Genomic DNA, 106,983 nt, shown 5'->3' with positions numbered 1-106,983 from the left:
AGGTCGTTGGAAGGGTTATCGAGACGACCCTTAGGGACCTCACCGGTGACTTCACCAAGAGCCACGTCAAGCTCTACTTCCAGGTTTACGACGTCAAGGGCCAGAACGCTTACACCAAGTTCAAGGGCCACACCCTCGCGAGGAGCTACATAAGGAGTCTAGTCAGGAGAAGAACCACTCGCGTTGACGGAATTTTCAACATCACCACCAAGGACGGCTACAAGCTCCGCGTTATGGGCATGGTTATCGCCTACAGGCGCATTCAGACCAGCCAGGAGAGGGCCATAAGGAAGATAATGCAGGACATCATCTACAAGAAGGCCGAGGAACTCAACTTCGCCGACTTCGTCCTCCAGTCTGTCAACGGCCAGATTGCCCAAGAGATTGCCAAGGAAGCGAGGAAGATATACCCGATTAAGCGCGCCGAGGTTAGGAAGATTAAGGTTCTCGCCGAGCCGGAGGCCTGATGGCCTCCTGAAAAATCTCTTTTCTGGTTCCTCTCTGGCAAATTACCCACGCGTTCCAAAAGGCTTATTAACTTGCACCCCTACAAGTAACTTGCGGGGGTGCAAGTTGTGCTGTTCTCACCCTATCCAAAGACCAAACGGGAGGAACTCTTTGACAGAGATGAGGAGCTGAGAGAGATTAAACACGCCGTTGAGCGCGGGGAGAGGCTTATACTGCTGTTGGGCATCAGGAGACTTGGCAAAAGCTCGCTCCTCAACGTCGCGCTCAACGAGCTTCCTTATCCTTCGGTGAAGGTTGACGTGAGAAAGACTTATTCCGAGTATTCCTCCGTGAGCAGGTACGCGATAGGAAGGGCGATTGTCTCGTCTTTGGAAGGCAGACGTCGGCTTCTGGAGGAGCTCAAGGATTTTCTCTCAAGAATTCGCGGTATAGCCGTTTCGGGCCTGAGGATTGAAGTTTCCCCCAAGGGTTTCTCTCTCACGGAACTGCTCGAGGCCCTCAACGAATATGGGGAGAGAAAAGGTCGGTTGATTATAGCCTTCGACGAGGCTCAGTACCTCAGGTTCGGCGGTGCAACGAGGTACGACGGCATAATAGCCTACGCCGTGGACAACCTTGAAAACCTAACCTTCGTACTTACCGGCTCAGAGGTCGGTCTGCTCTTCGATTTCCTAAAGTTTCACGACCCGGACGCGCCCCTCTTCGGCAGGTACCACCACGACATCGAGCTCAAGAGGTTCCCGCCCGAGCTGAGCGAGGAGTTCCTCAGGAGAGGCTTTGAGGAGGCAGGTGTCCCGGTGGGAGACGATGAACTTAAGAAGGCCGTAGAGGAACTCGACGGCATACCCGGCTGGCTTGCCCTCTACGGATACGTCAGGACAACCCGCAACCTCGGTCATGACGATGCCATCGCGGAGGTTCTGAAGGAAGCCAGAACGGTAGTCGGCAGGGAGCTCTCAAGGCTGTTCTCATACAGCCCGCGCTATCGGGTGATTCTGAAGGCGGTAGCGCTCGGCTATTCCCGCTGGAGGGACATCAAGGACTACGTGACGATGAAGCTCGGCTATATCAACGACTCCAACTTTTCGGCGCTCCTGGAGAACCTCGTTAAGTCTGGCTACGTTGAGAAGACGGGGGAAGGGTATAGAATCCCAGACCCTGTTCTTGAGAGGGTTTTCAGGGAGCTTTGAAATCGAGAACCTTTTTAAAAGCCCTTCCAACTCCAGAGGGGTGAGAGAATGAAGTTCCTCGTCAAGACCCAGCGCGACATGGAGGCCGTTGCCGGCAACTACATCAGGGAGGCAATCCCCGATGCAGAGGTCTGGATTGCGCCGATGGGCTACACGGGATTGGTTTTAGTTGAGGCCGATGAAAATGCCCTCGAAAAGCTCCTCGAGATTCCCGAGGTCGAGAGGGTGATTCCGGTTCTGGTCGAGACCGAGGCCGACCTCGATAAGATAGCCGAGAGCGCCGAGAAGATTGCACACCTCATCGGCGAGAACGAGACCTACGCCGTCAAAACCAAGAGGCGCGGGAAGCACGACTTCTCGAGCATAGATGTGAACCGGGTTCTTGGGGCCAAAATCAAGGAACTCACCAACGCCGACGTGAACCTCAGCTGGCCCGACAAGGTCGTCCAGGTCGAGATAATCGGCGACAAAGCCTACATCTCCGTCCTCCCCGGCGAGGAATACAGGAAGTACACTCCAGACAAGATTGACGCGAGGAAGCTCTTCAGGAAGCTGACGATAGTTCAGATGCCCTACTGGGGCGATTATAAAGCCTGCAGGAAGTTCGGCGAGAAGATAGGTCGCGCGGCACAGGCCTTCGAGGTCAAGGAGCTCATAATAGCGCCCAAGGAGAAGATGGACGCCTTCGAGCTGATGGAGTTCCTGAGGGGCGTCAAGGCAGGCCAGGAGAGCCGTTACAAGATACAGCGCGAGGCCTATCCCTGGAAGGTGGAGAAGGTTCCAGTCTCGCTCTGGGACCTCTACCAGGTGATTCGCGACAAGAGGAGGAACAAGAGACTGCTCATAATCACAGACCCGAAGGGACCGACCCTGGCAGAGGTCAAGGAGGAGCTCGCCAGGGACCTGCACCACGCGAGGGAGGTAGTTGTCTTCATCGGCTCGCGCGAGGGAATCCCGCGCGGTCTGTTCCGGTTCGCTGACTACGTTGTCGACTTGGCCCCGTATATGACCTTCGCCACAGAGCACGGCATTCCGGCGACGCTCGTTTCCCTATGGGAGGTTTACGAGGAGTTCCTGAGGGAGAACGAGAAGGGGGAGTGACCCCCTTTTCTTTTTCTGGCGTCAGACCCTAAGGTCGTCCTCACCGCTCGGGAATCCGCCGTAGTCATCATCCGCCGTTTCGGTTTCTGGAGAAGAGGTTCTTAAAACTCACGAAAGGAGGTAGAATATCCCCGCTCCGGCGAGGCCACCGAGCAGGCTCGCGAGGAAGTTCGTCGAGTTGTTGTCGGTAACACCCTTGTTCTCAAGCGTCGCCCCTATGAGGCTGTCGAGGTTGACCCCGATGAAACCACCGAGCACAACGGCCAGGAACATCTGAGTTTTGTGGGCCGTCAGCGGGAGGGCAAACAGCGCTATCACCAGGCAACCAAGGAGGGCGAAGAGCTCACCGGCGAGTGAGATTGCTCCGTTGGTTCCCGGCCTTGCAGGTTTAAGGTTTGTGATGAGCCTCGGCTTTCTGCCGAAGACCTTTCCGAGTTCACTCGCCAAGGTGTCACCGTTCACGGTCGCTATCGCCGAGAAGGTCGCCGCCCAGAAGGTGTCCATCATGGAGAGCTTCTCGAGAAGGAGGAAAAGAACCACCGCAAGGCCGTTGCCAATCACGTTGCCCCAGCTTCTTACACCCCCGTTGGACTGCGCAACGCCCTTCTTCCGCTTTTCATCGTAGCGGTATTTGGTTGCAAGAACACCGAGGACCACGAAGGCGAGGAGCGCCAGGAATGGATAAATGCCACCGAGCTCGATGACGGCCAGACCGAGTAGGGATGCCGAGACCGCCCCCTTTCCGTCAAGGGCCCCGAACTTGTACGAGCCTACGCCAAGCACTGCAACGACTGCAACGTCAGTGATGAGCCTCTCAAGCATCCCTGACACCTGGGGTGAGTTATGAAGGGGGTTTATTACACTTTCCCCTAACGAGGTAGAAGAAAAATCAGAGGGCCTCGAATTTGACGGTCTCGGTGACGAAGGTTATGTCAAGGTGCTCTATTCCCGGTATCTTCTTGGTGACTTCCGCTATAATCTTCTCAAGTTCCCTCATGTCCTTCGGGCCGATTATGTGCAGAACCAGGTTGTGGGAACCGAGGGCACGCTGGATTATCTTGACGTTCTCGTCCTCCTTGAGGGTAGCGATTAGCTCACCGACGTCCACATCCGGCCTAACAGTAACACCGAGGATAACATGTATATAACCGAGGGCATCATAGTTGGGGATAACGGTGTACTTCAGGATGACGCCGTTCTGCTCGAGGCGGTTCATTCTCCTGGATATCCTCTGCCTCGTGGTACCGAGAAGCTCGGCAAGCTCCTTGTAAGTGAGACGGGCGTTCTTGGCGAGCAACTTCAAAATCCGAAGGTCAACGGCGGTTATTTTATCGCTCATTTGCTCACCTCCGTTTTAGTTACTGGGAGAGTTTGCCAACTCCTATAAAAATATTTCGTTTTTGAAAGCATTTATCGGTCATTCGGTTATTCTAAAGCGCCGATGCAACGGAGACTGCGGGGAAAAATGTAGAACAAAGTGTTAAGACAGAAGGCTTTTACTCAGGCATAATTACCGAGTTTTCGAACTCTCTGATTTGGAATCCCTTGCACGGTATTTCTCAACGCTCAGCTTGAGGGCTTCTCCCGCGTCTATCCCGTAGTGGTTGGCTATGCAGAGGAGGGCGAAGAGAACATCGCCAAGTTCCTCACGGAGTTTTTCCTCGTCGGCTTTTCCTTTGATTCCCTCGTAGCCGAGCATGGCGTCTGCAAGCTCACCAAGTTCCTCCGTTAGTGCGGTGAACATCTCGAAGGGCTTCCAATAACCACCGAGTTCTTGAATTAGCTCGTCAACGAGCTTCTGCCATTCATTCACCGAGGAGTTCCCCCCTGACCTTGGCGAGGTACTCTTCAAGGACGTCCCTCTTTGCTTTGTAGAAGCGCATTCTTCCCTCCTTCCTCTCCTCGACGAGGCCGAGGGACTTGAGCGTCCTCAGGTGGTGGCTTATGAGGGTCTGGTCCTGCTCGAGGGCCTCCGAAATTAGACACACGCAGAGCCACTTGTCGCGGAGGAGCTTGAGAATTGCAAGCCTGAGCGGGTTTGAAAGGACCTTGAGGAACTTCACGGCCTCATCGTCCACGGAGGGCTCAACGTCTGCATCGAGCTCGGGGATTCCACACCTCTCGACGCACCTCATAACGGTCTTCTTCTGCCTTTCGTCGAGCTTCTCAAAGAGCTCCCTGACCTTCACGTGCATCACCGAATGGATAATGCATCAGGGATTAATAAAACTTTTCATATGAAACTTAATCTACAACCTCTATTGGCAACTCAACGCCGTCGCTCGAGTAGGCCCTTACACTATCTTCCGTGAAAGGCCACGCTATTATGAGATGAACCCCGCCGAACTTCGAGAAGAACTCCAAATCGCCCTCGGACGGCCACGGAGCCGGGCTCGGATGCGAGTGAACCGTCCCCTTGATGCTCTCGTCGTAGGGGAGCATCCACGTGTCGAAGAATATGCTCCTTGGCCCCGCGTGCGGGTTCGGGGCTATCAGAACCTCCTCGAAGATTCCGTCCTTCTCCCTCAGGAAACCAGCGAACTCGTTGGGATACGCGCTCCTCGCGAGCTGAAGGAGGTACTCGAAGAGCTCGCGCCTAATCCTTACCTTCATACTTCCACCTCAAAAGGGAAAGAATCAGAGGACGGCGATGCACTCAATCTCAACCTTGACGCCCTTGGGCAGGTTGGCCACTTCAACGACCGCCCTGGCGGGCTTCGCCTTTGAGAAGAACCTCTCGTAGACCTCGTTGAACTTTGGATAATCGTTGATGTCGCTGAGGAAGGCGGTAACTTTGACCACGTTCTCAGCGCTTCCACCGGCCTCTTCAACTATCGCCAGCATGTTCCTTATGGCCCTCTCTGCCTGCTCCTCGATGGTTTCGCCCACTATCTCCCCGGTCTCGGGGTCAATCGGTATCTGGCCTGAGACGAACAGGAACTTTCCGCCCTCGACCAATATCGCCTGGCTGTAGGGCCCTATCGGCTTGGGGGCCTTCTCCGTGTAGACAACCCTCTTCTCCATCTCAATCACCTCCGTCAGCGAAGCGAAGATTCCTCATCGTTTCCTCGGGTGTCCTCGGCCTCATCATCCTTTCTTTTCGAGGTACTTCTCAAGGGATTTGGCGGGAACGTCAAGGTTGAGGCCTATCTTCTCGAGCGCTATTCTGAGGGCGTAAACCCTCGCGTGCTCCTCGAAGGGTTCATCAGCGTAGAGTGAAGGCTCGAACGCCTCGTAAACCTCTATGACCTTTGGAATGTCCGATTTCTTGACCTTCTTGAAGGCCGAGAACTCCTCCTTGATTCCCTCTACGTCTATGTCAGCGTAAACGGGAAGCTTTAGGGTAGCGGTTTCGTTTATGCTCGCGAGCAGTCTTGCCACGTCGAGCATTGGAGTTTTCTCGTCTATGATGAGCCTCTTGACGACTATCCAGCGCCCGTGCTTCGCGGTGAAGTTGACGTGTGGCTCCTCAAAGGGGAACTCCACGTCAACGCCTTCGAGGATTCCCTCGGGGTAATCGATTGGAACGAGGGGCCTGAGCGTCTCCCTGACGAGGTAGGCCTTGGCGACATCCACGAGGAGCTTCCTGAGCTTCTTGTCGGTCTCGTTCACGAGGTTGCCGAGCTTTCTCGCGGTTCCGGGGGACTTGAGGGCAACGACGGTATCGGCCAGCGAGTCCTTCCTGAGCTCCTCCGCGAGGGCCTTCACGCCCTCAACGTCTATTGCATCGCTCAGGTAGCCACCAACCCTCGCGTTGACCGTGTTTGAAACTCCAGCCAAAAAGTGCGCTATCTCTTCGTTCTCCATATCGGTCAGCTTTTTGGCGACGCTCCAGTCGCGATGTTTGGCCGTGAACGCAACGTGCTCCTCAACCTTCATGCTCTCACCTGATTTGAGTTCTCGTCCGGGCTTTTATCTTTTTCCACCGACGTCGAAAAAGGTTATAAATCGCCCGGTTCATTGGGTCTTAGAGATGAGAGAGGGAAAGGAGATGGGCGAGGAGGAGATGGTTAAGGAAAAACCCCTCCCGCGCGAGTACGGGGAAAATCTAGACCTCGGCGTCGAGTTCGAGACGACCGAGGAAATCAAGGTTCCCGAGAAACTCATAGACCAGGTCATCGGACAGGACCACGCGGTTGAGGTCATAAAAACGGCAGCAACTCAGAGGAGGCACGTTCTCCTAATCGGTGAACCGGGAACGGGCAAGTCAATGCTCGGCCAGGCGATGGCGGAGCTCCTTCCGACGGAGAACCTCGAGGACATTCTCGTTTTCCCGAACCCGGAAGACGAGAACATGCCCAAAATCAAGACCGTTCCGGCCTGTCAGGGGAGGCGGATAGTCGAGAAGTACCGTGAGAAGGCAAAGAGCCAGGAGAGCATGAAGTCCTACATACTGCTCTTCGTCATGTTCACCGTCATGTTCGCCCTCTTCCTGCAGTTCACGGCAACGACGCTCCTCATGGGAATCTTCGTCATAATCCTCACCATGATGGCGCTCTCGAACATGCGCTTCAAGAACACCGTCCTCGTCCCCAAGCTCCTCGTTGACAACTGCGGAAGAACCAAGGCCCCGTTCATAGACGCAACGGGAGCGCACGCCGGTGCACTGCTTGGGGATGTCAGACACGACCCGTTCCAGTCAGGCGGTCTCGGAACCCCCGCCCACGAACGCGTTGAGCCGGGAATGATACACCGCGCCCACAAGGGTGTCCTGTTCATAGACGAGATAGCCACGCTGACCCTCAAGATGCAACAGAGCCTCCTCACCGCGATGCAGGAGAAGAAGTTCCCGATTACGGGCCAGAGCGAGCTCTCGAGTGGTGCCATGGTGAGGACCGAGCCGGTCCCCTGTGACTTCATACTGGTTGCCGCCGGAAACCTTGACACGATAGAGAAGATGCATCCCGCGCTTCGCTCGAGGATTAGGGGCTACGGTTACGAGGTTTACATGCGCACCACGATGCCGGACACGATAGAAAACAGGAGAAAGCTCGTCCAGTTCGTTGCCCAGGAGGTAAAGCGCGACGGCAAGATTCCGCACTTCACTCGCGAGGCCGTCGAGGAAATCGTCCGCGAAGCCCAGAAGAGGGCCGGCAGGAAGGGCCACCTAACGCTACGCCTCCGTGACCTCGGAGGTATCGTCAGGGCCGCAGGAGACATCGCGATAAAGAAGGGCAAGAAGGTCGTCGAGCGCGAAGACGTTCTCGAGGCCCTCAAGCTCGCCAAGCCCCTTGAAAAACAGCTCGCCGACTGGTACATCGAGAGGAAGAAGGAGTACCAGGTCATAAAGAGCGAGGGAAGCGAAATCGGGCGCGTCAACGGCCTGGCAGTTATCGGCGAGGAAAGCGGTATCGTCCTGCCGATTGAGGCCGTTGTTGCCCCAGCGGCGAGCAAGGAGGAAGGAAAGATAATCGTCACAGGAAAGCTCGGAGAGATAGCGAAGGAGGCCGTTCAGAACGTCTCGGCCATAATCAAGCGCTACAAGGGAGAGGACATCAGCAGGTACGATATCCACGTCCAGTTCCTCCAGACCTACGAGGGCGTCGAAGGTGACTCCGCGAGCATAAGCGTTGCCACCGCCGTCATCTCGGCCCTTGAGAACATTCCGATAAGGCAGGACGTTGCAATGACGGGCTCGCTCAGCGTCCGCGGTGAGGTCCTGCCGATAGGCGGTGCGACGCCTAAAATAGAGGCCGCCATCGAGGCCGGCATAAAGAAGGTCATAATCCCCAAGGCCAACGAGAAGGACGTCTTCCTGAGCCCGGACAAGGCCGAGAAAATAGAGATTTACCCCGTCGAGCGGATTGACGAGGTGCTTGAGATAGCCCTCGAGGACTCGCCGGCCAAGGACGAGCTCCTCAGGAAGATTCGCGAGACCCTTCCGCTCGCCCACTGAGCGGTCTTTTCTACTTTTCGTTTCTCCCCCTCTTGGAATTCACATCCGTGTCCAGTAATGCTTAAAAAACGTCCCATCTACGTTACCCACGGGGGTGAGCTAATGCTCAAAGTTGAGAACCTTCACGTAAACGTTGAAGACAAGGAGATACTCAAGGGGGTCAACCTCGAGATTAAACCCGGCGAGTTCCACGTCATAATGGGGCCCAACGGGAGCGGTAAATCAACTCTCGCCTTAACCATAGCGGGTCATCCAAAGTACGAGGTCAGGGACGGAAGGATTCTCTTCGAGGGCGAGGACATAACTGGACTCGGCCCGGACGAGAGGGCAAAGCGCGGGATTCTGCTGGCCTTTCAGGTTCCGCCCGAGGTCGAGGGCGTTAAGATAATCGACTTCCTCCAGCAAGTTCTGGTTGAACTCAAGGGACTCGACCCGGTGGAGGCCTACGACCTTATAGTTGAGAAGGCGAAGGAGCTGTGGTTTAAGGAAGAGGATTTGCACCGCTACGTGAACGTCGGCTTCTCCGGTGGCGAGAGGAAGAGGCTCGAGCTCCTCCAGGCGGTTCTCATCGAGCCGAAGCTCCTGATTCTGGACGAGCCCGACAGCGGTGTTGACGTTGATTCCCTCAGCGTAATCAGCAGGAAGATTGAGGAGCTCCACGAGAGGGGAACCGCGATACTCCTGATAACCCACTACGGCAGAATCCTCGAGCACATCGACAAGAACAGAATCACCGCCCACGTCATGAAGGACGGCAGGATTGTGAGGACCGGCGGGGGAGAGCTCGTCGACAGGATAGACAGGGAAGGCTTCGCCGGAATCTTTGAGGAGGTGGGAGCATGACGGAAACGATAACCATGAGCGATGCGAAAGCTATAATCGAGAACCAGATTGAGGAGCTCGCGAAGAGGAACAAAGAGCCAGAGTGGATGACCAGGCTCAGGTACAAGGCGCTTGAGGCCTTCGAGAGGGCCCCTCTGAACGACCCGGTCATAAGCGAGGAGGAACTGCTCCAGTTCATAGCGAAGCCCGAAATCGAGGGCCTGCCCGAGAACATCGAGAGCCTCGACGACCTACCGCCTGAGATGAAAGCTTTGCTTGACAGGCTTGGAATCAGCGAGGTCGAGCAGAAGTACATCGCCGGCTTAGCGGTTCAGACCGACACCGGCGTTATCTACAACCAGTTCCTCCAGGAGTGGGCCAAGAAGGGCCTGATAGTCCTCCCAACCGAGGAGGCGGTGAGAAAGTATCCCGACCTCGTCAAGGAGCACTTCCTCAAGCTCTTCCGCGTTGACGAGAGCAAGCTTACGGCCTACCATACGGCAGTCTGGAACGGTGGAATCTTCCTCTACGTCAAGGAGGGCCTCAAGGTCCCGTTCCCGCTCCACCTGTTCTTCCTGATACAGGAGAGTGCACTGGCCCAAGCACCGCACATAATCATAATCGCAGAGAAGAACACGGAGTTCCACCTCATAGAGGGCTGTACCGCTCCAATTCTCGTCAAGCACTCGCTCCACCTTGACATGACCGAGGCTTATTTCCACGAGAACGCCAAAGGCCAGCTGACCGTCCTGCAGAACTGGCCGGAGTACGTCCACACGAGGCCCATGACGAGGGCGAGGATAGGAAAGGGGGCGCGCTTCATCAACACCACCGTCGGCCTCGGAACCGGAAGGAGCAACGTCGCAAATCCAAAGTACTGGGTTGATGAGAACGGCTACGTCGAGCTGAACGGCATTCTTCTCGGCCAGAAGGACTGGTTCGTGGACCTGGGCGGTGAGATGTACCTCCAAGGCAAAGGTGCCGGGGGAATAAACGCGAGCAAGGCCGTCATAATGGACGAGAGCACGGTTATAACGCGCGGAATCATAAGGGCAGAGGCGCCAAAGACGAAGGGCCACATAAGCTGTGACGCCCTGCTCCTCAGCGACAGGGCCACGATGGAGACCTACCCCGGGCTGGTCAGCAAAGTTGACGACGCCGAGCTGAGCCACGAGGCGGCGATAGGCAAGATACGCGAGGAGGAGCTGTTCTACCTCATGAGCAGGGGGCTCGACGAGGAGAAGGCGACACAGCTCATAGTCAAGGGCTTCCTCGAACCGATGCTCAAGGACATCCCGATGGAGTTCCTCGTCGAGATAAGGAAGATAATAGAGCTAGCGGTCAGCGGGGGCATGTGAGCCCCAATTTTTCACCATTTCAACGAGCTCCCACAGGTCCTTTACGTAGTAGTCCGCTCCTGGGACTTTCTCAAAACGGACGACGTTCACCGTCTTTATACCCGCGTTTTTTCCAGCCAAAACGTCGTTGGAGCTGTCGCCGACGATTAGAACCTCCTCCGGCTTCAGACCAAGGACATTCAGAGCCTTTTTGATTAGGTACGGATTGGGCTTAACGCCGTCGAGATAGCTGTAATCCTTCCCGAAGATTACGTCGAAATACTTATCGAGGTCAAAAGCTTTCAGAACGAGCTCAGTGTTATCTTGGGAGGCGTTGCTGACCGCCCCCATCTTCAGTCCGAGTTTTCTCAGCTCCCCAAGGGCCCCAACGTCTGGAAACGGCTTGATTTTCCCCGCACGAAGAAGCCTCTCACGGTACGCCCTGTTGGCCCTGTCCATGGCCTTCCAGAACTCGACGTGGTCGATTCCAAAGCGCTCGACGTAGGTTCGCGAGAGTTCGCCCCGCACAATCCTCCTGAATGTCTCCCAGTCGAGAACCACGCCGAGTTTTTCCATCGCCGGCCTTCCGACCTCCTCGTACCAGCGCTTTAGGGTGTAGCCCTCGTAGTAGACGAGGGTTTCGTCAACATCAAAGATTAGACCGCGAAGCATCACGACCCCCAGAGAAGTTGGAAGAGGGGGTTTAAAGGCCTAATCCTCAAGCCTCTTCAGAAGGGCGAACTCCCGCGGGTCCCAAGCGAGCTCGTCGGTGACGAGGTAAACCCTGCCCCCCATGAGAATCGCGTAGTCGCGGACGTCGTTGAGGAACTTCACGAGGGCAGTGAAACCGTTGTGGAGCGCCAGGTACTCCGGACACGCTATGACAATCGCCTTGTCCGGGTCGCTCTTGAGGCTCGCCACGATGCCCTCAAGGATTCTGTGGAGCTCCCTCGGGCCGAAGAAGCCCCTTGCAGCGCTCACTGTCACGAGCTCCCACCCTGGCGGGACCCTCGCGCCGGCTCTGCCGATGACGACCGCCCTCTCTTCGGGAATCTCCTTGATGGAGTGGACTATCTTGAAATGTCCCATCCCGGGCTTGTCCACAAGGGCCCCCGCGAGGAGGGGAGCAAGTGCCTTCAGCATCTTCCCACCGCCCTTCTTTGGAAGTTGGAGTTTATATCCCTTTTTTGTAAGTGGTTATGTAGGTGCGTCCTCGGTCAAGGCCGATTTCATCACACTTCAGCCGGTTAATCCATCGTCATCGGAGCTAATGAATAAAAGATGCAAAATTTAAAAACTTGTTGGAACTCAGAAGAGTTCCTCGAGCTTGACGTCAATCTTGTCCGGGTTGAAGGGAAGCACGTGCCTCGTTGTTTTCGGCGAGAAGACCTCTCCGCGCTTGACGAGCTCCATAACGTCCTCCTTGGTCGGGGCCTTCCTGATGAAGACGTAGTCAATCTCGCCCTTGGCCATGTCTTCCCTCGCGTCCTCCTTGAGGCCGTAGTAGATGAGCTCTATCCTGCCCTCCTGGTTCATCTCGTCGAGAACCCTGCTTACTATCTTCTGCTCGTCGAGGCCTCCGGGGATTGCGAAGCTCTTCTCGCCGACTATGGCGAAGGCAATCTCACCGCGCTCGGCCTTCTCCTCGGCCTCGGGGTCCTCAACGACCTCAAGGCCCTCCTTCCTGAGCCTTTCTATAACCTCATTGAGGTCGCCCTTGAAGGCCGGATACCAGGTGTAGACCTTGACGTCGTCGCTGAAGTAGTCGAGTATGACTGAAGGAGCGCGCTTGGCGCCAAGCTTCTGGAGGCCGGCCCAGCGGTGGTGGCCGTCAACGATGAGGTACTCGTCCGTTCCCGGAATCTTTGCGAGGAGCATCGGCTTCCAGAAGAGACCGGAGCCGGTAACGCTCTCGATGAAGTCCTCGAGCTCCTTCTGAACGAGTTGCTCGTGGGGCTTCATCTTGTCAAGCTCGATAAAAACGTAGTCCACCTTGACGGTCGGAATGTCATACTTCGGAACCTTCTCAACTCCCATTCTCAAACCCCCCATGACTATGCAGATGGGAATCGAATCGCTCAATAAAAAGCCTTTCCGTTGAAAACTCCAACACTTTTGTGGAGATTCGTAGGATTCTACTCAAAAAACCCGAAAAATCTCCTGGGATAATGGTTAAAACCCCGAAGGTGTATCCAACTTCAATGAGGAACGTAGCGGAGTTGCCCCTCCACGGCGGTCACGTTCCTGCGTGGCTTGCCCAGAGGATGAGAAAGCTGACGAGGTTAGTCTTGATTCTCGCCGTTGACGAGTACGGCACGAGGGGCTTACTTGAGAGGCTCTCCGACCCGGTCTGGTTCCAGGCCTTCAACAACCTCATCGGCATGGACTGGGATTCATCGGGCTCGACGACGGTGACGGTGGGCATGATAAAGGAGGCCCTCTCACGGGAAGAGCTTGGCGTTAAGGTGGCAGGTGGCAAAGGAAAGGCGAGCAGGAGAACACCGGAGGAGTTGAAAACCATAGCCGAGCACTACGACCTCGACCCGGGGCCGTACATTAGAACGTCCCGGCTCGTCGCGAAGGTTGACACCGTAGCCTTCCAGACGGGCTACCAGCTCTACCACCACGCATTCTTCCTCGATGAAGAGGGCAACTGGGCGGTGATACAGCAGGGAATGAACGAAAAAGCCAAACTTGCGAGGCGCTATCACTGGTTTGACGCCGAAACCTTCACCCTCGACCCCCACAAGGCGATAGCGGGAATCCGTGCCGAGTTGGCCCTCAACACGGTCTCAAAGGACTCCAGAGAGTTCCAGGGAACGCTCCTCGACCTCGTGAGTGAGGAACCGGAAAGGGTGGCGCGCGAGGTTGAGACGATAAAGGCCCTCGCGAAGGGCTACCGTCCGCTGGTCTATTACCGTCCGAGGGATGTCGATGAAAGGGCCATTTTAAAGCGCTACGAGAGCCTCGGGAAGCTGGAACTCAACCGAAGGGCCCTTGAATTCGCGAGGGAACTGAGCGTCGGGAACTACGAGGAACTCCTTCTCCTCAGAGGACTCGGGCCGAGCACGCTGAGGGCACTTTCGCTCGTGGTCGAGCTGGTCTACGAAACTCCACCGAGCTGGAAGGACAGAGTGACTCACCCACCGGACCCCTTCAAGTTCACCTACGCTGTTGGCGGAAAGGACCGCGTTCCGTTCCCGGTTGAAAGGGGAACCTACGACGACCTGCTATCTTTCCTTGAGAAGCTCGTCGAGAGGAACCGCGAGGAACGGGCACTCGTTAGAAACGTCGCGAAGATTACACGGAACTGGAAGTTCCCTAGCGAGGAGAAAACCCCAACACCCTAAGGTATACTTTAACGTCCATATTAGCACTTCGATGTTCATCTTTTCGCCCAGGTAAGGTTATAAACATCGCCGAGAAGGAAGAGCGGTGAGGTTCATGGCGCTGAGCGACAGACTCGAACTCGTCAACCCTTCTGAGATTAGAAAGCTCTTCGACCTTGCCCAGGGCGTTGAGGGTCTCATATCACTTGGAATCGGCGAACCAGATTTTGACACGCCGGAGCATATAAAAGAGTACGCCAAGGAGGCCCTTGATAAGGGCATGACTCACTACGGCCCGAACGCAGGTCTGCCGATGCTCCGCGAGGCGATATCGAGGAAACTTAAGGAGCAGAACGGCATCGAAGCCGACCCTACGAGCGAGATAATGGTGCTCGTCGGGGCGAACCAGGCTTTTCTCATGGGTCTCGCCACGTTCCTCAAGGACGGAGAGGAAGTCCTCATCCCAAGCCCTATGTTCGTCAGCTACGCTCCAGCTGTTATTCTCGCCGGCGGAAAACCGGTTGAGGTTCCGACCTACGAGGAGAACGAGTTCCGCCTTTCCGTTGACGACCTCGAGAAGCATGTGAGCGACAAAACCCGGGCGCTCATCATAAACACTCCCAACAACCCGACCGGCGCGGTTCTGACTAAGAAGGACCTTGAGGAGATTGCAGACTTCGCGGTCGAGCACGACCTCATCGTCTTCAGCGATGAAGTTTACGAGCACTTCGTCTACGATGGTGCAAGAAACTACAGTATAGCCTCCCTCGACGGCATGTTCGAGCGGACAATAACGATAAACGGCTTCTCCAAAACCTTCGCCATGACCGGCTGGCGCCTCGGCTTCGTCGTGGCTCCCGCTTGGATAATCGAGAAGATGACCCGCTTCCAGATGTACAACGCCACCTGTCCGGTTACATTCGCCCAGTATGCCGCTGCAAAAGCCCTCGACGACCCAAGGAGCTGGAAGGCAGTTGAGGAGATGAGAAACGAGTACGACAGGAGGAGGAACCTCGTCTGGAAGCGCCTCAACGAGATGGGCCTACCAACGGTGAAGCCCAAGGGAGCGTTCTACATCTTCCCAAGGATTAGGGACACCGGCTTAACAGATAAGGAGTTCAGCGAGCTCATGCTGAAGGAAGCCAGGGTCGCGGTCGTTCCGGGTTCGGCATTCGGAAAGGCCGGAGAGGGCTACATAAGGATAAGCTACGCAACAGCTTACGAGAAGCTCGAAGAGGCTATGGACAGGATGGAGAAGGTTCTACGGGAGAGAAAGCTCGTTTAATCCCCTCCTTTCTTTACTATTCTCTCAACTACGCGGTGAACGTTTCTCGCGCCCAATATGTTTAGGACATCAACATAGCCAAGCTTGACCTTTCGGATGTTGCCCCTCTCATCAAGGTGGTGCAGGAGTGTATCCCCGTTCTCGACAGTTACCCAGTAGCGCCCGTCAACAACCGAAAGGCGCCGGTTGATAACATTGAGAAACTTTCTTTGATGCTTCGAAATCTTATCTCGAATTTCTCCTGGAATTACGTCGTCGCTGATGTGAATCATCCGCAGGTAGGAACTGAACGTTGCCCAATCGGATGGGCTTGGACTATCCTCGAGCCTCTGGAGGAGCGGGTAATCTTCAATCACCATCAGGCGCTGAATGTCCCTTCTAAGCTCCATCAAATCGGACCTGAGACGCTTAACGGTCTCCTCAGGCAGTTTCACCCTCATCGCTTCCACAGTTACCACCGCGTCCCGGTCGAGACAATTCATTATAACGTTTCTTTATGTAGGTATTGAACGGAGAACAACTTTTGTGATTACATACAAGTAGTTGTTAAATTACTACACCCACAACCACAAGAAAGTTGAAAAAGTGACAAAAGTTCAATCAAAGGGAATTCAGCTCAACCTCAACGTTCTTACCATCCAAGCTTATCTCCGCGTAGTAGCCCCTGAAGAGCGGGCCGGGGTTGACGATTACCGTCTCCTTAACCCTGTCAATACTCCTTGCTTCGTGGATGTGGCCTGTGATAACAAGCGGTGGTCGCTTTTCCTCGATGAACCCTCTCAGCGCGGAACTTCCCACGTGAAGACCCGAGTGGACGCGGTCAGCCTTCGTGTCTTTCGGCGGGACGTGGGAGAGGATGACGTCGCCGGGGCGGTAGTTCCTCAGCAGGATTTCTCGGATTTCGTCCTCGCTGAGCTCCCAGATTGTGTTGAAAGGCGTTATGTTAGAACCCCCGACTCCAACGAAGCCAACCCCGTTGAGCTCTCTTCTCCTGTCGTGAATCCAGATTCCAAGTTCGTCGAGCAACTCCGGAACGTCCCTACCGTCGCAGTTGCCGTGAACCGCGAGTATTGGAACGCCGGTTTCAAGGAGTGGTTCAAGGACTTTCCTGGCCGTTTCAGCCCCCGAAAAGTGGGTTATGTCGCCCGCTATGAGGAGTGCGTCCGGTTTCTCCTCCACGATTAACTCGGCGAGCTTCCGGCTCATTTTCACGTTGCCGTGAATGTCTGTTATCGCGACGAGCCTCATCTTCTCACCTCCGTAACCGAGAAGACCCGATACGCTTAAGTTTTACTTCGCTGATTGACGAAATCAACTTTAACGTTCACCGAAAACCTTATAAGGTTTAGGCCCCCCTAATGGATTAGGTGATACCATGGAGAGGGTTAAGTCAATCCTCCAGAGGAGGCTTGAGGTTGTTAAGAAGAGGAAGGAGCTCCTCGTTCTTGAGGAGGCAAGGCTCGTTAGGATGGCCAAGCAGAAGAAGGACGTGGCCGTTAAGCTCGCGAAAGTTAAGAGCGAGAAGCTCGCCATAATGGAGGAGGAAGCCAAACTCCTCAGGGCCCTGAAGCAGAGCGCCCCCTACTGATTTCTAAACTTTTGGATTCCAGAACAGTAGAAGAAAAAGGAAGTCAGAAGACGTTCAGCTTGTCGTCGAGAATCATCTTCTGTATCTTGGTTATGTTGGCGAGCCAATCGTCGGCAATCTCGTAGGCGGGCTTCTGGAGGACGTCAATTGAGTAGCCCTTCTTCGGGATTATCTGTATGCTCGCAACAAGGGGCTCGTCAATTGGCTTGCCTATCTGGCTCAGAATCCTGACGTAGACCTCCTCGACGCCCTCAACCTGCTCGGCGATGTCGTTGGCTATGAGCATCGAGAGGAGGTTGTAAATCTTTCCAACGTGGCTGACCGGGTTCTTTCCAGCGGCAGCCTCCATGCTCATGTGCCTGTTCGGGGTGATGAGCCCGTTGACGCGGTTTCCTCTACCAACGCTACCGTCGTCGCCGGCTTCGGCGCTCGTTCCGGTGACGGTGATGTAGTATATGCCGTTCTTCGGGTCGTCGGCGGTGTTAACGTAGATGTTGACCTTCCTCTCGGTGTGGGCTTCGACTATCTCCTTGGCCTTCTGGTAGATGGCCTCCTTAACGGCCATGTACTCGTCCGGATTGGCGACCTCGCTGTCGACTATGGCTGCAGCTATGGTGAGGTCAATCTCGTCGCCCTTCCTGAGGCCCATGACCTTGATGTCCTCGCCAACCGCCGGCCACTCCTTTTTGAACTCGTCGCTGTTGAGAACCTTCTCGGTTTCGAGGACTATCTTCTCGGTCTCGCTGAGCGGGGCGTAGCCGACACCGAAGCTGGTATCGTTGGCGAGCGGAATCGGGTTCTCCTTGGCCTTGTTGAAGACTCCAACGAGGTCAACGCTACCCTGCCCTATGCGGGAGTCTATGATGACGTGGTTCTCGACGTCAAGGTGCCTGACGGCCTTTCTGAGGTAGTCCTTCGCGGCCTTTATTGCTATCTCGTGAACCGGGAAGAACTCACGGTCAACCATCTCGACTGCCCTTCCCGAGAGGAGGATGTAAATCGGCTTGATGACCTCGCCCCCACCGAACTGCGGGTAGGCCCTACCGCCAACGACCTCGACCTGGTCGGTGTTGTGGTGGAGGATGATGCCGTATCTCTTGATGTACTCCCTGCTGAGGGCCCTGCTAACGGCCTCGGCTATGCCATCGGCTATGCTGTCGGGGTGGCCTATTCCCTTCCTCTCGACGAGCTCGACCTCCTGCATCTCGACCGGAGTCCTGACGAGCTCCTCAACGACGATGTTTCTAACCTTCTCGGCCATGAGCGTCACCACCTCTGCTTTTAACTTAGCAAAGCCGGGTCTGGTGAACTGCTTATATAATTTTCGGCATGAATTAGGAAAACTAACATTCCTGGGAGTTATTAACTTCGAAAGTCTTAAAATTTCGGCCGAAGAATTTTCTACGACGGTCCCGCCCGGTTGGCCCGCCGGACGGAGTGGGCTGGGCCTTCGATGAGGTCCCGTGGACGATGCCGGGCGGACAGGGCCCGCCTCCTCCGGACCGCCTGAGGATGGCTATGCCTTCGATGATGGTGGGGGATGGGCCGGGCCCACATTTTTAAGTCCCTTCTCCAACTCCCTCCGGTGGGAACATGGAGATAGAGGAGATAATCGAGTCAGTCAGAAAAGTTCTCGATGAGAAGGATTCCCTGAGGGAGGAGGCGCTCAAGGTCACGAGGGAAATAGTGAGGCTCAGCGGGGACGCTGTCAAGGCCGTCCACCGGAACGAGCTAAACCTCGCGGAGGAAAGGCTGAGTGAAGCCGGAAAGCGAGTGGAACTGCTGAGGGAAACGCTGAAAAACCATCCCGACCTCTACTACTCCGGCTACGTTCAGACCGCCCATCAGGAGTTCGTTGAAGCGTCCCTCCTCCTCAGCTACGTCCGCGGGAGGCCGTATCCAACCCCAGGGGAGCTCGGGGTCCCCGAGGCGGACTACGTTCTCGGTGTTGGGGACTTCATAGGCGAGCTCAGGAGGTATTTCCTCCACAGGCTTCTTGAGGGAGACCTCGACACCGCTGAGACGGTTTACCGCGAGATGGAGAGGGTTTACAACGCCCTCATAACGCTGGAGTATCCAAAGGGACTGGTCAACGTCAGGCAGAAACAGGACCAGGCCCGCTACGCCCTGGAGAGAACCCTTGAGGACCTCACGAGGGCCAAGCTCAACAGGAGCCTTGAGGAGAAACTTGAGAAGGCCTTAAAGAATGACTGAATTAACGAATTACATAATTACTGAAAAACTCAAAAAGATAGCCAAGGCCCAGGCGAGGCTCTCAAAAAGGATAGTCGAGAGACCGCTCGACCTCAGCAGGGTGAAGACCGTTGGAGCGGTTGACGTCTCCTACCGGGGGAACGATGCAGTCTCGGTCCTCGTAATATGCACCTTTCCAGAATGCGAGCCAATCGAGACGAGAACGGTTAGGGTCAAGGTGACCGTTCCCTACATCCCCACCTATTTCTTCCTCAGGGAGACGATGCCCGTTTTGAGGGTCGTCAAAAACGCGGACTTCGACGTTCTTCTCGTGGAAGGCCACGGAAAGGCGCACCCGAGACGCTACGGGCTGGCCTCTCATATCGGACTAATCCTCGGAAGGCCCGTCATCGGCGTGGCGAAGAGACCGCTCCGCGGTGTGCCGGAGAACCTCTACGAAAGGGTAGGAAAAGCTTATGTAAGCGTCGGACATCTTGTCGATTTGAGGTCGGCGGTTGAGATCGTGAAGGCACTTGGCGAAGGCTATCCAAAACCGCTCAGAATTGCCGACAAGCTCTCGAAGGTGAGAAGATGAAGAACATAAAACTCCTCGTTTTCCTCGCGAGAAGAGGAGCGGTAGGGAAGATGACGAGGGTTACCGTAAGGGAGCTCGCTGACGAGCTCGGAGTCTCGCCTCAAACCGTTTTAAGGCTCCTCCGGGAGATGGAGGAAGATGGATTAATCGAGAGAAAGGTGGAGGGCAAGAAGACCCTCATAGAGGTGACGCCGGAGGGTGCGAGCTTCCTCCAGAAGCTCTGTGACGAGATTTCAAAGGCCCTCTCAACCGGTGTGATTGTGGGGGAGGTCGTTTCGGGCCTCGGGGAGGGTGCCTACTACGTCAGGCAGTACGCGCCCCTGATTAGGGAGTACCTTGGATTTGAGCCCTATCCCGGAACGCTGAACGTCCGAGTTCTCTTTCCGAAGACGGTCTTCGATGCCCTCTGCAACGCGAGGCCTGTTGTTATTCCCGGCTTCACGAGAGAAGGCCGGACCTTTGGCGACGTCAAGGCTTACCGCGTGAGGATTGACGGCGTTGAGGGGGCGATAGTCATACCCTCAAGAACAGTCCATCCTCCCAAAATCGCCGAGATAGTGGCACCGGTAAACCTGAGGGAAAAGCTCGGCCTCAACGATGGGGACAGGATTAGGATTGAGGTGGTAGAATGAAGGTCAATGTCGGGGCAACTCTAACTTTTGCAGGGGTTGGTGCCTTCTTCGGCTTCCTGCTGGCGGTCTTCGCCTACGGGCCCTACGAAAACCAGCTCTTCGCCTACGCAATCTACGTGGGTCTCATCATTGGGGCCATTCTCGGCCTGAGGGCCGACGAAGAATGGGACTTCCGGACTTCGGCCGTTTCCTTCGTCCTCGGCGCGGTTGTGACGCTCGCCCTCGCCCTCTGGTGGGCGAACCGGGGAATAAACGCGACCTTCGCCAACGTTATGCTTGGAATCGTCCTCGGGACGAGCCTCTTCATCAAGCCCACGAACTTCACGGACGCCCTTCTAAGCCCCGCGACGTACCTTGGAGGGGCGTCTGCGGTCCTGCTCCTCCTGAAGGACTACGGCCCCCTGCAGTCGGTCGAGCACGGGGTTACCGCGATACTCATCGTCACCGGCAGTGCGATGGCGCTCACCTTCTTCGGAGCGCTCGGCAGGTGGGGCTTCGAGAAGTTCAGAAACTTCGGCAGGAAAGGAAAGTAGCAACGCTTAAATATGCTCATTGATAACCTAAGGCGGTGATTGAAATGGTGATGAGGCTTTCAAAGCTTTACGGTAAGCAGATTTACAACACAAAGGGCTACTACGTTGGTTACGTTGACGAAGTTCTAATCGACATTGACCAGGGAAGGGGAAAGGTTCTCGCGCTCGTCCTGCCCGGTGAAAAGGTCGGAGTTCCCTACGACCGCGTTACTGCCATTGGCGACATCGTCCTCGTGAAGGCGAAGGAGGGTTAACCCTCTTTCACCTTTAATGCCTCCAAGAACCTTTCCGTGACGGCTTCTTCCACGAGCTTCAGCAGGGAGTTCTTGTCCTTGGCGAGCTTGAAGATTCCGAGGCTTATCCTCGCGCCACCGGCCCTGGCGTGACCGCCACCGCTTCCCATCTCGCCGAAGGCCTCCTTCATCACCGCGCCGATGTTCACCCTGACGTCCCTCGTCCTTGCGGAAATCTCAATCTTGTCGTCCACTATGCCGAAGACGAGAACCGTTGTTATCCCCTCAAGGCGGAGGAGGAAGTCAGCGGCTTCCGCGAGGGCGTCGCGGTTGGTTATGAACCCCACGTTGCTTATTATAACGTTCTTGTAAATCCTTCTGTGCATTATGGCCCTCGCAAGGATTTCTGCCGTTTCCGTGCTTATGTCAGGGTGCTCAATCTTGTCGAGGAGCTCGTAGTCAACTTTACCGGCCAGGAACTCTATCGCCTTGAGGTCAACCGGGCTCAGCTTCGAGAACTTCTTGGTGTCTATGTAGATTCCGTAGAAGAGGGCAGTTGCGAGCGGTGGCGAAACGGAGATGTTGAGCCCCCTGAGGTACTCGACCAGAATTGACGAGGCGGAGTTAACGTCGGGCCGAATATCAAGGAACGCATCATCGGGAAGAACGTCCGAGAGGTGCTGGAGAACCTGGTGGTGGTCTATGACGATTTTAATCCTGCCGTAGTCGGAGCTTTCAAGGATTGTTAGGTTTCCGTTCGGCTGGCAGTCAACGAGCGCTATGAACGGGTAGCGTTTCAGCTCGTAGGAACCCCTTGAGACGCGCGTGACCTCGATTCCGAGGAGGTTTACAAAGGCCCGGTTCTCGTGGTGAGTTATCTCTCCCCCGTGGACTATCTTTGTCTTGAATCCAAGGGTCTGGGCTATGACGCTCAGCGCGGCGGCACTCGCGAGGGAATCCGGGTCGGGGTTGTCGTGCATGACGATGAGAAGGGAATCGCTCTCGTTCTTTAACTCGCGGAGCTTCTTCACGAGAAGGTTGACGTTCTTCCGCTCACCGATGTGCTTCACCATACCGATGAGCGCGTCCCGCAGGGCGGTTCTCGGGGAGATGGCATAATCCACTTTGACGTCGGCTTCAAAACTCTCCTTTATGCTTTCGGTAAGCTCCTCAAGGCTGATTTCATCGGGAAGAACGGTGAGGATGGGAACCTCCTTGTTGTTGGTCCGGATTACGTAGACCGTTTTCTTGATTGTATTAACGTCCATGGTTGTGATTATTACGAGTTCAGACTTCTCAACTCCAGCTTTCAGGAGGGTGGCTGTGTAGGAGAAATCGCCCTGGACCACGTGGAAACCGCTCTCCTCCAGGGCCCGTGCGCGTATTTCGTCCTTCTCCACGATGACAACGTCGAATTCTCCCTTGAGAGCCTCGGCAATTGAACGTCCGAGGGCCCCACCACCGAGGATGAGGATTCTCATCAGCATCACCCGCTTTCTGCACAACAATGTTTAAATAGGGGCTTTGATATACTAAGCCGTGAATTCCTTCCGAGTTCTTTAGGCGGATAGAGATATATATAGCTAATGGTGGTGGAGATGCAGTTACCGGACAAGGCACCGCTCGTCGAGAACGTCGTGGTAACGTCTGCGGACGAGCTCAACGGGCTCATCAGAAAAGCCCTTGCAGAGGGCAAGGGGGCCTTCCTCAAGATATTCGCCAAGGACAAGAACGCCAAGTACTACATAACTGTTCTCTTCGACAGTTCAAAGATTTTAGCGGTAGAATGCCTTGTCGTTGACAATAAGCAGACCTTGATTGGAGAGGACGCTGTAAACCTTCTCAAATCCCTGCTCGGCAGACCAATGGTCGTTGACGTTTACTCCCTCGACGAGATTGAAATGAAGCTCTCAATAGCCGAGAACCTTGACGTTTACTCCGAGACCCCAAAGATACCCCTGGACGAGCTCTTCTCAGGGGGACCCGTCCAGCCACCGCGAGTGGAGGCTCCAAAACCACAACCGGCTCCCGCCCAAGAGGAGAAGCCCAGAGAGGAAGTTCGGGAAGAGGCAAAGGCACCGCCGGCACCACAGCCCATCGAGAAACCCGCCCCACGGCAGACGAGTGGCAAGCCCGAGATAGTCGTCAACTTCACGGGCGGAACGCTTCCCGAGGAGGCCTTCAAGAAGTACGCCGAGAACATCATCAAAGAGGCGAACAGGATACGGGGAGTTTCGATAAACAGGATAGAGTTCGACGCCAACGTTGGTGAAGGCGTCGTCTACTTAAACGTCAGGGTCTACGGAAGCTCCGAGAGCACAGACAAGAGAAGCCTTGAGATTGCAGAGAAGAGGCTGTTCCACATAGTCAGCAAGCATGCACCGATAATCCTCAGAGAGGCCGAGCACAAGCCGATACTCAGGGACATAAGCGTGGTTCTCAATGGCGAGGAGGCCAGGCCCCAGGAGATAGTCGAGAAGGACAAGAAGAAGACCGGAGCGGTCACGAAGGACGGCAGAATTCAGCTATCCGTGCTCGAGGACGTGTGGCCGTACTTCAGCAACTTCGCGAGAACCGTTGTCAAAGAGCTTGAAACCGCCGGAATGAAGGTCACCAAAGCCTACTTTGACATCAAGGGAAGGAGAGAACTCGAGATAAACCTCTCAATAGCTGTTGAGGGCCCCTTTGACAAGGCAACAACGGAGAAAACAATCAGGACGATTCTCACCAGGCACGCCAAGGAACTTTCAAGCTCAATAAACCGATACATCTCGGTCCACAACGTGGAAGTTGAACTCGTGGAGAAGTCCCTAACCAAGCCTGCACCAACCAAAAAGACAGTCGCAACGGGCAAGGCGGCCGAGATACTGGCCAAGAAAGAGCTCCTCGAAAAGGAAGTCGAGAAACTCCTCAAGGAGGCGGGAATAGACGAGCTGGCACCACTGACGGAGGTCAAGAAGAAGGAGGCAGAGGAAACCCTCCTGAGGAGCAGGATTGAACCGGCCATTGAAACCCTCAAGAACAGAATCCACGCCGAGCTCAAGCTCATACCAAGGGTTACCTTCAAGTGGCTCAAGCTCAACCACGAGATTCAGGGCTCGACGGTTTACGTTGATATCGAAGCCTCTTTCGTCAAGGAGAGCGTTGGCGGTCTCTTCGGCGCGTACTCGGGCGTTTCGGACGAGAGGATAAAGAGGGACATAACCGAGACAATAAACAGAATCATCCGCGACGTTTCAAGGGAATACAGCGTCTCCATCAAGCCAAAGAAAATAAACGTAATCCTCCGCTGACCTTTCCATTTTCAGCACTCAAGATCGTCATCATCCTGACGTCAGCCCTGCCGAGGTCATCATCGCCGATAGTTGGCGCGTGATTATTAAGGCCTTTTTCATACTTTCATCTAAACGTTAAAGCGCTAATTTTTTAAGGCTTCACCCTGAGCGAGAACCATGCAAACGCTAATCCTTGGAGTCCTCCTCGCCCTCGCGTCGGCCTTCTCATGGGCCTCATCAACCATACTCGTTAGGGTAGGGCTTAGGAGGCTCTCCCCCATAGGGGCCAACATATTCAGGCTCTATGTTGCCTCAACTCTCTTCCTGCTCATCTTCGCGCTCACCGGGAACCTGAGCGTCTTTAAGCTCCCCGCGAGGTTGCTCATCTTGGCCTTCATATCCGCCCAGTTCGGCTTCGTTATCGGTGACTACTTCTACTTCAACGCCCTGAAGAGAATGGGCGTGTCAAGAACCGTGCCCATAACCTCCACGTATCCACTCTGGGCAATCCTGTGGGCGATACTCTTCCTCGGCAGGAGCGTCAAGCCCCACGTAATCATCGGAGCGGTCCTCGTCGTTCTCGCGATAATAATCGTCAAGAGGGCAGAGGAAGAGGAGCACGCGGATAGGCTCGGTTTCATCTTCGCCTTCGTGGCCCCAATCTCGTGGAGCGTCGCCATAACGATAATGGACTACCTGACGAAGAGCATACCCTCGCTCCAGCTGGCGGGAGTTAGGATGGTCTTCGCGGCCCTTGGGGTCTCGGTCTTCCTCCCGAGGTACGGGGAGGAGGTAAGGAGGATAAGCAGGAGGGAAGCCCTCGTCCTCGTCGGTGCGGCGGTTCTCGGCCTAATCCTTGGACAGTACCTCTTCGTCTACTCGGTCTCCCTCGTTGGCTCGCCGATAGCCGCTCCAGTCTCGGCGATAAACCCGATAATAGCGTCCCTGCTCGCGGTTCTCCTGCTGAAGGAGAAGCCGAACGCGAGGATATTTGAGGGACTTATCTTGGCGGTCCTCGGCGTGATTCTCATATCCATCGGCTAAAGCTTTTAAGTCCCCCGCCTTATTCTTCATCGCCGACAGCGAGGGGACAACTCGTCTCCTCGCACGGGCTCGGTTTTCCCGCCTCCGCGAGGTAGTCGGGTTCGATGAGCGGAGCGTGCTCACGCCGAGCCCACAGGGCCGGGAGCATCCACCCGCGTGAGCGAATGAGCGCGGGCCTCTGTGCCCGGCCCACAATTCGACGCCCTTCTGAGGAAGGCTTATAACCCCTTAGCCGGTTTAATAACCGGTGGTTATTTATGGTGGTCATCCCCCGGCCGATTGACCCCAGGGAAATCAAGCGAATTCGAAAGGAGCTCGGCATAACGCAGGAGGAGCTCGCCAGAAAAGCCGGAGTAACGCAGGCTTACATAGCGAAGCTCGAGGCCGGTAAAGTTGACCCGAGGCTCTCAACCCTGAATCGAATTCTCCAGGCATTACTTGAGTGCAAGAAGGCCCAGCCCAGGGCGAGGGACGTTATGTCATCGCCGGTAATCTTCGTCAAGCCCTACGAGAAGGTTGAGAAGGTCATCAAGCTGATGAACGAACACAACATCTCACAGATTCCCGTCGTTTCTGGAAACAAGGTGGTTGGCTCTGTAACCGAGCGAACTCTCGTGAGGCAGAGCCTCGAATACGAGGACATCTACGATTGCAAGGTCATGGAGGTAATGGAGGAGCCTTTCCCGATAGTTAACGAGGACGAGGATTTGGAGGTCGTTAAATACCTCCTTGAGGACAATCCAGCGGTTCTCGTCCAGAACAGGGAGGGCAAGATAGTCGGAATCATCACGAGGGTTGACCTCTTCCGGACAGGCAGGACGTAATCGGCAGACATCCACAACCTTAAAAAACCCTTTTCTCAACACACCTGGACATTTAATCCGGACAAAACGTCCAGGTGATAAACATGAAGAGAACCGCACTCCTCGTCGTCCTGCTCCTGCTGGGAGCTGTTGTAGCGACGGGCTGTATCGCCTCAAATGAGAGCACGAGCTCAACCTCATCTCCCTCGACCACAGCTACACCAACCAGCTCAACGACCTCAACGACGAGCCAGGTCACCAGTTCCAGCACGACCCAGATGGAGAAGAGCTACTACCCGATAACGGTCAAGGACTTCGCGAACAGGACTGTCACAATCAAGGAGGAACCGAAGCGCGTTGTTTCCCTCGCACCGGCCATTACTGAGGACCTCTACTACCTCGGCCTGCTCAACAGGGTTGTCGGAGATACCGGTTACGAGGACTGGCCTCCAGAGGTCAAGAACATAACCTCAGTCGGTGGCTACGGAGCCTACGCAAGCCTCGAGAAGATAGCGAGCCTCAAGCCAGATTTAATCATAGCGGACAACGCCGTTCTCTACAAGCAGGGCTACCTTGAGAGCCTCGAGAAAATTGCGCCGGTTATAATCGTCGCCCCGAAGAGCCTCGACCAGATACCCCGGGCCATAGAGCTTCTCGGGAAGGTCTTCAACAGGGAGGATAAGGCCAAAGAGGTCATCGACGAGTTCAACGCCAAGGTCGATGCAATGAAGGAGCTCATGAAAGACCAGCCGAAGGTTAAGGTCTTCTACGTCGTCTGGAACAAGCCCCTTATGACCGCCGGCGGAAACACCTTCATAAGCGACGTCATCAGCATCGCCGGTGGAGTTAACATCTTCAACGACACCAAAAACTGGCCCCAGGTCAGCCTTGAGGAGGTTCTCGCAAGGAACCCGGACGTCATAATACTCACCCCCCACTGTGGCATGACCGTAGAGGAGGCATACAAGCTCTTCGCCGGAACCAACGCGGTGAAGAACGGCCACGTTTACATGATTGAGAACGAGAACGACCTTATCCACCCAAGCCCGAGGCTAATCCGCGGAATCGAGACCATGGCGAGAATTCTCCACCCCGATGCATTCAAGACAAGTTATCCGCTCACGATTAAGGACATGGCCAACAGGACCGTTACAATCCCGAAGGAGCCCCAGAGGATTGTCTCACTCGCCCCGAGCATAACCGAGACGATATTCTACCTCGGAGCCGGCGACAAGCTCGTTGGTGTCACGAAGTACGCAGACTGGCCTCCAGCCGTTAAGAACATCACCAAGGTCGGTGGCTACGGAGCCTACGCGAACCTTGAGGAGATTGCAAAGCTCAAGCCTGACCTGATTATAGCCGACAACGCGGTCTTCTACAAGCAGGGCTTCCTGGAGAGCCTTGAAAAGATTGCCCCGGTGGTAATCGTAGACCCGAAGAGCATCGACGGAATCTACCAGCAGGTTGAGCTCCTCGGAAAGGTTCTCAACAGGGAGGAGCAAGCAACTCTCGTCGTGGCGGAGATGAAGGCCCAGATAAGCTACATCGAGGGTCTCGTCGCCAACGCGAGCAGGCCGAGCGTGATGTACCTCGTCAGCACATACAACGGTTACTGGATAGCCGGAAAGGACACCTTCGCCAACAGCATAATCCAGATTGCCGGCGGTAAGAACGCCTTCGAGGACGTTACCGGCTGGAAAGCCGTGAGCGAGGAAGAGGTTGTGGCGAGGAACCCCGACGTGGTGATTATAGCCTCTGCCTACGTTGACCCGAAGATATTCTGCTCGGGCCCGCTCTCGACGATAAAGGCGGCAAAGGACGGAAGGGTCTACACCGTGAGCGACCCCAACGTCTTCCAGAGGCCAAGCCCGAGGATTGTGCTGGCAATCAAAGAGATGGCAGAACTGCTTCACCCCGAGCTCTTCAAGTACCAGCCACAGCCCCTCGTCTGCTCCACCAATACAACGGCCAACGCAACCGGCTGATTTTTAAGCCCCGTCCCCTTTTTCTTTTCCGGTGATGTCATGGAGAGGAAAACCGTCTACAGGGTTCTGCTCGTCATCGTGATAATCCTTGCGATAATCTTCACGCTCGGCGTTATTGGCATCGTCCCCTTTGTCTGGAGCGAGTACATAACCGTCTTCATGGTAATCCTGTTCTTCGTCCTGCGCTTCAGCAAGGGACGTTAGGAAAGCCTAACACACCCGCCCTTTGTTAAAGCACTTTTGTTTTCTTCTCTCGTTAGGCTAAACAAACGATGTAAACCTTTGGTTTAGAATTCTCGGGTTTAAAAACGCTTTTTTAGGCTCCGGGTAAGTCCCTATTGAGGGAACAAAAATGGTCGTGTGTATGTTTATGTTCATCGGAGGTGGTGGGGTTGAGATACGTTAAACTGCCAAGGGAAAACACCTACGCCTTCCTTGAAAGGCTCAAGGAGTGGGGAAGGCTTTATGCCCCGGTCAAGATATCGGAGAAGTTCTACGACTTCCGCGAAGTTGACGACGTCAGGAAGGTGGAATTCCACTACACGAGAACGATAATGCCCCCGAAGAAGTTCTTCTTCAAGCCGAGGGAGAAGCTCTTCGAGTTCGACCTCAGCAAGCCGGAGTACAGGGAGACCATCGAGGACGTCGAGCCATTCGTGCTCTTCGGCGTTCACGCCTGCGACATCTTCGGTCTCAAGATACTCGACACCGTTTACCTCGACGAGCTCCCCGACAAGTACTACAAAGTTCGCAGGGAGAAGGGAATCATAATAGGAATCAGCTGTATGCCGGACGAGTACTGCTTCTGCAACCTCCGCGAGACGGATTTCGCCGATGACGGCTTCGACCTGTTCTTCCACGAGCTCCCCGACGGCTGGCTGGTGAGAGTTGGCTCGCCCAAGGGACACAGGATAGTTGACAAGAACATCAAGCTCTTCGAGGAGGTCACCACAGAGGACATCTGCGCCTTCAGGGAGTTCGAGAGGAAGAGGAGCGAGGCCTTCAAGTACCACGAGGACTGGGGAGACCTGCGCTACCTGCTCGAGCTTGAGATGGAGCACCCGATGTGGGAGGAAGAGAGCGAAAAGTGCCTCGCCTGTGGAATATGCAACACGACCTGTCCAACGTGCAGGTGCTACGAGGTGCAGGACATAGTCAACCTCGACGGCGTAACCGGCTACCGCGAGAGGCGCTGGGATTCCTGCCAGTTCAGGAGCCACGGCCTCGTTGCCGGAGGCCACAACTTCAGGCCCACAAAAAAGGACCGCTTCATGAACCGCTACCTCTGTAAGAACTCCTATAACGAGAAGCTTGGGTTGAGCTTCTGCGTCGGTTGCGGTCGCTGTACTGCGTTCTGTCCCGCCGGGATAAGCTTCGTTCGCAACCTGCGCGTCATCCTCGGCCTTGAGGAGCGCTCTTGCCCGGCCAAGATAGCCGAGGAGATACCGAAGAAGGGGTTCGCCTACGCCGAAAACATAAGGGGTGAGGACGTATGAGCGAGGTCGTTCCCAAGGAGATTATGATGCCCGACGATAACCCCTACGCCCTCCACCGGGCTAAAGTCCTCAGGGTTTACAAGCTCACCGATACGGAGAAGCTCTTCCTCTTCCGCTTCGAGGACCCCGAGATAGCCGAGACTTGGACGTTCAAACCCGGCCAGTTCGTCCAGCTAACTATACCAGGAGTTGGTGAGGTCCCGATAAGCATCTGCTCCTCGCCGATGAGGAGGGGCTTCTTCGAGCTGTGCATAAGAAAAGCTGGAAGGGTCACCACCGTCGTCCACAGGCTCCAGCCAGGCGATACAGTTCTCGTCCGCGGGCCGTACGGCAACGGCTTCCCGGTCGATGACTGGGAGGGCATGGACTTACTCCTCATAGCGGCGGGTCTCGGAACGGCACCGCTGAGGAGCGTCTTCCTCTACGCGATGGACAACCGCTGGAAGTACGGCAACATAACCTTCATCAACACCGCCCGCTACGGCAAGGACCTGCTCTTCTACAAGGAGCTCGAAGCCATGAAGGATTTGGCCGAGGCCGAGAACGTCAAGATAATCCAGAGCGTTACGCGCGACCCCGACTGGCCCGGAAGGCACGGAAGGCCCCAGAAGTTCATAGTCGAGGCCAACACCAACCCGAAGAAGACGGCAGTGGCTATCTGCGGTCCGCCGAGGATGTACAAGTCGGTCTTCGAGGCCCTCATCAACTACGGCTACCGCCCGGAGAACATCTACGTGACGCTGGAGAGGAAGATGAAGTGCGGAATAGGAAAGTGTGGCCACTGCGTTGCCGGAACGAGCACGAGCTGGAAGTACATCTGCAAAGATGGCCCGGTCTTCGGCTACTTCGACATAATATCAACGCCCGGCCTGCTGGACTGAGGTGGTGGCGATGGAGGAGAAGAAAGTTAGGATTGGATTTTACGCTCTAACGAGCTGTTACGGCTGTCAGCTCCAGCTGGCGATGATGGACGAACTGCTCAAGCTCCTTCCCAAGGCCGAGATAGTCTGCTGGTACATGCTCGACAGGAACAGCGTCGAGGACGAGCCCGTCGATATCGCGTTCATCGAGGGTAGCGTCTCGACTGAGGAAGAGGTTGAGCTCGTCAAGAAAATCCGCGAGAACGCGAAGATAGTGGTGGCCGTCGGTTCCTGCGCCGTTCAGGGCGGGGTTCAGAGCTGGGAGAAGGACAAGCCCCTTGAGGAGCTCTGGAAGACCGTCTACGGCGACGGAAAGGTCAAGTTCCAGCCCAAGATGGCCGAGCCCGTCTCGAAGTACATCAAGGTAGACTACAACATCTACGGCTGTCCGCCGGAGAAGAAGGACTTCCTCTACGCCCTCGGAACGTTCCTCGTCGGCTCGTGGCCAGAAGATATAGACTACCCGGTCTGCCTCGAGTGCAGGCTGAAGGGCAACCCGTGCGTGCTCCTCGAGAAGGGTGAGCCCTGCCTCGGTCCGATAACGAGGGCCGGCTGTGACGCGAGGTGTCCGGGCTTTGGAATAGCGTGCATCGGTTGCAGGGGCGCGATAGGCTACGACGTTGCCTGGTTCGACTCCCTCGCGAGGGTCTTCAAGGAGAAGGGCCTCACCAAGGAGGAAATCCTTGAGAGGATGAAGATTTTCAACGCCCACAACGAGAAGCTTGAGGAGATGGTTGAGAAAATCTTTGAGGGTGATGGCTCATGAAAAACGTTTACCTGCCAATCACCGTTGACCACATCGCAAGGGTAGAGGGCAAGGGTGGCGTCGAGATAGTCATCGGCGAGGATGGCGTCAAGGAGGTCAAGCTCAACATCATAGAGGGGCCGAGGTTCTTCGAGGCCATAACCATCGGCAAGAAGCTCGACGAGGCCCTCGCGGTTTACCCAAGGATATGCTCCTTCTGTTCAGCGGCGCACAAGCTCACCGCCGTGGAAGCGGCCGAGAAGGCGATAGGCTTCACCCCACGCGAGGAGATTCAGGCCCTGAGGGAGGTCCTCTACATAGGGGACATGATTGAGAGCCACGCACTCCACCTCTACCTCCTCGTCCTGCCGGACTACCTCGGCTACTCCGGACCGCTCCACATGGTCGATAAGTACAAGAAGGAGATAGGCATAGCGCTCGACCTCAAGAACCTCGGAAGCTGGATGATGGACGAGCTCGGCGCGAGGGCCATACACCAGGAGAACGTCGTCCTCGGTGGTTTCGGAAAGCTTCCGGGCAGGGAAACCCTTGAGAGGATGAAGAATAAACTTAAGGAAGCCCTTCCAAAGGCCGAATACACCTTCGAGCTCTTCGCCAAGCTTGAGCAGTACAAAGAGGTCGAGGGACCGATAACGCACCTCGCCGTGAAGCCAAGGAACGATGTTTATGGCATCTACGGCGACTACATAAAGGCCAGTGACGGAAACGAGTTCCCGAGCGAGAGTTATAAGGAGCACATAAAGGAGTTCGTAGTCGAGCACAGCTTCGCCAAGCACTCCCACTACCACGGAAAGCCCTTCATGGTCGGTGCCATCTCGCGCGTCGTCAACAACTGGAAACTCCTCTACGGCAGGGCGAAGGAACTCTACGATGCTCATAAGGAGCTTCTCCGCCCAACGAACCCCTTCGCCAACAATCTTGCCCAGGCCCTTGAGCTCGTTTACTTCATCGAGCGCGGAATCGATTTGCTTGACGAGGCCCTCGCAAAGTGGCCGATAAGGCCGAGGGACGAGGTAGAAGTTAGGGACGGCTTCGGCGTCAGCACGACCGAGGCACCACGCGGAATCCTCGTCTACGCGCTCGAAGTGAAGGACGGAAAGGTCGCCTACGCGGACATCATAACGCCAACGGCCTTCAACCTCGCCATGATGGAGGAGCACGTCAGGATGATGGCCGAGAAGCACTACAACGACGACCCCGAGAGGATTAAGTTCCTCACCGAGATGGTGGTAAGGGCTTACGACCCGTGCATCTCCTGTTCTGTCCATGTAGCGAAGCTCTGAGCTCTTCTCAAATTTTTTATAGAGAGTCGAAGATAGAACTCATCAGGGGTTACTATGGCCGAAGAAATCGTGGATGTTGTTATTCAGGGACGTTTAAGAAGGACGTCGAGGCTATGGCTTGGTATCTTTCCCACAAAGACGAACTGTTTGAGAACATGAAAAAGCTCAAAGGAATCATGAAAACCGACAAGAGCTGGAAAGAGCTCAAGAGGGAGATTTATGAGGGAATTGCTGATTGACAGCTCTCTCCTTGTGGAGTATTAGAGCCGTTTTCAAGGCACTGAAGGGTTTTGGATTTATCGAATCCTCTCAGAGAACAGTCTTCAAAGCAATGGAACTAATCGAAAAGTACGCCATGCTCCCGAACGATGCACTAATTCTCGCGACCTGCATCGAGCACGGCTTTGCCTTGGCTACTCTCGACGAGGACTTCTTCGAACCGGCAAAGAAAGAAAAAGTTGAGCTGATTTCCTGAATCACTTCTCCGCCATCTTCTCGCAGGGGAAGTACACCTTCCCGACGAAGGCATCTTCCATCGGCCCGACAATGTGAATCTCGCCGATGGAGTATCTGTAGATTACTGTAACTCCACCGCTCGTCGTTTTGCAGACCTCGGGCAGGACGTAGGTATCGTTCTTGAATTCGACAGTGGGGGCGTTGACGATTTGAATTGGCTCCGGCAGTTCAACCGTTACGTTGAAGGTCTCGTTCCAGAGGGTTATCCGTTTCAGGGACCAACCTATGGGCCTGACGATGTAGTGCGTCCCGTTCTTCTCGACATCGTAGTTGACTACCATGTCAACGACTTTTGTTGGAGTTCCAGAGAACTTTATGTTCGCTATCGCAATGGAACCGTTCTTGAGCCACACCGTTGCGGAGTACGTCCGTAGGGAGTTATTAAACAGGTACGGGGGAATCATGTAAACGTCCTTCGAGATTCTGAAGGCGGAAACGTTCTTTACATCCGGGCCCACTTTTATCAGTACGGCAGGGTAGACATCGTTTATGACAAGGCTCTTGTAGCCGATGAAGTTAGCGCTCACGTTAATCGCGACAACCGTCACGTTGAGGGGCACTTTAAACGGCGTGTAGGTCACGTTGAGGGTAAAGCTTGATGATGCGGTCTTGCCACCTGTCTGGACGAGGCAACCCGCTGAGAAAACAACAAGCACCAGAAACAGCGGTGCAATCTTTCTCATCATCGGAACATCCCTCCCTTTTCATTTTGAGACGATTGTAACTACTGCAAAGAGTATATAAGGGTTTCGATAAGACTCATAAACCCCTGTGGCAATTAATGCGGGGAGAGGAGATGAGAACGCTCATACTTGCCCTTGGAAACGAGCTGATGAAGGACGACGGGGTTGGGCTCAAGGTTGGCAGAATCCTCGCCGAGAAGGGCTACAACGTCCTTGAGGTTGGAACCGACATCTTCATGCTATCAAGCCACTACAACGGCGAGGAGAGGATTATAATCGTTGACGCGATTCTAAGCGAGACTTTCAAGCCGGGAGAAGTTATACACCTCAAAGGGGAGGATGTCTTCGAGAAGCTAAGGGCCGAGATAAGGAGCGCGCACTTCATGGGGGCGATAGACGGCCTTAAGCTTCTCATGAAGCTCGACGAGAGGCTCGCTAAGGCGGAGGTTCACTTCGTTGGGATAGTTGCGAAGGAGATTGACCTCGGAACCGAGCTCAGCGAGGAGGTCAAAAAAGCCGTTCCCAAAGCTGTTGAGCTCATCGAAAAAATTGTAGCGGGGGATTAAGACCTGAGAACCTTCAGCTCGTTCTTGAACATTCCCCAGTTCAGGTACAGGTGGATTGCTATGAGGGCCAGCATGACCATTCCGTAGTGCACGTGGAGCTGGAGGAGTTTCTTAGCGGGCTCGCCGAGGAAGCTTCCCCTGTGTGCGGCGATTGCGCTCGATATCGTCAGAAACACTGCTCCGACGTAGAGGGCTATCAGTATCGACGATATTATTGCCTTCGTCTTGACTATTCTCTTTCCGTTTCCTGCCATCTCTACCACCGGTTATGACGAGTGTCATGGACTTTTAAAAATCTTTTGTAAAAGGAAAGTGTTTTCTTGTTAACCAATCACTGGCTTGATGTCAAGTGCTCCTCAAAAAACGTATGAAGTTTGATAAAAATTAAACGAATCAGCCAAAGAGGAGTCGCAACTCCCTCCGCATTATGCTCCTGTTCATGATTATGTGTATTGTTATCAGGGTCATCATGAAGAGACCGTAGCGGGCGCGTAGCTTGAGAAAGTCCAGGTGAGTCATTCCAAGGAACGTTCCGTTCTTGCTCGCGATTATTGTTCCGATTGTTATGAAGACCACTCCAAGGAACCCTACGAGGAGCAGGAGCGAGAGGAAGGCCTTCACTCGCAGTTTCTTCCGGAGTTTGGGGTTTTTCATAGCCTCTTCGAACGCCTTCTCCATCGGGTTCATGGGACCACCGGGGATTAGATGACGTACGTCATTTAAAAGCACTTTGAAAAATTTTCATTTAAAACCAAAGGTTGGGGGAACTCAGTCCCCGTAGAACTCCTCTTCGAAGGCGTCGATTCCAACCTCAAGCGAATCGAGCCAGTCAAGGAACCTGCCAACGTCCTCGTCCCTGAATATCGCCCCGTGCTGTGGCGCTATCATCTTGGGTTTAAGCTTCCTTACCGAGCGGACCCATGCCCTGAGGGCCTTCGTTGAGCTCATATACCTCTTATGGAAGCCCTCCATGTGCTTTGTGTGCTCGTCAAAGTCCTCAACGAAGAGGTACCACTCGTCCTTCGAGAATGCAGCGGCTCCAATGTCCGAGCTGAACAGGATTCCGCTCTTCTCGTCGTAGAAGGCGAAGTTGCCGGGACTGTGGAGGTAGTGGGCTGGAACTGCCCTTATGGTCGAGTTTCCCAGTTTGAACTCGGCACCCTTATCAGGGATTCCTACCGTTCTGCCCGCGCTCATTACGGCAAGGTGCGGAATGAAGCGCACCCACAGCTCCGAGATGACGACCTTCGCCAGTGGCGCGTACTCGAACCAGAGGTTTAGACCCGCAACTACGTCGGGGTCCTGGTGCGAGTACATGAGGTACTTAATCTGTGTTGGGGGAATCAGGGAGGAGACGTTCTTGAGCACGCGGGAGAACACGAAGAACCCGCCGGGCTCTATAAGCGCGCCCTCGTTTCCGTCAATGACGAGGTACTGGTTGGTCAGTATTCCCTTCTCGTCCTCGCTCTCCTCAATTCCAAGCCAGTAAACCTTGTGCTCCCCGTCGTCGTAGAGCGGGTAGCTGTTCATGTTCCTAATCATCTCAAACACCTCCAGCGGGGACCCACGCGTTCACCATGTAGGCCCCGGAAACCTTTGAAAGGAGCTCAACGGCTTCCCTAACACCGTCCTCTCCCTCAACCTTGAGGGTCTTAACCTCGCTTCCGTTCCTTAACTCAACGGCCAGAACCTGACTGCCCCTAACGAGCACCTTGAAACCGCTGGTTCCATCGGACGTTATTCCCGAGAGGTAGAGAACCTCACTGCCCGCCTTCTCAAGAATCTCGTTGAGAACGTTGAAGAAGCCTCCCTCGGGGATGACGTGTAGACCGCTGTGAACCATCTTGGCCTTAGCTAAGAAGTTGGCGACGCTCATGGGGTCGGAGAAATCCACTTCGAGTATGGCCTTTTCGGTCTTCTTGCCGACCTCGAGTGGCTTTGAAGCCTCCGCCAGCTCCTTGAGGTTTCTGGCTATCCCCTCGACGAGTATCTCCAGGGTCTTCCCGAGGAAGAACTCGCCCCTACCTGAGTAGGAGAGCTCAACGTCTGCTGAAACATACTTCTGCCATTCCTTGAGGGTTATCACAACCGTCAGGTTGCCCCTCTTTCCCCTTCCCTCGTAGATGTGGCTGTTGTAGTCTTCGTGGAACTCAAACTCGTAGGTGTCCCTGAACTTGAAGACGAAGCGGGGTAGCATTATCTCGGCCACGACGGGATTTCTGCCCCTTACCTTGACCACGTAGGGCCAGTTTGTTATGAACTGTGCCGGGTCGTGGAGTATGGCCTCAACGGATTCCATACCGGACTTTATCTCAACGCTGGCTTCCTTGCGCTTCATGCTATCATCCCCAGAGCCTCTATCAGCTTAACGTAGAGTCCCTCGGGGCCCTCGGCTGGGCTTACCGGAAACAGGAAGTGCACCTCATCACCGTCCTTCACGACGAGCCTCTTCTCCGAGGGGTAGAGAACCACGCTGAGTTCGAGTTCCACCACTGAACCGTGGCTCGTCTTCATGGTGCCAACGGCGTGGGGAACCGCGACCTTGGAGCCCTCGACGACGTCCTTCCAGATTGAAGCTATAACCTCAAAGGGATTGATTCTCCAGAGGAATGTGCCCCTTCCAGATGATTTGGTGCCTGTTACCATCATTGTCCATCACCTAAACGCACTTGTAGATTCATAACCAAAATCAGGAAGTTCGCTTCTTAAACCTTCTGGTTTCCATATTTGCCAAGATTCAGAAAAAAGTTCGAATTTTGAAGTTCAAACCGGATGTTTGGATTGAGGTTCGAAGGCCCTGAGACATCCTTAAAAGGAGTTTCAACATAACTAAGACGAGTGATGCCCATGCCTATGGAGGCCTTCAAATGTGAACGCTGTGGGGCTCCACTTGAGGTGTCCCCTGAAACCATAGTTGCCGTCTGTCCGTACTGCGGTTTTCCGAACCACCTGACCGGAAACCTCAGGACTGAGGACATGTTCCTTGTTCCTTCGCTCAACAAGAACCAAATCGCGGAAGCGTTCTGGCGTATGGTCGAGAAGGACTTCGACCTCAAGCGGATTAAGGACTCGATTCAGGTTGTCGGTGTTGAGGGCCACTACGCACCATACTGGGTCGGTGACGTTTACGTGAGCGGTGATGTGGACTACACCGTCCGAGAGGAAGAGTGTGAAACCTACACCGACAGCCAGGGAAACACGGAAACGCGGTGCCACACCGTCGAGAGGCACTACCACGACGTTGTGAGCGAGACCCTGCACCTGATAGGCCCGGCCAGAAGGCAGGTGGCGAGCTTTGGAGTTGACGACATCATAAAGCACTACTCCAAGACGAGACCGGAGGAAAGGCGCCTGCTCGACCTCGACGAGGGGCAGTGGGAGAAGCTCAAGCTTGAGATACTCAACACTGAGATGGACGAAGAGCAGGCGAAGCTCATGATGCGCGAAGATGCGATAGACGTCATTAGAAACCGCTACTCTGCCAAGGCCGACAGAATAGACCGCTTTGACGTGAAGGCCGAGGAACCGAGCAACACCCGTCTCGTTCTCCTGCCGATGTGGACGGTTTATTACAAGTTCGAGAACTCGATATACCACTCGGTTTTCGCTGGCTGGGACGGGAAGAGGGTCGCCTCGACGGAACCGATGTCAACCCTCAGGCGGGCGGAGTACATGGGTGGCGTCGCCCTCGGAATCCTGATAGGGGCCATCGGTGGGGCCTACGGTGCCGCGGCGAGCGCTTACGCGCTGACGGGGATAGCGATAGGGCTCGGCTCGGTTCTGAGCGGATACTTCGGCTTCAAGGTCCTCGAGGGCCAGCGCATTGAGAGGGGTGGTTGAAATGGAGGTTACCTGCCCCACTTGCTCCGCAACCTTCAAGGTTCCCGACACCGTTGAGGTCGCCACCTGCCCCTACTGCGGAACGACCTTCCACGTTCACACGAAGGAAACCGGCGAGCACTTCTTCTTCCCGCCGATGAGAAAGGACGCCGGTGGCGTTCTGCTGAAGTTCCTCTCAAGGCAGTACGGCGCTCCGGCCGACATAACGGGGGCAAAGATAACCAAGAAAGAACTCCACTGGGTTCCGGTTTACTTCTTCTACCTGCACGGAAAAAGTAAGCTCTGGCCGACCGTTGAGGAAGTTCAGTTCATGGGGATTCCCGCGGGTTCGCCCTTCAAGACCCTCCTTGAAGGCTACCCGTTCCCGATTAGGGGCAAGGTCTTCTTCAGTGAGGACGTCGTCAAGAAGGGTCACTACTACGAGCCCGAAGTTCCGAAGGAGAAGGCCGAAGAGCTCGCGAGGGTCGCGCTGATAAACGCCCTAATTGGGGAGGCGAGGCAAGAAGACAAGAGCGTCAGCGAGGACGAGCTCGAACTCGAAGTAAGGTACCTCGGTCTCGTCCACTACCCGCTCTGGGAGCTCCGCTACGAGTATGCCGGAAAGGAATACTGGGGCTACGTTGACGGAACCGACGGAAGGGTCGTCTCAGCGGAATACCCCCTTGAAAGCGGTGCCAGAAAGAAGGCCAGTGCGATGGCGATGGGCGTAATCGGGGCTGGGGCGGTTCTCGGGTTCATAGCGTCGGCAATCTTTGGAACGCCCTTCGGCCTGCTGGGTGGCCTAATTCCCGGGGCGGTCGGCGCGTGGGGGATAGGCTCTAAAGGCGCCGTGAAGAAGAGAATCGTGAGCGGTGTAATAAAGGGTCGCTCCGGAAACCTCTACTTCCAGCCGATTTGAGGTGATAAGATGGGGAAGGAAACATCGATTGTGGAGAAGCTTGAACTTATCGTGCCGGGCTTCCACGGCTACAAGAAGAAGGAACTCCTCAGGGAAGACGACAGATTGATTAGGGGAAAGGTGGCCGACCTTCTGGGGCAGGCAAAGAGGGAACTTGAAAGGGCCCTGCAGAGGTGCGCCATGGTGAACTGCCAACAGCTTATGGGCATTGAAAACCTGAGGAAGAAGCTCATGATGCTTGAGAGCAGAGTGAAGCACGCCGAGGCCGGCTACCGCGGTTACTTTGACAGGGTCAAGTTCAAGGAGAAGGAACTCGAAAGGCTCATCGAGTACGACGCCAAGATGATTGAGCTCGCTGAGGAGATACTTAACGAGGCCAAAGCGTTAAACGCCCAGGTGGCGAATCCTCAGGCCCTTGGCATGGCAGTTCTCAACCTCGACGACAAGCTCGTGAACTTTGAGGAAGTCCTCAGTCAGAGGATGAGCTTCGCGGTGGGTGAGTGAAATGGTTGAGGTAATCGAATGGGTCAACCCGGGTGAGGACGAGATAATCTGGAGGTACCCGAACGAGGTCATAAAGTGGGGTGCCCAGCTCATAGTCCACGAGTACGAAGTGGCAGTCTTCATGCGCGACGGCAAAATCTACGACGTTCTCGGGCCCGGAAGGCACACGCTGACGACGCAGAATTTGCCACTCCTATACAAGCTCGTCGGCGGGAGCAACAGCCCCTTCAAGGCAACGATAATCTTCGTCAGCATGAAGCAGTTCCAGGGGCGCTACGGTGGCGAAACGCAGACGAAAGAATTAGCGCCGGTCAAGTACTACGGTGTCTACTGGTTCAAGGTCGCGGACCCGGTTCTCTTCATCACCGAGGTTGTCGGCGGTCAGAGCTTGTATGATGCCAGTGACGTTACCAAGTTCATCAGGGCTTACTTCAACGAGGGCATGATGAAGCATCTCAGCGCTTACTCGATAGTCGACCTCTTCCAGAACCTTGACATGGTCAGCACGCAGGTTAAGATAAAGCTCATGGAGGACTTCCGCAGGTTGGGCCTCGAGCTGGTCGATGTTAAGATTGAGGGCGTTAACACCACCGATGAGTGGCGCCAGAGGCTCTTCTGGCTCATGCAGACGGGCAATGCTCAGGCGGTTATGCAGATGGACACCGTCAAGCAAGTTGCAGCAGAGCTCGGAAAGAGCCCCGGCGCGAGTGTCGGGACCGGAATGGTGCTCGTTCCCCAGCTCTTCCAGCAACCGGCCCAGCCAGCTCAGCCCGTCCAGCAGGCCCCGGCCCAGCCCTATGCCGGCGCACCTCCAGCTCCCCAGCAACCACAGCAAACGGCTCCCTCCCAGCCAGCGCAACAGGAGATATGCCCCTACTGTGGTAAACCTATTCCACCGGGGGCACGCTTCTGCCCCTACTGCGGGCACGAAATCAAGCGGTGTCCCAACGGCCACATAGTTCCCGAGGGGGCGAAGTTCTGCCCGGTCTGCGGTGCGAAGATTGAATGACCCCCTCTTTCATTATATTTGCTTAGACACTGTTCTGGACAACAACAAGTCACAAATTCCAAAAGTTTAATTTGAGGTTTGTGACATTTAGGGCGATAAAAATAACGAAGAAACCCTTAAATACCCGAATCCCGTCATTTAACCGCTCTCGGGCGACCGAAGGTGGTCAGGATGAAGCCCCTCCCAGAGTTCGTAGGGCTCAACGTCGGTTTTCTGCTCGTTGTGTTATGGGTCTTCAAGCCACTATCCCAAACGTTCGCGGTTGCAATGGCCGTTGCAATGACTGCTGGGGTTGTGGGGTACTGGCTTTACAGGGAAACCCGCGCTATATCCTCCATCAGAAACTCTCCTTTCCAGGTCAACCTCGGGAGGACAAGGGTCTTTACCGACGACGGCAACATTGCGATGGCTCTCAAAGGGCTCTCACGCTTTCCGGAGAAACTCCCAAGGTTCGTTTACGTGGGTAGCTATCCCCTGGAAACGGACGTCAGAGCCGGACTTCTGGTGGGGATTGTGAACACGGACGCCTTCGACGGCGACCTTGTGGAGGCCCTCTCAACTCTGGAAAGGCCCGCCACGTGGTGGCTGGACTTCACTACCCCTACAGGATTTCTTCTCAGGGTTCTCCTCCCCATTGCCGTTCTGGAACTCCCGGGATGGGTCTCAGCGGTCATTCTACTCGTCGCGGGCATTGCACTCGGCGCAGTGGACTCCGTTAACCTGAACATGACGGCAGTGTGAGCCAAAGGGAAAAGAATACCAAATTAAACTCCAAACTTATCCTCTATGTAGGCCCTTATCAGCTCCTTCGTCGCGAGCAGGCCCTTGACGTGCGTCCTCTCCATCCCGTGGCTGGCATGAACTCCCGGCCCGATGAGGGCAACTCTGAAGTCCCAGCCGGCCCGCAAAGCGGCTGAACCGTCGGAGCCGTAGTAGGGGAAGACGTCGACCACATACGGGATGTCGTTCTTCTCGGCCAGCTCGATGAGTTTGGTCGTCATTTCATAGTCGTAGGGCCCGCTTGAGTCTTTGGCTCCTATTGAAACGGCAGTTTCCTTCCCATAAACCCCCTCTCCGACGACGCCCATGTCAACGACGAGCAACTCCCTCGTCGTTGATGGATAACCTGCAGAACCGCCGTGGCCGACCTCCTCGTAGGGCGAGAAGAAGAACGCCACGGGGAGCTTTTCAAGCTCGTCCGCCAGCTCAAGGAGAAGGTCAATCATCACCGCGACGCTCGCCTTGTCGTCCAAAAAGTGGGCCTTGACGAAGCCGTTCACGTACTCGAACTTCGGGTCGAAGGCTACGAAGTCGCCCGGTCTTATGCCGAGCTTCTCGGTGTCCTCCTTCTTCTCGACCTCCGCGTCGAGGCGAATGTACATGTTCTCCTCCTTGCGCTCCTTCTTTCCGGCGTCCCTGTTGACGTGAACGCTCGGGTTCCTGAGGAGGAGCGTCCCCCTGAACCTCTTCCCGGAGCGGGTTATTATCGTGCAGTATTCGCCCTCGAACGTCGGGAGGAGAAGCCCGCCGATTCTCGTGAAGCTCAGGTGTCCGTCAGGTAAAATCCCCTTCACCATCGCGCCAAGCGTGTCCACGTGGCCCGCTATGACGAGTTCTGGCTCCGGGTGGTTGTAGGCGAGAAGTGCTCCCTTGTTGGTGTAGCGGGTCTTTATCCCGGCCCCGCCCAGTTTCTTCTCGATGTGCGAGAGGACCTCTCTCGTGTAGCCGGTCGGGGACGGAATCTCCAGAATCTCCCTCAGAATCTCAACGACGCGCTCCATCGAAACCACCGTTGAGAAATAGTTCGAAGGGTTAAAAAGAACATCGGCCTCGATGGAACTTGATAGAGCTTCAAGATACCGGTATGAGAACGCGAGAAATCTGGTAGCGGGGGGAGGATTTGAACCTCCGACCTCCGGGTTATGAGCCCGGCGGGCACTCCTAGCTGCCCCACCCCGCTGTCTGACCCGTTAGTTAGTCATTCAGGGAGACTTTATAAATCTTTCGGAGCGGGCTTTATATTCTTCAAGGCCGTTCTCAGTTCGGTGGTGTCATGTACCTGACGAAGGAAGAGGAACTGATTTTGGCCGGCGAGTACGGCTACGCGCTCCAGAAGGCGATGGAAATCCTCGTCGCTTTGGGAGACATCTACGGGGCGGAGCGGTTGATTCCCATAAAGAGCGCCCAGATTGCCGGCGTTTCCTACAAAAACCTCGGCGAGGCCGGCATTGAGTTCCTGAGGGACTTCGTGGAGGCAGGAGCGAAGGTCAGCGTCTACACGACGCTTAATCCTGCAGGCATAGGCGACGATGAGTTCATGGAGAAGCAGAGGGAGGTTTTGGAGCTCTACCGCACGATGGGGATAGAGGTGACCTCCACCTGTACCCCCTACTACGGGGCGAACCTTCCGAAGTTCGGCGACCACTTAGCTTGGAGCGAGAGCTCGGCCGTTTCCTTTGCAAACTCGATAATAGGTGCCAGAACCAACCGCGAAGGTGGGCCGTCAAGCTTGGCCTCCGCCATAGTCGGCAAAACGCCGGAATACGGACTCCACCTCGACGAGAACAGGAAGGCGACCGTGAAGGTGAAGGTAGAGGCTAAAGTCAAGACGTTCGTTGACTACTCCGCTCTTGGCTATCACCTCGGAAAGGCCCTCAGAAACGACGTGCCCTACATAACCGGCCTGAAACCGGAGAGCCTGGACTACCTCAAGGAGCTCGGCGCTTCTATGGCCGCTACCGGTTCGATAGCGCTCTACCACGTCGAAGGCGAAACGCCCGAATACAAAACCGCGATTTCCGACGGGATAGAGACGATAACAGTCGAGGATGCTGACCTTAGGGCCGTCAGGGAGAGTTTCTCCGACGATTGGAGTGAGATAGATATGATTCTCATCGGCTGTCCGCATGCTTCCCTCATGGAAATCAAGGAGATAGCCGAACTTCTGAGAATGCGCGGAAGGCCTCTAAAGATACCGCTCTTCATAACCGCGAGCAGGGCCGTAAAGGCTTTATCTGACTCGCTCGGCTACACCGAAACGATAGAGCGCTACAATGGACGGATTATAGCTGATTCGTGCTTCGTCGTGTCGCCGATTAAGGGCTGGTACAGAGGCATAGCCACCAACAGCGGGAAGAGTGCCTTCTACTTCCGCTCCTTCGGCTTTAGCGTAAGGCTCGACGACGCCGAGAGGCTCATAAAAGAAGCCCCGTGAGGTGGTAGAATGAAGCTGAAGGGAAGGAAGGTCGTCGGAGGGAAGGCCGAGGGCGAGCTGATAGTGTCAAAAAAACCGCTCTCCTTCCTCGGCGGGGTTGACCCCGAGACTGGAATCGTTACCGACGCGGAGAGCGACATAAGAGGCCAGAGCATAGCGGGCAAAATCCTCGCCTTCCCGCGCGGAAAGGGCTCCACCGTTGGCTCCTACGTAATCTACGCCCTCAAAAAGAACGGAAAGGCGCCGAAGGCAATACTAGTCGGGGAAGCCGAGACGATAGTGGCAACGGGTGCGATAATAGCGGGCATCCCAATGGTTCAGGGAATAGATGTTTCAAAGCTAAGGAGCGGAATGAAAGTCAGGGTTGACGCCGACTCGGGTGAGGTTGAGGTCGAGGACTAACTTTTTAACTCGCCCCTCAACTTTAATTTAGGAGGTAAAAGATGCCGAGGGGAATCTACGAGTGCCTTAACTGTGGCTACCGCGAGGAGAGGGATTCCACCGAGCCTCTTCTTGAGCGCTCATGCCCCCGTTGCGGAGGGGACATGATTCTCGTGGGCTACGCGGGAGAAGGCATCAAAAAACCGTCGCATCCACCGCTTGAATCCACACCCACACCTGAGATTCACGTTGCCGAGACGCCGGGCCTTCCGCCGGAGGTTGAGGCCAAACTCAGGACGTTTTACAACCTCCGGTTTGCGGGCTTCGACGGGAGGGTCTTCGTTTTCGAGGTTGAGGATATCCTTGAGCCGAACTTTGAGAGAGTTCTGAGCGAGATGGAGAAGCTCGGCTACTGGGTTGCGCTGAAAAAGCGTGATGGCAAAGTCCTCCTGTTCGTGTTTCCCGCGGGAGAGGTCAAGCCAGACAACAAGTGGCTACCCTGGGTCTTCCTGCTCGCAACAATAGCAACGACCCTATTCGCCGGCTACATGCTGGCCCTCAACTACATCTCCGCCCTCGATTATTACGGACTTCCCGGGATGAGGGACCCCTACCTCATTGCACTCTCGTTCTCTGTCAGCGTCATGGCAATACTCGGTACCCACGAACTTGGCCACAAGATAGCCGCCGCTTACCATGGCGTCCGTGCAACGATGCCCTACTTCATACCGTTTCCGTTTAGTTTGATAGGAACCCTCGGCGCTGTGATAAGGGTTAAGTCTCCCCTGCCGACGAGGGACGCGGCGATAGACCTTGGCGTTAGCGGGCCGATAGCGGGTTTCCTCGTTTCGATTCCAGTTACGGCCATAGGTCTGAAGCTCTCGATTGTGGTTCCCCAGAGTATGGTGCCCCAGACGGAGGGAGGGGTCTACTTTGGAACAAATCTCATCTTCGAGGCCCTGACAAAAGCGGTGCTTCACATACCGGACAACTACGTGATATTCCTTCATCCCATTGCGATGGCCGGCTGGGTCGGACTGCTCGTCACGTTCCTCAACCTGATTCCGGTTGCCCAGCTTGACGGGGGGCACGTCCTGAGGGCGTTCATCAGCGAGAGGGCGCACAGAATAGTGACTTACGTCACGGCCTTCGTTCTCATCGGGATGAGCTACCTCTGGAGTGGCTGGTTCATCTGGGGGCTACTCGTCCTACTCATTGGCTCCGCTGGAAATCCCGGAGCACTCGACGAGGTATCTCCAATATCCAAGAAAAGGATAGCACTGTCAGTGCTCGTGGCGATAATATTCGTGCTCACCGCAACACCGAGGCCGATTTGGACTACTTAGATTTGCCCGCCTCTTTGAGTATCTGCTCGATATCGTAGTATATGCTGTCCCTGGAGACTCCAAAGACCCTTGCGAGTTCGGAGATGTTGAGAACCTTGGGGTTGTAGTTGAAGGCCTCAAGGACCATCGCTATTAGTTTCCTTCTTTCCTTTAGTGTGTACTCCCCGATGGGCTTCTTGCGCTCGAAGACGTTGTAAACCACAACCCCCACCGCATACGTCCTCCTCGTCACGGGCGTGGTGTAGGTTTTAACCTCAAAATCGACGATTTTAGCCCTGTCGGGGATTATGGCGTTAAGCTTCTCGAGGGTCTTGTTAATGGCGTCATCCTTGTTCCTCCCCGAGGAAAAATCCGCCCTGACAACCTTGTATGCCGGAAGTGACTTGTCCACGGCAAGCACTACACCCAGGTTCATGAAGGCTCCAAAGCTCAGCAGTATCTTTGCAGAATTTACAAAACCCGGAAGGTCGCGTAGTATATTCTCTGACTTTTTGTTGATTTCTTCAACGCAATCTTCAATGCTTGATGATTCGCAATGAAAGCTTACCAACATGAATGGACACCTCTTGGAGTCCTTGCAATATTGGGTATGATTCTCCTCAGTATTGGGCAGAAATATATATAAGCCTTTTTAGTCGAGTTTAGGTTGAAGTAAACCTCTGGAGGTGATTTGCCATGATGAGGAAGGCCCAGGGTGCAATTGAGTACCTCTTCATGATTGCTGCCGCGCTGGTTATAATCCTGATAGTCGTCAGGCAGCTCCAGAACAGGGGCAAGACTGCCAGCACGACCGCCAACACTGCCGAGCAGGCTATCAACAGCACCCTTCAGAACATGACCAACAGCAGCTGAAGTGGAGCGTAGTACGAAACTCGAGGTATTATAGCCATGTATCCTTAACATTTTTCTTTTCGGATTTTGGAGGTTGAAAAATGAGACGAGGGCAAGCATCACTTGAGTACATCTTTGTTATCGCAATTGTCCTGGTTCTGATACTGGTTTTGTTCCGGACCTTTTTTGACCCGAGAACTGGAACCCTGAAAAAAGTCGGCACCCAGCAAAGTGTAGTTGAGTCCGATATTAACAAAACTATTAATAACTTGAGCGATTAAAAACAACGTCGGTGATTCATATGGGATTCCTATCCTTCGGCTCCAAAAAGAAGAAAGTTAGAACAATGCTCGAATCGGGACAGTTTGAGCTCCTCGTTCAGGATGCCATAAAAGACAAGAAGGTTATGGGTGCGATAGTTGAGCTTCTCGACGACGACAACCCCGGAATCGTCGGGGATGCTCTCCTCGCGTTGACCCAGATTCTCGAAACCAACAAGGACAGCGTTTCCAAGTACCTTGACGAGAACAACTTCAAGAAACTTATGAACTTAATCCACCACAGGAATCCCTACATCAGGGAAAACGCCATGGTGCTCGCCTACGACATCATCAAAACCTATCCTGAACTGGCCCGAAAGTACCGCTCCTGGATAGTTGAGGAGATAAAGCGGGGCCTTCGCGAGGGCAAAAGGGACGAGAAGGGCTTTCTGCTGGTCGTCATAGGGGAACTCGGGCTCAGCGAGCTCAAACCCCTCGTAGAGGAACTCACCGGGGTGGAAGATAAGGTAGTTCTTCCCTTCGAGGGCAAAAAGTGGGTTCCCCTTGGACAGATAGCAAGGGAGACCTTAGAAAAACTCTGAGGTGTTACCATGCCCGATTTTATCCTCCTTCTGGTTCTCCTTTTCCTTCTCGCGCTCGTTGGGTGGGCAATCTTAGCCCTCACCATAGCTATTCTCAAGTGGCTCGCGGTGAACGCGATTACAGGCCTCATCATAATCGGCATCCTGAATTTCCTTGGGGTCACGCATGTCCCAATAAACTGGCTGACACTGCTAATCCTGGCCGTGGGTGGAGTCATTGGCGCGTTTATACTCATAATCCTATCCCTCTTCTAGGCCAACTTTTATAAGTGGCCCCTTTTAACCGGAAACGGGAAGAGAAGGGGTGATGCTCATGTCTCACAAGTCAGCGGAAATGTACGAGCTCAAGAAGAAGGTTGAGGAGCTGAAGAACTATCGAGGTCGAGCGACCGAACTCGTCAGCCTCTACATCCCGGCTGGCTACGACATCAACAAGGTCATGCAACAGCTCCGCGAGGAGTACGGAACTGCCCAAAACATCAAGAGCAAGTCAACTCGAAAGAACGTTTTGGGAGCACTTGAAAGGGCGATGCAACACCTCAAGCTCTACCGCAAGACTCCGGAGAACGGTCTCGCTCTCTTCGTCGGCAACGTCAGCGAGCAGGAGGGAGTCAGCGACATAAGACTCTGGGCCATTGTTCCGCCCGAGCCTCTCAAGGTTCGCCTCTACCGCTGTGACCAGACCTTCGTCACCGAACCGCTTGAGGAGATGCTCCGCGTTAAGGACGCGTACGGCCTCATAACCGTCGAGAAGAACGAGGCGACGATAGGCCTCCTCAGGGGCAAGAGGATTGAGGTTATAGACGAGCTCACCTCGAACGTCCCAGGAAAGACGAGGGCAGGTGGTCAGTCGGCGAGACGTTACGAGAGGATTCGCGAGCAGGAGACGCACGAGTTCATGAAGCGCATCGGCGAGCACGCCAATCAGGCGTTCCTTCCACTCCTCGAGAAAGGTGAGCTGAGGGGAATCATCATCGGCGGTCCCGGGCCGACCAAGGAGGAGTTCGTTGAAGGCGACTACCTCCACCACGAGCTGAGGAAGAAGGTCATCGGCGTCGTTGACATAAGCTACCACGGCGAGTACGGCCTAAGGGAGCTCGTGGAGAAGGCCAGCGATATACTCAGAGACCACGAGGCAGTGAAGGAGAGGAAGCTTATTCAGGACTTCTTCAAGCACCTCGTCAAGGACACCGGAATGATAACCTACGGTGAGAAGGAGGTTCGCCAGGCCCTCGAGCTCGGCGCCGTTGATACGCTCCTCATCAGTGAGGGCTACGACAAGGTCCGCGTCAAGGCCAAGTGCAACAACTGTGGCTGGAGCGAAGAGAAGACGATGAGCGAGCAGGAGTTCCACGTCTACAAGAAGAAGCTGACCCACTGTCCAAAGTGTGGCAGTCAGAACATAACCTTCGAGAAGTGGGACGTCGCGGAGGAGCTCATAAAGATGGCCGAGGAAGCCGGCTCGAATGTGGAAATCATCTCCCTCGACACCGAGGAGGGCCAGCAGTTCTACAAGGCTTTCGGCGGGCTTGGAGCGTTCCTGAGGTACAAGATTCATTGAGCTATTTGTATGCGTCTTCTCTTTTTCTTAAGCCTGTGGATTAAAATCCTACGGGCCTTCCAGTTCACAGAATAGATAACGCGGTATTCGCCGATTCTAACACGGTAAATATCGAGGTCTCCGGAGCCTTTTTAACTCCAGAAATTTTCTGAGGTTGGCCTTTGGTAAGAACTTTAGAGCCTTAACTGCCTCCTTCTTTATTTTGACTTCGAAAGTCATGAGTCCTCCTCCAGAATCCGCTCAAGCTCGTCCGCGTCAATCCAGTCTTCTTCCTTAAAATCTCTTGCCTCCCTCTCTATCTCCTCAAGTTCTTCCTTGGAGAGTTCGCCCCTCACAATGGGAACCAGCATAGCCTCAAGACGCTGGATTTCCACCTTCAGACGCTCAAGCTCCTCTATAACGTAACGCACGTTAGCATCGCTTACCCGCTCCATGTTCCCACCGCTTCAAATTCTTTCGGCATGATATTTTAATTTTCCCCTCGATTCGCTCAACCAAATGATGCAACAAAATTATTATAATCTGCATACATCGTTTTGGGAACCTTTAAGTATCGGTACCGATACTTAGTATCGGGGGCGATACCTGGCCTGGTCCGGAGAAAAGAGAAAAGATGAGTGCATTATTCACATCTTCTCCGGCGCCTCTATGCCGAGCAACTCCAGCCCGTTCCTTAACACCTGCTTGACAGCCAGAACGAGGAGCAGGCGCTCTTCTCTGATTCCCTCTTCAGCTTTGAGCACCGGGTGGTCCATGTAGAACTTGTTGAAGAGCGAGGCCAGTTCGTTGAGGTAGGCAGGAATCAAGTGAGGCTTGATGTCCCTGCCCGCGCTCTCTATTACCTCCGGGAACTTGGCGAGGAGCTTTATGAGTTCCTTTTCGCGGAGGGTGAGCTTCGAGAAGTCGGCCTTTTCAAGCAGAGCTTTCCAGTCGGTCTCGACTCCGCTTTCCCTGGCTTTCCTCAGGATTGAGGCACAGCGCGCGTGGGCATACTGTATGTACGGCGCGCTCTCCCCCTCGAAGTTGAGGACATCGTCCCAGCGGAAGGTTATGACCTTGTCCGGGCTGTACTTGACGAGGTTGAAGCGAACCGCGCCGACTCCAACCGCTTCGGCTATTTCCTCCTTCTCCCCATCGCTCAGGTTCGGATTCTTCTGCTCAACCAGTTCCCTCGCCCTCTGGACGGCCTCGTTGAGGACCTCGTCAACGGTGAAGCCGACCCAGGTTCCCTTCCTGCCCGAGAACTTACCTTCCGGTCTGACAACGTGCTCGTAAGCCAGGTGGTGGAAGTTCTCCGCGCTTTCTTCGAAACCAAGGAGCTGGAGGGCGTACTTAATCGCCATCTGGGGGTGCCTCTGCTCCGCTCCGATGACGTTTATGACTATATCCCCCCTGCCGAACCTGCCGGGCATCTCCTCTCCATCTGGAGCCGTCGTCCAGGTCTCGTGGTTCTCCCTCTTGTCCCAGAGCTTGTAGAGCATGTCGGCCTTCACCTTGCCGAACTTCCAGAGGTGATAGGCTATGTCCTTGCCGGTGTAGGTTGCGGTTCCATCGCTCCTCTTGAGGACGAGGAAGGGGTTCTTCATGTCCGGGAAGAGCTTCCTCAAATCCATGACGAACGCTCCCTTGTACTTGCCCTCCTTCCCCCAGAAGAAGTTCTCGTTGGATTCGATAAGCCTGTAGGCCTCCTCAAAGATTCCGCTCCGCATTATGTCGCTCTCCCAGCTGAGCAAATCGTAGGCGATGCCCATGCGGTAAGTGGTGAGCATTTGCGCCTTAACGACGCGCTCCGCTAATTTCCTACCGATTTCGGCTATCTCGTTGTTTCCTTCCTCGAGTTTCTTCATGAGCTCGCGAACCTCTTTATCCACCTCTGGGTTCTCCTCGATGCGCTTGTTGACCTCCACGTAGAGCAGGCCCATGACGTGGTCTATGAAGTCCTCCTTCAGGCCTTTCACCTTTAACTCGGCCTCAATCCGCTCGAACTCCTCTTTCATATTGAGGTAGCCCCAGAGAACCTGCGCGAACTGCACTCCGAGGTCGTCGATGTAGTTCTGAACTTCAACCTTGTAGCCGAGCCTGCGCATAATCCTCGCCATCGTGTCGCCTAGAACCGCGTTCCTCGCGTGCCCCATGTGGAGCGGTTTGGTCGGATTAACCGAAGTGTGCTCGACGATGACCTTCCGGCCCTTTCCAACTTCGCTCTCGCCGTAGGTGCTTCCCTTCTCAAGGATTTCCCTAACCAGCTCGCGCCCGAAGTAGGAGTAGTCAACGTAGAAGTTGATGTAGCCGTTAACCGCCTTAACATCGACTATGCCCTCGGGCTTCTCGATTCTCTTGACGAGCTCCTCCGCTATGAGCTTAGGGGCCTTCCTGAAAACCCTGGCGAGCTGAAACGCTATGGCCGTTCCGAAGTCGCCGAGCTCGAGGCTTGGCGTGTCGTCGAAGGCTATCTCGCCGTCCCACTCCTTTCCGGCCTCGGTGAGCATCTCGTCGAGTGCCTTCTTTAGAGAAAGTCTCGCCCTCTCCTGTATCTCCGTATAGACCATCTTCACCACCGCCGGCACTACTACCTAACCTTTAAAAAGTTCTCCCGCGAGTTTACAACGGGGATGGGTATGAAGCACCACGTCGGTGAGCACAAGGCCAAGAAGGGCCTCATAAGGATTGAGTTCGACGAGGAGAACGGGATTGCTGAGCACGTCAGGATTACGGGAGACTTCTTCGTTCACCCGGAGGAAACCGTCCACGAGCTCGAGAAGAAGCTTGAAGGACACCGCCTTGACGAGCTCGAGCACCTGATTGACGAGTTCTTCGCGATGCGCCTCGATGTCGAGATGCCCTACGTGAACGTCGAGGACTTCAAGATTGCCCTCAAGAAAGCCCTCGAAGGGTGACGGTAGTGAGGGTCAAACGAACCTTTTTACTTCTCCTTGCAACGTTCTTCGTGGGGACATTTCTCGGCGTGGCTTACGCGTACCTTCAGCCCGAGCGTGCTGGGGAGTACGTGGTGAAACTCGCCAAGGAGATAGGGGGGCTATCGGATAACCCCTTTGATAACTTTCTGATGATTTTCACACACAACGCGGGAGTTTCGCTCCTCGTTCTCGTCTCGGGTCTCTTCTTCGGACTCGGACCCTGGGTGATGATACTCTTCAACGGCCTGGTTGTTGGAATCGTGGCAGGTTTCCTTGTAGAGGTGGGCACGCCGGCAACCAAGGTTATACTGGGACTCGTCCCCCACGGCGTCGTAGAGATTCCGGCCTTCGTCTTAGCAGGAACCGCGGGAATAGTCTGGTACAGGAGCATTCGTGAGGCTGAAGAACCTGCGAGGGGCTTTAAAGATGGAATGAAAAGAGCCCTAAAGCTCTACGCGGTGACGGTTGGAATGCTCCTAATTGCGGCCTTCATCGAGGCGTACATAACTCCGAAGGTTGCCGGTCTCTGAGACCTCAAAGGTCCCGCTCTCCTCGTAGGTTTCTATTTCCCTCAGTATCGCGTCCATTGGGTTTTCCAGACCGGCGACAACGCTCCTTATGTAGTTCCTGTAACTTCCGTTGGTCTCTATCATCCTTTCCGCGACCTCTGCAACCTCTACTGGGTCCGTTGAGTGGAACTTGACGCCGAGCTCGACGAGCCACCTCGTCACCGCAAGGAGTTTTCCGGGGTATGTTGATATCGTCGGTGTTCCGAGGGCTATCGCTTCCCTGTTCATCGTCCCCCCAGCCCCAATCATGAGCCTCGCGTAGTAGAGCAGGCTGAGGCTGTCGACAGGCTTTTCGGGCATTATCACATTGTCAAAGCGCTCAAACCTTTTCCTCTGCTCCTTCGTCCTCGGGAAGAGAACGATGGGCATCTCGGGCAGGAGGGGAATAACGTCCTCAAGGACGCTCTTCTCCGGCCCGTTGAAGTAGTTGGCCTTGACGGGCTCGGTGCGCATGACGATATAGTCGTTCCTCTTCAGCCCGAGCTCCCTGAGGACCCTTCTATCGGGCCTGAACCCGTAGAGGTGCGCCAATTCAGAGAAGCCGTTCACGGGTTTCATGCCATTGGGGTCGGCACCACACTTGAGGAGCTCGTAGGCGTCTATCGCCTTCGGGAAGAGGAGGAGCTTCGTGAAGGGTAGTATGAGCTTGTTTTGAGCCACAGCGGTCTCATTGTCGACGAAGCCTATGCTCGGAATCCCAAGGCCAAAGGCAACCCTCGGTGCCTCGACCGAGTGCTTGTAAACCGCGAGGTCGGGTTTCTCCTCGATTATTAGCTTGCTCAGCTTGTAAACCCTCTCGGCACTCGCCATGAGCTTGCCCTCGAGGGTGGAACCCCCGTGCTTTCCGACCACGTAGTAGTCGAAGCCGAACATGTCGAGGATTCCGGTGAGACCGTCGAACTCTCTCGTCGTGATTAAAACTTCGTGGCCCGTCTTCTCGAGTTCCTTAATCAGGCCCTTGAAGAAGTGAACGTGAGGTGCGTTCGTGATGTCAATCCATACCTTCATTCTACCACCCGCCGTTGAGTGAACGACTCTGTCCAATATAAGGCTTTCCGAAAAACGGTTGCGGAAGCTTCTTTTCACACGTTTCATCGGGCCCCGTTTAATGAAAAACGCTTTCTAACGCTTTCCTTCCATGATGTGGGTTTTCAATGGGGCACCGCCACCAGTTAAAGTGAACAACAGTGTCCACATACTCCGGAAAGGGGGAGACCCCCTGACAACGGTTCCAACGTTTTCAAAATCGTTACGTGAAAAAGGCTTTTATCCGGCCGTTCCAAGCCACTCCGGTGGGACTGATGAAAGGGATTAAGGAGATAGCCGTCATCGGCCTCGGTTACATTGGTCTTCCAACGGCGATAATGTTCGCAAACGCCGGTTTCAAAGTCATAGGTTATGAAATAAGGGAAGAAGTTGTCGAGAAAATAAACTTGGGAAAGGCACACATCGTTGAGCCCAAGATAGACGAGCTACTCAGGAAAGCAGTCGAGAGCGGAAACCTGCGGGCGACGTCAAACCCGGACGACATAGCCGGGAAGGACGCCTACATAATCTGCGTCCAGACACCGCTCAACGACGACAAGACACCAAACCTGAGCTACCTCGAGAGCGCCGTCAGAACGGTTGCAAAGGCCATGAAAAAGGGTTCCCTGATCGTAATCGAGAGCACGGTGCCACCGTTAACGACCGTCAAGATGGCGAAGCTCATCGAGGAACTGACGGGATTCAAGGCTGGGAAGGACTTCTACATGGTCCACGCCCCGGAGAGGGTAATGCCGGGCAGGATTTTCAAGGAGCTCGTTTACAATTCGAGAATTTTCGGCGGGATAACTCCCGAGAGCGCCGAGATAGCGGAGAAACTCTACCGCTCCTTCGTCAGAGGACAGACCTTTAAAACCAGCTCAACCGTCAGTGAAGTCGTCAAGCTGATGGAGAACACCTTCCGGGATGTCAACATAGCTCTCGCCAACGAGTTCGCATTTCTGGCCCACCAGTACGGGATAAACGTCTTCGAGGCTATTGAGCTGGCCAACACCCATCCCCGTGTGAGAATTCACATTCCGAGCATTGGAGTTGGAGGCCACTGCCTCCCAAAGGACCCGCACCTCCTCCTCTGGCCAGCTAAGGAGGATTTCGGACTCATAAAGCTTGCGAGGGAGATAAACGATTCAATGCCCCTCTTCACGAAGGATTTGCTCTTCTCCGCTTTAAAGGAGCTGAACATCCCGCCGGAAGACGCCACCATAGCGGTTCTCGGACTGGCATACAAGGGCGACAGCGACGACACGAGGAACTCGCCGGCTCTGGCGTTCGTTGAAGCGATAAAAGACGACGTGAAGGCCGTTAAAACCTACGACCCCTTCATCCCGGGCACGAGCGGGAGCGTCGAGGAAGCGGTTGAAAACGCGGATGCGGTCGTTATAGCGACCGACCACACGGCCTTCAAGTCCCTCAACTGGGAGAGTCTCGGGAAGCTCATGAGAACAAGGATTCTCATAGACGGCCGGCACGTGGTGGAGAACCCGCCGAGGGGCTTCCTTTTTAAGGGCATCGGGAGGGGAGAGTTTTGAAGCCAGCCTTCGTGTTCGGAACGAGACCGGAGATAATAAAGCTCTCTCCTGTTATAAGGGCGTTCCTTGAGAGGGGCGTAGAGCCCATTCTAATCCATACGGGCCAGCACTACGACTACGAGATGAGCAGTGTCTTCCTCGAGGAGCTGGAGCTCCCGGAGATAGATTACCACCTTGAAGTCGGCTCCGGGACTCAGGCGGAGCAGACAGGGAAGGCGATGATAAAAATTGAGCGGGTTCTGATGGAAGAGAAGCCGGACGTAACGCTCGTTCAGGGCGACACCAACACTGTTCTGGCTGGAGCTCTGGCGAGCGTCAAGCTGAAGATTCCTGTGGCCCACGTCGAAGCCGGCCTTAGGAGCTTCGACAGGACGATGCCGGAGGAGATAAACAGGATTCTTGCAGACCACGCGAGCGAGGTCCTCTTCCCCCCGACGGAGGAAGCGAGGAAAAACCTCGAGCGCGAGGGGATAACCGAGAACGTCTACGTCGTCGGTAACACTGTCGTCGATGCGGTCCTTCAGAATTCTGAGGTGGCTGAGAAGAAGAGCGACGTGCTAGAGAGGCTTGGCCTCAGACCCAAGGAGTACATCCTCATTACGGCCCACCGTGCGGAGAACACCGACAGCCGGAAGAACCTTGAGAAGCTCGTCCAAATCCTCGAAAGCCTGCCGATGAGGGCGGTATACCCAATGCACCCACGCACGAGGAAGAGGCTCGAGGAATTCGGGCTCTTGGAACGGGTTGAGGCCATTGAGAACCTGACCGTCACGAAACCCCTCGGCTACCTTGACTTCCTCAGGCTTGAGAAGAACGCCTTCGCGATAATGACCGATTCGGGGGGAATACAGGAGGAGACCATAATCCTCGGCGTACCCTGCCTAACCCTCCGCTACAACACCGAGAGGCCTGAGACCGTCGAGGCCGGTGGAAACATGCTCGTCGGCCTCGAAAAGGACCGCGCCCTCAGTTACCTTAGACAGCTGATGAAAGACAAAGAGTTCTACGAGAAGATGGCGAACGCTCCGAACCCCTTCGGCGACGGAAAAGCTGGAGAGAGGATAGCGGAAATCCTTCTGAACCTCCACGAAAGGGGAGAGCTGAGGGTGAGAAGCTCACGGTTTATTTAGTAACCCCTGTTGCCAAGGGCATGTTTTAGGGAATCCCCAATTTTTTCAAACTCAGACACTGTGGAATTGAGGAGGTGAGATAAACTGCTGTTGTCCCCAAACAGGTTGCGGAACACTCCAAGGAACCTGCCCAGTATTGTTTCAGATTTCTGAGTTGAATTTTCAACGATGTTTAGGGTATCATTGTATACCTTCCGGGCATAGTTCATGCTGAGTGCATTGTTCCCCACGTACCATTGGGTTGGGTCCAAAAGCCCGCTAACGTTTAGGTCACTAACGTTGTATACCCCTCCAGTGAGGTTAAGGGGGTTTGATTCATTCGAGATGTTCCCCGGGGGAAGGGTACCGTTCGCAGAGTATTCAATCTGCCCTGGAAGCTGTGCCGTCTGCTGTGCCTGCTGGGTGAGCTGTTCCAGAGACGGCACAACCCCCGCGAGGAATATCCCCAAAAAGACTATCGTCACGGCCAGACCCAAAATTTTCTTCATGGTCGTCCCCAACAATAGTTGAACCGCGACCTAAATAAAGATTATCCAGGACTTCCAGGAAAATGTGAGAAAAGACGCAAAAGGGTCAATCACTCTTGAGGAAATTATCCAACTCCGAAGCCATCTCGTTAGCAATCATCTCGTAGGGATTGCCCTTGCTGAGCTTTCCGACCTTTGCCCTCAGGTTCCACCAGTAGGCCACGCCACAGGTCTGGTTCGCTATCCTGAGTTCCATGAGCCGGTTCATGCTGGCCTGGCAGAACTTCTCGGCGGATTTCGAGATTGCGCTTTCTGAGAACTCAAGGCCGTGGTTGATAGTATCGACGGCAGACTTGGCATCGCCGGCGTGGGAGTAGTAGAGGATTCCCGAGAGAGATATCTCCTTGTAGAGGACGTCGTTGCTCTCCCCCGTCATTGGAACGTAAACGAGCACGAGCCTGCCCTTCATGTCGTGTTCCATAACGTCATCGGTTATGACCGGTGTGAGCCCGTGCTCCCTGACGACCCTGACGAGAGCGTTCTCAATGTACGTCTTATAGGGATTCGGTGCCCAGACGGATATGTAAACGATGTGGGGGTCCTTCGGGGCTGAGGTCCAGTTGTAACTGTGGTCAACGATTGTAGTTCCCCCACTCATAGAAGCCCCTCTGTAGTCAGAGATGACATAGGACTCGCTGGCAACGGCAATCCCAACGATAGAAAGAACCATCAGCACCGCGATGCCCAACACTAAAAAGATGCGTTTCATTGGGCTCACCGGGAAATAGTTTGAAAAATTACTTTAAAAAGTTTTCTTAAATCTCAGTTCCAATGTAGATACCGTGCCTCGTCCTCACGATTCTCACCTTGATTCTGTCCCCGACTTCCGCCTTCGTCCCAACGACCTCGATGAGCCTGTTCCTGGCCTTCGCGAGCATCTCTCCTTCAATCCTGCCCGGAAGAACGACCTCAGCCTTTACGACCTCCCCGGGCCGGAAGGCAAGCGGTATAAACTCGCGCTTCTCCATACCAAAGTGGCTCGGCTTCAGGACAAGGGGTTTCATTCCGGTCTTCTCTTCAAGCCCCCTCAGCCAGGCGTAGAACTCCTTGAAGGGGACCGTCTTGGCTATGACCGGGTTCCTGCCGAACTTGTAGGGAATGTAGTTCTGGAAGCCGAGAGCCGGCCAGCGCTTTCCGGCGCCGATTTTCCTCGCGAACTCTATGAACGCCTCCGCCTCGTCGTCGTTGATTCCGAAGATTATGACCGGGGCAATGAGGACGTCTATCCCCTCATTGACGAGGGCCTCAGCCATCTCCAGAACGTGTTCAAGGTCGTAGTCCTTCCTGCCCATGAGCATCTTCGCCTTGTCCGGGTCGAGGGAGTGAATCGAAAGGTTCACCCTGTCGAGACCTGCCTCGGCCAGCTCCTCGACGAGCTTATCGTTGAGAAGCGTCCCGTTGCTCTGCATCGAGATTACCGAGACGTTCGGGTGCTCCCTCAACGCCTGAACGAGTTCCACTCTGAAGGGATAGATGAGAGGCTCTCCCTGGCCGTCGAGGTGTGCCTCCAGACCCTTCCCCTTTATCCTCGCGACATCGTCGAACCACTTCATCAAATAGTCGATATCAACGACGTAGTCGAGCTTTCTCGTCCTTGAGTACGGTCCCTCGTCAACGGAGCAGAAGATACAGCTCAGATTGCACCCGCTCACACCCCTTACCTGGATTAGGTTCGTCCCCCTATCTATCAGTCCGAAGGCGTTGTAGCCGAGGAGCGGAACGTCCATGGCCTCGTGAATGTAGAGTACCTTCCTCTTCGTGTAGCGGTTCCTGAGAAGTGCTCCGAGGTTGTTTTGAATGTAGAGCGCTACGAAGCCTTCGACCTTCTCGTAATCCGTGTCTATGATTAACGCACCGTTTCGGGCCGTGATTTGAGGCGAGACGCGGTACTTCTTTCGGATGACCCTCTCAAGCTCTCGCTTTGGAAAGTCCGCGTAAAGGGTCTCACGCCAGATTAGCCGGATTGTGTCTCCCAAATCCTCAAAGGTCACGTGGGGAAGGCGTAGCTCTATCATGGTCGTGAGTTTAACGGTGCGTTTAAAAACCCGTTGATGGACAAAACATCCGTCCGGAAGACTTTTAAATTCCCCCCTTGAAGACATGCGGGCATGGAAACATTTTAATACTATTGGATTAAAGAGTCTACTGGTGAACTGAACTGGGTGGTAGCTCATGTGGGGGAAGATTGAACATTACTTTGATGAGTATCCCGTCAGAAAGCAAATCGCCAAGACGCTTCTCAAGTACGGTCTCAAGGTTTCAGAGGACATGAAGATAAAGGCAGGGGACATCGAGGTGCCCTACACCAAGATAGCCAAGGCCCTCGACGTTGACAGACGTGTCGTCAAGGAAACCGTTGCCATGATACTCAAGGTTCCGGAGCTCAAGGAGATATACACCAACCTTGAGCCGACGGTTCACATGAAGTACGTCGGCAGGCACGTTGGCTACGGCGTCATCGAGATTGAGCCGGAGCCGAGGGCAATAGGAATCCTTGCCAAGATTGCGCAGAAGATAGCGGAGCGCGACATCAACATAGTCCAGGTCGTCGCGGAGGACCCGGAGCTCTACCCGGAGGCAACGCTGACCATCATAACCGAGAAGCCCATCCCGGGCGACCTTATCAACGAGCTCTCGAAGCTCGAAGGCGTCAAGAGAATATCCATCTATTGACCGAATTTTTTTGGTCCGTATTCACTCTTTCTCCAAAAGATTTTGTTACCTCTTCTCGAAGAACGAACGCCCGTAGACGCTTTTTCGGACTATGGGACAAATTAGAGACCCCTATTTTAACCAAAAGTTCTAAACCTTTCTTCTTCCCAGGTAAGGTTTATAAGTTATGGTTGGCAACCTTCGATAGTCACTCCAAATGAGTGCATCAACCTCCGGAGGGTTGAGTATGGAAGAAGCAAGTCGCGCCAGCAAGTTCGCCTACACTTTTATCGTGCTGTTTATTCTGTGGCTGGTCGTCACGGCCAGCCTTGACAGCCAGGAGTTGATAACCGGAGCCGTTATAGCTTTAATAGTAGCGGCACTGACGCACGACGTCTTCACCAAAGCAGGACTGGCAAACCTCCATCCAAAGAGGGTCGCCTACGCAATAGCTTACATACCGTACTTCCTGTGGGCTATGATAATGGCCAACCTCGACGTTGCTTACAGGGTGCTCCACCCGGCGAGGCCAATAAGGCCCGGAATCGTCAAGTGCAAAACCGTCCTCAACAGCGACACCGGAAAGCTCTCGCTCGCGAACTCGATAACCCTTACACCCGGAACGATAACCCTCGACGTCGATGAGGACGACTACTTCATCCACTGGATTTGGGTTCCGGACGAGGTGCTCAACGCCAAGGACGATTCTGAGCACGTTGAAAAGGCCTCCGAGGCCATAACAAGACCCTTTGAAAAGTTCTTGAGGGTGATATTCGGATGATAGGGATTAACATTTATCTCGCCCTGATTGCGATAGCAACGCTCCTCAGCACCTACAGGGTCTTCAGGGGACCGACGACAGTTGACAGACTTGTGGCAGTGGACATCATGACGACCATAACCACCGGACTTATGGTGCTCTTTGCGCTCTACTATGGAAGGATGATTTACATCAGCGTTGCCCTCGTCTACGCGCTCCTCGCCTTCGGTGGAGTCATAGCCTTCGCCCGCTACCTGGAGGGAGGCCTATGAGCGTGCTCGCAATAATCGGTGAAGTCCTCGTTCTAATCGGAACGTTCTTCTACTTCCTGTCGGCGCTTGGCCTAATCAGGATGCCTGACGTTTACAACAGGATGCAGACCTCAACGAAGAGCGCCACCCTCGGAAGCCTCGGCGTTATCGTCGGAACCGGCCTCTGGGCGGTCGGCAAGGGCTACTCCCCGGCGTGGATAGTGCAGACGGTAGCTGTCGCTGGATTCCTATTGCTCACCAACCCGATAAGCGCCCACGCCCTCATAAGGGCCGCGTACAAGCGTGGAATTCCGCTCTGGCACGGTAGCGTCGTTGACAAGTACGCCGAGCACCTCGCGAGCAAGGCTCAGGTAGAGGAGGCTTCCGAGACCTCTGAGGAGGTGAGCGAATGAACTGCGTAACCTGTATCAACTACATCATAATCGGCGTTATGATAATCTCGGCAATACTCGCCGTTGAGTGGAGGGACCTGCTCGCGGCCGCCGTTGGAATGGCCGCCGTAAGCCTGTTCGCCTCGATACTGTTCCTAATCCTTCAGGCGCCGGACGTGGCAATGACCGAAGCGGCCATAGGTGCCGCGCTCAGCGGTGCGATATTCATCTTCGCCATAAAGAGAACCCAGCGCTTTGAGACCGAGGAGGAAGAGAGGCCCGGGTGGTGGGTAAGATGGTGAGCATACTGAAGAGGGGTCTCGCGATAATTACCCTGCTTATCATCGGCTACTGGCTCGCCCAGGGGCTCGCCGGAGTTCCCTTCGGCCAGGACAAGATGCTCGTCGGTCAGTACTACCTCAACCACGTGAAGGAACAGACCGGTGCCGTCAACGCGGTGACGGCAGTCGTCGTCAACTACCGTGGCTTCGATACCCTCGGTGAGGTCACCGTCCTCTTCATAGCCTCGACCGGCGTCGGAGCCCTTCTCTGGGAGAGGAAGAAGAGGAGAACCGCGAAGACAGAGGGTTCGATAGTTCTCACAACAGGAACCAGGCTTCTCGTTCCGTTCGTGATACTGTTCGGCGCCTACATCTTCATCCACGGACACCTGACCCCGGGTGGAGGTTTCCCGGGAGGAGCCACCATAGCGACGGCGTTCCTGCTCATGTACATGGCGTTCACCGTATACGAGATTCCGCACAAGGCCTTTGAGAAGACCGAGGGGCTCGTTGGAATGAGCTACGTCATCGTTGGTCTCATAGGCCTCGCGATAGGCGGTTACTTCCTCTTCGACTGGATATGGCAGACATGGGGCTGGGGACACGATAACATCGGCAGGCTCTTCAGCGGTGGATTCATACCGATAATATACACCATCATAGGCCTCAAGGTCGGCACCGAGCTCAGCGGAATCATCGACAACATGCTCAAGGAGGAGGTGAGCGAATGAGCGTGCCACACATCAGCGCGTTCTACTTCGGCTCAATCGCCCTCGTGCTCATAGGCCTGTACGCGATACTCGTCAAGAAGAACATCCTCAAGATGCTCATCGGGCTCAGCATTATGGAAACCGGCGTCAACCTGCTCCTCGTCAGTATAGGCTACATCTCCGGAAGGAGCGCGCCGATTCTGAGCGAGGGGATAGGACCCAACCAGGCCGTTGACCCGATTCCGCAGGCGCTCGTTCTGACGGCGATAGTCATAGGCGTTGCCACCACTGCTATGGCCCTCAGCGCTGTTATAGTCCTCTACAAGCGTTACGGAACCCTTAACGTTGAGGAGATAAGGAGGTTGAGAGGATGAACGGGCAGTACGCTTCACTCCTCATAGCGTTACCCCTCCTCGGTGCCTTCTTCGTCCCCCTGATTAAGGGGCTCGGAAAGAAGGCGATAAAGACCTACGTGCTGATAATCACCGCGATACAGACCGGAATAGCGGCGTGGGTCTTCCAGGAGGTTTACTCAACCGGAAAGCCAATAATCGTCATCGCCGGTGGCTGGAAGCCCCCGGTCGGAATTAACCTCTACCTTGGCTACTTCGCCTCGCTCTTCGTGCTCATAGTGGCCTTGGCGAGCTTCCTCATGGCCGTCTTCAACTTCAAGGCAGTCGACGTTGAGCCCATAGACAAGTACGCCATGCTGTTCCTTCTGCTGATGCTCGGAGCCACTGGAATGATAGCGACCGGCGACATCTTCAACCTCTTTGTCTTCATGGAGATAACCGCCATAACGGCCTACGCGCTGACAGCTTACAACAAGACCGGTGAAGCTGCTGAAGCATCACTCAAGTACATGATTCTCGGAGGAATCGGCTCGAGCTTCTTCCTTATCGGCGTCGCGCTAATCTACGGTGCCACCGGAACGCTCAACATGGCCCAGATAGCCCAGCTCGCCGGCCACATCAACCCGACCGTTGCCCAGGTCGGACTGGCGCTCATAATCTTTGGCCTCGCCGTCGAGGCGGAGCTCTTCCCGCTCAACGCGTGGGCACCCGACGCCTACCAGGCCTCACCTCATCCGGTAACGGCCATGTTCTCGGCCTTCGTCGTCAAGGCCGGCCTCTACGCGATGGCCAGGGTTCTCTACCTCATGAGCTCTGTCGGAACCTGGCACAACGTCCTCAAGCTCCTCGTGGTTATGGCCACCCTCACAGTCGTCGTAGCGGAGTTCTCGGCGTTGAGGCAGAGGAACGTCAAGAGGATGATAGCCTACTCGTCAATCAGCCAGGTCGGACTCATAGCTCTCGCCTTTGCCCTCGGAACCCAGGCGGGCGTTGATGCAGGAGTCTTCCAGATGATAAACCACGCCATAATCAAGGTCCTCCTGTTCCTCGGCGTCGGCTACGTCGCGATACAGCTCGGAGGGGCCGAGATTGAGAACTTCCGCGGGCTCGGCAAGAGGATGCCAGTTACCGCCTTTGGAATAACAGTTGGTGCCTTTGCCGCCGTTGGAATACCACTGTTCAACATCTTCTGGAGCAAGCTCAGGATAATCCTCGCAACACTTCAAGTGGGCTACACCTGGGCTGCTTTCCTCGTCCTTGGCGCCAGCGTCGTGGAGGCGGTCTATTACTTCAGGCTGATTCACACCATCTGGTTCGAGGGAGAGGGTGAGAGGATTTCAGAGAGCATCCCGCTCGTGGCCATAGTGGTTGCCCTGGTGATACTCGTGATTGCCATCGGAATCTACCCGAACTACCTCTGGAGCATCTCCCAGAAGGCGGGAAGCGACATCTTCAACGTCGCCCAGTACATTAAGAACGTCCCGTTGATGGGGGTGGGAGCATGAACGAGCTCATGATAATGCTCTTCGCACCTCTGGTGGCGGGCTTCATAGCCTGGGCCCTCGACATCAGGGGAATACGCGAGATTGTTGGAATCATTGGTGCAGCGGTTCCCCTGGGAATACTCGCTAAGTACTACCAGACGATAAGCAGTAGCGCCTCCGGAACCGTGACTCACACAATAACGGTAGGAGGCTTCAAGTTAGTCTTCCAGCTCAATATGATAAGCTGGTACTTCGCGGTAATAGCCTCGCTCGTCGGCGTTGCGATGGCCTTTGGAATGGCCAGCACCTCAAGGAGCTCTTACGAGTGGCTCTTCGCTCTCATGAGCTACACAGGTGTCCTCGGAGTCTTCCTCAGCCAGGACTTCGTGGGTTTCTTCCTGTTCTGGGAGCTCATGACCTTCGCGAGCTTCATGATGGTGCTCAAGAGGAACAGGCACGAGTCCCTCAAGTACTTCGTGCTCAGCGTCATCGGAGCCTACGCGATGCTCATTGCGATTGGAATACTCTACGCAAAGACCGGAGCGCTCGACTTCGGGGCAATCAGACAGGCCCTTTACATGGACGCAATGCTCGGAAGCATGAGCAAGAGCCTCACGGCACTCGTGTTCCTGCTGTTCCTGACTGCCTTCGGCGTCAAAGCCGGTGCCGTTCCGCTCCACGTCTGGGCACCCGGTGCCTACAGCGAGGTTGACCAGAGCTACACTACCTTCTTCAGCGGAGCTCTCAGCAAGGCGGGAGCCTATGGATTCCTGCTCCTCTACATCCTGATGGGTGCCAAGCTCTACTACGCCCTCGGAGTCTGGCACGGCCACCTCGTGTTTGGGTACATCATAGCGTGGCTCGGTGCGATAACCGTCGTCGTCGCTGGCTTCCTCGCGGTCCTCCAAGAGGACATCAGGAAGCTCTTCGCCTATTCATCAATCAGCCAAGTCGGCTACATCCTCCTGGGTCTCGGTATCGGCACCTCACTTGGATTCGTTGGAGCCCTCTTCCACGTCCTCAGCCACGCGGTCTTCAAGGGCCTGTTCTGGCTCGTTGTCGCGGCGCTTATCCTGAGAACCGGCAAGACCAAGTTCGAGGACTTCGGTGGTCTTGCTGAGAAGATGCCCATAACCTTCGCGATGGCCCTCATAGCAGTCCTCAGCCTCGCCGGAATCCCGCCGATGGCAGGCTTTGCCAGCAAGTGGCTCCTCTATGAAGCTGCCATAAGCGCGCACATGCCCCTCGTTGCCGGCGCGATATTCCTTGGAAGCGGTCTGGCCTTCGCCTACGTCGTCAGGTTCCTCTACGCGGTCTGGTTCGGTCAGAGACCGAACGACCTTGAGGACGTCAAGGAAGCACCGCTCCCGCTCCTTATAGGCATGGCGATACTGGCTATCCCGAACCTCGTCTTCGGTATCGCCCCGGGCCTCGTCACGAAGTACCTTGGAAAGTTCCTTGGAAACCCCGTCGGCGGTGACTACTTCAAGCTTGTGACACCAACAGGAACCTACAACGCCCTCCTCGTGACGGTAATTCTCGTCCTTGGCCTTGCAATAGCGGGACTCATATTCATCTACGGAGCGAAGGCCAGGAAGGTCCCCGTCACCGACACCTACCAGTCGGGTAACCCCGTCACCGAGGACTACAACCTCAGCATAAGGAGGAACTTCTACAGGCCACTGGCGGAAGCTTTGGACTTCTGGCTCAAGTACAGCTGGGACAGGTTCTACGAGCGCCTTGCCGGCATGTTCGAGGACTTTGCGGACTCCCTGAGGGAAGGGTTCTACAACGGAAACGTCCAGAGTTACGCCTGGTATCTGGCGGTCATACTCCTAATCCTGGCACTGTGGGGGGTGTTGTGAATGTTTGACTGGAAGCTCGCCCTTGAGGCAATCGGCATGATAATCTACGCCACCTTCATGGGGTTCATCTTCATGGGTATCGAGAGGAAGGCCATGGCGAGAATCCAGAGGCGCGTAGGACCTCCGATATACCAGCCCCTCATCGATACCCTCAAGTTGCTCGGAAAGAAGGAGAGCATAAGCCACGGCTTCATCTACGACTTCGGTCCAGTGTTTGCGCTCGGAGCGAGCATAGCGGCGCTCCTCTTCATACCCATCGCCAACTTCCAGCTCTTCAGCAGTAACGCAGACCTCATCGTCGTAGCGTATCTCCTTGAGGTGCCGATGCTCGGAATAATGCTCGGTGCAATGAGCTCGGGCAACCCGTACTCGGCCGTCGGTGTCCAGCGTGGTCTGCTCACCATGGTCGCCATGCAGTTACCGTACGGTCTCGCGCTGATAGCGTTAATCCAGCACTGGGGAACCTTCAAGCTTAGCAACATAGTGGCACTCCAGCAGATTCACGGCTGGAGCATAACCGTTCCGGCGCTGTTCCTCGCGTTCATAGTCTTCGACATAGTATTCCAGGCAATGCTTGGCCTTGAGCCCTTCGACGTCATCGCGGCCCCGGCGGAAATCTCCATGGGTCCAATGGTCGAGTACGGTGGCAAGCACGCGGCACTGCTCTTCACCCAGCACGCGGTTCAGCTCTTCGCCGAGACAGCGTTCTTCGCGGTGCTCTTCCTCGGCGGAGCGAGTAACTTGCTCGAGCTCCTCGTCAAGCAGATAGCGGTGCTCTTCATAGCGATATTCGTCGCCAGCATCTACCCGCGCTTCACCATCGACCAGGCCGCGAAGTTCTTCTGGAAGTGGCCGACGATACTGGGAATAATAGCCGTAATCCTCACGATGGGGTGGTGAAAGATGGGAGAGGACTTCATAAGCTACGAGCTCAAGGAGTTCAAGCTCTTTGAGCCCCTCTTTAGATGGGCGAGAAAGAAGAGCCTGTGGATAGTGGCGTTCTGTACGGGATGTGGCGGTATAGAGATGCCACCCCTCTTCAACGCCAGATACGACCTCGAGAGATTCGGTATGATGCCAAACCCCGCCCCGAGGATGGCCGACCTGTTCCTGATTACGGGCTACGTCACACCAAAAACGCTGAAGAGAATCATCATAACCTACGAGATGATGCCAGACCCCAAGTACATCCTCGCCCACGGCTCCTGCCCGATAAACGGTGGCGTCTACTGGGACTCCTACAACGTCGTCAAACAGCTTGACAAGTACATCCCCATCGACGTGGCCATAGCCGGTTGTATGCCGAGGCCCGAGGCGGTGATGGACGGAATCCAGGAGATAATGAGGAAGATAGAGAGTGGTGAAGCGGACGGCTGGAAGAGGTATAGGGAGAACTACGAGTGGTACAGGAAGAACCAGGACGAGCTCTTTGGAGAGGGATGGCGTGAGAAGGACGCCAAGAGGTGGTTGGCATGGCTGTGAACGATAACAAGGTTGAGAACAAGGTTGAAACCGTTGAGAAGGCCGAGGAGAAGAAGCCCGAACTCCCGAACACCAAGGAGGGCAGGCTCGTGAAGGAACTCCTCGAGAAGGCTCCCTACGCGGAGGGAAGCGTCAGGCGCGAGAGAAGGATAGAGTTCAAGGTTCCCGCCGAGAGGATACACGAGTTCCTTGAGCTGGCGAGCGAGAAATTTGAGATACTCCTCCAGATAAGTGTCGTCGACTGGCTCAAGGAGAAGGAGTTCGAGCTCGTTTACCAGCTCTGGAGCGTAACGGAGAGCGTTCACGCCTTCGTCAAGACGAGGATTCCAAGGGAGAACGCGGAGATGCCCACCGTAATGGACATCTGGCCGGTGGCGGAGACCTACGAGAGGGAGGCACACGAGTTCTTCGGCATAAACTTCAAGGGCAACCCGAGGCTCGGCCCGTTCATCCTCGAGCCGAGGGAGTACGAGAAGCACCCGTTCAGGAAAGACTTCAACACGCTGAGCTACGTCAAGGCTATCTACGGTGACGATTTCGACAGGTACGACGAGAGTAAGACGAACTACGTGATATGAGGTGATGCTCATGGCGAATTTGGAGGTTCCAAAGGAGCTTAAGGAAGAGGCGAGAAAGCACGACATGTACCTCACCCCGATAGCGAAGGACACCTACGAGTTGTTCTTCGGTCCACAGCACATGGCAACCGAGAACTTCAGCATAATCCTCAAAATGGACGGCAACAGGATAGAGAAGGCCATAGTCAACCCAGGATTCCTTCACAGAGGTTTCGAGAAGCTTGCCGAGCAGAGGCCCTACTTCACCAACATCGCCCTGCTCCTCCGTATCTGTGTTCCCGAGAGCGACGTGCCCGAGAACATCTACTCGATGGCCGTCGATGAAATCATCGGCTGGGAGGTTCCAGAGAGGGCGATATGGATTAGGACAACCGTTCTTGAGATGGCGAGGGTAGCGGCGTGGATGTTCTGGATAATGGGCTTTGGAAACGAGATAGGTCTCTACACACCGGGTCAGTGGGCCGCTGCCTACCGTGAGAGGCTCATGCGCCTCTTCGAGGAGCTCACCGGCGGAAGGGTTTACCACATCTACACAGTCCCGGGAGGAGTCAGAAGGGACATACCCGGTGACAAGTGGCTGAGGCAGTTGAGGGACACTGTTGAATACATCAAGTCCAAGCTCAAGGACTTCGATGAGATACTCTTTGACAACTACATAACCTTCGAGAGGACTGAAGGCGTCGGAGTTATGGACAAGAAGTTTGCCCTCAAGCACGCCGTCACCGGGCCGAACCTCAGGGCCGTTGGAGTTCCCTACGACGTCAGGAAGGACGACCCCTATTACCTCTACCCAGAGCTCGACTTCGAGGTGCCCATACTGAAGAAGGGCGACAGCCTCGCGAGGGTTCTCGTCAGGAGGTACGAGCTGGAGCAGGACCTCTACATACTCGAACAGCTCCTCGACATGGGACCACCGAGCGGACCGTACATGGTCAAGGACCCCAAGCTCAAGAACCTGCCGAGGTTCAAGGTTCCAGCCGGAGACGCCTTCGCCCATGTGGAGAGCACCAAGGGAGACTTCGGAGCCTACGTCGTCAGCGACGGAAGCCACAAGCCCTACCGCGTCCACATACGCGGACCGAGCCAGAGCCACGGAGTTACGGTGCTTGAGGAGCTCCTCAAGGGAGCCCGCCTCGCCGACGTGCCGGTCATATTGAAGACCCTTGACAACTGTCCGCCCGACATAGACAGGTGATGACGATGCCCGCGAGAGTCGTTGGTGAGGAAAAGGTCAAGCTCAAGAAGTCCTTCGTCAAGCCCTGGATGGGCATCAAGTACCTCTTCAAGAAGCCCGTGACGATAAAGATACCCTTCGAGAAGATAGAGCCCGCTCCAAAGTACAGGGGATTCCACACGCTCGACTGGAAGAAGTGCGTCGGCTGTAACTTCTGCGGTCAGATATGCCCGGCGAGGGCAATAGAGATGACCTGGCTCGAAGTGGACGGCAAGATGGAGAAGAGACCCCACCCGAAGGTTGACTACGGCCGCTGTACGTTCTGCCAGTTCTGCGTCGACGTCTGCCCGACGGGGGCGCTCGGCTTCAGCGAGGCATACATCCTGACGACCGACGGAACTGAGGATGCCCTCGAGCTCTTCAACTGGGTGCCGATTCACCCTGACAAGGTCAGGGAGCTCAATGAGAGGTACGGCGACTACCGCTTCCCGGTCGTTAAGATTGAGAAGCTCGGCGATGGAACCTACCGCTACCACCTCCGCGACGGAGAGGTTTTCGAGTTCAAGATACTCGGCTACGGCATACGACCACCCAAGAAGCCCACGCCCGCCAAACCCGCCACCAAAGCCACCAAACCCGCCGAGAAGAAGGAAGAGACGGCCGAAAAGGCCGAGAAGAAGGAATGACTTTCTTTCTTTTACCATCCCTGCACCTTTTCCAGGACTTCATCGGGAACCCTGCCTTCCTCCACGTCCTCGATTGCTTCCTCAAGCCTGTCAAGGCCCTCATCAAGGAGCTCCTCCTCTATTGTCAGAGGGGGCTGAATCCTCAGCACATTGCCTTGGAGAAAGGCGACGATTAGGCCCAGCTCGTAGGCCCTCCAGACGACCTTCTTGGCCTCGTCGTAAGCCCTTTCCTTGGTTTCCCTGTCCTTAACGAGGTCAACGCCGAGCATCAGGCCAAGTCCGCGGACGTCACCGATGAGCTCGTGCCGTTTCCTCATTCTTTCAAGCCTGTCCCTGGCCTTCCTTCCAAGCGTTTCAGCCCTCTGGAGGAGGTTCTTCTCCTCGATTTCCTCGATGACGGCTAAAGCCGCGGCACTCGCGACGGGGTTTCCCGAGAGGGTGAACGCATGACCGAGAGGGGGAAGGGAATCCATTATCTCGGCCCTTCCGACGATTGCGCTTATCGGAAGTCCCCCGCCAAGGGGCTTTGCGAGGGTTATTAAATCGGGCTCAACGCCGAAGTGCTCGATGGCAAACCACTTACCCGTCCTCCCGAGACCGCTCTGGACTTCGTCAACGCCGAGGAGGATGCCGTGTTCGTCGAGGAGCCTTTTGAGCTTCCTGAAGTAGCCCTCGGGGGGAACCACCATTCCCGCATCGCCCTGTATCGGCTCCGCCAAGAGAAGAGCGACGCCTTCCGCATGAACCTCTCCCTCGAACTTCTCCTTGAGGTACTCAAGGCACTCCATACGGCACTTCCCCGGTTCTTTCCCGAAGGGACAGCGGTAGCAGTTTGGATACGGTATGAAGTGAATGTCGCTGAGCTGGCCGACCTTCGAACGAACCTCAAAATCGAGACCGGTAACGCTCATGGCACCGTAGGTAGAGCCGTAGTAGCTCCTGAGGTAGCCGATTACAGACCTCCTTCCAGTGTAGGCCCTCGCGAACTTTATGGCCCCGTCATTGGCGTCGCTCCCGCTGAGGCCGAAGGCAACCTTCGCGTTCTCAACCGGGGCAAGTTCGCTCAGCTTCTTGGCGAGCAGGTAAGGCTCCACCGGAAAGCCGTAGATGAAGGTGAAGTGAAGCAACCTCTCGGCGGTCTTTTTGACGGCCTCAACGACCCTCGGGTTGTTGTGCCCGACGTTCTGAACGGCCGCATCGCTCAGGAAGTCTATGTACTCCTTTCCCTTCACATCCCAGACGAGGGCGTTTCGAGCTTTGTAGGGGACGATTGGGGCGTAGGTAACGTGGGATGCGCGCGAAATGTAGCGGGAGTAACCATTGATAACCTCATCCTTTGGGGGCAACATGGAACCACCGTTAACCATATGTGTTTGGAATTAATAGGAATTTCGGTTAATTTTTGCGAAATTAGCGGAAAACTTTAAAAATAACATCACAAAAATTCAAAATTGGTGGGCTAAAATGGCTGAGATTGAACGACTTGACGAACTCGACAGGGCGATACTCCACATCCTCCAGGAGGACGGGAGGGCCAGCTACTCGGAGATAGCGAGAAGGCTTAAGGTGCCGGAATCAACGGTCAGGCTCAGGGTTAAAAAGCTTGTTGAGAGGGGAATCATAAGGAAGTTCGTCGCCCTCATAAACCCCTTCAAGGCGGGCTACTCAGTTGTGGCGTTCATAGCCGTTGACGTGGAACCGAGCAAGATAAAGGAAGCCGTTGAGAAGTTGAAGGAGCTTCCCGAGGTGGACGTCCTGGGCATAGCGACCGGGGCCCACGACATACTGATGCAGGTAACCGTGAGGGATTTGCAGGAACTCGAGAACTTCCTCGTTGAAAAGCTCGGCAGAATAGAGGGGATAAAGAGCACGGAAACCTCAATCCTAACGAGCGTGAAGAAGTGGGGCTACGCAAGGGTGTTTTAGGTCACCTTCTCCAACCCATCCTTTTTGACGATGTAGGTGTCCTCGTGCTTTATTGCTCCCTCCGGAATCATGAGCGGGGAGTGGATAACGCTCAGAACCATGTTCTCGCGGACCTTTTCGGCCCTCGTGGGCACGACTATCGTCGGCATGGGGAGTTCCTCGATGAGCAGGCCAACGCCGTGGGTGTAACCGGCTATGTAAGAGCCCTCAAAGCCCCTCTCCCGGAAAAAGGTAAACAGCTTCTTCTCAACGGCGTTCAGCGAAACCCCAACCCTCGTTTCCTGCAGGGCGAGTTCGTAGGCATCTCTCTTGACTTCTATCGCCTTCTTAACTCTCTCGCCGGGTTCACCAACGATGAAAGTCCTCGCGGTGTTGGCGTAGTAGTGGTTCCAGTCGGTTCCGATAACGACGGTAACGACTCCGTTCTCGGGAACCTTCAGGTCGCGGAAAGGCTCGGCGTGGGCCCTTGGAGTCGTTGAGACGTACACCTTGGGCTCCTCGCTTCCGCTGAGCATGAGCTCCCTCATTACCTCCGCCGCTATCTCCAGCTCACTGACACCGGGCTTTATGACTTCCTCGGCCACCTTCATTCCCTTCCGTGCTATCTCCCCCGCCTTCCTGATGTTGTCAAGCTCCCACTCGTCCTTTATCATCCTCAGGCTCATCGTGAGGTCGAGCACATCGACAACTTCCACCGTTGGGTTGAGCCTCTGGAAGAGCTTGAGGAAGATGAGATACGCGTCCCTCTCGACCCCGAACTCGAGGCCGACCCTCTCCATGCCGTTCCTGTGAACCCAGCTGACGACACCGGCCATGAGGTCTTCAACGCGCTGGTATTCCACAACGTTCTCAACCCAGCTCCTCTCCTTGAACAGCTTTGCCTCTCCCTTAACGACAAAAACGACCGGCTCTCCCTCAGCGGGTATGAACAGGCTCGGCCTGAGCCACTTGGTTCCTGTGAAGTATATGAAGCTGGACAGCGTCCTGATGACGGCACCGTCTATCTCTTTCTCCCTCAAAAGCCCCTGAAAGCGCTCAACCCGTTTTTTAAAGATTCTCTCATCCCCGCGCATCTCAATCCCTCCAGTCGAGCAGTCTCTTCTCGCCCTCTATCCTCTTATACTCTCCGATGTCCATCGTAATCTCAAGGGTTCCTAGGTAGTTTCCGTTCCTGTCAAAGAGGGGCACGTACTTGATGTAGACGTACTTCGGGCCAAGCCTGAGCCAGAACGTTGCCTCCCTTTTTCTGCCCTCCTTGAAGGCCCTCAGAATTTTGTTAACGATGTGAACGCTCTTCGGAGGGTGGCAGAGCTGGACCGGCCTTCCGAGAATCGATGGTGTCCTCGTGAATATCCTCTCGCCCGGGGAGAAGAACCGAACGCGGTCGTCCCTGTCGATGAAGGTAACGTCAACGGGAAGGGCCTCGAATATCGCCTTAATCTCCTCGACGCTCACGAAGCCCGTGCCGAGGTCGATGTCCCCCTCGCGCCTCAGCTGGCCTTTGTCAAACTCCAGGGGCTGGCCCCTAAGGGCCTGCTGAACCTCCTTTGGAAGGCTTAGCAGTTCCTCCGCGCTCAGCTCCGGGTTAATTTGCCAGGGGTGGAGAGGTTTAACGTCCTCTCCGGGGTCCCATACAGGCGGGTTCACCTTGTAGTAACCAATCTCGTCGTCCTGCATTCGTATAGCCTTCCACTCGCCGTCGCTGAGGAGGGCTTTGAGGGTTGGATAGTAGATGTTGTTCTCCCTGAAGACCATATCGCTCAGCGCAAAGGATGTCTCGCCCGCTTTCGCTTTGAAGCGCTCCACGAACTCCTCCCAGGGCATCTCATCCCTCCGGGCCAGAAGTCCGTAAAGGTGCTTTAGCATGAACCTTATCTCGTCGTGTTTCGTCCAGAGAACGGTTGCTATGGCCGTCAAACCCCTCCTCTCAATGTAGGGAAACGTCAGCATCTCGTCGCGGTTGTAGTGGGTGAAGCCGACCTTTCGGAGGTTCCCCACGAGCTCCTCCAGAACTCCAAGGATTTCCTCTCTCATGCGCTCGTCTCTCGTCGTTGCGAGGGTTCTCGCGTAGAGGTTCAGCATCTCAGCGTCCTTGAGGATTTCCCTGTTCTCCATGTAGCGAACCCAGAGGGGATGTCCCTCGGGAAGTTCCTTCTCCTCAACCTCGTCCGTTCCCTTCACGGCCTCCCTGAAGAGCTCGACGTGAAGGTCGCACATCTTGGCGATGTCCTTGGCGGAAACGCCTTCCTTCACGAGCTCCTGCTCGATGATTGGAATCTCAAGGGGAGATATCGAGCTTAGAACTGCCCGGAATTCCTCCTTGAGCGAATTAACGTCCTCACCGTTATGAATCCTGAGGAGAAGGGCCTTCAGGGCTTCCTTCTTCTGCCCGCGGTTTGAGAGCAATTCGGTCATGATACCACCTTCATGACAAATGTCATGAGGGACATATTTAAGTCTTTCTGGGCAGAAATGTGTACAGAAGAACATGAAGAAAAGGAGAATACGAAATCAGTCGAGAAGGGGCGAGTCCTCGCTCACAGCGGTGGTGGAGTTGAGCATTCTCTTCAGGTCCTTCTCGGGCTCGCTTATGAGCCTGAGGTCGAACTTCTTCCTGAGGGTCTCGAAGACGTTCGGCGTGAAGAACTCCGGAGCCTTTGGTCCAATGTAGATGCCCTTGATTCCGAGGTATAGCAGGCTGTAGAGGATTCCAATGGCCTTCTGCTCCATCCAGCTGAGGACTATGCTGACCGGAAGCTCGTTGAGACCGACGTCCAGCTCCTTCGCGAGCGCCCCGGCAATCTGGATTATCGAGTAGACGTTGTTACACTGGCCAAAGTCCATGAAGCGCGGTATTCCCTCGATTTCGCCGTAGTCGCGCCTGTTGTAGCGGAACTTACCGCACGCGGCCGAGAGGATTATGGCATCTTCGGGCACCATCGCGGTGAGCTTCTCGTAGTAGCTCATCTTCGGGTTGGGGACGTCACAGCCACCTATGACGAAGACGTGCCTTATCTTGCCCTCGTTTATCAGCTCGATGAGCTTGTCCATGAGCGGGAGCACGTTGGTGTGGTGGAAACCGGTGACGATGTAGCCGTCCTCCTTCCTTTCCATCTTCGGCGTCTCGAGCGCGCGCTTGATGAGGGGCTCGTAGTCGTTCTCGAGGTGGGGAACGCCCTCAAGGCCCGCTATGTCGGTGGTGAAAATCCTGTCAGCGTAGCTCTTCGGTGGTTGCTGGACACAGTTGCTGGTTCCGAGGATTGCTCCCGGGAACTCGGTGAACTCCTTCCTCTGGTAAACCCAGGAACCGCCCCAGTTGCCGTAGAGGGACTTGAACTTCCTGAACTCCGGGTAGGAATGGGCCGGGAGCATCTCGGAGTGTGTGTAGACCCTAATCTGGTCCTCGAGGCCCATCTCCCTAATCTGCTTGAGGAGTTCGTAGAGCGCCCTGTAGGTGTGGCCGGTGACGAGAATTCCGTGCCCCTCGTCGGTTCCGGTCGGAACCTTGACCGGCTCCGGGTTTCCGTAGGTCTCTGTGTAGGCCCTGTCGAGAAGCTCCATAGCCTTGAGGTGTATCCTGCCGTTCTCGAGGATGAGCTCAAGGAAGCGGTTCTTGTCGAAGTTCACGTTGGTGAGCGTTGAGTAGAGGGCCTTTGACAGGAAGAAGCCGATTTCATCGTCCCTGTAGCCGAGCTCGTAGGCGTGATAATAGTAGGCGGCGGTTCCCTTTATTCCGTAGATGAGGGCCTCCTGGAGGGAGTTAAGGTCAGGGTCCTTGCCACAGATTCCCCTGAAGGTACACCCTCCCGGCAGGCTCATTGAACACTGGTCGCACCTCATCAGAACGCCTGCTTCCTTTCCGCTGTTCGGAACCTTCACGGCCATCTTTCCACACCCCCTTATTATGACACTTGTCATATGAATGTTATGGTAAGTGATTTAAATTTTTTATCCAGAACAAGGCCAGCTCTTGGTTTACAAATCAACAAAAATAAGCCGATTAAGTTTTCAAAAGGACCAAAAGCCTTAAGTATTCCGCGGGTCATGTTTTGCATATGAAGGTCAACGCCTTCGAGGTCGCATCCCGCTACGTTTACCCCTCCCTCAGGAGACGCCTCGTGGAGCACCTCCGGGAGAGGGGATTGAAGCAGACCGAGATAGCGGAGCTTCTTCACGTCACCCAGTCGGCGGTTTCGCGCTACCTCAACATGGACAGGGGTGCTCTCGTAGACGTTTCAAAGTTCAGGGAGATTGACGAGGACCTCAAGAACCTCGCGGACGAGATAGTTGAATTCCGGCCGAGCGAGTACGACATTCACATGAGGCTCATCGGCATAGCCCTCAAGATGCTCGGCAAGGGTTACGTCTGCTCCTTCCACGCCAGGATAGACCCCGAGGTGAACCCCGCCGAGTGCAGGGTCTGCATAGAGCTATTCGGCTGAGCTAAGGCTTCTCGGACCCTCTAAGAGAAGGTTTATACCTTTCGATGCATATTTTAGCCAGGTGATTGACGTGAAAAGGGCGCTCGTTACCCTTACGCCACCCGAGAGCAAGAGGCTCATAGCGAAGGCCGTTGTCGCCATGCCGGAAGTTCAGCGCGCACTGAAGAAGGGCTTCGTTTACATAGCAACCGGAACAACGGCCGCATACATTGCGGAAGAGATACTGGGTGAGGAAATAGAGAAGGAGAAATGGACGATTGGAACGATAAGCAACGGAAGAACCTGCGTCACTCCGAAGAAAACGTGGCCAAAGCACCTCGTTCTGTACCGAGGAGAGCCCTTCGACGACCCTCAGGAGGCCCTCAGGAGAATGGGCCCGAAGGACGTCTTCATCAAAGGCGCCAACGCCATCGACATAAACTGGAATGTCGCGGTTTTTGCCGCGGCTCCGGATGGGGGAACGATAGGCAAGACCTTCGGATGGACGATAACGAAAGGGGTTTTCACAATCACCCCTGTGAGCCTTGAAAAGTTCGTGCCAACTCCGGTTGAGGAAAGCGCCAAGCTCACGGGCATATACTCCTTCGACTGGGGAACGGGCCTCTACGCGGCGCTGGTTCCGATACCCCACTCCCACCCTGTGACGGAGGTCGAGGCGTACAAGATACTTGCAGGAGTGGAGGCGGTACCCATAGCCTCCGGTGGCGCGGGAGGGGCCGAGGGAAGCATCACTCTCGTGCTCCAGGGCGACGATGAGGCCATGGAAAGGGCGAGGGAGATAACGAGGGCCGTAAAGGGCGAACCCCCGCTCAAACCCTACACCGAGGACTGCTCGGTTTGTCCTTTTGCGAGCATATGCGGACTGGGCAGTAAAACAATCTGAGAGGTGTTAACATGCGGAAAAAGCTCGCCGTCTTTTTCGTTTTGATGCTTCTGCTCCTCCCCCTTGCCCTCGCCGACGAGTACGGGGAGGACGAGAACGAGTACGATGCCGGCTATACAGCGTTCGCGGTGCTCGGCGTTGTGCTGATTGGCGTGGGCGTTGCCTACTACGCCCTCACGAAGCGAAAGCTCCTGATAAAGCACCGCAAGGACGATAAGTGGGGCTTTGAAATCCAGCCCGAGCACCCGTACGTGACTTTCATAGGCCCGGTATCCCCAATGACGGTTCATCACGCCCTGACGATAACGGGAACGGTTCTGGTCTTCGTCCACTTCCTCTCCTGCGGGAACTACGCAGGAATCGGTGGCATCGCCGGTCTTGCGATGGGGGTAACCCTCATTGCCCTCAACGTCCTCGGCTTCATTGGACGGGCGATAAACAGAAAGATACTCGCCCTTGCAAAGGCCGGACGGAAGGAGGAGGTTGCCAGATACGTGAAGATGTACCAGCGCTGGAAGAAGGCCCATATAGCGCTCGCGGTGCTCTTCGCGGTCCTGCTCGCAATTCACCTGAACGCCGTTGATTGAAGAGTTTTGCAGATTTCCGCCGTTAGCGTTTTAATTTTTCTAAGGATTTCTCCCCCAGGTGATAGCATGGACGAGCTGGAGATGATAAGGAGAAAGAAGATGCTGGAACTTATGAAGCGAGCGGGCATGATTGAGGTAAAGCCGAAACGTAAGGTCGTCATCGAGGTCATAACAGCCCCGGGATGTCCATACTGCCCGATTGCCGTCCAGATGGCCAAAGAACTTGAGGGAAAGTATGAGGGTGTCGTGGCCAGGGAGCTCAGCGTTGCCACGTCCGAGGGGCAGAGGAAGGCCATGGAACACAACATCCTTGGAACGCCGACGATACTCATCGACAACAGGGTGGAGTTCATAGGGGTTCCGAACTTCGCGGAGTTCGAGAAAAGGGTCAGGGGACGGCTCGGGTTAGGAACCCCCAGATAAAACCCAAACTCCTATCGCAATGAGCAGAAATCCCGCGATGACGGAGAGCTCCATGCTGTGCCTGACCATCGCCTGTGAGAAGCGCTTGCTCTCGCTCACGCTCCCCATGGCGAGGAGTATTACGACGAGGGGGAGCACGAAGATGACGTTGTAGAGGGCCAGGAGGAAGAACGCGAGGGCCCTGCTTCCGTGGGCTATTATCGTCGCGTAGACGAGGTAACTGCCGGCGGAACAGGGCAGGAGCGTCGTCGAGACAATGACGCCGAGGGCAAAGGAACCGGCAAAGGTGGCGTCGGCGCTGAATATCTTCTTTCTTATCTTCCCCTTGTCGCCTATCCTCGAGCGCTCCATTATCCCAGTGACTATCGTGTAGACTCCGAAGCCTATCGCGAAGATTCCAGCGAGCCACAGGGGAATGTACTGCCCAAGGAAGAGCAGGCCGACACCGAGGAGGTAGTACGAGACGTAAACGGCCAGGATAAAGGCCGAACCGATTATGTAAAGCCTTCTCCGCGACACTTCCCTCACTGATATCGCGATGAGGAGCATGGTGTAAATCACGAAGGTGCAGGGGTTTATTGAGTCGCTCATCGCCAGGGCGTAGAACTTGGGGATAAAGCCCGGAATGCCCAGGAGGTAGAGAACGACGGCGCTCAAGCCGAAGGAAGCCAGCAGGATTATCGCGAGGGCCTTGATTTCGCTCTTCATGGTTTAGAATACCCGAAAGGGCTTTTCACCCTTTCCAAAACGAAAGGTTGAAAACGAAAGGTCAGCCCGTCGAGTTTCCGGTCGAGGTTGAGTTGGCCTTCAGCTCATTGAAAATCTTCTGGACATCCACCGACTGATGCTTCACGAATATGGTGTAAAGGGCATTGATGACGAGCTTGGCCTTGGGGTCCTTGTAGGAGAGCAGGTAGGTCTTGCCGGTTAGGAGTAACACGCCGTCGTTCTTGATTGCCGTCGCGATTATTTCGGGAGTTGCAGTCACGTTGAACTCTCCCTCTATGACCGCGTAGAGGGTTCCGTTGTAGGTAATCGCTATCGCCGGAACGCCGGTTATGCCCGTGAGCTGGGCGAGCTCGTTGAAGAGCATCATGTTCGTCTGGTTGTCCACGAGCTCGTAGTAGGTTAAGGCCTTCTCACCGTACTCTTGGGGAATCCACTCGTGCATGTGCCGGCAGTGGGGGCAGGTCTTCATGCCGTACATGTAGAAGTGAACCTCGTTCAGGTAAATCCTCGTGCCGTTGACGTCAACGTAGGTAGGTTTTGCAGTTGTCGATGTTGAAGAAGTGCTCGTTGTGCCGTTGCTCCCGATACAGCCCGCGGAGAAACCGAGGAGAACCAGCAACAGTAGGAGCACTCCAGCCTTTTTCATCAGACCACCGGTGTTCTATCCGATGGGGAGGTTATAAAGTTAACACAACCAGAACCCTTAAATCGGGCGGGGTCATAATGGTATGGGGGTTTTCATGCAGGCATGGTACCGCTCGCGGGCCCTTTACGATGCGGTCATGAAGCTCGTGAGGGCAGGAAAATTCGACGAGGCAATGAAGCTCGCTGGGGGAATACCCGACGGGAGCGTCCGTTCCAAGGCCGTTAACGGAATAGTCGTGGAGATGGCGAAGGCTGGGGAGGATTACAGGGGTGCCCTCGATAGGGCGATAGAGACGGCACTCTCAACGAAGAACCCGACGAAGAACCTGATGGGTCTGGCCTTTGAGTTCCTTGAGATGGGTAAGTTCGACGACGCCCTCTACATAGCGGAGCATATAACCGACCTCGCCAACAGGTCGAAGGTGCAGGCGGAGGTCGCGCTCAGGCTCGCGAGGAAGGGTGAACTCGATAGGGCGATGAAGCTCATAGAGGACATCCTCGACGAGGACGTCAAGACTTGGGCAACCTCAATGCTCGCGAGCGAGCTTTAGCGTGAGGAAGTTAAAACCAGCCGTGTTATCTGCCGTTTTTGACAGAAACCCCGCCACAACCCTTTTTTAGTGGAGCCCGTTTTTATCCCGGGTGAGACCATGAACGGCGGAGAGATAATCGGACTGCTCGGAATGTTGCTCCTCGTGAGCGCTTGGGTTCCTCAGACCTTGGAGACTATAAGGACGAGAAAGTGTCCCCTGAACATGCAGTTCATAATAATCTACGTGACCGCCTCGACCCTGCTGACGATATACTCCTACATAATCGGGGACTGGATATTCTTCGCCCTGAACTTCCTCGCGGCTTTGCAGAGTGCGATAAACCTCGTGGTAAAGTTGACGGAAAAGAAAAGTTAGCCCCTCTTATAGAGCCCCACGAGCTCTCCCCACTGAATAACGTGGCCTTCCATGGCCCTTTCCAGTTCTTTTCTCGTCGCCCCGGGCGGAATGTTCAGCGTCGTGTCGAGGGCGTAGACTTTGAAGTGGTAGTGGTGGACGCTCCCCCTCGGCGGACAGGGACCACCGTAGCCTATCCTTCCGAAGTCGTTCCTCCCCTGAACCATCGGAATCGGCTTCTCAACCTCGCCAACTTTGGGAACCGCCTCGGGAATCTCGCCCACCGGCGGAATGTTCCAGGCAATCCAGTGGGTAAAGGTTCCCGCGGGGGCATCGGGGTCGTCCACGATTATGACGAGGCTCTTCGCCTTCTCGCTGATGTTCCCAATGAATATCGGCGGGTTTATGTCCTCGCCGTCGCAGGTGAACTTAACGGGAATGTAGCTCCCGTTGTGGAAGACTGAACCGACCTCAAGGGTCTTAGGTGCGGTCGTTTTCTCACCTCCCCCGCCTATACAGCCAGACCCGATTAGAAGCGCGATTATTAGCAACGGCACCCAGCTCCTCATGTTCAAACCTGCGTCTTCATCCGTAAAAGGGTTGCGCCAACGTTAAATACTCCGCCGGCGTTTAACATACCATGCGCGTGCTCTGGGAGAAGGAGATACCGGCCGAGAAAATAGTCGTCTCCCCGAGGCCGGTCTGGAAGTGTCGAACCTGCCCGATGTACGGGAAGAGGCCGAGCTGTCCTCCCCACGTTCCGGACTGGAGAGAGGCAAGGGAGTGGGTGAGCCACTTCAGCAGGGCCATCCTCGTAAAGTTCGAAATCGACATGGAGCGCTTCGAGGAAGAGAAAAGGGAAGCAATCCTTTACCTGCTCAAGCGCGAGGGGGAGCTCTTCAGGGAGGGAAAGCTCTACGCGATGGCCCTCTTCCCGGGAAACTGCAACCTCTGCACGGACTGCCCCTTCGAGCGCGGTGAGCCCTGTAGAATGCCAACGAAAGTCCGGCCGAGCCTCGACGCCATCGGGATTGAAATCAGCTCGCTGGTTCAAATAGACTTTTCAGAGAGCGCCCTTTACGGAATGATACTGGTGGAGTGATGAACATGGCACCCATAGCGTACGTTACCCTGCTCGGTCGCTCGCCCTGGGCGGTCGTGAACACCTACTACAAAATCCTGAAGGAGGGCAAGGGAAAGCGGGAAATCCGGCGGGTCTACGTATTCACGGAGGAGCGCTACAGGAACCTCCTTCCAAAGGTTGTGAAGGCCATAGAGGTCATATCCGAGGCATATAATCTCAGACCGAGGATTGAGACCGTGGTAATTAAGGACTACGGCTTCTTTGAGGCCGACAGGAAGTTCAAGGAGCTCTTCTCGAAGCTCGAACGCGAGGGTTACCGGATAGGCCTTGACATAACCTCCGGCAGGAAAGCCCTAGTCGCGGCCGCGATAGTCCAGATTCGGGAGTTCCCCGTGTCGTTCATAGTCTACATGGGCCTGCTCGACATGGACTTCCCGGATAGGCCCTACATGATGATTCCAACCCATATGCAACCCATCAAGAACTTCCTGGGGGATGGAGATGAAGCCCGCTGAGGTCATAGTGAAGCCAGAACTGCAGGTCCTCATGAACGTCCTCGCTGAGAGGGGCGAGCTACGGGTGAGTTACCCGCTCTACGGCCTTCCTCTCCTCCGGGCGGAGCCGAGCGAGAGGGGCTACCACCTCGAAGTCCTGACGGACAGAAAGACCTTCAACGCCCGTGTTCCGCCAAGGCTCTCCTCAGAACTGCCGACGTGGAGCGACTTCTACGAGTGCTTCATCTCCGCAGGAATCCTCCGCTACGACAACCTCGACGAATTCGAGAAGACCCTGGAGCTCTACGAGAGGCTGAAGAAGGGCGTTGCATTCGCGCCCGATACGAACCTCTTCTACCACCGCTTCATATCCTCATACAGACCGCTCGACAGTTATCAGATAGTCGTCGCCGAGGGCGTCAAGAAGGAAATCGAGGACGCGATGAACTACAAGTACAGGCACAAACAGCTTGAGGAGATTTCACGCGAGGTTCTCAACGCCCACCTCCTGAGGGAGTTCAGCAACAGGCGGACGAAGAGGAGCCGGAAAGCGGCCTACATAGCCCTCAAGGAGTTCGAGAGGCTGAAGCCAAGGATAATCATCGCCGAGAGCGTGAGCGAGCCGGCCCACAACAACGACGAGATTATCGTCAAGTCCCTCAAGAGGTACGACAGAATGACGCCCACCCTGCTCGTCTTCCTGACGGCGGACATAGCGATAACCGACGTGGCGGAGATGGAGGGGCTCGAGTACTTCCTCTTCAAATATCCGCGGGAGGAGCTCGGAAGACACGAGGTCTCGGCTTACCAGCTCAGGACGCTCCTCTTTAACCTCTCGGCTGTCTTCGGCGTGATAGAGCTCAACGGAATCCTCGTCTTCGGCGAGTTCGGAGGCAAGGCGAACCTCGATGAGCTCAAGCTCGTCTTCAAGCGGGAGGATAGAGTTTACAACGAGTTCATCTTCCACCTCAAGCTGAGCAGGAAGCTGGTGGAGATTATGGGCTGACGTAGAGCTCTTTCACGTAATTTCCACCGAGGACGAGGAGGAGAGTGAAGACCGCCAGGACCTTTGAAATCGCCGATGATACGGGGAGCAACGCGAGGGAAGTGGCGATGCCAATGGCGACGAGCTCTCCTCCTCTGCCTTCTCCCCCGTACCTGTATTCGATGAGGAACGTCAGCCAGTTCAACCCGACGACGAGTAGCCGGTCAACCGTTAGTTCCACCATAAGAACGCCGAGGCCGATGAGGAGAAAGGGGAGGGCGTAGAGAACCTTCCTCATACCCTCACCCCAACGTCAGTCCGCCTGAAGAGACGTTCGTGCCGTTGCAGAGAACAGTGAAAACGTAGTCGTTGGGTTTGATGACCCTGACCACGAACTTCATCTCTCCTGCTTGGAGCAGGGTCCTTTCGGTGCCGTTGTTCAGCTCATCAACGCTGACCTTCGCCGTGAAGGTAACGTTTCCTGAGGGGTGAACCTTTAGATAAGCCGTCGTTCTGACGAGTCCGTTTCCTTCTTTTCTTGAGATTGAAACCGGGAGGGGGTCGGAGTAGGCAACGCACGTTGCTCCTTTGATTTCCCGCCCGTTGATGCTTACGTTGACGTCCCTCGGAACGAACGCTGGAACGAGCTTGAGAACGTAGACCGTTATGCTCGCGTTCATGTTTCCCTCAACTTCAGCTGTGAACGCGTAGAGGGTGACGTTGGTCGAGTTCAGGAGGCGCTCAACCTCGTCGAAGTACGCCATCGGGGCCGTCAGCCAGCCGGAGAAGGTCCCGTTTATCTCTGCACTTCCAACGGCGCTCGTGAAGGACGAGCTTCCGCCATTTTGAGTCCCGGGGGAAGAAGTTGGGGCGTTTCCGGTACCGTAGGTCTGGGTTTGGGTCGTTCCCGGGGTCGAGATGCACCCGCTGACGAGGGCTCCGAGGAGAATCAGAACAAGAACAATGGCGTTTGTTTTGTCCATACTCCCACCGTGAGTGTTAAAGAATTAAAAGCTTAAAAGTGTTACCTGAGGGAACCAAAGAAAAGAGGAAATCAGCTCAGCATTCCCTCGAGCTTCTCGACGAACTCGATGCTCCTCTTCAAATCGGCGAAGTACTCCTTGGCCTTCTCGACGTGCTCCCTCTCGACTCTTCCACCCTTGGCCAGGACGCTCGCCGGCGCGAGAAGCTGGACGGCGTAGCGCAGGCTGGTCTTCTCACCGAGCTCCGCGAGGTACTCTATGGCCTCCTCGCTCACCTCAATCTTCTCCTCCCTCGCGCGAATCTTGACTATCTCCCTGATTTCCTCTTTCTTGTAAGGTTCGGTGTTGATTATCAGCAGTCTGTCGAGCATGTCAACTGGGATTCCGTGCGGTGCCTCGATGTCGGTGCCCCTTATCTTCGTCCTTCCCCTGTTGGTGGCCAGGATAAGAATCGGCGCGAGCTCGCTCTCCATGGCCCTCGCGAGGAACGAGAAGGCCTCGATGTCGAGCATGTGGACCTCGTCTATGAAGAGCACTCCCGGAACGAGCGTCGCCCTTCCCTCCTCAATCCAGCTCTTAACGGTCTCGTCAACGCGCCTCCTGACGTCGTCGCTTATCTCCGCCCCGGTGCTGAAGAGCAGGCCGAAGATGTTTCCGCGGGCGTTGGCAACGTCAAGGTCGTGGAGCGTGACGGTGTAGGTGAACTCCTTTATCTTGAGTACGGGCCCGCTCGGAAGGCTGACCTTGCGCTTGAAGAAGAGCCCCTCTTCCTCCTTCGTCGTTCCGACCTTCGAGACCTTGCCAGTTTCGGCGTCAATCTGTATGACGTCGCCCTCTTCAACGCCCAGCTCCATGAGCTGGTAGGCTATCTCCCTGCCGGCCCTTATCGTCTTCTCGTCGTCCCTCGTGCGGAGGGTTATAATGACGCTCTCCGGAATCTCGACGTAGGGGTTGAAGGGGTGCCTCGTGCGCCTTATCTCAATCTTCTTGACCTCGCCCTCGTAGACCTTCCTCTCCTCGCTGATTCTAACGCCTATCGCCCGCCTCATCGCCTGCTTGAGGAACTCCGTCTTGTTGACCTCGGCCGAGTAAATCTCACTTCCCGCTATCTGGACGAAGGGAACGTCATCACCGAGTTCCCTCGCTATGCCCATCGCTATCGCCGTCTTACCGCTCCCGGTCGGGCCGACGAGGAGGATTCCCTTGCCGGCGAGCTTTCCGCGCTTTATGAGCTCGACGGCGATTCCGGCCGCTTCCCTCGCCTTAACCTGACCGACCATGCCATCGGCGATGAACTTGGCCCTTCCGTTCTCGTCGAGGCCGAGGCCCTTTATGTGGGAGTGCATTCCAACCCTCTCAAAGGAAACCTTTGCAACCTCCTCTATGACCGCCGGCAAGGTCTCACCCCCTTAATCTTTCCGAAGGTAACTAAAAGAGGGGATTTAAAAATTTGACGGACGGCGTTATCTCAGGAAGCGCCGTATTGCCTTAAAGACCTCGTCCTCTGGGATGTAATCCCCTGCAACCTCAGATAAAAGCCTGTGCTCACTCACCCTGCCCCTGACCATAAAAGCCCTCTTCAAAGAGGGATACGAAGCCCATATCGCAGTTGCAACGGAACCAATTGGGGCTGTTACACCATACGAATACAGGAACCTGCCGATTAAAAACCCCGAAGCCAGGAGCAGAAATCCGAGGGAGAGGTTCGTCATTCTTTTAATCGGTGACACCGGAAACTCAGCGTAGGGAACTCTACCGTCTGCCCCATCAACGTAGGCCAGATACGTGAAAAAGCTATATTTATACCTGATTCTCCAGATTGGATAATAAACGAGTCCATCCAGATGAACATCAAACGTCGTCATTCCAACCTCAACGTTGCTCCAGTGAAAGTATCGCCGAGCTTCGTTCTTGAGAACGTTTCTGAGTTCATCCCTGAGTCGTTTCACAGCCTCGGAGGCTTCAACCGTCTTTTCAAGGAGCTTACTTTTGACGTGTCCATCGAAATACTTCCTGCCCCTCACGGGTAAGGGGTAGTTAACGAGCTCGTCAAAGCCCTCAACTGCGGGCACGGTGGCATAGTTGAAGAACTCAACGTGACCTGCCCCTTCTTTGGAAATTATGCCTCTTCTGGCAACGCCTTTTGCCTTCACGAAGAAGACATAAAATGGAACATAGAGGAGTTCTCTCTCAATGATACGGGCTTTCCATTCAACATCGGCAGGGGACAGACGCTGAAGGCGTATAAACGAGGCCAGCACGTTCCAGGGATTTTCAACCCGCAGGGGGTAAGTAAACGTTCTGGATTCGCCGAGTTTTATCTGGAATCCACAGTAGGGACACACCACGATGCCCTCTTCCCTGGCTTCAAACTCCGCACCGCAGTGGGGACACCTGACCTTCATTTCTCAACCCTCACGTCGCGAGCCACTTTCCGTCCATAGCCCCTTGCCAGCTCAAAGCCGATGTACGCTCCCAGCGCCGGAAGCACAAGCATGCCCAGTCCACTCTTCCCTGCATCCGAGAGGGCCTTCCAGTATCCAATGTTCCCGTAGAGGGAAGAGAAAAGCCCCGCGAGGGAGATTCCAACTATAGAAACCAAAGCGTACCAGACCTTTCTCCATATCCTCACGGGCTCAACGGCCAAGACTTCCTTTCCCCGGTGACCATCGTAGGCGACGAAGTACGTCCCGCCCTCAACATCATAATGAACCTTCCAGAGGGGATAAAACACGAGGGCCATGTCAAGGGTCTCCCCCTCGAACCTAAAGAACCGGAGTTCAACATCATCGGGAACACGGCGCTCTTTGGCAACATCCGAGGCCCGGTCCTGAAGGGCAATTCTGGCGTAGTCCTTTCCAAAGTCAGCGTTCAGAAACGCCAGTTTAAGGCCATCCCACTTATCAGGGGTTAAATCCGTTATCGGCTTGATGTCCATCATACGCCCCAGCAAATCCTCTATTCTCTCTGAAGCAACGTATCCGTACCTCTCGAATTTTAGTGCCAGGTTCTCAACTGCGATATCGTAGACGCTTCTCCTGGCAGGAACGCAGACAAGGGAACTCATGTCGAATTTCCTGGATTTAACAACGGCTCTGGTCTGGTTACCCTCCTTCTCATAGACGACATATCTCATCTGACCCTGCCCTTTAACAATTCCAAACCAGAGAGGAACGTAAACCCCTTCAACCTTGACAACCTTTATCTTTCCCCGTATCCCGCTGTAGTCGGGGTCTTTCTTAACCCGCTCCCAGAAAAGGCGGAGGATTTCTTTTTTGGGAAGGCTCTCAACGAAGAAGACGTTCTTCTCCGTGAAAACTTTGTCATAGGCGTTGGGATAACCACAATAGTGACAGACCACTATTATATCCTCTGGGGTTACATCGAGCGGTGCTCCACAGTGCTCACACCGGAAAACCTCGATTATTACCACCAAGATTAGGAGAAGATGCAAAAATTTAAACTTTATGGCTCAGGTGGGTTTTCCGGGCATCGGTTACCCCAAAGGCCAATGTCATCATCGCCAAAGAAGGTTGACCAAACGCTTTTAAACGTTTGGTGAGAAACAACTGTGGCGAGTAAAATGTCGAAAATGAAGGGTATTGTCCTGATGCTCCTCCTGATGGTGTCTCTGATGTATCAAACCCACGAAGTTTCGGGAAAGGGAACCTGTCCGCCGGAGGTCGAACTGCCGGACCCGGTTCTCTTCGCCACAACACCCTACATCGTCAACAACACCATCGCCTTTGAGCTGGACGTTTACTACTTCTACCAGTTCTACGAGGGAATGTGTCCTATTTCAAGCCTAACCGACAGGCTTCAGTGTCTGGACGCCGAAGCCCTTGACTTCAGGGTTCACTACACCGTCGAGAACGGAAGCACTGTCGGCAGGCTCGGCGGTGTTGATGGAGTTCCGCTGAAAACCTACCCCCTAAAGCTCCTGAACGGGTCAGTCGTGGAGCTGGAGGGATTAAACGTCTCATTCCCGTTCGGCGTTCTCAAAACGTACCTCTCGGCCCTCAACATCACCGGAACGTTCACCCAGAACTGCACTTATTCCCCGGACCTCAAACCGCTCCTGGCGAAGTTTAACGGCACGGCAGACGTCGTTTCGAGAATGAGGGGCTTCGTTTACAACGGAACCATCTACGTCTACTTCCCCCAGGCCGAGTTCGTGGACTGCGATAAATTCATACCCGAGGAATTTCGCGCGACGGGGAACTACGTCTCCCCGATAATACCCCTGGTTTTCAACGGCTCAACCCCAAGCGCCCCGCCACTTATTCTCGCCTACCGCAACGGGAGCATGGAGCCCGTGTTAAAGCTCAAAACGGAGAGAAGGAAGGGGGATTGGGGATGCTACTACTACGTCTGCTCCCCCTCGAACCTTGAACTCCCCAAGCCGGTGGAACCACCCGTTGAGCTCGAAGGCGGGAGAAACTACTCCTACGTCTACGTCGCCCCTCATGATGTCAGCGTCAACGTCAGCGGGTTCACGAACGGCACCTTTGCCCTCTTCCTCCTGAAACTGTCCGCCAGCGGAATCCTCATCCCAGGTGGCCCCAACGTTCCGGCGGACATACACTACGTTCTCCTCTTTGGATACGACGGCAGACTTTTCCAGGTAAACCTGAGTTCCATACTGAGAACCTTCAACCCGCCGGAGGAGGACGACTACGGCAACCCGGCCTTCTACTTCGGCGGTGCCGATGAGGAAATCTTCCATCTCGGCGTGGCCTTTGTGAACGGAACTCCCTACCTGGGCGTCTCAATGAACGGCTCGAAAAACATCACGCTGATACGCCTTATTCCCGGGAAAAAGGAGTGGATTAAGGCAGGTTCCGTGTCTTATGAAACCTGGGAGAAAATGGTGAGGAGTTCAACAAGGGAAACCAGGCTTTCCAGCGTCTCCCATTACTCCAAGTACTTCCTCTCGACCCCGCTCTTGGAATACGTTCCGGTTAAGGGTGGGGTGTTCGTTTATCCCGCGCGATATTCGGTCAGCTTTTACGGGCTCCCCGCAGGATACGCGAAAGTTGGAAAAAGAATACTCCCAACGTGCTCGCTCTGGCCGGTATACGCCTTCCTGGACAACGACACGGTCTACGGCCTCTTTAGGGTGGGAGGCAACTTCACCCTTTACCCGAAACTCGTGGAGTACAGTAAGGCGCCTCGTGAGAATCCGAATGCTAACACCTCCACGAACCTAACGACTTCTCCCGCGGGTACTGGGGGAACCACCAATTCCACCGGCTCAAACACCGTAAAAACGCCAGAAAGACGGGAATCCAAATCAATCTGCGGGCCCGGGCTAATGGTCCTCCTCGCCCTGCTCGCCCTCCTCAGAGAACGTTGAGGTACTTGTGAACCTGGAAGCTCAGTCCAACGTTCTTCCGCCCCATGATGAGCGAGGCCTCGCGGTAAAGTTCCATCAGCCTTGCCTGGCTGATATCAATCGGCTCCCTTGGCTGGATTACGAGCGGGGCAAGCCCCTTCAGAAGCTCGGCGTACCAGCGGACGTTCTCAACCTTTGTCTCCGATGTAACGACAAGCTTGGCGTAGACCTTTGCCCCTGCTTCCTTTAGAATCCTGATGCTCTCGACCTCGCGGAGAACCAATGAGCGCCAGTCCTCGGTCGCTTTAGCGGTCTCGTCCTTTATGTCAACGCTCGCGTAGTCGGCGAGTGGAGCGACCTCCCTAATGAGTTCTGGAAGCCCGCCGTGCGTTTCGAGGAAGTTATCAAAGCCGAGCTCCTTCATCTTTCCCATGAGGGCCTTCAGGGGTTTCACCTGGAGGGTTGGCTCCCCCCCGGTGTAGCTTATTGAGTGTATATCACCCGTGTTGAGGCGAGTAATGGCTTCAACAACCTCATCAAGCTCCGCGGGATTCGGCCTGTACTCGAACCTTCCGGTGAAGGGCTCGACTTCGTATCTCCAGCGAGAAACGCGAGAGGCGTCAATGAACTCCTTTGAGTCGCACCAGGCACAGTGGAGGTCGCAACCGGCGAAGCGGACGAAAATCTGCCTTCTCCCGAAGGCGCTTCCCGGAACGCTTCCCCCTTCACCCTGCCAGCTGTTGAAAACCTCGGCCATTATGAGTCTCATGGCCACACCTCACAGGGTCTCGACGTCTATTCCCTTAACCTTCTCGCTCACGTAGCCCTCGAGGATTTCAACGCGAATCTCCCTCTCATCGCCCGTCATATCGGCCATCAGCTTTACTGCCCTCGCGTAGTCCCAGAGGCGCCTTTTCGCCTCGGCCGTAACAGCTTCGGCCATCACTATGAGCTCCTTCTCTTCCGGATGTTTGCTCATCTCCTCGATTACCTTCCTCGCGTCCTCCTCGGTGAACACACCCCTCTTCTTGAAGAGCACCGACATCACCCCGCGATTGTTCAATCAATGAATTATGTAATTCTGCAATTAAATAATTCATCAACCGCTTAGATGTACTTGAGCAGAACCTCAACGGCCTCCTCAAAGATTTCCCTGTCCCTCCCGTCGAGAACGCCCTCAAGGTAGTTGAGCGCAACCAAATCGAGGATTATGTAGGCGGTGTTCCTGTCGAGGCCAAGCGAGTAGGCGTCGTAGTAAACCCTCTCCTCACCTAAAGCTTCGTTGAGCATCTCGACGAAGTAGTTTATCTCCTCGACGGTGAGCTCGTCCCACCTGCTCTCAAGCTCGTCGAAGTAGCGCTCCATAACGCGGAGCGTTTCGAGGTCTAACCTGAGAGTCCCCTCGAAGTAGGGGAACTCGCCGACGCGGAAGAGCTTTATCCCCTCGTCGTCCCTAACCGCTATACTGTCCCAGAGGACGATTCCGCCAACCGGGTTGTGGCCGTATTTGCTCGCCAGATAGGAAAAGCGCTCCAGGGCGAAGTCTATATCCTCTATGAACTCCTCTTCATCGCGGAAGCGGATTATCTTGCTCACTGTTCCACCCATGTTTCGCACCGTTCTCGGTTGGAGTGAAGGTTATAAAAATGCTTTGAGGTCTATCCCCTGACCTCGTTCCTCCAGAGGGAGAGCCATGCAAGGTCACATCTTGTTCTTAATTCAAAGTGTCCATCGGAAACTTTACGAACCGAGAGAACTTTCCAGCTGGGGTCAAAGGTTACTTCATAAAACGTCCCGTTCTCAGCCTCGCAGTTGTACCCCTTGCAAACTGTTGTGTAGTTAACGTGAAGGAGGAATGTAGTTGTTTCGTTGGGCCATTGACAGGACGTTAGAATCATACATTTTCTGGCAAGATGAGAACGGCAATATGCTAAAATCCTCTTCTCCGTTTCGTTTCTAAGCTCTTCACACCGGTGGATTAACTCATCGTAGGCGTTTGAAGGCACTTTTTTAAAGGACACCAACTCCAAATTGGTTAGATTGAGGTTCACCGCGTAGAGGAGGCCTCTTTTTCTGGAGCACGTTAGTCCCTCGCAGTTTATCGTATAGTTGCCGTAAACCAAAACGGTAGCGGTATTGTTCGGCCAGATGCAGAGGGTCGCTATGGACCACTGCCAGCCAGGGTGATAGCTTTGAGCGTAGTCCAGAGCCTTTTCGGTGATGTTGTCCTGAAACCTGAGTTCGGGACAAGAATACTCGTTCTGTTTGTTGTTATGCACTGTACCGTGATAACCTATCACGATAATGGCCATTATGAGGAGCACTACCATGGTTGCCTTCCGGTTTCTCATACTATTTCCTCCGGAGTTATCTGATAAATTACTACTTAATTTAGGCATAAAAACTTTCCTGCCTGAAAGAAAGTGACAAAGCAACCCTTATAATTTGCTCTCAAGAACTTGATAACGCCCGACGAGTACGGGGTTGCGATGACGTCGGGACCCCCAGGGGGGCGACAGCCCCTACTGCCCCCCTTGCAAACTTCGCCTGCGCGAAGTTTGACCAAGGTTCGTGATTCCCCCTGAAAATGCTGTGTATTGACGTGGATTTCTTTTTGAGTTGCTCTTTTGAAGGGGAATTTCTCTGAAAGGCCCTCCTTCTGATAAGAGGTTCACATCTTTTGCGCTCCTTCGGAGCGCGGTTCAAGTAGAACCAGCGCGGAAAGTCTAAGTCAAATGAATTCAAGCCTCTAACGACCAGCTTGGTTTTGAAATCATATTATGCGGGGACTTTTTGAAGAGGAATCACCAGCTTTTGGTGAAGCTTTTTCCAAAAGTTTCTGAGGTAAGGTTTATAAGAGGACTTTCAAAGCACGACCGAGGCGAGCGGTGTGGAGCGCGAGGTAACCGATGAGAAGCTCCAGAAGTATTTTAGAATCACCGAAGAGGCGCTCAAGCGACTTGAGGTAGCCGTTCACGAGAAGAGCCTTCTTCACGCGGTCGCGATGGACTTCCTGACGATGGCGAAGAGCTATTTTGAGGACGCAAGGTACTACTACGAGAAGGGCGACTACGTTACCGCCTTCGCCGCTCTGAACTACGCGCACGGCTTCATAGATGCCGGCGTGAGGCTCGGCGTGTTTAAGGGTGAAGACGACAGGCTTTTTGCATTCGGGTGAGGTGAGCGAGATGGGGGACTATCTGGTGGTTCTCGAGGCGCCTATCATCGTGAGGGACGTTGAGACGAGCGAGGACGCGATAAACGTGGCTGTGAGCAAGGTAACGAAGGCACTCAACAGGGAGAAGCTCGATTTCGTCCGCGTTGAGCTCGGCTACTCCCAGTGTCCCGTCTGCGGGGCGCACTTCGAGAGCGCCTTCGTAATCGGAAACGTCGGCCTCGTCGGTATGTATCTAACGCTCAAGGTCTACAACGCCCAGACGATAGAGCACGCCGAGAGGATAGCCAAGGCAGTTGTTGGCAAGGCCCTCAAGAAGGTCCCCCTCAAGGTTTACGAGATTAGGGAGCTCGAGGAGGACGAGGAAGACGGCATCGAGGCCGAGCTCTGAGTTAAGTTAATTTTTTAAACATTCTTCCATCAAAGCCCCACATAACCTCTGGAGGTTTTGCCATGACGAAGTTCATCTTTGTTACGGGTGGTGTCGTCAGCGGTCTCGGGAAAGGAATCACCAGCGCTTCTCTCGGCATGCTCATGAAGGCTCGCGGTTTTAGAACGACGAACATCAAGATTGACCCCTACCTCAACTACGACGCCGGAACGATGAACCCCTACCAGCACGGCGAGGTCTTCGTCCTCGACGACGGCGGTGAGGTTGACCTCGACCTCGGCAACTACGAGCGCTTTCTCGACACGAGCCTGAGCTTCGACCACAACATAACCACGGGCAAGGTATACTCGGCCGTCATCGAGAAGGAGCGGAAGGGCGAATACCTCGGCGCGACGGTTCAGGTGATTCCGCACATCACCAACGAGATAAAGGAGCGCATAAGGAGAATCGCGAGGGACTACGACGTCGTTATCGTCGAAATCGGCGGAACGGTTGGAGACATCGAGGGGATGCCCTTCCTCGAGGCCGCGAGGCAGATGCAACTCGAGGAAGGAAGGGAGAACGTTGCCTTCGTCCACGTTACGTACGTTCCCAAGCTCAAGGTGGTTGGCGAGCAGAAGACAAAGCCCACCCAGCACAGCGTCAAGGAGCTCCGTTCCCTCGGAATCCAGCCCGATGCGATAGTGGCGCGCTCCGAGGAGCCCCTCGAGGAGAGTGCGAGGAGAAAGATAAGCCTCTTCACCAATGTCCCAGAGGAGGCAGTAATTAGTGCCTACGACGTCGAGGACACTTACGAAGTGCCTTTAATGCTTGAAAAGGAGGGACTCGCGAGGTACCTCGTGAGGAGGCTCGGCCTTCCCGAAAGGGAACCGGAGCTCGAGAAGTGGCGCGAGATGGTGGAGAAGTACAAGGGCCTTGATAAGGAGGTCGAGATTGCAATCGTTGGGAAGTACGTCAAGCTATCTGACTCTTACCTCAGCATTAAGGAAGCCCTGAAGCACTCGAGCGTTGCCAACGACGTCAAGGTCAGAATCAGGTGGGTAGAAGCGGAAGACGTTGAGAGGGAGGGCGTTAAGCTCCTCGAGGGTGTTGACGGTATAATCGTCCCCGGTGGCTTTGGCGCTCGCGGAAGCGAGGGCAAGATGATGGCGATACGCTACGCGAGGGAAAACGACATTCCTTTCCTCGGAATCTGCTTCGGCTTCCAGCTGACGGTCGTTGAGTTCGCGAGGAACGTCCTCGGGCTCAAGGGGGCGCACTCGACGGAGATTGACCCGCAGACGCCTTATCCGGTCGTTGACCTGATGCCGGAGCAGAGGGACCTCGACAGGCTCGGCGGGACGATGAGGCTCGGCGCTTACCCGGTTCACATAAAGCCGAACACCCTCGCTAAACGGCTCTACGGCAGGGAGATAGTCTACGAGAGGCATAGGCACCGCTGGGAGGTCAACCCAGACTACATCGAGAGGTTTGAGGAAGCCGGTCTCGTCTTCAGCGGAATAGCGGGCGACGACGAGAGGAGGATGGAGATACTTGAGTTGCCGGAGCACAGCTACTTCATAGCGACCCAGTTCCATCCGGAGTTCAAGTCGAGGCCCATGAACCCGGCACCGGTCTTCAGGGGACTCGTTGAGGCCGCGAAAAAGAAGAGGTATCAGTAAAGGAACTCCTCTTTTCTTCCCTTAATCCCCTTGAAGTTCCTGTAGAGGAGAACCCCTCCCGCCCAGAGGAAGCAAACGAGAAATGCATCAAATGGGGCACCGGCGAGGTCAATTATCACCGGGTTCGCAGTGGTCATCGTGAGGGGAAGTATAATGGGTGTCATTGCTATTGCTACAGCAAAGCCCAGGAGTATTATGAGGACGCCATAACCAAAACTGCTCGGGAGCCTTCTGAACGTAAGTCGCAATGCCTCTACAAACGCTCCGATGTTCCCTGTTTCAACGTACGCCGGGACAACGATGGCAAAGAACGTCAGGAGGACTGGAATCATTGCAAAGAGCAGGAAGACACCCAGGAGGGCAACGCCTGCACTGAGGAAAACGGCGCCAAGGATTATTATGCCTACGGGAACCACTGCAACGAGCAGTGCCGTTAGGTAAGCGAGAATGTTTACTATTATTACCCCTGGAATCTTTGGTAATGCCTCTATGATGAGCTCTTTGAGGGAGTATTCCTCCCCGTCTGCTGATAAAAAGTAGGCCTTAACGGCGCTGTACTCGACAAGGGAGAGAACAAGAATCGTAATGAACAGCTTTAACAGCGAGAGTTCCAATTCATGGATAAGGGTGGTTTTGGAAGTTGTGCCGTACTCCTCAAAAAGAACGTTTGAGGATAGGTGTTCTTTTACGGGAAGCCCGCTGGTCTGAGATGGGAAAAGAAAGCCCAGGAATGCCACGACAATGAACGCCACGAGGACGAGAAAGTAAACTCTCTTGTTTTCCGCGACGAGGGAAAAGGCCTTTGAAAATGCATCAAGCGCCCCCACATACACCACCGAGGTTAGTAACGACGGGAGGATTTAAAAGCGTTGTCCCTAAGAAAAGCTTATAAACGAACCCCCGAAAGTGGCGATGGGTTCATCAGGCTAATCGAGGTGAGATAAATGGCTATCTGGCAGGGAAGGTCACTCAAGAAGCCCTCAGGTGGAAGGATTGTCCTCGCGAGGAAGAAGAGGAAGAGGGAGCTCGGAAGAGAGCCCGCCAACACCAGGGTCGCCGAGGAGAGGGAGAAGAGGAAGATAATCAGGACCTACGGCGGTAACAGGAAGGTCCGCCTCGTCGAGGCACTCTACGCGAACGTCTTCGACGGTGGAAAGGGCAAGAAGGTCAAGATACTCAACGTCGTTGAGAACCCGGCCAACAGGCAGTACGCGAGGAGAAACATCATCACCAAGGGAGCGATAATCGAGACCGAGATTGGTAAGGCCGTCGTCACCAGCAGGCCCGGCCAGGACGGAGTTGTTAACGCGGTTCTCCTCAAGGGGGAGAACGCCTGAACCCTTTTCTAATTTGCCTTTGATAGAGCCTGTAGGGATTTCCGGACAACAATGGAAGAAAAGTATCGTCAGAAAAGAAAATTAAATTCCCTCTCTGAACTTCGAAAGCTCCTTCTCCATAATCTTCCTCGCGAGTTCTCTTGCCTTCGGCTCGACGACTGCTATTACCCTCTTCTTCAGCTCGTCGAGGCCATCTCCCGTCAGAGCGGAAATCTTAACGGGCTCAAGTCCTTTTGCTTTGACGAACTCCTCGACGGCCTTAGTTTTCTCCTCGTCCGCTATGTCCACCTTGTTTATCGCGACTATGAACGGGAACTCCCCGAACTCGTTCAGTATCTCCTCGAAGAGGTGCATCTGCTCCTCGACTGGGAAGCCACAGTACTCGCTCGGGTCGAAGATGTAAACGATAACGTCTCCGAGGTGCTTCAAAGCGAGTATCGCCTGCTTCTCAACCTCGTTCCTCTCGCTGAGCGGTCTATCGAGTAGACCAGGGGTGTCTATAACCTGGTAGCGGAGGTAGTGCTCCTCGAACTGGCCGACGTTTATGCCCTTCGTCGTGAAGGGATAGCTCGCAACCTCGGGCTTGGCGTTGGTCAGAGCACGAAGGAGTGTGCTCTTGCCAACGTTCGGGTGGCCGGCTATGACGACCGTCGGGAGCTCCAAATCGACGACTGGCAACTCCTTGAGAACGTTTCTGGCCTGATTTAAATAGCGCAAATCGTCGTCAATCTCGTGGAGTATATCCGCAACTCTACCGTAAAAGGCCCTTCTGAGCTTGGCTATCTCCTTCGGGTCCCTCTCATAACGTATCTTTTCCACGTAGCGTTGCTCCAGGTTCCTGATGGTCTTTATCGCCCAGTTCACCCTGGCCAGCGAGCGGTGGAACTGGTCGCGGTCGACGAGGGTGTCAACCAGCTCCTGATAGAACCTCGGGAGCGTCGAGACGCCAGGCGTTCTGTCGAGTATCTTCCTGAGGTTGTCGCGAACGACGTTCGAGACGGTCCTAACTCTGAGCTCTTCCCTCTGTCTCGCCTTCGCGACCTTCCCGCCGGGCGGGTTGTAGGCAGATGCAGCCCTCTCGGCCCTCCTGAAGGCCTTGTCGATGAGCTCGTCAGCGGTAAGAACCGTCGGCATCTTTTCAAACGGATTCTTCATTCTCACCCCTCCCTCAATCTCGCGGAGAAAAGGTTGGGGAGGGGCCTTAAAAAGGTATTCAATCGAGCGAACGGTAGATGATTACCCCAATCAGCGACGCAAGGGCAACGAGGAACAGCAACACGAGGCTCATCAGCTTCCCGACGTGCGACGAATCGGTGAAGCCGGCTATCACCATCAGGAAGAACACCGCGACAAGGAGAAGGCCGAGTTTTTCGAAGAGACCTTCGTACCGGTTAAGTTTGTCAACTATCGCCCCAAGTCCCATATTTCCACCCTCCCTTGGTGTGTTCTAAAAACCGAATTGGTGCGAAAATATAAAAACGTATCGCTAAAACTCGATGGTCTTGCCAACGTGCAGGGGTTTGGCCCGTTCCCCGAGCCGGCAACGGAGGTGGGAAAAGCTCTCAAGCCCTGTGCAGTGGCCCGCATAGAGCCTGGCGTTGACGTTTTTGACAATGTCCTCGAGTAGGTCCCCCTTCGCGCCAATCAGGTGGAGTCCGCCGATTAGGGCCTTCACCGGCTTTCCGCTGACCTTCTCGGCGTGCCTGACGATGTTAATAACTCCAGAATGCCCGCAACCGGTGATTACGGCCGTTGCATCGCCGAGGTCGATGATAAGCGCCATGTCATCTTTCACTGGGTCCTTCGTTCCATCTGGAAAGTAGCCGACGGCCCTGTCCCAAGTCATTCTTTCAATCTCGCCGGAGCTCATTAATCCCTCGGCGAACTCAAAGGGCTTTTCCTTCAGAACGAACTCGGCGCCGAGCTCCTCAAGCTCCCCCCGCGTGAAGGGAATCCCAATCTCCCTTCTCCTCGGCTTCAGGGCAATCCTCCTCTGGAAGATTCCAGGGTGGGCGATTACCTTTACCGGCTTCGAGCGTGCCTCCAAGAGGGCCTTCAAGCCCCCGGTGTGGTCGTAGTGACCGTGGGTGATGAAGAGGTAGTCTATCGAGTCCGGCTCGATTCCCAGAGCTTCCATGTTGTTGAGGAGGACCCTCCCGTCCGTACCGGTATCAACGAGCACCCTAACGCCTCCACGCTCCACGAGGGCCGAGAAGCCGTGCCCACCAAGGAGGCCCTTCCGGAAACCCGAATGGTTTTCGTAGATGATGGTAACCTTCATTTCCACCACCACGAAAAGTTTATGTTCTCACCGTTTTAAATCAAGCTGTGGTAGCTATGGGTACGCCGATAGAAGCGTTAATCTCGGGGCTCATCGTTGCGCTGACGTCGTGGCTTCCCCTCAGCCCCGAGGGAAACACGGTTTCCTCCCTGGTTGGAGGCTATTCATCATTCCTCGTTCCTGCTTACCTTGGCGTAACCTTTGCCGTCCTGTTTCGCTTTAGAGAGAGGTTTTCAACCCTCCTCCTCAAGGCGATGAGGGGGGTTTACGAGGCCGAGCTCAAGTATCTCTTCTTCGCGACCCTGTTCACAGTCCTCATCGGGCTTCCCATCTCAAGGTTTTCCTGCAGGATTTCGGCCGAGGTCTCCGCGGTAATCAACACCCTTGTTGGAGTGACAATAGTTCTCCTCGCGACACTCAATCCGGCGAGGAATCCGCTCAAGGAACTCGACAAGAAGCTTCCTGAACAGCCAAGCATACTCGATTCCCTATCGGGGGGAATCCTTCAGGGGTTTGCTTTGCTCGGTCCCCTCACAAGAACGGGCACAGTCACCCTCGGGCTCCTCCTGCCTGGCCACAGCGCCAAGAAAGCCCTCCAGTGGGGTTTTATGGTGGCGCCCGCTTACCTAATCCTTCGTCTCGTCCAGCTCGGGAGCTGGCAGTCGAGCGACCCGGCGTGGGTTCCCTTCACTGCCTTTGCCTCGGCTTTCTTTGGGAGCCTGTTGCTGATGCCCCTCCTTGAGCGCATGGCCGAGAAAAACGGAAGGTACTTCCTAATCCTCTTTGGGATGGTCGCCATCGTTGTCTACGCTCTGGAGGTGATAATGTGAAGGGTGTAATCCTGGCAGCTGGAAAGGGTGAAAGGCTTCGCCCCCTCACGGACGACAGGCCGAAAGTTGTTCTCAAGGTCGCCAACCGGCCGATAATCGAGTACGTCCTCGAGAACCTGTACCCGTTCGTTGACGAGTTTGTGATTGTGGTTAGATACAGGAGCGAGTGGATAAAGAAAACCCTTGGAGACGAGTTCGGGGGCAAACCGATAACCTACGTGGAGCAGTTGCCCGGAGAGGGAACGGCGAAGGCCATAGAGAGCGCCCGGGAGAGCGTGGAGGACGAGTTCATAGTGGCCAACGGTGACATCTACTTCGAGGAGGAAGCGGTGAGGGAGCTCGTCTCGGCCTTCAGGAGGGAGAAAGCGGACGTCGCCATCGTCGTCAAGCACTTCGAAGATTTGAGCCACTTCGGCAAGGTCGAGGTTGAAGGCTCAAGGGTAACGCGCATAGCAGAAAAGCCGGGCAAAATACCGGGTTACGCCAACCTCGGCATCTACGCCTTCCGTTCGAGCGTCTTCGAATTCATAGAGAAAACTGGCCTGAGTGAGCGCGGGGAGTACGAAATAACCGACACGATTAACCTCATGATTGAAGCCGGGCTTAAGGTTGTGGCGGTTCCCTACGACGGCTACTGGAACGACGTTGGAAGGCCGTGGAATTTACTTGAGCTCAACGAGTACCTGCTCAAGAACAAGCTCAGGCACGAGATTAGGGGAACGGTCGAGGAAGGGGCGGTGATAGTTCCTCCCGTTGAAATCGGCGAGGGGACGGTGGTCCGGAGCGGGGCCTACATAATCGGCCCCGTGAAGATTGGCAGAAACTCCCGGATAGGGCCGAACTGCTTCATAAGGCCGTACACAAGCATAGGCGACAACTGCCACATCGGCAACGCGGTTGAGGTTAAGAACTCCATCATAATGGACAACAGCAACGCGCCTCACCTCAACTACGTCGGCGACTCAATAATCGGCGAGAACACGAACCTTGGAGCAGGGACGATAACGGCAAACCTGAGGCACGACAGGGGCAATGTGAAGGTCGAAATCAAGGGAAGGCTTGAGGACAGTGGCAGGCACAAGCTCGGAGCAATCATCGGACACAGCGTAAAGGTTGGTATCAACGTCAGCATCTATCCTGGCAGGAAGATAGGGAGTAATTCTTTTATAGGGCCAGGTGTTATCGTTGACCGCAACGTCCCACCCAACAGCCTCGTGGTAGTGAGGCAGGAGAAGCTGGTGATGGAGAAATGAGCATTCCAGGGAGCTACCTAATCCCCTACCTCAACTTTATCTCAAGGTGGGTACTCTTCATAGCAGTTGCATATAAGGCATACCAGACGAGGGACAAGGGGTGGGTTTTGATTAGCACTGCGTTTTTCATAGACGCCCTTGGGATAGAGGACTACATACTTAATCCCCTTGGGGTTCACATAAACCAGCAGGCGTACGTCATAGCCGCGAAGATTCCCAACTTCTTCTTTGGAATCCTGCTAATCTGGGGGGCGTTTCACCTCAGGTATGGAAAAACGGACTTCAGACACACAGTTTACATATCAGTTCTGGCCGTTGCCTCGTACATCTGGCTCTTCCTTCTTGCCACCGATGTGTTCAAGAGCCCGACGCAGGAGTCAATCCTTCCTTCCCTCGTTCTTGGAGGTTCACTCGTGTACCTTGGCTGGGTTTTGGACCACTACGTAATCTCACGTGGAACCCCAGAGGCGATGTTCCCCTGGGGCCTCATCCTGCTCGGTGTGCTCAACTTGACGTATCCGGTCACGAGGTTCATAGACTGGTTCGCTCCCATCGGGTTCTTCCTCGGAGGAATATTCCGTCTGATGGCCGCGATTGGTGCGGTGAAGTTCGTGTTCTATCCTGTGACTCCGGTTAGTACAGAAGGTGAAATCCCACCCAAGAGGGGTGTTTTCCTCTTCCGTTCCAGGGAAGAGGCTTTCAGGAAGCTTGGCAAGCTCTGGTCCATGCCGGGAACAGTAGTCCTCACGAGAGAGGACCTTAGAACGCTCAAGAGTTCCCTCAACCCCGAAACCCTTGTGTTCTGGGTTACGCGAGCGAAGGAGGGCAAGCTAGAGGAGAGGCCACAGGTTTACGCCATAAGCCCGACGAAAATTGAAATCCTCACCGATTTGATAGCCCGTGCGCTGGCCCAGGGTTACAGAACGATATACGTCGAGGCCTTCGAGTACCTAATGCTTGAGAACGGCTTCGAGAACGCGGTTAAGTTCCTGCTGAACCTCAAGGACAGGGTCGTTTCGGAAGGTGGAACGCTCGTTCTCGTGATAAACCTGGAAGTCCTCAACGAGAAGCAGAGAAGGATAATAGAGAGAGAGTTCGAGGAGCTCAGCTGAGGCCGAGCTTCTCGAGGAACCTCTTGGCGTAGCGGGTGTCCTTTTCCAATTCCGCCTTCTGGAGGAGCTGTCTCTCGATGGCCCTCAAAGCGTCGTGAACCGCCTGTATCGCTCCCCAGGTTTCACCGGTGGCAACGAACACGCCCCTGTCTGTGACGACCCTCATCCTGGCCTGGTAGAGGTGGACTCCCCTAAACTTCTCGGGGAAGCGCCTGATGTAGAGGTAGATTATGCCCTCCTGGCCGAGTAAATCCTCGTAGCCGTCAACGAAGCGCTTGATGTCCTCTATGATTCTCTCCCTCGTGAAGTCGCTGAGTATCGAGGCATCTCCGCCGAGCTGGAGGTAGAACCTCGCCTCCTTCTCCGTCATCTTCGAGATGGGCAGGAGCAGGTCTTTGACGGTGAGGACTCCGACGACCTTATTGTTCTCGTTGACGACGACAAGGCCATCTATGTCGTTGTCCTTCATCGTGGCGACCGCTTCCCTGACCTTCGCGTCTGGGAGAATCGTGATGACTCCTCTAATCATCACGTCGCGGAGGGGCATGCTGAAGGGCGGTATCTTCTCGCCGGCAAGCTCACCGGCCTTGGCCCTGAAGCGGGGCTTGATGAATCTGACGATTAGGTCGTGGAGCGTGACGAGACCCTCAAGCCTTCCCTCCTCGTCAACTATCGGAATCCTCGATATCGCGTGGTCGCGCATCGTCGCAAGGGCCTTGGCCACGGTGTCCTCGGGTTTGAGGGTTATGACGTCCTTGGTCATGAACTCCTCAACCTTCTTCTTACCGAAGTCGGTCTCAGCTACCCTCTCAAGAACGGCTATATCGTTTATAACACCGATGATTTCAGCCTTGCTCTCCCCAACGGGGAGGGAGCGGAGGTCAACCTCCATCATGAGCTTTGCCGCTTTGCTCAAATCCTCATCGGGCTCTATGACGGGAGCGGGCTTGTAAACGTCCCTAACCTTAGCTTTGGTTGGGTCCCACTTGAGGTGGGAGCGGATAATCAAGTCCTGGGTCAGAACGCCTTTGTACAGGTTTCCATCAAACACCAGAATGAGGTCGGGGTCTTCCTTTTCGAAGATTCCTATCGCCTCAGAAAGGGGGGCGTCGATGTCTATCTTCTGGAACCTGTCCGTCATTACCTCCTGCACCTGAATTCCGACCATTTCTGCCACCTCCTGCAATTTATATATTAGTTCTCCTGGGATTTAAACCTTTGCAACCGGCGACATTTTAGTTAACTTAGGTTAATAAAGTTTTCGCGGAAAGATTTATAAAACCGGTTAGCAAACCAAAGACCGCGCCGGGGTAGCCTAGCCTGGGAAGGCGCGGGACTCGAGATCCCGTGGGCGTCCGCCCACCAGGGTTCAAATCCCTGCCCCGGCGCCAAACAAACTGCCGAGCCCGTTGAGGGGGTTCCTACTCAAATTTCTACCCTTCTATCGTTTTCAACCATCAAAAACGTCCTTCGGACGTGGAAATAGAAAACATAACTCAATTCCGCGTGTTTGAAAGAACCCCCACAACTTAGCGCCAAAGTTGGAAAAAGGGATGCGGACTTTTCCATACCTCTTAGGGGTTCCCTTCCTATACTTCCCTTACGTCCACAATAGAAGTGCAGGACTCGAGATGTTGTGGTCATTCTGGAACAAACAAAAGAGAAGGGAGTTCACGTCGTTATGTAGGCCCCGTCCTTTTCGACGATGACCGTGTGCTCGAACTGGGCCACCGTGCCACCCCTGACCTCGCGCAGTATCGGGTAGCTGTATATCGCACCGGCCTTGTCAAGCTGTGCGAGTGCCATCTTGAGCTGTCCCTCCGGCATAAAGCCCTGGAGCCAGCGGTACGCGAAGGGAAGCGTTTTGTACTCGCGCTTGATGTGCATGAGCAACCTTCTCGCCTGGAGCATCCTGACCGGTCTGTCGCGGACGTACATGAAAATCAGCGCCGGCGGGACCTCTATCACCTGCCCCGCGCCGGTGGTCGCGAAGGGCTCTATCGCGAAGACGTCCCCCTCCTGGAGAACGTACGTGTCCGCCTGCCTGTAAACGTTCGGAATGCTAACCCCGGCGTGGAGCTTGTAGCGCTCGACCTTGTGACCGCTGAGGTTAACTATCGGATTGAAACCCTTACCGCGTATCGTCTCCTCAATGGCCTTCGCAACGTCCCTGACCATTACCCCCGCCCTGACGGTCGCTATGGCGTTCTCAAGGGCTTCCCTCGCCGATTCCATGAGCTCGTCTTCCTCCATCCCGACGCGGAACGTCACCGCGGTGTCCGCTATGTAGCCATCAACGTGAACGCCGAGGTCGAGCTTGAGGTAGTCACCTTCCTTAAGGGCGGTATCATCGCCCTTGTAGGGGGTGTAGTGCGCCGCCACCTCGTTGAGCGAGAGGTTGCAGGGAAAAGCTGGTTTCCCGCCGAGTTCGACTATGCGTCTCTCAACGAACTCCGCTATGTCGTAGAGCTTCGTCCCCGGTTTGATTAGGTCAACAACCTCTTCCTTGACCTTCCTTGCAATCTCGCCGGCTTTAATCAGCGCTTCCCGTTCGTCCACTTCTACCACCGACCCAAGTGGTGTTAGGGTCCCCTTAAACCTTACGAAAAACCTTTTATTCTCACCACCCTTAGGCGAGACGGTGAGGCGATGCTCGAATTCAGAAAGCGCATCAACGTCTCGACGGACCTCTTCGTCGTTAAGAACCTAATAGGCTCAATCCTTCAGGGAGTCGGTCTCGCCTACCTCTTCCCAGTGCTCCTGGTGTGGTTCTATCCCGACCAGATTGAATATGTTCCTTATTTTGCCATTCCAGGAATGGCGTGCGTTCTTTTTGGTGCCTGGCTGAGCAGACACTCAAGCAAGGTTGAGGACGTCAACCTGAGGCAGGCCATGATTGCGGCCGCTTTCACCTGGCTCTTCGCGTCCTTCGTGAGCGTCGTTCCCTTCATGAAGATAGCGAACATGAGCTTCGTGGATTCCTACTTCGAGAGCATGAGCGCATGGACGGGAACGGGACTTACCATGATGAGTCACCTCTCCAGCTACCCAAAGATACTCCTCTTCTGGCGCGCGTGGATGCAGTGGCTCGGTGGAATCGGAATCGTCCTCGTGGCCCTCTCGATTCTGATACGACCGGGCGTCGCGGCGGCGAGGCTCTACAGGGCCGAGGCGAGGAGCGAGAGGATACTTCCCAACCTCGTCAACACCTCAAAGGTCATCTTCGAGATTTACCTTGCCCTCACGCTCGTCGGCGCTTACCTGTACTACATTAACGGGATGAACCCGTTCGACGCCCTCACCCACGCGATGACGGGCCTTGGAACCGGTGGTATGAGCACCCACGACCAGAGCATAGGCTTCTTCCACAGCCCGGCAATCAACGCCGTTACAATCTTCCTCATGATAATGGGCGCCGTCAACTTCACTGTCCACTATAAGCTCTTCAAGAGCAAGTCCCTGAAGCCCTTCTTCGAGGACATCCAGGTCCGCTACATGTTCATATTTTTGATTCCCGCAATCGCGATAATCGCCTACAGCCTCTACCAGGTGGGTGACCCGGTCGGCCAGGCCCTTCAGGGAGCGATATTCCACGCGGTCTCGGCCATCAGCTGTACCGGGTTCCAGATAACGAACCTCTCGAACTACCCGGAGGTCGCGAAGTTCATAATCGCGATTCTTATGGTCATCGGTGGTGGTGCTGGAAGCACTGCCGGTGGAATCAAGCTCATCCGCGTCACCCTGATGTACGAGAGCCTGAAGTGGACCATAGAGAGCGCAATCCTCCCGAGGGGAGCGGTTATAAAGAGGAAGGTCGGCAACTACGTCTTCAGCGAGGAGGACATACAAGAAGTCATGAGCTTCACGATGACGTACCTCGCGTTCCTGCTCTTCGGCACCGTTTACACGATGCTACGCGTCAAGGCCAGCCTCGCGAATGCCCTCTTCGAGGTGGCCTCCGCACAGGGCAACGTCGGGCTGAGCGTTGGCATAACCTCTCCCCACATGCCCGTTGACCTCAAGGTTCTCTACATCCTCCTCATGTGGATTGGCAGACTGGAAATATTCTCGACCCTGGTGTTCATAATCAGCATAGCGTTCCTGCTCCCGAGGGTGGCGAGGAAATGATTGAACTCAGGGATGTGACGTTCAGGTACCCACGCTCAAAAAACCCTGCCCTGAGGGATGTGGACTTAAAAATAGGAGACGGCGAATTCGTGGGAATCCTCGGCCCAAGCGGGAGCGGGAAGTCAACGCTCGCACTGACGCTGAACGGAATAATCCCCAACTCGATTAGGGGAGCGTTCTCGGGAGAAGTCATTGTCCGAGACCCGAGAACGGGGAAGACCTTCAAAACGACGGAAACGCCGGTTTCGAAGCTTTCAACGCTCGTTGGTCTCGTCCTCCAGAACCCGGAGAGCCAGCTGTTTAACATGACCGTCGAGGACGAGGTTGCCTTTGCCCTTGAAAACCTCGGCCTTCCAAGGGAGGAGATAGCGGAGAGGGTCGAGTGGGCCCTTAAGGTAGTTGGTCTTGAGGGCCTCGAAAACGAGTTTCCCCCCAACCTCAGCGGAGGAGAGAAGCAGAGGCTGGCCATAGCGTCCGTAATAGCGATGAAACCGAGCCACCTCGTCCTCGATGAGCCGACGTCCCAGCTCGACCCGAAGGGAAAGCGGGAAGTCCTGAGGGTAATAGAAGAGCTACACCGGGCTGGGACAACGGTCGTTATGGTCGAGCACGATTCGCGCTTCCTCTTCAGAAAAGCTGACAGGCTCGTGGTTTTAAACGATGGGAGGGTAGTACTCCAGGGGAAACCTTGTGAAGTGGCGGAACGGGTCGATGAACTCGTCGAGCTGGGCGTTAGGGTTCCACATTCCCTCCTTCTTTCGAGGGCCCTTGGTCTTCCGCCGGCCCTTTCTCCTCAGGAGTTTCCCGTCTCAGCAGTTCGAAAAGGCTGAGCTGTTCACCGAGCAACTCGTGCCTAAGGTCGTAGAGCTTGAGCATTAACTCGAACCTCGCGTCGGGGTCTTCTATCCTCTCGGCGAGCTTTATTGCCCAGTCAACGAACTGAAGGGCCTTTTCCCGGTCCCTGTCCTTCTCAAACTGGGCCAGGTGAAGTAGCGCAACGGCCCGGTGGAAGTTGCTCGTTATGTGGCCGATTACTGCCAAAGCCTTTTCTTCTTCCCCTCTCTCATAGAGAACCTCTGCGAGATGCACGAGAACAACGTCAAGCTTTTCCCTGTCCTTGACGAACTTCATTGCGTAGCCAGCCTTTGGGAAGAGGCCCGCGTTGATGAGGCCCATTATTATGTCCCTCAGAACGTCCGGATGATTGAGGGCAAGGTTTATTGAGGCCTTGAGGGCAAAGTCCCCCTCGAGCTCGGCCCCGATTATGTAGAAACCCATCGCCAGTTCCCCGAGGAGGAGAGCGCGGTACCGTTCGTTTTTTATGCCGTTGATGTAGGGGACGAGCCCTTTGAGAAGGGGGACAAACCGCCCCTCCTGTCCATCCTCCGCTTCCTTGGCGCGGAGAATTTTCCGGAGAATCATCCTGACTGCAATGACAACGTTCTGCTCCTTTTCAAGCTCTTCCAGGAGTGCTATCGCACCGGGGATGTCATCGACGAGCAGACGGTCCTCTATCTCGGCGAGTACTTCTGTATCCGGTCGCTTTCCCTTGATTACACCAAACAGTTCGTCCAGCTTCCCCATTCAGCCCCCCTTCTCGAGCAGTAGCTCAAGGTAGGAACGCCTCTCGAAGCGCGTAACGCCGAGCTCAAGGAGAATTTCCTTCAGTTTCTCAACCAGCTCGGGAACCTTCTCCCTGTCGTCGGTCAGAGCCTCAATCTCCACGAACTTCCCGACGCCTTCAACCTCGTCGAGGGTCAGGGTGATGCCCTTCTCGACGTAGTACTTCTCGCGAACCTTCTCGACGGTCAGAACCTCGCGGAAGCCCAGCGCCTCAAGAATCCTCGCGTGGGCATCGGGGTCCTCTATTGGGACTTCGATTTCCTCCCTCGTCTTCGAGACCGAGTCGAGTTTCGGCCCCTTGTAGGTCAAGAAAGCCTCAAAGTGGCCGTTAAAGCGCCTCACACGAATCCTCAGGGCCTCGTCCGTCTTTGAAAAGTCCCTGCACGGATGCTGGTAGTAGGTATCCTCGTGGTACTCCT

At 54.9% G+C, this 106,983-nt stretch carries 130 protein-coding genes and 2 tRNA genes (2 of these 132 only partly in view); 78 read left to right on the top strand and 54 right to left on the bottom strand.

Translation table 11 applies throughout. The features are described 5' to 3' along the window. The 3 genes from E3E28_RS08985 to E3E28_RS08975 form a co-directional block, all read left to right on the top strand. On the top strand, positions 1 to 467 hold the 3' portion of the coding sequence (locus tag E3E28_RS08985) for a 30S ribosomal protein S3ae (RefSeq protein WP_099210511.1). 136 nt of this gene lie to the left of the window's left edge; only the last 467 of its 603 coding nucleotides appear in the window; its start codon lies beyond the left edge, outside the window; its stop codon occupies positions 465 to 467. Between the two features lie 99 nt (positions 468 to 566). Further along, complete coding sequence (locus tag E3E28_RS08980; RefSeq protein ID WP_342764490.1) at positions 567 to 1,658, top strand: ATP-binding protein; 1,092 nt, start codon at positions 567 to 569, stop codon at positions 1,656 to 1,658. Between the two features lie 48 nt (positions 1,659 to 1,706). After that, positions 1,707 to 2,759 (top strand): SPOUT family RNA methylase, encoded by a 1,053-nt coding sequence (locus tag E3E28_RS08975; protein WP_167914800.1) that lies wholly within the window; start codon positions 1,707 to 1,709, stop codon positions 2,757 to 2,759. Between the two features lie 108 nt (positions 2,760 to 2,867). Here E3E28_RS08975 and E3E28_RS08970 read toward each other — a convergent pair whose 3' ends face one another. The 7 genes from E3E28_RS08970 to E3E28_RS08940 all read right to left on the bottom strand — a co-directional run bounded on the left by E3E28_RS08970 (position 2,868) and on the right by E3E28_RS08940 (position 6,638). Continuing rightward, positions 2,868 to 3,581: a TIGR00297 family protein gene (locus tag E3E28_RS08970; protein ID WP_167915382.1), complete on the bottom strand. Its 714-nt coding sequence runs from the start codon at positions 3,579 to 3,581 to the stop codon at positions 2,868 to 2,870. A gap of 67 nt (positions 3,582 to 3,648) precedes the next feature. Further along, complete coding sequence (locus tag E3E28_RS08965; RefSeq protein ID WP_042689512.1) at positions 3,649 to 4,098, bottom strand: Lrp/AsnC family transcriptional regulator; 450 nt, start codon at positions 4,096 to 4,098, stop codon at positions 3,649 to 3,651. Positions 4,099 to 4,269: 171 nt separating this feature from the next. Beyond that, positions 4,270 to 4,572 (bottom strand): MazG nucleotide pyrophosphohydrolase domain-containing protein, encoded by a 303-nt coding sequence (locus E3E28_RS08960; protein WP_342764489.1) that lies wholly within the window; start codon positions 4,570 to 4,572, stop codon positions 4,270 to 4,272. Further along, the gene (locus E3E28_RS08955) at positions 4,565 to 4,948 is read right to left on the bottom strand and encodes a metalloregulator ArsR/SmtB family transcription factor (RefSeq protein WP_167915380.1); all 384 of its coding nucleotides are present in this window, start codon (positions 4,946 to 4,948) and stop codon (positions 4,565 to 4,567) included. The genes E3E28_RS08960 and E3E28_RS08955 overlap by 8 nt, the downstream gene beginning before the upstream one ends. Positions 4,949 to 5,003: 55 nt before the next feature. Then, positions 5,004 to 5,372: a Mov34/MPN/PAD-1 family protein gene (locus E3E28_RS08950; protein WP_167914799.1), complete on the bottom strand. Its 369-nt coding sequence runs from the start codon at positions 5,370 to 5,372 to the stop codon at positions 5,004 to 5,006. Between the two features lie 24 nt (positions 5,373 to 5,396). Continuing rightward, positions 5,397 to 5,783, bottom strand: a complete 387-nt coding sequence (locus tag E3E28_RS08945; RefSeq protein WP_167728484.1) for a RidA family protein — start codon at positions 5,781 to 5,783, stop codon at positions 5,397 to 5,399. Positions 5,784 to 5,846: 63 nt separating this feature from the next. Then, positions 5,847 to 6,638, bottom strand: a complete 792-nt coding sequence (locus E3E28_RS08940; protein ID WP_167914798.1) for a DUF2666 domain-containing protein — start codon at positions 6,636 to 6,638, stop codon at positions 5,847 to 5,849. Positions 6,639 to 6,750: 112 nt separating this feature from the next. Here E3E28_RS08940 and lonB point away from each other — a divergent pair, with 112 nt between their 5' ends. The 3 genes from lonB to E3E28_RS08925 all read left to right on the top strand — a co-directional run bounded on the left by lonB (position 6,751) and on the right by E3E28_RS08925 (position 10,835). Beyond that, positions 6,751 to 8,655: an ATP-dependent protease LonB gene (gene lonB / locus E3E28_RS08935; RefSeq protein WP_167915379.1), complete on the top strand. Its 1,905-nt coding sequence runs from the start codon at positions 6,751 to 6,753 to the stop codon at positions 8,653 to 8,655. 102 nt (positions 8,656 to 8,757) lie between these two features. Next, entirely contained in the window at positions 8,758 to 9,498 is a 741-nt protein-coding gene (gene sufC / locus E3E28_RS08930; RefSeq protein ID WP_167914797.1) for a Fe-S cluster assembly ATPase SufC, read from the top strand. Next, positions 9,495 to 10,835, top strand: coding sequence for a SufD family Fe-S cluster assembly protein (locus tag E3E28_RS08925; protein WP_167914796.1), 1,341 nt, complete (start codon positions 9,495 to 9,497; stop codon positions 10,833 to 10,835). Before sufC ends, E3E28_RS08925 begins: the two co-directional genes overlap by 4 nt. Here E3E28_RS08925 and E3E28_RS08920 read toward each other — a convergent pair. From E3E28_RS08920 to serK, 3 genes are all read right to left on the bottom strand, one after another. Next, on the bottom strand, positions 10,812 to 11,486 hold the full coding sequence (locus E3E28_RS08920) for an HAD family phosphatase (RefSeq protein ID WP_167914795.1): 675 nt from the start codon (positions 11,484 to 11,486) through the stop codon (positions 10,812 to 10,814). The genes E3E28_RS08925 and E3E28_RS08920 overlap by 24 nt on opposite strands. Before the next feature lie 39 nt (positions 11,487 to 11,525). After that, positions 11,526 to 11,957, bottom strand: coding sequence for a DUF835 domain-containing protein (locus E3E28_RS08915; protein WP_167914794.1), 432 nt, complete (start codon positions 11,955 to 11,957; stop codon positions 11,526 to 11,528). A 165-nt stretch (positions 11,958 to 12,122) separates the two neighbouring features. Beyond that, positions 12,123 to 12,851, bottom strand: coding sequence for an L-serine kinase SerK (gene serK, locus E3E28_RS08910; protein WP_167914793.1), 729 nt, complete (start codon positions 12,849 to 12,851; stop codon positions 12,123 to 12,125). A gap of 164 nt (positions 12,852 to 13,015) precedes the next feature. On the opposite strand from serK, the gene E3E28_RS08905 reads away from it, so the two are divergent. Both E3E28_RS08905 and E3E28_RS08900 read left to right on the top strand, forming a co-directional pair. Beyond that, positions 13,016 to 14,164 (top strand): DUF763 domain-containing protein, encoded by a 1,149-nt coding sequence (locus tag E3E28_RS08905; protein ID WP_167914792.1) that lies wholly within the window; start codon positions 13,016 to 13,018, stop codon positions 14,162 to 14,164. A gap of 94 nt (positions 14,165 to 14,258) precedes the next feature. After that, positions 14,259 to 15,428, top strand: coding sequence for a pyridoxal phosphate-dependent aminotransferase (locus E3E28_RS08900; protein WP_167915378.1), 1,170 nt, complete (start codon positions 14,259 to 14,261; stop codon positions 15,426 to 15,428). On the opposite strand, the gene E3E28_RS08895 is transcribed toward E3E28_RS08900, so the two are convergent. After that, the gene (locus E3E28_RS08895) at positions 15,425 to 15,886 is read right to left on the bottom strand and encodes a hypothetical protein (protein ID WP_167914791.1); all 462 of its coding nucleotides are present in this window, start codon (positions 15,884 to 15,886) and stop codon (positions 15,425 to 15,427) included. The genes E3E28_RS08900 and E3E28_RS08895 overlap by 4 nt on opposite strands. Positions 15,887 to 16,028: 142 nt before the next feature. Further along, on the bottom strand, positions 16,029 to 16,676 hold the full coding sequence (locus E3E28_RS08890; RefSeq protein ID WP_167914790.1) for a metallophosphoesterase: 648 nt from the start codon (positions 16,674 to 16,676) through the stop codon (positions 16,029 to 16,031). 127 nt (positions 16,677 to 16,803) lie between these two features. Between E3E28_RS08890 and E3E28_RS08885 the strand changes: the two genes are divergently transcribed. Then, positions 16,804 to 17,016, top strand: coding sequence for a hypothetical protein (locus E3E28_RS08885; RefSeq protein ID WP_099210581.1), 213 nt, complete (start codon positions 16,804 to 16,806; stop codon positions 17,014 to 17,016). Positions 17,017 to 17,059: 43 nt separating this feature from the next. Here E3E28_RS08885 and E3E28_RS08880 read toward each other — a convergent pair whose 3' ends face one another. Then, positions 17,060 to 18,277, bottom strand: coding sequence for a methionine adenosyltransferase (locus tag E3E28_RS08880; RefSeq protein ID WP_167915377.1), 1,218 nt, complete (start codon positions 18,275 to 18,277; stop codon positions 17,060 to 17,062). A 332-nt stretch (positions 18,278 to 18,609) separates the two neighbouring features. On the opposite strand from E3E28_RS08880, the gene E3E28_RS08875 reads away from it, so the two are divergent. From E3E28_RS08875 to E3E28_RS08855, 5 genes are read left to right on the top strand one after another with little or no spacing between them, the layout of a single operon-like run. Further along, positions 18,610 to 19,230, top strand: a complete 621-nt coding sequence (locus tag E3E28_RS08875; RefSeq protein WP_167914789.1) for a haloacid dehalogenase — start codon at positions 18,610 to 18,612, stop codon at positions 19,228 to 19,230. Continuing rightward, positions 19,223 to 19,804, top strand: a complete 582-nt coding sequence (locus E3E28_RS08870) for an endonuclease V (RefSeq protein WP_167914788.1) — start codon at positions 19,223 to 19,225, stop codon at positions 19,802 to 19,804. Before E3E28_RS08875 ends, E3E28_RS08870 begins: the two co-directional genes overlap by 8 nt. Then, on the top strand, positions 19,801 to 20,436 hold the full coding sequence (locus E3E28_RS08865; RefSeq protein ID WP_167914787.1) for a DUF120 domain-containing protein: 636 nt from the start codon (positions 19,801 to 19,803) through the stop codon (positions 20,434 to 20,436). Before E3E28_RS08870 ends, E3E28_RS08865 begins: the two co-directional genes overlap by 4 nt. Continuing rightward, positions 20,433 to 20,969 (top strand): hypothetical protein, encoded by a 537-nt coding sequence (locus E3E28_RS08860; RefSeq protein ID WP_167914786.1) that lies wholly within the window; start codon positions 20,433 to 20,435, stop codon positions 20,967 to 20,969. The genes E3E28_RS08865 and E3E28_RS08860 overlap by 4 nt, the downstream gene beginning before the upstream one ends. A 44-nt stretch (positions 20,970 to 21,013) precedes the next feature. After that, positions 21,014 to 21,223 (top strand): PRC-barrel domain-containing protein, encoded by a 210-nt coding sequence (locus E3E28_RS08855; protein ID WP_167915376.1) that lies wholly within the window; start codon positions 21,014 to 21,016, stop codon positions 21,221 to 21,223. Here the strand turns inward: E3E28_RS08855 and E3E28_RS08850 are convergent. Next, positions 21,220 to 22,683: a DHH family phosphoesterase gene (locus E3E28_RS08850; RefSeq protein WP_167915375.1), complete on the bottom strand. Its 1,464-nt coding sequence runs from the start codon at positions 22,681 to 22,683 to the stop codon at positions 21,220 to 21,222. The two genes, E3E28_RS08855 and E3E28_RS08850, sit on opposite strands and share 4 nt — an antisense overlap. Positions 22,684 to 22,800: 117 nt before the next feature. Between E3E28_RS08850 and E3E28_RS08845 the strand changes: the two genes are divergently transcribed. Both E3E28_RS08845 and E3E28_RS08840 read left to right on the top strand, forming a co-directional pair. Continuing rightward, complete coding sequence (locus E3E28_RS08845) at positions 22,801 to 24,495, top strand: hypothetical protein (RefSeq protein ID WP_167915374.1); 1,695 nt, start codon at positions 22,801 to 22,803, stop codon at positions 24,493 to 24,495. Between the two features lie 159 nt (positions 24,496 to 24,654). Continuing rightward, a complete protein-coding gene (locus tag E3E28_RS08840; RefSeq protein WP_167914785.1) occupies positions 24,655 to 25,521 on the top strand; it encodes a DMT family transporter in 867 nt (288 codons plus the stop codon). A gap of 19 nt (positions 25,522 to 25,540) precedes the next feature. Here E3E28_RS08840 and E3E28_RS08835 read toward each other — a convergent pair whose 3' ends face one another. Further along, positions 25,541 to 25,714: a hypothetical protein gene (locus E3E28_RS08835; protein WP_167914784.1), complete on the bottom strand. Its 174-nt coding sequence runs from the start codon at positions 25,712 to 25,714 to the stop codon at positions 25,541 to 25,543. Positions 25,715 to 25,778: 64 nt separating this feature from the next. Between E3E28_RS08835 and E3E28_RS08830 the strand changes: the two genes are divergently transcribed. The 9 genes from E3E28_RS08830 (at position 25,779) to E3E28_RS08790 (ending at position 33,249) form a co-directional block, all read left to right on the top strand. Continuing rightward, positions 25,779 to 26,345 (top strand): CBS domain-containing protein, encoded by a 567-nt coding sequence (locus E3E28_RS08830; RefSeq protein ID WP_167914783.1) that lies wholly within the window; start codon positions 25,779 to 25,781, stop codon positions 26,343 to 26,345. An 83-nt stretch (positions 26,346 to 26,428) separates the two neighbouring features. Continuing rightward, positions 26,429 to 28,309, top strand: a complete 1,881-nt coding sequence (locus E3E28_RS08825; RefSeq protein WP_167914782.1) for an ABC transporter substrate-binding protein — start codon at positions 26,429 to 26,431, stop codon at positions 28,307 to 28,309. A gap of 39 nt (positions 28,310 to 28,348) precedes the next feature. Beyond that, positions 28,349 to 28,513 (top strand): hypothetical protein, encoded by a 165-nt coding sequence (locus E3E28_RS08820; protein ID WP_042689456.1) that lies wholly within the window; start codon positions 28,349 to 28,351, stop codon positions 28,511 to 28,513. A gap of 188 nt (positions 28,514 to 28,701) precedes the next feature. Further along, positions 28,702 to 29,805 (top strand): NADPH-dependent hydrogenase/sulfhydrogenase 1 subunit beta, encoded by a 1,104-nt coding sequence (gene hydB, locus E3E28_RS08815; protein ID WP_167915373.1) that lies wholly within the window; start codon positions 28,702 to 28,704, stop codon positions 29,803 to 29,805. Beyond that, positions 29,802 to 30,686 (top strand): NADPH-dependent hydrogenase/sulfhydrogenase 1 subunit gamma, encoded by an 885-nt coding sequence (hydG, locus tag E3E28_RS08810; protein WP_167914781.1) that lies wholly within the window; start codon positions 29,802 to 29,804, stop codon positions 30,684 to 30,686. Before hydB ends, hydG begins: the two co-directional genes overlap by 4 nt. Before the next feature lie 10 nt (positions 30,687 to 30,696). Next, positions 30,697 to 31,491 (top strand): NADPH-dependent hydrogenase/sulfhydrogenase 1 subunit delta, encoded by a 795-nt coding sequence (gene hydD, locus E3E28_RS08805; protein WP_167915372.1) that lies wholly within the window; start codon positions 30,697 to 30,699, stop codon positions 31,489 to 31,491. Next, a complete protein-coding gene (gene hydA, locus E3E28_RS08800) occupies positions 31,488 to 32,774 on the top strand; it encodes an NADPH-dependent hydrogenase/sulfhydrogenase 1 subunit alpha (protein ID WP_167914780.1) in 1,287 nt (428 codons plus the stop codon). Before hydD ends, hydA begins: the two co-directional genes overlap by 4 nt. A 113-nt stretch (positions 32,775 to 32,887) precedes the next feature. After that, positions 32,888 to 33,013, top strand: a complete 126-nt coding sequence (locus E3E28_RS11255) for a hypothetical protein (protein ID WP_277346778.1) — start codon at positions 32,888 to 32,890, stop codon at positions 33,011 to 33,013. Then, a complete protein-coding gene (locus tag E3E28_RS08790; protein WP_167914779.1) occupies positions 33,010 to 33,249 on the top strand; it encodes a PIN domain-containing protein in 240 nt (79 codons plus the stop codon). The genes E3E28_RS11255 and E3E28_RS08790 overlap by 4 nt, the downstream gene beginning before the upstream one ends. A 1-nt stretch (position 33,250) precedes the next feature. Here the strand turns inward: E3E28_RS08790 and E3E28_RS08785 are convergent, their stop codons facing one another. Beyond that, the gene (locus tag E3E28_RS08785) at positions 33,251 to 33,976 is read right to left on the bottom strand and encodes a hypothetical protein (RefSeq protein ID WP_167914778.1); all 726 of its coding nucleotides are present in this window, start codon (positions 33,974 to 33,976) and stop codon (positions 33,251 to 33,253) included. Between the two features lie 110 nt (positions 33,977 to 34,086). Between E3E28_RS08785 and E3E28_RS08780 the strand changes: the two genes are divergently transcribed. After that, positions 34,087 to 34,539 (top strand): hydrogenase maturation protease, encoded by a 453-nt coding sequence (locus E3E28_RS08780; protein ID WP_167914777.1) that lies wholly within the window; start codon positions 34,087 to 34,089, stop codon positions 34,537 to 34,539. Here E3E28_RS08780 and E3E28_RS08775 read toward each other — a convergent pair. The 5 genes from E3E28_RS08775 to E3E28_RS08755 form a co-directional block, all read right to left on the bottom strand. Next, positions 34,536 to 34,802 (bottom strand): hypothetical protein, encoded by a 267-nt coding sequence (locus tag E3E28_RS08775; protein WP_167914776.1) that lies wholly within the window; start codon positions 34,800 to 34,802, stop codon positions 34,536 to 34,538. The genes E3E28_RS08780 and E3E28_RS08775 overlap by 4 nt on opposite strands. Positions 34,803 to 34,932: 130 nt before the next feature. After that, positions 34,933 to 35,226: a hypothetical protein gene (locus E3E28_RS08770; RefSeq protein WP_167914775.1), complete on the bottom strand. Its 294-nt coding sequence runs from the start codon at positions 35,224 to 35,226 to the stop codon at positions 34,933 to 34,935. Between the two features lie 81 nt (positions 35,227 to 35,307). Then, complete coding sequence (locus tag E3E28_RS08765; RefSeq protein WP_167914774.1) at positions 35,308 to 36,081, bottom strand: MBL fold metallo-hydrolase; 774 nt, start codon at positions 36,079 to 36,081, stop codon at positions 35,308 to 35,310. 1 nt (position 36,082) lies between these two features. Next, the gene (locus E3E28_RS08760; protein ID WP_167914773.1) at positions 36,083 to 36,877 is read right to left on the bottom strand and encodes a hypothetical protein; all 795 of its coding nucleotides are present in this window, start codon (positions 36,875 to 36,877) and stop codon (positions 36,083 to 36,085) included. Then, the gene (locus tag E3E28_RS08755; protein ID WP_167914772.1) at positions 36,874 to 37,188 is read right to left on the bottom strand and encodes a hypothetical protein; all 315 of its coding nucleotides are present in this window, start codon (positions 37,186 to 37,188) and stop codon (positions 36,874 to 36,876) included. The genes E3E28_RS08760 and E3E28_RS08755 overlap by 4 nt, the downstream gene beginning before the upstream one ends. Positions 37,189 to 37,380: 192 nt before the next feature. Between E3E28_RS08755 and E3E28_RS08750 the strand changes: the two genes are divergently transcribed. The 5 genes from E3E28_RS08750 to E3E28_RS08730 all read left to right on the top strand — a co-directional run bounded on the left by E3E28_RS08750 (position 37,381) and on the right by E3E28_RS08730 (position 41,531). After that, positions 37,381 to 38,379 (top strand): hypothetical protein, encoded by a 999-nt coding sequence (locus E3E28_RS08750; protein WP_342764488.1) that lies wholly within the window; start codon positions 37,381 to 37,383, stop codon positions 38,377 to 38,379. Position 38,380: 1 nt separating this feature from the next. Next, positions 38,381 to 39,277: a hypothetical protein gene (locus E3E28_RS08745; protein ID WP_167914771.1), complete on the top strand. Its 897-nt coding sequence runs from the start codon at positions 38,381 to 38,383 to the stop codon at positions 39,275 to 39,277. 9 nt (positions 39,278 to 39,286) lie between these two features. Continuing rightward, positions 39,287 to 39,781, top strand: a complete 495-nt coding sequence (locus E3E28_RS08740; protein WP_167914770.1) for a hypothetical protein — start codon at positions 39,287 to 39,289, stop codon at positions 39,779 to 39,781. A 1-nt stretch (position 39,782) separates the two neighbouring features. Continuing rightward, positions 39,783 to 40,790, top strand: a complete 1,008-nt coding sequence (locus E3E28_RS08735) for an SPFH domain-containing protein (RefSeq protein ID WP_167914769.1) — start codon at positions 39,783 to 39,785, stop codon at positions 40,788 to 40,790. Between the two features lie 171 nt (positions 40,791 to 40,961). Further along, complete coding sequence (locus E3E28_RS08730) at positions 40,962 to 41,531, top strand: hypothetical protein (protein ID WP_167914768.1); 570 nt, start codon at positions 40,962 to 40,964, stop codon at positions 41,529 to 41,531. A gap of 23 nt (positions 41,532 to 41,554) precedes the next feature. On the opposite strand, the gene E3E28_RS08725 is transcribed toward E3E28_RS08730, so the two are convergent. Further along, positions 41,555 to 42,571, bottom strand: coding sequence for a M42 family metallopeptidase (locus E3E28_RS08725; protein WP_167914767.1), 1,017 nt, complete (start codon positions 42,569 to 42,571; stop codon positions 41,555 to 41,557). A 101-nt stretch (positions 42,572 to 42,672) separates the two neighbouring features. Further along, positions 42,673 to 42,750, bottom strand: a tRNA-Met gene (locus tag E3E28_RS08720). Positions 42,751 to 42,843: 93 nt separating this feature from the next. Between E3E28_RS08720 and E3E28_RS08715 the strand changes: the two genes are divergently transcribed. From E3E28_RS08715 to E3E28_RS08705, 3 genes are read left to right on the top strand one after another with little or no spacing between them, the layout of a single operon-like run. Beyond that, entirely contained in the window at positions 42,844 to 44,004 is a 1,161-nt protein-coding gene (locus E3E28_RS08715) for an aconitase X catalytic domain-containing protein (protein ID WP_167914766.1), read from the top strand. Positions 44,005 to 44,013: 9 nt separating this feature from the next. Beyond that, positions 44,014 to 44,406: a DUF126 domain-containing protein gene (locus tag E3E28_RS08710; RefSeq protein WP_167914765.1), complete on the top strand. Its 393-nt coding sequence runs from the start codon at positions 44,014 to 44,016 to the stop codon at positions 44,404 to 44,406. 41 nt (positions 44,407 to 44,447) lie between these two features. Then, the gene (locus tag E3E28_RS08705; protein WP_167914764.1) at positions 44,448 to 45,731 is read left to right on the top strand and encodes a site-2 protease family protein; all 1,284 of its coding nucleotides are present in this window, start codon (positions 44,448 to 44,450) and stop codon (positions 45,729 to 45,731) included. On the opposite strand, the gene E3E28_RS08700 is transcribed toward E3E28_RS08705, so the two are convergent. Beyond that, positions 45,724 to 46,146, bottom strand: coding sequence for a hypothetical protein (locus E3E28_RS08700; protein WP_167914763.1), 423 nt, complete (start codon positions 46,144 to 46,146; stop codon positions 45,724 to 45,726). The two genes, E3E28_RS08705 and E3E28_RS08700, sit on opposite strands and share 8 nt — an antisense overlap. 260 nt (positions 46,147 to 46,406) lie before the next feature. On the opposite strand from E3E28_RS08700, the gene E3E28_RS08695 reads away from it, so the two are divergent. From E3E28_RS08695 to prf1, 5 genes are all read left to right on the top strand, one after another. Next, positions 46,407 to 46,583: a class III signal peptide-containing protein gene (locus tag E3E28_RS08695; protein ID WP_167914762.1), complete on the top strand. Its 177-nt coding sequence runs from the start codon at positions 46,407 to 46,409 to the stop codon at positions 46,581 to 46,583. 80 nt (positions 46,584 to 46,663) lie between these two features. Beyond that, the gene (locus tag E3E28_RS08690) at positions 46,664 to 46,843 is read left to right on the top strand and encodes a class III signal peptide-containing protein (protein ID WP_167914761.1); all 180 of its coding nucleotides are present in this window, start codon (positions 46,664 to 46,666) and stop codon (positions 46,841 to 46,843) included. 20 nt (positions 46,844 to 46,863) lie between these two features. Next, positions 46,864 to 47,424 (top strand): hypothetical protein, encoded by a 561-nt coding sequence (locus tag E3E28_RS08685; RefSeq protein WP_167915370.1) that lies wholly within the window; start codon positions 46,864 to 46,866, stop codon positions 47,422 to 47,424. Between the two features lie 9 nt (positions 47,425 to 47,433). After that, positions 47,434 to 47,679: a pro-sigmaK processing inhibitor BofA family protein gene (locus E3E28_RS08680; RefSeq protein WP_167914760.1), complete on the top strand. Its 246-nt coding sequence runs from the start codon at positions 47,434 to 47,436 to the stop codon at positions 47,677 to 47,679. A 58-nt stretch (positions 47,680 to 47,737) separates the two neighbouring features. Further along, positions 47,738 to 48,985, top strand: a complete 1,248-nt coding sequence (gene prf1, locus E3E28_RS08675) for a peptide chain release factor aRF-1 (RefSeq protein WP_167915369.1) — start codon at positions 47,738 to 47,740, stop codon at positions 48,983 to 48,985. A 215-nt stretch (positions 48,986 to 49,200) separates the two neighbouring features. Here prf1 and E3E28_RS08670 read toward each other — a convergent pair whose 3' ends face one another. Together E3E28_RS08670 and E3E28_RS08665 are read right to left on the bottom strand one after the other, a co-directional pair. Then, positions 49,201 to 49,419 carry a DUF5646 family protein gene (locus tag E3E28_RS08670; protein ID WP_167914759.1) on the bottom strand — a complete coding sequence of 73 codons (219 nt, stop codon included), beginning with the start codon at positions 49,417 to 49,419 and terminating at the stop codon, positions 49,201 to 49,203. Between the two features lie 192 nt (positions 49,420 to 49,611). Then, positions 49,612 to 51,534 (bottom strand): arginine--tRNA ligase, encoded by a 1,923-nt coding sequence (locus tag E3E28_RS08665; protein ID WP_167915368.1) that lies wholly within the window; start codon positions 51,532 to 51,534, stop codon positions 49,612 to 49,614. A gap of 69 nt (positions 51,535 to 51,603) precedes the next feature. Here E3E28_RS08665 and E3E28_RS08660 point away from each other — a divergent pair, with 69 nt between their 5' ends. Then, entirely contained in the window at positions 51,604 to 51,882 is a 279-nt protein-coding gene (locus E3E28_RS08660) for a lipoate protein ligase C-terminal domain-containing protein (RefSeq protein WP_167915367.1), read from the top strand. Between the two features lie 5 nt (positions 51,883 to 51,887). After that, positions 51,888 to 52,433: a stage II sporulation protein M gene (locus E3E28_RS08655; protein WP_342764487.1), complete on the top strand. Its 546-nt coding sequence runs from the start codon at positions 51,888 to 51,890 to the stop codon at positions 52,431 to 52,433. Here the strand turns inward: E3E28_RS08655 and E3E28_RS08650 are convergent. Further along, a complete protein-coding gene (locus tag E3E28_RS08650; RefSeq protein ID WP_167914757.1) occupies positions 52,380 to 53,480 on the bottom strand; it encodes a DUF354 domain-containing protein in 1,101 nt (366 codons plus the stop codon). The two genes, E3E28_RS08655 and E3E28_RS08650, sit on opposite strands and share 54 nt — an antisense overlap. 293 nt (positions 53,481 to 53,773) lie before the next feature. On the opposite strand from E3E28_RS08650, the gene E3E28_RS08645 reads away from it, so the two are divergent. Together E3E28_RS08645 and wecB are read left to right on the top strand one after the other, a co-directional pair. Then, positions 53,774 to 55,045 carry a UDP-N-acetyl-D-mannosamine dehydrogenase gene (locus tag E3E28_RS08645; protein WP_167915366.1) on the top strand — a complete coding sequence of 424 codons (1,272 nt, stop codon included), beginning with the start codon at positions 53,774 to 53,776 and terminating at the stop codon, positions 55,043 to 55,045. Then, positions 55,042 to 56,175 carry a non-hydrolyzing UDP-N-acetylglucosamine 2-epimerase gene (gene wecB / locus E3E28_RS08640; protein ID WP_167914756.1) on the top strand — a complete coding sequence of 378 codons (1,134 nt, stop codon included), beginning with the start codon at positions 55,042 to 55,044 and terminating at the stop codon, positions 56,173 to 56,175. The genes E3E28_RS08645 and wecB overlap by 4 nt, the downstream gene beginning before the upstream one ends. On the opposite strand, the gene E3E28_RS08635 is transcribed toward wecB, so the two are convergent. The 3 genes from E3E28_RS08635 to E3E28_RS08625 all read right to left on the bottom strand — a co-directional run bounded on the left by E3E28_RS08635 (position 56,172) and on the right by E3E28_RS08625 (position 58,717). Further along, positions 56,172 to 56,663: a hypothetical protein gene (locus tag E3E28_RS08635; protein WP_167914755.1), complete on the bottom strand. Its 492-nt coding sequence runs from the start codon at positions 56,661 to 56,663 to the stop codon at positions 56,172 to 56,174. The genes wecB and E3E28_RS08635 overlap by 4 nt on opposite strands. An 85-nt stretch (positions 56,664 to 56,748) precedes the next feature. Beyond that, entirely contained in the window at positions 56,749 to 57,420 is a 672-nt protein-coding gene (locus E3E28_RS08630) for a hypothetical protein (RefSeq protein ID WP_167914754.1), read from the bottom strand. Between the two features lie 37 nt (positions 57,421 to 57,457). Next, positions 57,458 to 58,717 carry a radical SAM protein gene (locus E3E28_RS08625; protein ID WP_167914753.1) on the bottom strand — a complete coding sequence of 420 codons (1,260 nt, stop codon included), beginning with the start codon at positions 58,715 to 58,717 and terminating at the stop codon, positions 57,458 to 57,460. A 157-nt stretch (positions 58,718 to 58,874) separates the two neighbouring features. Here E3E28_RS08625 and E3E28_RS08620 point away from each other — a divergent pair, with 157 nt between their 5' ends. The 14 genes from E3E28_RS08620 (at position 58,875) to nuoI (ending at position 69,370) form a co-directional block, all read left to right on the top strand. Next, positions 58,875 to 59,375, top strand: coding sequence for a hypothetical protein (locus E3E28_RS08620; protein WP_042689379.1), 501 nt, complete (start codon positions 58,875 to 58,877; stop codon positions 59,373 to 59,375). Positions 59,376 to 59,601: 226 nt separating this feature from the next. Then, positions 59,602 to 60,135 carry a Na+/H+ antiporter subunit E gene (locus tag E3E28_RS08615; protein ID WP_167914752.1) on the top strand — a complete coding sequence of 178 codons (534 nt, stop codon included), beginning with the start codon at positions 59,602 to 59,604 and terminating at the stop codon, positions 60,133 to 60,135. Next, positions 60,132 to 60,386, top strand: coding sequence for a monovalent cation/H+ antiporter complex subunit F (locus E3E28_RS08610; RefSeq protein WP_042689377.1), 255 nt, complete (start codon positions 60,132 to 60,134; stop codon positions 60,384 to 60,386). The genes E3E28_RS08615 and E3E28_RS08610 overlap by 4 nt, the downstream gene beginning before the upstream one ends. Next, positions 60,383 to 60,778 (top strand): monovalent cation/H(+) antiporter subunit G, encoded by a 396-nt coding sequence (mnhG, locus tag E3E28_RS08605; protein ID WP_167914751.1) that lies wholly within the window; start codon positions 60,383 to 60,385, stop codon positions 60,776 to 60,778. The genes E3E28_RS08610 and mnhG overlap by 4 nt, the downstream gene beginning before the upstream one ends. Further along, on the top strand, positions 60,775 to 61,059 hold the full coding sequence (locus tag E3E28_RS08600) for a DUF4040 domain-containing protein (RefSeq protein ID WP_042689374.1): 285 nt from the start codon (positions 60,775 to 60,777) through the stop codon (positions 61,057 to 61,059). The genes mnhG and E3E28_RS08600 overlap by 4 nt, the downstream gene beginning before the upstream one ends. A 2-nt stretch (positions 61,060 to 61,061) precedes the next feature. Next, positions 61,062 to 61,769 carry a Na(+)/H(+) antiporter subunit B gene (locus E3E28_RS08595; RefSeq protein ID WP_167915365.1) on the top strand — a complete coding sequence of 236 codons (708 nt, stop codon included), beginning with the start codon at positions 61,062 to 61,064 and terminating at the stop codon, positions 61,767 to 61,769. After that, entirely contained in the window at positions 61,766 to 62,122 is a 357-nt protein-coding gene (locus tag E3E28_RS08590; protein WP_167914750.1) for an NADH-quinone oxidoreductase subunit K, read from the top strand. The genes E3E28_RS08595 and E3E28_RS08590 overlap by 4 nt, the downstream gene beginning before the upstream one ends. Further along, the gene (locus tag E3E28_RS08585) at positions 62,119 to 63,606 is read left to right on the top strand and encodes a proton-conducting transporter membrane subunit (RefSeq protein ID WP_167914749.1); all 1,488 of its coding nucleotides are present in this window, start codon (positions 62,119 to 62,121) and stop codon (positions 63,604 to 63,606) included. Before E3E28_RS08590 ends, E3E28_RS08585 begins: the two co-directional genes overlap by 4 nt. Further along, positions 63,603 to 65,450 (top strand): proton-conducting transporter membrane subunit, encoded by a 1,848-nt coding sequence (locus E3E28_RS08580; RefSeq protein ID WP_167914748.1) that lies wholly within the window; start codon positions 63,603 to 63,605, stop codon positions 65,448 to 65,450. Before E3E28_RS08585 ends, E3E28_RS08580 begins: the two co-directional genes overlap by 4 nt. Then, a complete protein-coding gene (locus E3E28_RS08575; RefSeq protein ID WP_167914747.1) occupies positions 65,451 to 66,350 on the top strand; it encodes a respiratory chain complex I subunit 1 family protein in 900 nt (299 codons plus the stop codon). A gap of 3 nt (positions 66,351 to 66,353) precedes the next feature. Further along, positions 66,354 to 66,932 (top strand): NADH-quinone oxidoreductase subunit B family protein, encoded by a 579-nt coding sequence (locus E3E28_RS08570; RefSeq protein WP_167914746.1) that lies wholly within the window; start codon positions 66,354 to 66,356, stop codon positions 66,930 to 66,932. Continuing rightward, positions 66,923 to 67,510, top strand: coding sequence for an NADH-quinone oxidoreductase subunit C (locus tag E3E28_RS08565; RefSeq protein ID WP_167914745.1), 588 nt, complete (start codon positions 66,923 to 66,925; stop codon positions 67,508 to 67,510). Before E3E28_RS08570 ends, E3E28_RS08565 begins: the two co-directional genes overlap by 10 nt. Before the next feature lie 10 nt (positions 67,511 to 67,520). Next, complete coding sequence (locus tag E3E28_RS08560; RefSeq protein ID WP_167915364.1) at positions 67,521 to 68,705, top strand: NADH-quinone oxidoreductase subunit D; 1,185 nt, start codon at positions 67,521 to 67,523, stop codon at positions 68,703 to 68,705. Positions 68,706 to 68,710: 5 nt separating this feature from the next. Next, complete coding sequence (gene nuoI / locus E3E28_RS08555; protein WP_167915363.1) at positions 68,711 to 69,370, top strand: NADH-quinone oxidoreductase subunit NuoI; 660 nt, start codon at positions 68,711 to 68,713, stop codon at positions 69,368 to 69,370. An 11-nt stretch (positions 69,371 to 69,381) separates the two neighbouring features. Here the strand turns inward: nuoI and E3E28_RS08550 are convergent, their stop codons facing one another. After that, complete coding sequence (locus tag E3E28_RS08550; RefSeq protein ID WP_167914744.1) at positions 69,382 to 70,719, bottom strand: leucine/methionine racemase; 1,338 nt, start codon at positions 70,717 to 70,719, stop codon at positions 69,382 to 69,384. Between the two features lie 115 nt (positions 70,720 to 70,834). On the opposite strand from E3E28_RS08550, the gene E3E28_RS08545 reads away from it, so the two are divergent. Beyond that, positions 70,835 to 71,296 carry an Lrp/AsnC family transcriptional regulator gene (locus tag E3E28_RS08545; protein WP_167914743.1) on the top strand — a complete coding sequence of 154 codons (462 nt, stop codon included), beginning with the start codon at positions 70,835 to 70,837 and terminating at the stop codon, positions 71,294 to 71,296. Here the strand turns inward: E3E28_RS08545 and E3E28_RS08540 are convergent. From E3E28_RS08540 to hcp, 3 genes are all read right to left on the bottom strand, one after another. Continuing rightward, positions 71,293 to 72,369, bottom strand: a complete 1,077-nt coding sequence (locus E3E28_RS08540; protein ID WP_167914742.1) for a Xaa-Pro peptidase family protein — start codon at positions 72,367 to 72,369, stop codon at positions 71,293 to 71,295. The two genes, E3E28_RS08545 and E3E28_RS08540, sit on opposite strands and share 4 nt — an antisense overlap. Position 72,370: 1 nt before the next feature. Next, on the bottom strand, positions 72,371 to 73,711 hold the full coding sequence (locus E3E28_RS08535; RefSeq protein WP_167914741.1) for a DUF438 domain-containing protein: 1,341 nt from the start codon (positions 73,709 to 73,711) through the stop codon (positions 72,371 to 72,373). A 96-nt stretch (positions 73,712 to 73,807) separates the two neighbouring features. After that, the gene (hcp, locus tag E3E28_RS08530; RefSeq protein WP_240921665.1) at positions 73,808 to 75,181 is read right to left on the bottom strand and encodes a hydroxylamine reductase; all 1,374 of its coding nucleotides are present in this window, start codon (positions 75,179 to 75,181) and stop codon (positions 73,808 to 73,810) included. A gap of 170 nt (positions 75,182 to 75,351) precedes the next feature. Here hcp and E3E28_RS08525 point away from each other — a divergent pair, with 170 nt between their 5' ends. The 4 genes from E3E28_RS08525 to E3E28_RS08510 all read left to right on the top strand — a co-directional run bounded on the left by E3E28_RS08525 (position 75,352) and on the right by E3E28_RS08510 (position 77,631). Beyond that, positions 75,352 to 75,738 (top strand): transcriptional regulator, encoded by a 387-nt coding sequence (locus E3E28_RS08525; protein ID WP_167914740.1) that lies wholly within the window; start codon positions 75,352 to 75,354, stop codon positions 75,736 to 75,738. A 70-nt stretch (positions 75,739 to 75,808) separates the two neighbouring features. Continuing rightward, positions 75,809 to 76,621, top strand: coding sequence for a hypothetical protein (locus tag E3E28_RS08520; protein WP_167915361.1), 813 nt, complete (start codon positions 75,809 to 75,811; stop codon positions 76,619 to 76,621). 11 nt (positions 76,622 to 76,632) lie between these two features. Next, positions 76,633 to 77,208 (top strand): hypothetical protein, encoded by a 576-nt coding sequence (locus E3E28_RS08515; protein ID WP_167914739.1) that lies wholly within the window; start codon positions 76,633 to 76,635, stop codon positions 77,206 to 77,208. Between the two features lie 66 nt (positions 77,209 to 77,274). Beyond that, positions 77,275 to 77,631 (top strand): thioredoxin family protein, encoded by a 357-nt coding sequence (locus tag E3E28_RS08510; protein ID WP_167914738.1) that lies wholly within the window; start codon positions 77,275 to 77,277, stop codon positions 77,629 to 77,631. Here E3E28_RS08510 and E3E28_RS08505 read toward each other — a convergent pair. Next, positions 77,614 to 78,339, bottom strand: coding sequence for a cytochrome c biogenesis protein CcdA (locus E3E28_RS08505; protein ID WP_167914737.1), 726 nt, complete (start codon positions 78,337 to 78,339; stop codon positions 77,614 to 77,616). The genes E3E28_RS08510 and E3E28_RS08505 overlap by 18 nt on opposite strands. Before the next feature lie 61 nt (positions 78,340 to 78,400). Next, positions 78,401 to 79,006: a glutaredoxin gene (locus E3E28_RS08500; RefSeq protein ID WP_167914736.1), complete on the bottom strand. Its 606-nt coding sequence runs from the start codon at positions 79,004 to 79,006 to the stop codon at positions 78,401 to 78,403. A gap of 94 nt (positions 79,007 to 79,100) precedes the next feature. Here E3E28_RS08500 and E3E28_RS08495 point away from each other — a divergent pair, with 94 nt between their 5' ends. Further along, positions 79,101 to 79,556: a hypothetical protein gene (locus E3E28_RS08495; protein WP_167914735.1), complete on the top strand. Its 456-nt coding sequence runs from the start codon at positions 79,101 to 79,103 to the stop codon at positions 79,554 to 79,556. A gap of 99 nt (positions 79,557 to 79,655) precedes the next feature. Then, positions 79,656 to 79,913 carry a hypothetical protein gene (locus E3E28_RS08490; protein ID WP_167914734.1) on the top strand — a complete coding sequence of 86 codons (258 nt, stop codon included), beginning with the start codon at positions 79,656 to 79,658 and terminating at the stop codon, positions 79,911 to 79,913. Here the strand turns inward: E3E28_RS08490 and E3E28_RS08485 are convergent. Then, on the bottom strand, positions 79,910 to 80,461 hold the full coding sequence (locus E3E28_RS08485) for a YbhB/YbcL family Raf kinase inhibitor-like protein (protein WP_167914733.1): 552 nt from the start codon (positions 80,459 to 80,461) through the stop codon (positions 79,910 to 79,912). The genes E3E28_RS08490 and E3E28_RS08485 overlap by 4 nt on opposite strands. Positions 80,462 to 80,532: 71 nt before the next feature. On the opposite strand from E3E28_RS08485, the gene E3E28_RS08480 reads away from it, so the two are divergent. Genes E3E28_RS08480 through E3E28_RS08470 form a run of 3 tightly spaced genes read left to right on the top strand, consistent with a single transcriptional unit; the run spans position 80,533 to position 82,476 of the window. Beyond that, positions 80,533 to 80,994 (top strand): DUF2284 domain-containing protein, encoded by a 462-nt coding sequence (locus tag E3E28_RS08480; RefSeq protein WP_167914732.1) that lies wholly within the window; start codon positions 80,533 to 80,535, stop codon positions 80,992 to 80,994. Positions 80,995 to 80,999: 5 nt separating this feature from the next. Next, entirely contained in the window at positions 81,000 to 81,491 is a 492-nt protein-coding gene (locus E3E28_RS08475; protein WP_167915360.1) for a hypothetical protein, read from the top strand. Next, positions 81,472 to 82,476: a PIN domain-containing protein gene (locus E3E28_RS08470; protein ID WP_167914731.1), complete on the top strand. Its 1,005-nt coding sequence runs from the start codon at positions 81,472 to 81,474 to the stop codon at positions 82,474 to 82,476. Before E3E28_RS08475 ends, E3E28_RS08470 begins: the two co-directional genes overlap by 20 nt. Here E3E28_RS08470 and E3E28_RS08465 read toward each other — a convergent pair. The 5 genes from E3E28_RS08465 to E3E28_RS08445 form a co-directional block, all read right to left on the bottom strand. After that, positions 82,466 to 82,753 (bottom strand): hypothetical protein, encoded by a 288-nt coding sequence (locus E3E28_RS08465; RefSeq protein ID WP_167914730.1) that lies wholly within the window; start codon positions 82,751 to 82,753, stop codon positions 82,466 to 82,468. The two genes, E3E28_RS08470 and E3E28_RS08465, sit on opposite strands and share 11 nt — an antisense overlap. Before the next feature lie 4 nt (positions 82,754 to 82,757). Then, positions 82,758 to 83,438: a hypothetical protein gene (locus E3E28_RS08460; protein WP_167914729.1), complete on the bottom strand. Its 681-nt coding sequence runs from the start codon at positions 83,436 to 83,438 to the stop codon at positions 82,758 to 82,760. 71 nt (positions 83,439 to 83,509) lie between these two features. Next, the gene (locus tag E3E28_RS08455; protein WP_167914728.1) at positions 83,510 to 84,835 is read right to left on the bottom strand and encodes a RuvB-like helicase; all 1,326 of its coding nucleotides are present in this window, start codon (positions 84,833 to 84,835) and stop codon (positions 83,510 to 83,512) included. A 66-nt stretch (positions 84,836 to 84,901) separates the two neighbouring features. After that, the gene (locus tag E3E28_RS08450) at positions 84,902 to 85,843 is read right to left on the bottom strand and encodes a hypothetical protein (protein WP_167914727.1); all 942 of its coding nucleotides are present in this window, start codon (positions 85,841 to 85,843) and stop codon (positions 84,902 to 84,904) included. Beyond that, positions 85,840 to 86,871 carry a hypothetical protein gene (locus tag E3E28_RS08445; RefSeq protein ID WP_167914726.1) on the bottom strand — a complete coding sequence of 344 codons (1,032 nt, stop codon included), beginning with the start codon at positions 86,869 to 86,871 and terminating at the stop codon, positions 85,840 to 85,842. The genes E3E28_RS08450 and E3E28_RS08445 overlap by 4 nt, the downstream gene beginning before the upstream one ends. A 150-nt stretch (positions 86,872 to 87,021) precedes the next feature. On the opposite strand from E3E28_RS08445, the gene E3E28_RS08440 reads away from it, so the two are divergent. After that, positions 87,022 to 88,794 carry a CGP-CTERM sorting domain-containing protein gene (locus E3E28_RS08440; protein WP_167914725.1) on the top strand — a complete coding sequence of 591 codons (1,773 nt, stop codon included), beginning with the start codon at positions 87,022 to 87,024 and terminating at the stop codon, positions 88,792 to 88,794. Here E3E28_RS08440 and E3E28_RS08435 read toward each other — a convergent pair. The 4 genes from E3E28_RS08435 to E3E28_RS08420 form a co-directional block, all read right to left on the bottom strand. Beyond that, positions 88,781 to 89,542, bottom strand: a complete 762-nt coding sequence (locus tag E3E28_RS08435) for a 7-carboxy-7-deazaguanine synthase QueE (protein WP_167914724.1) — start codon at positions 89,540 to 89,542, stop codon at positions 88,781 to 88,783. The genes E3E28_RS08440 and E3E28_RS08435 overlap by 14 nt on opposite strands. 9 nt (positions 89,543 to 89,551) lie before the next feature. After that, complete coding sequence (locus E3E28_RS08430) at positions 89,552 to 89,812, bottom strand: hypothetical protein (protein ID WP_167915359.1); 261 nt, start codon at positions 89,810 to 89,812, stop codon at positions 89,552 to 89,554. A gap of 68 nt (positions 89,813 to 89,880) precedes the next feature. After that, entirely contained in the window at positions 89,881 to 90,381 is a 501-nt protein-coding gene (locus tag E3E28_RS08425) for a hypothetical protein (RefSeq protein WP_167914723.1), read from the bottom strand. Between the two features lie 50 nt (positions 90,382 to 90,431). After that, positions 90,432 to 91,124, bottom strand: coding sequence for a hypothetical protein (locus E3E28_RS08420; RefSeq protein WP_167914722.1), 693 nt, complete (start codon positions 91,122 to 91,124; stop codon positions 90,432 to 90,434). Positions 91,125 to 91,663: 539 nt separating this feature from the next. On the opposite strand from E3E28_RS08420, the gene E3E28_RS08415 reads away from it, so the two are divergent. From E3E28_RS08415 to pyrG, 3 genes are all read left to right on the top strand, one after another. Then, entirely contained in the window at positions 91,664 to 91,951 is a 288-nt protein-coding gene (locus tag E3E28_RS08415; RefSeq protein WP_099210387.1) for a DUF357 domain-containing protein, read from the top strand. 10 nt (positions 91,952 to 91,961) lie between these two features. After that, a complete protein-coding gene (locus tag E3E28_RS08410) occupies positions 91,962 to 92,339 on the top strand; it encodes a DUF555 domain-containing protein (protein ID WP_042689311.1) in 378 nt (125 codons plus the stop codon). Positions 92,340 to 92,401: 62 nt separating this feature from the next. Next, the gene (gene pyrG / locus E3E28_RS08405) at positions 92,402 to 94,000 is read left to right on the top strand and encodes a glutamine hydrolyzing CTP synthase (RefSeq protein ID WP_167914721.1); all 1,599 of its coding nucleotides are present in this window, start codon (positions 92,402 to 92,404) and stop codon (positions 93,998 to 94,000) included. On the opposite strand, the gene E3E28_RS08400 is transcribed toward pyrG, so the two are convergent. Next, positions 93,994 to 94,836, bottom strand: coding sequence for a hypothetical protein (locus tag E3E28_RS08400; RefSeq protein WP_167914720.1), 843 nt, complete (start codon positions 94,834 to 94,836; stop codon positions 93,994 to 93,996). The two genes, pyrG and E3E28_RS08400, sit on opposite strands and share 7 nt — an antisense overlap. Before the next feature lie 108 nt (positions 94,837 to 94,944). Here E3E28_RS08400 and E3E28_RS08395 point away from each other — a divergent pair, with 108 nt between their 5' ends. After that, entirely contained in the window at positions 94,945 to 95,337 is a 393-nt protein-coding gene (locus E3E28_RS08395; RefSeq protein WP_167914719.1) for a 30S ribosomal protein S8e, read from the top strand. 81 nt (positions 95,338 to 95,418) lie between these two features. Here the strand turns inward: E3E28_RS08395 and E3E28_RS08390 are convergent, their stop codons facing one another. From E3E28_RS08390 to E3E28_RS08380, 3 genes are all read right to left on the bottom strand, one after another. Further along, positions 95,419 to 96,492, bottom strand: a complete 1,074-nt coding sequence (locus tag E3E28_RS08390) for an NOG1 family protein (RefSeq protein WP_167914718.1) — start codon at positions 96,490 to 96,492, stop codon at positions 95,419 to 95,421. 58 nt (positions 96,493 to 96,550) lie between these two features. Beyond that, entirely contained in the window at positions 96,551 to 96,760 is a 210-nt protein-coding gene (locus E3E28_RS08385) for a hypothetical protein (protein ID WP_099210379.1), read from the bottom strand. Between the two features lie 63 nt (positions 96,761 to 96,823). Further along, positions 96,824 to 97,618, bottom strand: coding sequence for an MBL fold metallo-hydrolase (locus E3E28_RS08380; RefSeq protein ID WP_167915358.1), 795 nt, complete (start codon positions 97,616 to 97,618; stop codon positions 96,824 to 96,826). A gap of 56 nt (positions 97,619 to 97,674) precedes the next feature. On the opposite strand from E3E28_RS08380, the gene E3E28_RS08375 reads away from it, so the two are divergent. From E3E28_RS08375 to E3E28_RS08365, 3 genes are read left to right on the top strand one after another with little or no spacing between them, the layout of a single operon-like run. Beyond that, complete coding sequence (locus E3E28_RS08375; protein WP_240921743.1) at positions 97,675 to 98,448, top strand: undecaprenyl-diphosphate phosphatase; 774 nt, start codon at positions 97,675 to 97,677, stop codon at positions 98,446 to 98,448. Then, positions 98,445 to 99,701 (top strand): bifunctional sugar-1-phosphate nucleotidylyltransferase/acetyltransferase, encoded by a 1,257-nt coding sequence (gene glmU, locus E3E28_RS08370; RefSeq protein ID WP_167914716.1) that lies wholly within the window; start codon positions 98,445 to 98,447, stop codon positions 99,699 to 99,701. Before E3E28_RS08375 ends, glmU begins: the two co-directional genes overlap by 4 nt. After that, the gene (locus E3E28_RS08365) at positions 99,698 to 100,813 is read left to right on the top strand and encodes a DUF835 domain-containing protein (protein ID WP_167914715.1); all 1,116 of its coding nucleotides are present in this window, start codon (positions 99,698 to 99,700) and stop codon (positions 100,811 to 100,813) included. The genes glmU and E3E28_RS08365 overlap by 4 nt, the downstream gene beginning before the upstream one ends. Here E3E28_RS08365 and E3E28_RS08360 read toward each other — a convergent pair. Then, positions 100,806 to 101,981: a CBS domain-containing protein gene (locus E3E28_RS08360; protein ID WP_167914714.1), complete on the bottom strand. Its 1,176-nt coding sequence runs from the start codon at positions 101,979 to 101,981 to the stop codon at positions 100,806 to 100,808. The two genes, E3E28_RS08365 and E3E28_RS08360, sit on opposite strands and share 8 nt — an antisense overlap. 136 nt (positions 101,982 to 102,117) lie before the next feature. Between E3E28_RS08360 and E3E28_RS08355 the strand changes: the two genes are divergently transcribed. Continuing rightward, positions 102,118 to 102,204 (top strand) — tRNA-Ser (locus E3E28_RS08355). Between the two features lie 280 nt (positions 102,205 to 102,484). Here the strand turns inward: E3E28_RS08355 and map are convergent. Then, positions 102,485 to 103,372, bottom strand: a complete 888-nt coding sequence (map, locus tag E3E28_RS08350; RefSeq protein ID WP_167915357.1) for a type II methionyl aminopeptidase — start codon at positions 103,370 to 103,372, stop codon at positions 102,485 to 102,487. Between the two features lie 90 nt (positions 103,373 to 103,462). On the opposite strand from map, the gene E3E28_RS08345 reads away from it, so the two are divergent. Continuing rightward, a complete protein-coding gene (locus E3E28_RS08345; protein WP_167914713.1) occupies positions 103,463 to 104,941 on the top strand; it encodes a TrkH family potassium uptake protein in 1,479 nt (492 codons plus the stop codon). Beyond that, positions 104,938 to 105,771 (top strand): energy-coupling factor ABC transporter ATP-binding protein, encoded by an 834-nt coding sequence (locus tag E3E28_RS08340; RefSeq protein WP_167914712.1) that lies wholly within the window; start codon positions 104,938 to 104,940, stop codon positions 105,769 to 105,771. The genes E3E28_RS08345 and E3E28_RS08340 overlap by 4 nt, the downstream gene beginning before the upstream one ends. On the opposite strand, the gene E3E28_RS08335 is transcribed toward E3E28_RS08340, so the two are convergent. Next, positions 105,674 to 106,525, bottom strand: coding sequence for a hypothetical protein (locus tag E3E28_RS08335; protein WP_167914711.1), 852 nt, complete (start codon positions 106,523 to 106,525; stop codon positions 105,674 to 105,676). The two genes, E3E28_RS08340 and E3E28_RS08335, sit on opposite strands and share 98 nt — an antisense overlap. Continuing rightward, positions 106,526 to 106,983: the 3' portion of a class IV adenylate cyclase gene (gene cyaB, locus E3E28_RS08330; RefSeq protein ID WP_167914710.1), read on the bottom strand. 79 nt of this gene lie beyond the right edge of the window; the window shows 458 of its 537 coding nt (coding positions 80–537); its start codon lies beyond the right edge, outside the window; the stop codon is at positions 106,526 to 106,528.

It is taken from the genome of Thermococcus sp. 21S9, assembly GCF_012027635.1.
In the GTDB taxonomy this organism is placed as follows: domain Archaea; phylum Methanobacteriota_B; class Thermococci; order Thermococcales; family Thermococcaceae; genus Thermococcus.
This window is presented reverse-complemented; position numbering and strand designations above follow the sequence as displayed.

Excerpts from the sequence above, each read along its gene's own strand:
- E3E28_RS08340 (WP_167914712.1), top strand. The coding sequence starts at position 104,938 with ATGATTGAACTCAGGGATGTGACGTTCAGGTACCCACGCTCAAAAAAC.
- E3E28_RS08765 (WP_167914774.1), bottom strand. The coding sequence starts at position 36,081 with ATGATTAGGAACATGAACAGCTACCCGCTCTACGACGACGGGGAGCAC.
- E3E28_RS08535 (WP_167914741.1), bottom strand. The coding sequence starts at position 73,711 with ATGACCGAATTGCTCTCAAACCGCGGGCAGAAGAAGGAAGCCCTGAAG.
- E3E28_RS08945 (WP_167728484.1), bottom strand. The coding sequence starts at position 5,783 with ATGGAGAAGAGGGTTGTCTACACGGAGAAGGCCCCCAAGCCGATAGGG.
- E3E28_RS08825 (WP_167914782.1), top strand. The coding sequence starts at position 26,429 with ATGAAGAGAACCGCACTCCTCGTCGTCCTGCTCCTGCTGGGAGCTGTT.
- E3E28_RS08725 (WP_167914767.1), bottom strand. The coding sequence starts at position 42,571 with ATGGAGCGCGTCGTTGAGATTCTGAGGGAGATTCTGGAGATTCCGTCC.
- sufC (WP_167914797.1), top strand. The coding sequence starts at position 8,758 with ATGCTCAAAGTTGAGAACCTTCACGTAAACGTTGAAGACAAGGAGATA.
- E3E28_RS08830 (WP_167914783.1), top strand. The coding sequence starts at position 25,779 with ATGGTGGTCATCCCCCGGCCGATTGACCCCAGGGAAATCAAGCGAATT.
- E3E28_RS08845 (WP_167915374.1), top strand. The coding sequence starts at position 22,801 with ATGCAGTTACCGGACAAGGCACCGCTCGTCGAGAACGTCGTGGTAACG.
- E3E28_RS08710 (WP_167914765.1), top strand. The coding sequence starts at position 44,014 with ATGAAGCTGAAGGGAAGGAAGGTCGTCGGAGGGAAGGCCGAGGGCGAG.
- E3E28_RS08965 (WP_042689512.1), bottom strand. The coding sequence starts at position 4,098 with ATGAGCGATAAAATAACCGCCGTTGACCTTCGGATTTTGAAGTTGCTC.
- E3E28_RS08570 (WP_167914746.1), top strand. The coding sequence starts at position 66,354 with ATGGGAGAGGACTTCATAAGCTACGAGCTCAAGGAGTTCAAGCTCTTT.
- E3E28_RS08465 (WP_167914730.1), bottom strand. The coding sequence starts at position 82,753 with ATGAGGAAGGTTCTCTACGCCCTCCCCTTTCTCCTCATCGGCCTCGGC.
- E3E28_RS08785 (WP_167914778.1), bottom strand. The coding sequence starts at position 33,976 with ATGATGAGAAAGATTGCACCGCTGTTTCTGGTGCTTGTTGTTTTCTCA.
- E3E28_RS08510 (WP_167914738.1), top strand. The coding sequence starts at position 77,275 with ATGGACGAGCTGGAGATGATAAGGAGAAAGAAGATGCTGGAACTTATG.
- E3E28_RS08650 (WP_167914757.1), bottom strand. The coding sequence starts at position 53,480 with ATGAAGGTATGGATTGACATCACGAACGCACCTCACGTTCACTTCTTC.
- E3E28_RS08870 (WP_167914788.1), top strand. The coding sequence starts at position 19,223 with ATGACTGAATTAACGAATTACATAATTACTGAAAAACTCAAAAAGATA.
- pyrG (WP_167914721.1), top strand. The coding sequence starts at position 92,402 with ATGACGAAGTTCATCTTTGTTACGGGTGGTGTCGTCAGCGGTCTCGGG.
- E3E28_RS08590 (WP_167914750.1), top strand. The coding sequence starts at position 61,766 with ATGAGCGTGCCACACATCAGCGCGTTCTACTTCGGCTCAATCGCCCTC.
- E3E28_RS08695 (WP_167914762.1), top strand. The coding sequence starts at position 46,407 with ATGATGAGGAAGGCCCAGGGTGCAATTGAGTACCTCTTCATGATTGCT.
- E3E28_RS08970 (WP_167915382.1), bottom strand. The coding sequence starts at position 3,581 with ATGCTTGAGAGGCTCATCACTGACGTTGCAGTCGTTGCAGTGCTTGGC.
- E3E28_RS08470 (WP_167914731.1), top strand. The coding sequence starts at position 81,472 with ATGGAGATGAAGCCCGCTGAGGTCATAGTGAAGCCAGAACTGCAGGTC.
- E3E28_RS08545 (WP_167914743.1), top strand. The coding sequence starts at position 70,835 with ATGGCTGAGATTGAACGACTTGACGAACTCGACAGGGCGATACTCCAC.
- E3E28_RS08420 (WP_167914722.1), bottom strand. The coding sequence starts at position 91,124 with ATGAGAAACCGGAAGGCAACCATGGTAGTGCTCCTCATAATGGCCATT.
- E3E28_RS08615 (WP_167914752.1), top strand. The coding sequence starts at position 59,602 with ATGGAAGAAGCAAGTCGCGCCAGCAAGTTCGCCTACACTTTTATCGTG.
- E3E28_RS08745 (WP_167914771.1), top strand. The coding sequence starts at position 38,381 with ATGGAGGTTACCTGCCCCACTTGCTCCGCAACCTTCAAGGTTCCCGAC.
- E3E28_RS08560 (WP_167915364.1), top strand. The coding sequence starts at position 67,521 with ATGGCGAATTTGGAGGTTCCAAAGGAGCTTAAGGAAGAGGCGAGAAAG.
- E3E28_RS08375 (WP_240921743.1), top strand. The coding sequence starts at position 97,675 with ATGGGTACGCCGATAGAAGCGTTAATCTCGGGGCTCATCGTTGCGCTG.
- E3E28_RS08855 (WP_167915376.1), top strand. The coding sequence starts at position 21,014 with ATGGTGATGAGGCTTTCAAAGCTTTACGGTAAGCAGATTTACAACACA.
- E3E28_RS08920 (WP_167914795.1), bottom strand. The coding sequence starts at position 11,486 with ATGCTTCGCGGTCTAATCTTTGATGTTGACGAAACCCTCGTCTACTAC.
- E3E28_RS08730 (WP_167914768.1), top strand. The coding sequence starts at position 40,962 with ATGAAGCCCCTCCCAGAGTTCGTAGGGCTCAACGTCGGTTTTCTGCTC.
- E3E28_RS08770 (WP_167914775.1), bottom strand. The coding sequence starts at position 35,226 with ATGAACCCGATGGAGAAGGCGTTCGAAGAGGCTATGAAAAACCCCAAA.
- E3E28_RS08495 (WP_167914735.1), top strand. The coding sequence starts at position 79,101 with ATGCAGGCATGGTACCGCTCGCGGGCCCTTTACGATGCGGTCATGAAG.
- E3E28_RS08460 (WP_167914729.1), bottom strand. The coding sequence starts at position 83,438 with ATGGACAAAACAAACGCCATTGTTCTTGTTCTGATTCTCCTCGGAGCC.
- E3E28_RS08620 (WP_042689379.1), top strand. The coding sequence starts at position 58,875 with ATGTGGGGGAAGATTGAACATTACTTTGATGAGTATCCCGTCAGAAAG.
- E3E28_RS08950 (WP_167914799.1), bottom strand. The coding sequence starts at position 5,372 with ATGAAGGTAAGGATTAGGCGCGAGCTCTTCGAGTACCTCCTTCAGCTC.
- E3E28_RS08680 (WP_167914760.1), top strand. The coding sequence starts at position 47,434 with ATGCCCGATTTTATCCTCCTTCTGGTTCTCCTTTTCCTTCTCGCGCTC.
- hydA (WP_167914780.1), top strand. The coding sequence starts at position 31,488 with ATGAAAAACGTTTACCTGCCAATCACCGTTGACCACATCGCAAGGGTA.
- E3E28_RS08490 (WP_167914734.1), top strand. The coding sequence starts at position 79,656 with ATGAACGGCGGAGAGATAATCGGACTGCTCGGAATGTTGCTCCTCGTG.
- E3E28_RS08505 (WP_167914737.1), bottom strand. The coding sequence starts at position 78,339 with ATGAAGAGCGAAATCAAGGCCCTCGCGATAATCCTGCTGGCTTCCTTC.
- E3E28_RS08440 (WP_167914725.1), top strand. The coding sequence starts at position 87,022 with ATGTCGAAAATGAAGGGTATTGTCCTGATGCTCCTCCTGATGGTGTCT.
- E3E28_RS08410 (WP_042689311.1), top strand. The coding sequence starts at position 91,962 with ATGGGGGACTATCTGGTGGTTCTCGAGGCGCCTATCATCGTGAGGGAC.
- E3E28_RS08475 (WP_167915360.1), top strand. The coding sequence starts at position 81,000 with ATGGCACCCATAGCGTACGTTACCCTGCTCGGTCGCTCGCCCTGGGCG.
- E3E28_RS08755 (WP_167914772.1), bottom strand. The coding sequence starts at position 37,188 with ATGATGGTAACAGGCACCAAATCATCTGGAAGGGGCACATTCCTCTGG.
- E3E28_RS08390 (WP_167914718.1), bottom strand. The coding sequence starts at position 96,492 with ATGAAGAATCCGTTTGAAAAGATGCCGACGGTTCTTACCGCTGACGAG.
- mnhG (WP_167914751.1), top strand. The coding sequence starts at position 60,383 with ATGAGCGTGCTCGCAATAATCGGTGAAGTCCTCGTTCTAATCGGAACG.
- E3E28_RS08670 (WP_167914759.1), bottom strand. The coding sequence starts at position 49,419 with ATGGAGCGGGTAAGCGATGCTAACGTGCGTTACGTTATAGAGGAGCTT.
- prf1 (WP_167915369.1), top strand. The coding sequence starts at position 47,738 with ATGTCTCACAAGTCAGCGGAAATGTACGAGCTCAAGAAGAAGGTTGAG.
- E3E28_RS08690 (WP_167914761.1), top strand. The coding sequence starts at position 46,664 with ATGAGACGAGGGCAAGCATCACTTGAGTACATCTTTGTTATCGCAATT.
- E3E28_RS08645 (WP_167915366.1), top strand. The coding sequence starts at position 53,774 with ATGAAAGGGATTAAGGAGATAGCCGTCATCGGCCTCGGTTACATTGGT.
- E3E28_RS08700 (WP_167914763.1), bottom strand. The coding sequence starts at position 46,146 with ATGAACCTGGGTGTAGTGCTTGCCGTGGACAAGTCACTTCCGGCATAC.
- E3E28_RS08565 (WP_167914745.1), top strand. The coding sequence starts at position 66,923 with ATGGCTGTGAACGATAACAAGGTTGAGAACAAGGTTGAAACCGTTGAG.
- E3E28_RS08585 (WP_167914749.1), top strand. The coding sequence starts at position 62,119 with ATGAACGGGCAGTACGCTTCACTCCTCATAGCGTTACCCCTCCTCGGT.
- E3E28_RS08540 (WP_167914742.1), bottom strand. The coding sequence starts at position 72,369 with ATGCGCGGGGATGAGAGAATCTTTAAAAAACGGGTTGAGCGCTTTCAG.
- E3E28_RS08885 (WP_099210581.1), top strand. The coding sequence starts at position 16,804 with ATGGAGAGGGTTAAGTCAATCCTCCAGAGGAGGCTTGAGGTTGTTAAG.
- E3E28_RS08915 (WP_167914794.1), bottom strand. The coding sequence starts at position 11,957 with ATGCTGAAGGCACTTGCTCCCCTCCTCGCGGGGGCCCTTGTGGACAAG.
- E3E28_RS08610 (WP_042689377.1), top strand. The coding sequence starts at position 60,132 with ATGATAGGGATTAACATTTATCTCGCCCTGATTGCGATAGCAACGCTC.
- E3E28_RS08660 (WP_167915367.1), top strand. The coding sequence starts at position 51,604 with ATGAAGCACCACGTCGGTGAGCACAAGGCCAAGAAGGGCCTCATAAGG.
- E3E28_RS08515 (WP_167914739.1), top strand. The coding sequence starts at position 76,633 with ATGCGGAAAAAGCTCGCCGTCTTTTTCGTTTTGATGCTTCTGCTCCTC.
- E3E28_RS08485 (WP_167914733.1), bottom strand. The coding sequence starts at position 80,461 with ATGAGGAGCTGGGTGCCGTTGCTAATAATCGCGCTTCTAATCGGGTCT.
- E3E28_RS08665 (WP_167915368.1), bottom strand. The coding sequence starts at position 51,534 with ATGGTCTATACGGAGATACAGGAGAGGGCGAGACTTTCTCTAAAGAAG.
- E3E28_RS08335 (WP_167914711.1), bottom strand. The coding sequence starts at position 106,525 with ATGGGGAAGCTGGACGAACTGTTTGGTGTAATCAAGGGAAAGCGACCG.
- E3E28_RS08345 (WP_167914713.1), top strand. The coding sequence starts at position 103,463 with ATGCTCGAATTCAGAAAGCGCATCAACGTCTCGACGGACCTCTTCGTC.
- E3E28_RS08395 (WP_167914719.1), top strand. The coding sequence starts at position 94,945 with ATGGCTATCTGGCAGGGAAGGTCACTCAAGAAGCCCTCAGGTGGAAGG.
- E3E28_RS11255 (WP_277346778.1), top strand. The coding sequence starts at position 32,888 with ATGGCTTGGTATCTTTCCCACAAAGACGAACTGTTTGAGAACATGAAA.
- E3E28_RS08750 (WP_342764488.1), top strand. The coding sequence starts at position 37,381 with ATGCCCATGCCTATGGAGGCCTTCAAATGTGAACGCTGTGGGGCTCCA.
- E3E28_RS08925 (WP_167914796.1), top strand. The coding sequence starts at position 9,495 with ATGACGGAAACGATAACCATGAGCGATGCGAAAGCTATAATCGAGAAC.
- E3E28_RS08525 (WP_167914740.1), top strand. The coding sequence starts at position 75,352 with ATGAAGGTCAACGCCTTCGAGGTCGCATCCCGCTACGTTTACCCCTCC.
- E3E28_RS08685 (WP_167915370.1), top strand. The coding sequence starts at position 46,864 with ATGGGATTCCTATCCTTCGGCTCCAAAAAGAAGAAAGTTAGAACAATG.
- E3E28_RS08780 (WP_167914777.1), top strand. The coding sequence starts at position 34,087 with ATGAGAACGCTCATACTTGCCCTTGGAAACGAGCTGATGAAGGACGAC.
- E3E28_RS08760 (WP_167914773.1), bottom strand. The coding sequence starts at position 36,877 with ATGAAGCGCAAGGAAGCCAGCGTTGAGATAAAGTCCGGTATGGAATCC.
- E3E28_RS08435 (WP_167914724.1), bottom strand. The coding sequence starts at position 89,542 with ATGAGACTCATAATGGCCGAGGTTTTCAACAGCTGGCAGGGTGAAGGG.
- E3E28_RS08975 (WP_167914800.1), top strand. The coding sequence starts at position 1,707 with ATGAAGTTCCTCGTCAAGACCCAGCGCGACATGGAGGCCGTTGCCGGC.
- E3E28_RS08635 (WP_167914755.1), bottom strand. The coding sequence starts at position 56,663 with ATGAAGAAAATTTTGGGTCTGGCCGTGACGATAGTCTTTTTGGGGATA.
- nuoI (WP_167915363.1), top strand. The coding sequence starts at position 68,711 with ATGCCCGCGAGAGTCGTTGGTGAGGAAAAGGTCAAGCTCAAGAAGTCC.
- hydD (WP_167915372.1), top strand. The coding sequence starts at position 30,697 with ATGGAGGAGAAGAAAGTTAGGATTGGATTTTACGCTCTAACGAGCTGT.
- E3E28_RS08360 (WP_167914714.1), bottom strand. The coding sequence starts at position 101,981 with ATGGTCGGAATTCAGGTGCAGGAGGTAATGACGGACAGGTTCCAGAAG.
- E3E28_RS08625 (WP_167914753.1), bottom strand. The coding sequence starts at position 58,717 with ATGATAGAGCTACGCCTTCCCCACGTGACCTTTGAGGATTTGGGAGAC.
- E3E28_RS08500 (WP_167914736.1), bottom strand. The coding sequence starts at position 79,006 with ATGAAAAAGGCTGGAGTGCTCCTACTGTTGCTGGTTCTCCTCGGTTTC.
- E3E28_RS08820 (WP_042689456.1), top strand. The coding sequence starts at position 28,349 with ATGGAGAGGAAAACCGTCTACAGGGTTCTGCTCGTCATCGTGATAATC.
- E3E28_RS08580 (WP_167914748.1), top strand. The coding sequence starts at position 63,603 with ATGAACGAGCTCATGATAATGCTCTTCGCACCTCTGGTGGCGGGCTTC.
- E3E28_RS08480 (WP_167914732.1), top strand. The coding sequence starts at position 80,533 with ATGCGCGTGCTCTGGGAGAAGGAGATACCGGCCGAGAAAATAGTCGTC.
- E3E28_RS08575 (WP_167914747.1), top strand. The coding sequence starts at position 65,451 with ATGTTTGACTGGAAGCTCGCCCTTGAGGCAATCGGCATGATAATCTAC.
- E3E28_RS08550 (WP_167914744.1), bottom strand. The coding sequence starts at position 70,719 with ATGTTGCCCCCAAAGGATGAGGTTATCAATGGTTACTCCCGCTACATT.
- E3E28_RS08875 (WP_167914789.1), top strand. The coding sequence starts at position 18,610 with ATGGAGATAGAGGAGATAATCGAGTCAGTCAGAAAAGTTCTCGATGAG.
- E3E28_RS08380 (WP_167915358.1), bottom strand. The coding sequence starts at position 97,618 with ATGAAGGTTACCATCATCTACGAAAACCATTCGGGTTTCCGGAAGGGC.
- E3E28_RS08940 (WP_167914798.1), bottom strand. The coding sequence starts at position 6,638 with ATGAAGGTTGAGGAGCACGTTGCGTTCACGGCCAAACATCGCGACTGG.
- E3E28_RS08450 (WP_167914727.1), bottom strand. The coding sequence starts at position 85,843 with ATGAAGGTCAGGTGTCCCCACTGCGGTGCGGAGTTTGAAGCCAGGGAA.
- E3E28_RS08900 (WP_167915378.1), top strand. The coding sequence starts at position 14,259 with ATGGCGCTGAGCGACAGACTCGAACTCGTCAACCCTTCTGAGATTAGA.
- E3E28_RS08860 (WP_167914786.1), top strand. The coding sequence starts at position 20,433 with ATGAAGGTCAATGTCGGGGCAACTCTAACTTTTGCAGGGGTTGGTGCC.
- E3E28_RS08840 (WP_167914785.1), top strand. The coding sequence starts at position 24,655 with ATGCAAACGCTAATCCTTGGAGTCCTCCTCGCCCTCGCGTCGGCCTTC.
- E3E28_RS08735 (WP_167914769.1), top strand. The coding sequence starts at position 39,783 with ATGGTTGAGGTAATCGAATGGGTCAACCCGGGTGAGGACGAGATAATC.
- serK (WP_167914793.1), bottom strand. The coding sequence starts at position 12,851 with ATGGGAGTTGAGAAGGTTCCGAAGTATGACATTCCGACCGTCAAGGTG.
- E3E28_RS08850 (WP_167915375.1), bottom strand. The coding sequence starts at position 22,683 with ATGAGAATCCTCATCCTCGGTGGTGGGGCCCTCGGACGTTCAATTGCC.
- E3E28_RS08740 (WP_167914770.1), top strand. The coding sequence starts at position 39,287 with ATGGGGAAGGAAACATCGATTGTGGAGAAGCTTGAACTTATCGTGCCG.
- E3E28_RS08385 (WP_099210379.1), bottom strand. The coding sequence starts at position 96,760 with ATGGGACTTGGGGCGATAGTTGACAAACTTAACCGGTACGAAGGTCTC.
- E3E28_RS08880 (WP_167915377.1), bottom strand. The coding sequence starts at position 18,277 with ATGGCCGAGAAGGTTAGAAACATCGTCGTTGAGGAGCTCGTCAGGACT.
- hcp (WP_240921665.1), bottom strand. The coding sequence starts at position 75,181 with ATGGCCGTGAAGGTTCCGAACAGCGGAAAGGAAGCAGGCGTTCTGATG.
- lonB (WP_167915379.1), top strand. The coding sequence starts at position 6,751 with ATGGGCGAGGAGGAGATGGTTAAGGAAAAACCCCTCCCGCGCGAGTAC.
- E3E28_RS08905 (WP_167914792.1), top strand. The coding sequence starts at position 13,016 with ATGAGGAACGTAGCGGAGTTGCCCCTCCACGGCGGTCACGTTCCTGCG.
- E3E28_RS08425 (WP_167914723.1), bottom strand. The coding sequence starts at position 90,381 with ATGGGTGGAACAGTGAGCAAGATAATCCGCTTCCGCGATGAAGAGGAG.
- E3E28_RS08600 (WP_042689374.1), top strand. The coding sequence starts at position 60,775 with ATGAACTGCGTAACCTGTATCAACTACATCATAATCGGCGTTATGATA.
- E3E28_RS08705 (WP_167914764.1), top strand. The coding sequence starts at position 44,448 with ATGCCGAGGGGAATCTACGAGTGCCTTAACTGTGGCTACCGCGAGGAG.
- E3E28_RS08715 (WP_167914766.1), top strand. The coding sequence starts at position 42,844 with ATGTACCTGACGAAGGAAGAGGAACTGATTTTGGCCGGCGAGTACGGC.
- E3E28_RS08365 (WP_167914715.1), top strand. The coding sequence starts at position 99,698 with ATGAGCATTCCAGGGAGCTACCTAATCCCCTACCTCAACTTTATCTCA.
- E3E28_RS08890 (WP_167914790.1), bottom strand. The coding sequence starts at position 16,676 with ATGAGGCTCGTCGCGATAACAGACATTCACGGCAACGTGAAAATGAGC.
- hydG (WP_167914781.1), top strand. The coding sequence starts at position 29,802 with ATGAGCGAGGTCGTTCCCAAGGAGATTATGATGCCCGACGATAACCCC.
- E3E28_RS08865 (WP_167914787.1), top strand. The coding sequence starts at position 19,801 with ATGAAGAACATAAAACTCCTCGTTTTCCTCGCGAGAAGAGGAGCGGTA.